The following is a 111,708-nucleotide window of genomic DNA, read 5'->3' on the forward strand; positions in this document are numbered from 1 at the left end:
ATCAAAATAGAGAGCACGACCTATCATAAAAGTAAAAATAAAGAAACAAAAGATAAACGATATTACATTAGTAGTCAATTGAATACGCCTGAAATATTTTTAAAACATACCAGAAATCATTGGCTAATTGAAAATAAATTACATTGGAGTTTAGATGTGATTTTAAAAGAAGATGAAAGCCGTAAACGGAACAATAATATAGCCGAAAACTTCTCAATTATACTAAAATTAGTGTTAAAATTATTGCAAGAAAAACAACTTAAAAACAAGAAAATAAGCATCAAAAGAATGAGAAAAATGGCAGCTTGGAATTTAGATTATCTCATTGAAATGCTAAATTTTTAATGCGTTTGGTCTGACATTTAAGCCTTTCTCACTAATAATTCATTTATTTTACAAATAACAAAGCAATTATATGATTTGAATCATAAATAAAATAAAATTAACGAATTACAAATGAAAATATAGCATTCTTAAATTAAACAATACGAAAGTATGATAATTTTGATGAAAATATTTAACAAATAATCTGTTTTAAACAAATATTAATAACAATAAACCAATTATTAATATTTAATTTACAGTTTAAAAACAAAAAAAAGAGAGACAATATTTTTATGTATTGCCTCTCTTTTTTTTATAATAATTTGATTAAAAATTTAAGGAAGAATATAGTTTTGGTAAAGATCTATTGTAAATCTACCTGCAGTAATATTCCTAAAGCTTGAGAAGACCACAAAATTAAAAATAAATAAGGCTATAATAAAACTATATATTGCCGTTTTAGTACTTTTCGAAACTACATACATAGCATTCGGAATAATTAAAAAACCAAAACCGGTAAAAGCACCCACCAATCTGGAAGAGAAAACCGGATTATTCCTGAATATAAAATAGATACATATCCCCACAAGCGCGTAACTTCTATGGTATTCATAATATGGATATTTTTCAACCATTTTGGTATCAAAGAAAAAGAGGAAGAAGGTTAGAATCGCCGTCATAACTTCAGGAATACCAATCCCTCCATTAAGCCTTTCAGCCGTCTCCTCCATATAAGCATTAAAACCTCCAACAACCACACTATCTGAAGCAATACCATCCAGAAAACTACCGAAGACCCTATACACCTCAAATGGAGACATTATGATAGAAACGATGATTGCTCCAAGCATAATCCCTTTATTTAGAGGAATACGGGCAATCCAGTACATTGGTAAAAACGCATAACATACATTATGAATCCCTCCCGCCAGATAAATACATAACAGATAATAGATAAGTTTTTTTTCTTTTATAAACCTTACGGCAAAATACACCATAAAAACTCCTAAATTCTGCCTTATCTGCCCGGATTCTCCAACAAAAAAACCGGGAATAAACATAAACAGGATATAAGTAAACGGGTAAAATGTATTATCCTCTACATACCGCATTTTAAAGAAAATAGCCAACGCTGCTATTAATAGCGTAAGCATGTAGTAAGGCGCATTAAAAACATTCAGAAGAATCTTATTAATAAGAATATACAACCACTCGATAACAATCGGCTGCGGGCTATCCAAATGCAGGCCTTTAAAAATAATGCTGATATAATCAACAGTATCAGAATATACATAAATCCCTCTGTAACTACCGTAATCGGGACCAACTTCATTACGCAATCCGGCAACAATAACCAAAAAACCTCCTAAAAAGTACAAGTACTTGCTTTCCACTTTCTGCCGAAACACTTCTTGGTAACTGAAAATGATCAGGAAAAAAATTGCAATTAGATAATATGGATGTAATAAACTCATTATTTCATATCTATGTGTATTTTAAAACATATCAAAAACCAAGTTTTTACTTAAAAGTTTTTATTATATTTTTCTTCATCAATTGGGAACTTCTGCAAAAGTAGATTTTTTTTTTATTTTGTCAAGAATATTTATTCATTGTAAGCTAAAACTTTATATATTAAATCTTTTGAACTTATACTTAAAAATTTAAATTTGCAAACTTGATTTCATAATGCAATGCATCGGTTTTTTATATTTTTATATTATCTTATTTCCAGAAACAAAACACTTTCAGTATTTATTGCTTTAAGTATTGCCGTGATATGCGGATTTTTCGCCTCAAAAATCAATTTCGAGGAAGATATCAATCAGATAATCCCTAAAAACGAAAAATCCGACCTTACCGCAAAAGTTCTTAAACAGCTTAATTTTTCAGACAAAATCATTGTCATTATTGAAAACACATCTAAAGAAGATCAATTTCAGCTTTCCGAGACCGCTGATACTTTTTTAACTAAAATTGAACCTTTACAAAAATACATAGGCTCGGTTCAGGGGAAAGTAAATGATAATGAAATTTCGGAAACCTTTGATTTCGTCAATCAAAATCTTCCTTTATTCTTAAATGAAAACGATTACAAGGAAATTGAAAGAAAGCTCCAAAAAGACAGTATCGCAAAACAGGTAGAAAATAATTATATTTCTTTGGTTTCCCCAACAAGTCTGGTGACTAAAGATTTTATTAAAAAAGATCCGCTGGGAATCACATTTTTAGGAATCAAAAAACTGAATGCCTTAAATATCAGCAAAGATTTCAAGCTCGAAGACAATTACATCGTTACCAAAGACGGAAAAAACCTTTTACTTTTTATTGAACCTAAAAACAAAAGCAACGACACGAAGAACAACGAAGCATTTGTCAATCAATTAAATGAAATAAAAGACAACCTCAACAAACAGTTCAAAGGAAAAACTGAGCTTAGCTATTTTGGATCGCCAGTAATTGCCGTTGCCAATGCCCAACAGATTAAAAAAGACATTCAAAATACGGTCATGATTTCTATGACAGTGCTTTTGATATTGCTGATTTATTATTTCAGGAATTTCTTCACGCCGATTATCGTTTTTCTTCCGACTGTATTTTCTGTTTTATTGGCTTTGTTGATTTTATATTTTACTAAAGACAAAATCTCAGCAATTTCTTTAAGCGTTGGCGCCATTTTGATTGGAATTACGATAGATTATGCGTTACATATTTTGACGCATTACAAGCATAATAACAATATTGAAGAACTTTATAAAGAAATCACGCAACCGATCATATTGAGTAGCGCAACAACTGCCGTTTCATTTCTATGTTTGGTTTTTGTCCGTTCCGAAGCTCTGAAAGATCTTGGCCTTTTTGCAGCGATTACGGTTATTTTGTCCTCAATCACAGCATTGATTATCGTTCCTCAACTTTACAAGCCTAAAGATAAGGACGAAAAAGTCAGCGCCAATTTTATCGATAGAATAGGTTCGTATCCTTATGAGAAAAATAAGCCTTTAATTATTGGCTGTTCCATCATTATTATTGCCTGTATATTTAGCTTCAGGCATGTTGGTTTCAATGAAGATATAGGAGACCTGAATTATATCCCAAAAGATTTAAAAATAAGTGAAGCGAAGTTGGAGAAACTTTCAGACATCACTTCAAAATCTATTTACACAATTTCTTATGGAAATTCTGAGAACGAAGCGCTGGCAAGAAACTCCCAACTTTCTGAATTCCTTGAAAAAGAAAAGAAAGATGGGAAAATTTTAAGTTATAATTCCATTGGAAATGTTGTTTTATCCGAAAAAGATCAGCAAAAGAAAATTGAAATCTGGAACAAATTCTGGAACAGTCACAAAAAAGATCAAACCATTTCTGAATTAATTGATAACGGAAACAGGTTCGGCTTCAACAGCTCCGCATTTAATCAGTTCAATGAAAATTTGAATAAAAACTATTCTACATTAAGCTTAAAAGACTACGAAAAAATAAAGGCATTGCAAATTTCTGAGTTTTTAAGTAATGAAAACGGCTTCTACACTGTTTCTAATGTAGTGAAAGTAGATGAAACCAAAAGAGATGCCTTCATCAAAGATGTTGAAAAGAAGCATGAAGCTTTAGCAATCGACCGCCAGCAGATGAATGAAAACTTTTTAGGTTTACTGAAAAGAGATTTCAACACGTTGATTAATTATTCCTTACTCGCCATCGTTCTAACAATTATTGTTTTCTTCAGAAATTTTGAATTAACGGTTCTTACAATGTTCCCAATTGTTTTAACAGGAGTCGTGACCGCCGGAATTCTCTATTTCTTAGGATTAGAATTAAATATTTTCAGTACCGTTGTGTGTACTCTAGTTTTTGGAGTTGGAGACGATTTCAGTATTTTCCTTACGAAAGCTATGCAAAAAGAGCATACGACAGGAAAAAATGAGCTTCCAACGTATAGAACTTCAATCATTCTGGCCGTTTTTACAACAATTTTATCCATTGGCTCGTTAATTTTCGCAAAACACCCGGCTTTACATTCTTTAGCTTTAGTTGCGTTGATCGGAATGTTTTCGGTAATTATAATCACCTCAACATTATATCCGTTCTGGTTTAGGTTTTTAATTACCAACAGAGCAAAAAAAGGACTCTCGCCAATTACTTTCAGATTGTTCTTACGTTCCGTGATCTCGTTCTTTTATTACGGATTAGGCGGACTTTTCTTTTCTTTCTTCGGACATTTCTTCGTGAGAAAAGCAAAAGGAAAAACGTTGAGCAACATCAAAAAATCTATTGCTTTATTCTTAAAATCTGTTTTACATCTCACTCCGTTTGTTAAGAAAACAGTGATTACAAATCCTAACGAGGACTTCAGCAAACCGTCTGTTATTATTGCCAATCACACTTCTTTCCTTGATACTTTGGCGCTTGCAATGGCGACGCATAAAATCGTTTATTTAGTAAATGACTGGGTTTACGAATCTCCTGTTTTTGGAAAATTAGTAAAAGCTTTAGGCTTCTTCCCGGTTTCTCAAGGCATAGAAAACGGAATGGAGCAACTTCGAGAAAAAATAAATGAAGGCTATTCTTTAATGGTATTTCCGGAAGCCGAACGTTCTTATACGAACGATGTAAAAAGATTCCACAAAGGAGCATTTTATATTGCCGAAGAATTTGGGTTGGACGTAGTTCCTGTTTACATCCACGGAAATTCTGAAGTACTCCCAAAAGGCGATTTCATTATTTATGACGGAAGCATTACCGTGAAAGTTGGTGACAGAATTCACAATGACGATCTTAGCTTTGGTAAAAATTATTCGGAAAGAACGAAAAAGATCAATGCTTACTTCAGAGATGAATTTGCAAAACTGAGAAATGAAATTGAAGATGAAGATTATTTTAAAAAGAAATTATTTTTAAGCTTTTTATATAAAGAAACGGAAGTTGCAGATGAACTGAAAAAGGATTTCAAAACCAATAAATCTGTTTATTTTGAATTGAATAAACACATCCCGAAAGACGCTGTTATCATGCATATTGCAGATGATTTCGGGCAAAAAGATGTTTTGCTAACCCTACAGGAAGCCAGCAGAAAAATATTTAGTTTAATTAATGATCACGAAAAACGTGAGATTGCAAAACAAAGTTATATTGCAAAGAGAAGAAAGATTAATTATATCAACGACACCTCCGAAATCAATAAAAAAACAGATGTACTTTTAATTTCTGACGAAAATTTTAATCTAAAAAATATCACCGAGCTTCCGGAAACTATTATTTTAATGAATATTAAAAATTCTTCATTTGAAAATGATAATTATGAGCTCAAATTCAATTCTGAATCAATAAAAATATTTAGACCTAAATAATAAATATGAAAAGCATATTTTTGTAACCGATAAAAAAACTAATGCAAAAAAATATACTTGTAATATATTATTCACAAACCGGACAATTGGAGGATATTGTAAAGAATGTTGCCCAACCGTTTGAAAATAATAAAGAAGAATATAACGTTACGTATTATAATATTCAGTTAAAGGAAGATTTTCCTTTTCCTTGGCCAAGTGATGTATTTTTCAATACATTTCCGGAGTCTTATTTGCAGATTCCGAGCGAGATACATCCGCCTTCGGAAAGCATTCTGAACAAAAAATATGACCTCATTATTTTTGGTTATCAGGTTTGGTATTTAACGCCGTCCATTCCTATTATTTCGTTTCTGAAAAGTGGTTACGCAGAAAATATATTAAAAAACACTCCTGTGGTTACCATTTCTGCAACAAGAAACATGTGGATGCTTTCTCAGGAAAAACTGAAAGTATATTTAAAAGACATGAAAGCCCAACTTGCAGGAAATATCGCTTTGGTAGACAGACACGATAATTATACAAGCGTATTAACCATTTTGCGCTGGCTAACCACCGGACAAAAAGAAAAATCAGGAATACTTCCCGCAGCCGGAGTTTCAGACGAAGAAATCACAGGTTCTGTAAAATATGGCGAGGTTATTGAGAAGCATTTAAAAAACAATGATCTGGATAATCTTCAACCTGAGCTAATCAATAACGGAGCCGTAGAAATCCGTCCTTTTTTAGTAAGAGTAGAGAAAGTAGGAAACAAGATCTTCACCATTTGGTCTAACCTGATTATCAAGAAAAAAGAAAAACGACCATTGCTGATAAAATTCTTTAAGGTATATTTGATGGCAGCAATTTGGGTAATTTCACCCATAGTTTTGGTATTACACCTTCTGACGACCCCTATATTTTGGGTTAAAAGGCAGAAACAAAAAAAATATTTACAAGGAATTAATTTAAAATAGAATGTACGACGTATTTATAACAAAAGCATCAAAATACTTACCCAATGAGCCTGTTTCGAATGATGAAATGGAAACGTATCTTGGTTATATAAATGAGGCGAAATCTAAAGCGAAATCTATTATTTTAAGAAACAATAAAATCACCACAAGATATTACGCTTTAGACAAAGAAGGAAACCCTACACATACCAATGCTCAGCTTACAGCAAAGGCAATTGAAGGACTTTTTGACGAAAATTTCAAAAAATCAGATATGAAATTGCTTTCCGTAGGAACTACTTCTCCAGATCAGATTCAGCCTTCACACGCTTCTATGGTTCACGGGGAATTAAACATCGGGAAATCTATTGAGATTAACACCGCAACGGGCCTTTGTAATTCGGGGATGAATGCCTTGAACTACGGATTTCTTTCCATCAAAGCAGGAGTTCAGGAAACGGCCGTTTGTGCAGGTTCTGAGAGAATGTCTGCTTGGATGACAGCTGATAAATTCAACCACGAAGCAGAAAATTTAATTTTATTGGAAGAAAGACCCATTATTGCCTTCAAAAGAGAATTCCTTAGATGGATGCTTTCTGACGGAGCAGGAGCTTTCTTATTGGAAAATAAACCAAGAGAAAACGAAATATCTTTGAAAATTGATTTCATTGATTTCTATTCTTACGCCCACGAAATCGAAGCTTGTATGTATGCAGGTTGCGAAAAACAGGAAGACGGAAGTTTAAAATCTTGGGCAGATTATCCATCAGACGAATGGTTAAAACAGTCTATTTTTGCGATAAAGCAAGACACTAAAATCCTTGATAAATACATCTTGGTAAAAGGTGCCGAAAGTTTAAGATCATCTTTCGACAAGCACAGTTTAGATCCTGATTCTATCGATCACGTTTTAGCTCATATTTCTTCAGGTTATTTTAAAGAAGGTCTTAAGAACGAGTTTGATAAAGTAGGATTAGATTTCCCTTGGGAAAAATGGTACTACAATCTTTCTGATATCGGAAATATTGGAGCAGGTTCTATCTTCGTAGCTTTAGAAGAGCTAATGAATTCAGGAAAGTTAAAAAAAGGAGAAAAAATACTTCTTTGCGTTCCTGAAAGTGGAAGATTCGCTTATTCTTGTGCATTGTTAACCGTTTGCTAATGGAAAACAAATTACCAACATCTGATCAAAATTTTGTAGAAAGCTTAATTCCGCAAAGGTCTCCTTTTGTAATGGTGAATAAACTTGCAGAATATTCTGAAAATCATCTGATTTCAGGGTTTGAAATAAAAGAAGAAAATATTTTTGTTCAGAACGGAATTTTTCAGGCATCAGGGTTAATTGAACATCAGGCACAAAGTGTGGCTTTACACACCGGCTACAAATATTATCTTTTGGGGAAAGATGCTCCAACAGGATATATTGGCGCCATCAAGTCTTTTGAAGCTGAAGCATTGCCAAAAGTCGGAGATCATCTGAAATCGGAAGTTACCATTCTTAATGAAGTAATGGGAGTTACCCTTGTCAATATTATTACAAAACTTAATGATGTTGAGATTGCCAACTCTCAAATGAAAACTGTTGTAAAATAATTTTAATGGAAATCAAGGAAGACAATATCATCAACATACACAATTTTCTGCCGCATCGCGAGCCGATGTTGATGGCTGATTATATTTTGGAACTGACCAAAGAAAAAGTCGTGACTTCCTTTGAAATACTTGAGGATAATATTTTTGTTCATAATAATGAATTTGTTGAAGCCGGTTTAATTGAAAACCTTGCTCAAACCTGTTCATCAATCCTTGGACAAAGTTTCTTCGAAAACCCTGAAGCTGATACAAAAGTGATCGGTTTTATTACCAATATCAAAAAAATTGAAGTTTTCGCGTTGCCGAAAGTGGGTGATAAGATCATTTCAAAAGCATCATTGATTTCTCAATACGAAAATATCTGCAATATCTTTTGTGAGACATTTAATAATGATGAATTGTTGATCAGAGCTGAAATCAATTTGTTTATTCAGGAAGTAAAATCTTAGAAATTTACTTTAAATATATAAAAGCTGTACGTTTTGTGCAGCTTTTTGTTTTTTAGACTCCCATGGATACCCAGATATTTAAGCTTTATTTTTAATTTATAAATTTTATCAATTTTCATTTTTCTCAATCATCTGTGTAAATTTGTGCAAATCTGTGGTTAATATAATAAATAAGAGAGGCATTAAAACTCACATTACACTATCACAGAATAATATGATTTACATATAATCTATTTTCACTATTTTAGCCGATTGATAAAGTTAATCACAAAACAGATGATTTTTTTTCATTTGTAATCTAAAACTTAAAAATATTTAGATGAAAAAGCAAGACCTTCCTCAAGACGAAAGCAATCTGAAATCGGCAAATATGACCGAGGTTTTGTACGTGACTGATGAAAATAACAATTATACAACGGCAAACAGCACTGGTTGGGATATTAAGAAAGCCGCTTTAGATGAATCTTTAGCATTGATTAATGAAAGAATAGAAGAAGCCAGACAAAATGTTGCCAATAATATTGCGAGTCCGATTGTTTATTTCATGGAACTGAACAAAATGGATTTACAGGTTCTTGCTTCCTATGCCGGAATGTGGCAATGGAGGGTAAAGAGACACGCAAAACCAAAAGTATTTAAGACACTAAGCGAATCCGTACTGAAAAAATATGCCGATGCATTCGGAATTTCGGTGGATGAATTAAAAAATTTCAACGGAAAATAATGAGATCAAAGCATATAATGCACATTTCATTAGACTAAGAAAAAAATGAAATATACTGATGAAACTTAATTTCGAACACCATCAAACTGCGCATTGCGAAAACGGTGTTGCCTCTAATTTACTCATAAACAAAGGGCTAAAACTCAGCGAACCAATGATCTTCGGAATTGGTTCTGGGTTATTTTTTGTGTATTTACCTTTTTTAAAAGTAAATTTCGCCCCAGGTTTTAGTTACAGACCAATGCCCGGAGCCATTTTCAGCAAAGCAGCAAAAAGACTGGGAATTAAAATTAAAAGAGAAAAATTCTCGAACCCTAAGGATGCACAATCGGCGTTAGAAAGAAATTTAGAAAATAATGTACCTACAGGTTTACAGGTTGGGGTTTTTAACCTTACCTATTTTCCTGAAGAATATAAATTCCACTTCAATGCCCACAACTTGGTCGTTTACGGAAAAGAAAACGGAAGATTTCTGATCAGTGATCCTGTGATGGATTATACCACTTCTCTTTCCGAAGCCGAATTAGAAAAAGTAAGATATGCCAAAGGCGCACTTCCTCCAAAAGGCCATATGTACTACCCTACTTACATCCCTGAAAATGTAAATATGGAAGAAGCCATCAAAAAAGGAATCAAAGATACCTGCAAAAATATGCTGGCTCCCGTTCCGATTATTGGCGTAAGAGCCATGAGATGGGTAGCAAAAAGCATCCCGAAATGGGCAGATAAAAAGGGAACGAAAGTGACCAATCATTATTTGGGACAACTCATCAGAATGCAGGAAGAAATTGGAACCGGCGGTGGCGGATTCAGATTTATTTATGGAGCATTTTTACAGGAAGCTGCTGTAATTCTTAAAAATGATGAACTGAAAGAATTATCTAAAGAAATTACCGCAATTGGTGATCTTTGGAGAGATTTTGCCGTGGATATTGCAAGAGTTTACAAAAACAGAAATTCGAAAAGCAATATTTATAACGAACTGTCAAAATCGATGCTTCATATTGCTGATCTGGAAGAGGCTTTCTATAAAAAACTGAGAAAAGCAATCTAACGTGGAGAATATTATTGAAATAAAAAACCTGTATAAAAAATACAAGTCTGCAGAAGAATTTTCTGTAAATGATATCTCGTTGAATATCGATAAAAACGAAATCTACGGAATTCTTGGACCCAACGGAGCAGGAAAAACAACGTTGATTTCTATGCTTTCCGGATTGATAAAACCAACTTCAGGAACTTTTAAAATCAACGGATTATCTCCTCAAAAAGATGGCTTTAAATTAAGACAGATTATCGGGATCGTTCCGCAGGAATATGCACTATACCCTACGCTTACCGCAAAGGAAAACTTAATGTTTTTCGGAAGCCTGTATGGTTTACCTCATAAAAAATTAAAAACAGCGATTGATGAATCTTTAGAACTTATGGGTTTATCAAAATTTGCGGATAAAAAAGTAGAACAATTCTCAGGAGGAATGAAACGTCGTTGCAATTTGATCGCAGGAACACTTCACAATCCTAAAGTTTTGTTTCTTGATGAACCAACTGTTGGTGTTGATGTTCAGTCTAAAAAAGCAATTATTGATTATCTTTTGGATTTAAATAAAAAAGGAACGTGCATCATTTATACTTCTCATCACCTTTCTGAAGCAGAGGAATTCTGTACAAAAATCGCTATTATTGACCATGGAAAAATCCATGCTGTCGGAACGCCAGAAGAATTGGTGAACAGAGTTGCCAGTGCCGAAAACTTAGAAGATGTTTTCATTTCATTAACCGGAAAAGAATTAAGAGATGTTGTTGTATAAATTGTGGAGAAGTTTCGTTAAGGAAATCCTTTTACTGAAAAGAGATATCGGAGGAATTGTCATCATTTTCGTGATGCCTTTATTGTTAATCATAACGATTACATTGATTCAGGATTCTACCTTTAAAAATCTGGAAGGTTCAAAAATTCCGATTATTTTTATTGATAACGACAAATCTGAAATTTCAAAAAATATAAAACAAGAGCTCGAAAATGGTAAGACATTTGAGTTAGTGACCAATTACACCGAAAAATCGGCTCAAGATGCAGTTTTTTCCGGAGATTATCAGATGGCGATCGTCATTCCTGAAAATTTAACGAAAGATTTAAATGCAAATATTGATTCTAAGGTTCAGACCATTGTAAGCTCATTTGGAATTGAGGCAGATTCTGCTTCTGCAAAAAAGAATGTTGACATAAAAGCCAAAGACATTCACTTGTATTTTGATCCGGCAACCAATATCGGTTTCAAAAACAATGTAATGAATGCCGTTAATAAAATGGTTTTTGAGATCGAAAACAAAAAGATTTACAAAGCTTTCCAGGATCAACTGGGAACGACCGAAAATCTGGATGAAAATAAAAACTTAATCAGCTTTAAAGAAATTACTCCTACGAAAGAAAAAATGGACGTGATACCGAATTCTGTTCAACACAACGTTCCGGCTTGGGCGCTTTTTGCGATATTTTTTATCGTCGTTCCGCTTTCTATTAATTTAGTGAAAGAAAAAAGTCAGGGGACGAGCGTGAGAGTTCGTGTGAGTCCAACGCCTTATTATATTCATATTTTAGGAAAAACGTGTACGTATTTGATCATTTGTATCATTCAGTTTTTATTGATGGTTGCGGTAGGAATTTACCTTTTCCCTTATATGGATCTTCCGCAATTTGATGTGACAGGAAAAATGTTCCATTTAATTATTGTTACTATTTTTGCAGGATTAGCAGCTATCGGATTTGGTGTTTTATTAGGAACTCTTGCAGATACTCAGGAACAGTCTGCGCCGTTTGGAGCAACTTCTGTTGTTGTGTTGGCAGCAGTGGGAGGAATATGGGTTCCCGTATTCTTAATGCCTGAATTTATGCAGACGGTTGCCAAATTTTCTCCCATGAACTGGGGATTAAATGCCTATTACGACATTATTCTAAGAAACAGCGGAATCGCAGGTATAGCAAAAGAGCTGGCTTTATTATTTTTATTTTATATTGCCATGGTCACTATTTCAATCTTTTATGAAAGGAAACAAAATGCAGTCTAACGAGAAACCAATCCAGTGTACAGAGGAAGTACGAGTACGATTCAATGAGACAGATCCGTTGGGAATTGTTTGGCATGGACATTATATCGTGTATTTCGAAGACGGAAGAGAGGCTTTCGGCAGACAGCATGGTTTGACTTATCTTGATATTCAAAAAGCCGGATTTGTAACGCCTATCGTAAAAAGTACCTGTGAGCATTTTCTTCCTTTAAAATATGGAGAAACATTCAATATTGTAACAACTTTTGTCAACACAACAGCTGCAAAGTTGATTTACAAATACGAACTTTTTAATCAGGACAATAAATTGGTCTGCAGTGGAGAAACCATTCAGGTTTTCTTAGATTCTGACAATAATTTATGCTTGTATAATCCCGAGTTTTTTCAAGCTTGGAAAGATAAAATGGGATTATGAGAAAAGAAGTTTACATCACAGATTACAACTGCATCACACCTTTAGGTTTTGATGTTGCATCCAATTGGAATGCCTTACTTCAAGGAAAATCAGGCGTCACCAAACATAAAGTCATCGAAAATCAGGAAGCTTTTTACGCTTCTATGATTGATTCTGAAAAATTGGAAGAAGAATTTAACAATAACTTCGACAATCAGGATTTCTCAAGGCTGGAAAAAATGTTTTTGTTAAGCTTAAAACCTTTGGCGGAAAGACATACCATTTCAGACGAAACTGCTTTTATTTTATCAACAACAAAAGGAAATATCAGTTTATTAAAAAACCAAGCAACTTTACCGGAAGGCGTTTATCTATCAAGTTTAGCACAAAAAATCGCAGACTTTTTCGGATTTAAAACAAAACCAATTGTAGTTTCCAATGCCTGTGTTTCAGGGGTAATGGCGATTGCTGTTGCTAAAAATATGATTCAGGCAGGAATATATAAAGATGCGTTTGTACTTGCTGGAGATGAAATTTCAGAATTTGTGATTTCAGGATTTAATTCTTTTCAGGCCATCGGAAGCGAAGCTTGTAAACCTTATGACAAAAACCGCAGCGGAATCAATATTGGTGAAGCTACAGCGGCGGCTTTTATTACAAGTCATTGCGAGGAACAAAGTGACGAAGCAATCTCAAACGAAAAATTTAGTTTTAAAATTTTAGGAGATTCGGCAATCAACGATGCCAATCACATTTCCGGGCCTTCAAGAACGGGAGACGGATTGTATGCAAGCATCAAAAATGCAATGACAGAAGCGAATGTTTCAGCAGAACAAATCAATTTTATATCTGCTCACGGAACAGCAACAATATATAACGACGAAATGGAAGCCATCGCTTTCAACAGAATGGAATTACAAAATGTTCCGCTAAACAGTATGAAAGGCTTTTACGGACACTGTTTAGGAGCATCAGGTTTATTGGAAAGTATTATTTCTATGGAAAGCGCCCTTCACAGTACTTTAATTTCATCTAAAAACTTTGAAGAAATGGGAGTTTCCCAACCTTTACATATTATTAAAGAAAACCAACCTGCGGAAATCAAATATATTTTGAAAACAGCCTCAGGTTTTGGTGGGTGTAATGCAGCAATTGTTTTAGAAAAATGTTAAGATGATGAAGAAAACAGACATTTGCACCATAGAAAACTCAAAAATAACCGTCAACGAAGAAGTTATTTTCGAAAGCCCGGCTGAAACATTCTCAGAATTTGCCAAAGAAGCTTATAAAAGTTTAGAATTGAATTATCCAAAATTTCATAAAATGGATAATTTAAGCAAACTCGCTTTTCTCGCTTCCGAAATGATTTTAAAAGACGGAGATCACAGCAAAACAGCAATTGTTTTGGCCAACAGATCATCAAGTTTAGATACTGATTTTAAATATCAGGAAAGCATCAATTCTCAGGAAAATTTCTTCCCGAGCCCGGCTGTTTTTGTGTACACATTGCCCAACATCTGCGTCGGTGAAATTAGCATCAGACATACAATGCAGACAGAGAATGCTTTTTTTGTTTTGGATGAATTTGATGAAAACTTTTTAAATGATTACTCAGAACAGATCTTACAGTCAGGAAAGGCTGAAAAGGTACTCTGTGGCTGGGTAGAACTATATCAGGAAAATTACAAAGCTTTTGTATATTTGCTGACTACGTAATCTAACAATATAAAAATGTACCAGTTTACCAATTTTTAAATAATGCTAATAATTATTGTTACATTGTTAAACCGATACATTGATCAATTATAAATGAAATTTATTTATGGAAAACTTACAAACTGAATTGAAGCACAAAATTATCGAAGTACTTAACCTCGAAGACGTTTCTGTAGAAGAAATCAAAGATACTGACCCGTTGTTCGGAGGCGGTTTAGGATTAGATTCTATCGACGCTTTAGAGTTGATCGTTCTTCTTGACAAAGACTACGGAATAAAATTAGCCGATCCTAAAAAAGGAAAGGAAATTTTTCAATCTATCGATACGATGGCAAAATTCATCGAAGAAAACAGAACAAAATAAATTAATCTACCAATGTATCAATTTAACAGTCTAGCAATTATTGGTAAACTGTTAAATTGATACATTGTTACATTATAAAATAAAATGAGTCAAAAAATTGCCATAACAGGAATGGGCATCATTTCTTCTATCGGAAACAATGTGGAAGAAAATTTTATTTCGTTAAAAACCGGAAAACACGGAATTTCAGACATCCAATTGTTTGAGACTCGTCACACCGGAAATATTAAAACCGGCGAGATAAAATTATCTAATGAAGAACTGGTACAAAAACTTCAGCTTAATGAAGATAACAACGTGACCAGAACTGCTTTATTAGGTATGGTTGCTGCAAAAGAAGCTGTAGAAAGTGCCGGAATATCAGATATTAACGGCTACAAAACGGGTTTGATTTCTTCAACAAGCGTTGGCGGAATGGATATCACCGAAAAATATTTCTACACTTACGAAGATTTCCCTGAAAAGCAAAAATATATAGACTCTCATGATGCCGGAAATTCATCATTAGCGATTGCAGATTATTTAGATCTGAAAGGCATGGTTTCTACCATCAGTACGGCTTGTTCTTCAGCCGCCAACGCTATTATGATGGGCGCAAAATTGATTAAAAATGGAGTCTTGGATCGTGTGATTGTCGGCGGAACAGATTCTCTTTCAAAATTTACTTTGAATGGGTTCGGTACGCTGATGATTCTTACCGATTCTTATAATACGCCTTTTGATAATGACAGAAAAGGATTAAACCTCGGAGAAGCAGCCGCTTTTCTGGTATTGGAATCTGATGAAATTGTAAAAAAAGAAAATAAAAAAGTACTCGGTTATCTTTCAGGCTATGGAAATGCCAATGATGCCCACCATCAAACCGCTTCTTCGGAAAATGGGCAAGGCGCATTTCTGGCGATGGAAAAAGCATTGAAAGTTTCAGGTTTACAGAAAGAAAACATCAATTATATCAACGCTCACGGAACCGCAACTCCGAATAATGATTTATCGGAAGGAATTGCGATGATCAGACTCTTTGGTGAAAACAATGTGCCGGAATTCAGCTCTACAAAAGCATTTACAGGTCATACTTTAGCTGCTGCTGCAGGAATTGAAGCCGTATATTCATTATTGGCCATTCAAAATAATATCATTTTTCCCAATTTGAATTTTAAGACGAAGATGGAAGAATTTGATCTAACTCCCGTTACCGAATTAAAAGAGAAAAATATCGATCATGTACTTTCCAATTCGTTTGGTTTTGGAGGAAATTGTTCAACCTTAATTTTCTCAAAATCATGAGTGCAGTTTATATCAACAGTGCAGCCTGTATTTCAGTTCAGGACACTTTAAATGAAAGTTTCATTCAAAATCTTTCGCCTGAAAATTCAATTCAGGTTGTAAAAGCTATTGAACCTAATTACAAAGAATTCATTCCTCCCGCGATGAGCAGAAGAATGTCTAAAACGGTAAAAATGAGTTCGGTAGCCTCAAAATACGCTTTAAAAGAAGCCGGAATTGAAAATCCTGATGCGATTATTGTAGGAACAGGAATGGGTTGCTCACAAGACTCTGAAAAGTTTTTAAAAAATGTGATTGATAATAATGAAGAGTTTCTGACCCCTACTTTTTTCATTCAATCCACTCACAATACGGTGGCCGGGCAAATTGCTTTAGCCTTACAATGCCACGCTTATAATTTCACGTATGTGAATACTTCTTCTTCATTAGAATTCTCTATGTTAGACGCCAAACTTCAAATTAATGATGGTGAAGCTGACAATGTTTTGGTAGGTTCAACAGACGAACAGACCGAAAGAACAATGGAATTGTATAAATTAAACAAAACCATTAAAAAAGAAGAAAATCTTCCCGTTGATTATTTACATTCAACAACAGAAGGTGTTATTTGGGGAGAAGGCTCAAGTTTTTTTGTTTTAGGAAAAGAGAAGAGGGAAAATTCTTACGCTCAATTGAGCGATATTAAAATCAGCAATAGACTAGAACAGGATGAAATTCAAAGCTTTATCGGAGATTTTCTAACGAAAAACAATCTTACCTTTGAAGAAATTGATGCTGTCATTTTAGGCTTCAGTGGAGATTCCACATCGGATGCTTATTATACAAATGCCATGGATTTATTTTCAAATTCAGCTTTACTTTATTACAAGCATTTAAGTGGAGAATTTAATACAGCAAGTGGTTTCTCAACATTTATGGCTTGTCATATTTTGAAAGATCAGCAGATTCCGGTAGTGATGATGATTAATTCTGTAAAGAAAGAGGAGATTAAAAATATTCTGCTTTATAATCATTTAGGAGGAAGTGATCATAGTTTGGTTTTGTTGGAGAGAGTTTAGTTTTTACGTAGAGAATTAAGGCGCTCTGTTTGTCATTCTGACGGAGGAAGAATCTCAACATCAATATTAGATTCTTCATTTCGCTTTGCTACATTCAGAATGACAGAGCGAATGTACAGATTGAGAAAATTTTATACCAAAAACTCAAAATAATAAAAAGATGAAACACTATCTATTTATCCTATTTTATCTTTTCTGCAATGTATTTATTCATGCATTTCATGGGACTTTTTGGGTGTATTTGTTTTGCTTTTTACTTTTTTCGGCGGTGGTTGTTTGGGGATCGTTTGATATCCAGTTAGGATATTTTGTCAATAGTTTGACTCGTAAAAGAACAAAAATCAAGGAAGTTGCTTTAACTTTCGATGATGGTCCGACTGAGTTTACCCCGAAATTTCTAGATCTATTAAAAGAAAACCAGATGAAAGCAACTTTTTTCTGCATCGGAAAACAGATTGAAAAATATCCCGAAACTTTCCAGAGAATTATTGCGGAAGGTCATACGATTGGAAACCATACTTTTTCTCATTCAAACAATACCGGATTCTTATCTACTCCAAAAATGGTTGAAGAGATTGAAAAATGCGACGAAATCATTTATAAAATTGGAAATATAAAGACCAATTTATACCGCCCTCCTTTTGGCGTTACCAATCCTAATATCGCTAAAGCGATCAGACAAACTCACAAAAAAAGCATCGGCTGGAATGTCCGTTCTTTAGATACGATCACCAATAACGAAAAGACAATTTATAAACGAGTTACAAAGAATCTAAAAAAAGGAAGCATCATTCTTCTTCACGACACCTCCGAAAAAACGTACAATGTGTTGAAAGATTTATTGCTATTTTTGAAGGATAAAAAATATTCAACTTTTACGGTTGATACCATTATTAAAAATCAAAACAATGATTAAAAATATTGCTTTCGGAGCATTTTTATTAGTTTCAGGTTTCTTTTTTGCTCAAAATACAGCAATGACGGGCGCTGAAGCAAAAGCTTTTATGACCAAAGTTTCATCTGAAACGAAAGAGATCAAAACATTACAAAGTGATTTTACCCAAACCAAAAAGATGGATTTTTTGGATAAAAATATTGTGACCTACGGAAGAATGTCTTTAAAAACACCAAGCATTCTAAGCTGGAAATATACAAAGCCTTATCAGTACAGTATTATCTTTAAGGACAATAAAATTTTCATCAACGACCAAGGAAAAAAATCTTCTGTGGATGCCAAAAGTAAAACCTTTGAAAAGATCAATAAACTGATTGTAGGCAGTTCAAACGGACAGATGTTCAATGATCCTGAATTTTCAGTGGCTTATTTAAAAAATGGAAACTACAACATCGCAAAATTTACTCCAAAATCTGCTCAATTATTGAAATATATTAAGCAAATTGAATTGAGTTTTCCTAAAGGTCAATCAACAGTTTCACAGGTCAATATGACGGAAGCTTCGGGAGATACTACTAATATTGTTTTCAAAAATACAAAGATCAATGCGCCGATTGCTGCCTCAGAGTTTTCTTTATAGTCTGATTTTTCTGCTGTTTGTTTCGTGTAAAACGTATCAGCTTGCAGATGTAAAATCAGTATCAAATTCTGAGAAAACAGTTGAAAATTTATACTTTTCTTCGAATGAAGATTACGTGTATAAATGTCAGATGGATATTTATAAAAACCATGTAAGCGGAATTTTAATTATTAAAAAACTCAATGACGCGACACACCGCGTTGTATTAACCTCTGATTTTGGAAATAAATTAATCGACTTTGAAATTTCTGAAGATAATTTTAAGCTTAATTATGTTTTAGCAGATTTAGATAAAAAGATTGTTATTAATTTTTTAAAGAATGATTTTCAGCAATTGTTAAAACAGAAATATCCTGTTACTGAAAGTTTTGAGAATGAAAAATCGAAAATTTATCTCTCAAAATTGGATAAGAAACAATATTATTTGTTCTTCAATAAAGAAAATGGCTTGCTAAATAAGATCATTTATACCAAAAATAACAAGGAAAAAATCGATTTCACTTTTGAAGCAAAAAAACATATCTTCGCGGATATTTTGAATCTTCAACATAAAGATTTCAAGATCAATATAAAACTATTTCAAATAACCGAAGCCCAATAAATTATTCATGAAAAAATTAACTTTTCTGTTTATTGTCCTCATATCAAGCTTGTCTTTTGCACAGGTTACGTTTACGCCCGGAGTAAGAGGCGGAGTAAATTTTGCAAAATTTACAGAAACTGACGCCGGCATTTACAATTGGTTTGAAGCAAGTGATAATTATTGGGCAGATGAAGAAAAGGTACAAACGCGTTATATTACAGACTTTTATGTCGGTGCATTCGGTACAATCAGGTTTTCTAAGCTATATGCTTTGCAGCCGGAGATCAATTATTCTAGACAGGGAACAATTATGAAGACAAGCACTCAGGAAGTAAAATCTGAGCTTTCTTATATTTCACTTCAGGCGGTAAATAAGTTTTATTTGAAGAAATTTAATTTACATGCCGGATTAAGTATTGATCTTTTGATCAGCGACAAAAATTTTGATCCTTACAATAAAAAAACTACCGACCTCGGAATTTTGGTTGGCGCAGGTTATGATATTACTAAAAACTTCGGTATCGAAGCAAGATTTAAAAAAGGTATGATTGCCCAGATAAAAACGACGAGTGAAGATCACACAAATCTACTTTTCCAAGCGGGAGTTTACTATACATTTAACATGAAAAAATAATTTTATGCAGACTATTCTTACAGACTTTTATACCTTACAATCATCCGAAAAAGAAGAAAACGGACGCTTCATCGCGAATATCAGTTTAAATAAAGAGCATGATATTTTTAACGGACATTTTCCGGGAAACCCTGTAACTCCGGGAGTTTGCATGATGCAGATCGTAAAAGAACTGACTGAAGAATTTACAGGCGCACAATTATTTTTAAAATCTGCTTCAAATGTGAAATTCATGGCGATCATCAACCCGTTTGAAACACCTGATCTAACTTTACAATTGGATATTACTGAAAACGAAGATGAAGTTAAAGTAAAGAATACCACTTCTTTTGGCGAGACTATTGCATTAAAAATGTCGGTAAACTATAAAAAATTGACATCATGAAATTGATTCTATCATTCATCACTGCTTTTATTTTATTCTTTCAAACTGATTTGGAAGCATTAAGAAACAGCTATTCAAAGGCTAATTCATCCAACGAAAATACGCAGGCATTTATCAATACTGCCGAAAAACAGTCAGGTTCTGATGCTGTGACGAATGGTTATAAAGCTGCAGCACAGATCATGGAAGCCAAAATTGTTAAACACAACAGAAAAGCACTTGTAAAAGCCGGAGCCACCAATCTTGAAAGTATTATTAAATCAAATCCTAACAATATTGAATTAAGACTGATAAGATTAAGCGTTCAGGAAAATATCCCAAAAATCGTTGGATACAGAGGTGGTTTAAAAGATGATAAAGCATTCATTTTAAGCAATTACAGCAAGCAAAATGCAGCTATGAAAAGTTATATTAAAAAATTTGCTGTACAATCTAAAACCATGTCTGATACAGAAAAAGCATCATTAAAATAAAACAATGACCCTTCCTGAAGTACAGAATGCCATTTCCGAAAAGAAAACCTGCATTTTAATACCTACTTACAACAACGAGAAAACTCTGAAAAGAGTGATTGATGGTGTTTTAGATTATACCGAAAATATCATCGTGATCAACGATGGTTCTACGGACTCCACAGCTCAAATTCTCGGTCATTACCCTCAAATCACAACTATTTCTCTGCCTGAAAATAAAGGAAAAGGAAATGGACTTAAAACAGGCTTCAGAAAGGCAAAAGAACTGGGTTTTAATTATGCAATAACGATTGATTCCGACGGACAACATTATCCAGATGACATTCCTGTTTTTGCGGAAGCTTTATTGAATGAAGAACATGACGTTTTACTCATCGGAAACCGAAATATGTCGCAAGACGGAATTCCGAAGAAAAGCAGTTTCGGAAATCGTTTTTCTAATTTTTGGTTTTGGTTTGAAACAGGAATCAAGCTTGAAGATACACAATCCGGATATCGTTTATATCCTTTACATAAAATTCCGAAGAAATATTTTACTCCCAAATTTGAATTTGAGATTGAAATTATTGTAAGAACAGCCTGGAGACACGTTCCTGTAAAAAATGTTCCTATAAAAGTGTTGTATGATCCTGCGGAAAGGGTTTCGCATTTCAGGCCGTTCAAAGATTTTACGAGAATCAGTATTTTAAATACGATCTTGGTAACGATCACTTTGCTTTATATTATTCCGAGAAACTTCATTAATAATTTCAGAAAAAAAAGCTTTAAAAGGTTCATTAAAGAAGATGTTTTAGAAAGTGACGGAAGCAACCGTACAAAGGCTTTTTCTATTGCACTCGGAGTTTTTATAGGATTATCTCCGTTATGGGGATTTCAGACCTTATTAACTATTTCTCTGGCAGTTCTTTTTAAACTGAATAAAGTCTTGGCTTTTGTGGCTTCCAATGTGAGTATACCTCCATTAATTCCTTTTGTCATTGCCGCTTCCCTATTTCTGGGCGCTCCTTTTGTGCATGGCGACAGTAATATTTTAAGCAGTGAACTTAATTTTGAACTGATTAAAAATAATCTTCTTCAATACGTGATCGGAAGTATGATTTTGGCGACTACAATGTCTATGATTTTAGGAATAGGTACTTTTCTCTTTTTGAATAAAGTGAGTCCTAATAATAATTAATTCTACTCTTTTTTAAACAAAAACTGCAAAGCCTTTCGACCTTGCAGTGAGTTATGAAGAATAAATTATGTTTTATTTTTTCGTTAGTTTCTGAGAATATGTTTTACCGTTCTTATCAGTCAAAACAAGCATATAAACACCTGAATTTAATTGTTTAACAGAAATTGAATTTCTTTCAACCTTTGTTTGTAAAACCAGTCTGCCTGTCATTTCATACACTTTTGCCTCGGTCGGAGTAAAATCATTTTTAGATTTAAAATTGATGATATCATCACTCGGATTTGGATAAATAGTGAATGCTTCCTGAGTAGTCTGAATCTCTCTGGTATTTAAGAATGATCCTTCAACAACATTTAATGTTGTGTTTGGGGTTACATTATAAATCGTATCAACAATACCTGAAGGCCATTTTATCACAACTTTTGTGATTGCTGTAGCCTGACCGATTCCGAAATGAGCATTCAGTGTACTCATATTTCCAAATCCTGTTCCGCTCTGTACATCTCGGATTTGTTTTCCCCAAGCTCCGTAAATTTCAACTCTTGCTCCGATTCCGTTTCTGTTGCTTTGTGTTCCCTTTAAGGTTACTTTTAGCCATTTATTGGTATTTCCGGCATTCATTAGGATGGTATTTCCATTCTGAATATCAAGAAAACCATCATGATTCAAATCTCCAATCGGGCGTTTTGTTGCATTTAAACTGTAAGTACTGGCGTTCGGGATAAAAGTAAAATCACCATTTCCAAACATGATTGTATTTCCTGCACCTAAAACATCCAAAAATCCATCATTATCAAAATCATAAGCAATATATTCTCTGCTCAAAGCATTTACAGTGTCATAACCTGAGCCTGTTGATTTATCGGTAAATGTACCGTCTCCGTTATTCTTCATCACTTTGCTTAGGCCATTGCTTGTAGAATTGATTCCTATTAAAGCATCCATCCATCCGTCATTATTAAAATCTCCCCAAGCAGCAGACCATGTCTGGGTAGGATTAGCCATATTCGCAGTAAGAGCAACGTTGGTGAAAGTTCCGTTTCCGTTATTTCTGTGCAGTTCATCAATATTTCCTCCGGGACCGGAACCTCCTCCACTGCATTTCGCGATGTATAAATCCATATCACCGTCATTATCATAATCAATCCAGATAGAACCGTAATTTCCGCCGGAAGGGAAATCTCCCATTCCTCCCTGATTATGATTCATATTTGTTCCGTCATTCATATAATATCTGTTCGGAGCATTATCATCACAAACGAAAGCATCCAGTTTTCCGTCATTATTGATATCTATAAAATTCGTTCTCTGAACTAAAAAAGATTGAGGTTTTCTATCTGCAGTAAAGGCCGTTCCGTCAGCACTGGATTTCAAAAAAGCGATCCCGCTCCCAGAACCATACACGAGATCATTAAAGCCATTATTATCGTAATCTCCGGCAGCAATACTCCATGAAGGCAATACTGTCGTATTGGGAATTGTATACGTAACATCATTGAATCCGCCTCCCTGTTTTTGATACGAGATAACGATTTGAGTATTATTTACAACAGAAACGATATCATCTAAATAATCTCCGTTCATATCTACCACACAGTTATTGTAACTACCGGCTACTGTAACCGGCTGAGAAGTAAATGAAAGTCGATTGATAACAGGCGCCGATTCAGTTACATTAAAATTAAACCCTGAACCAGACCATCTGTTGTCGAACACTACATAATAGGTATTTCCCGCAACTGCTCCAAAGCTAACCTGTGAAGAAGTCCCGGAAGAGTCATCATTTGCTGCAATACATGCTAATGCTCCACAACTTCCTGAATATACCATCACTCTTGTATCTACATTTTGCCCTGTTACTACCGAAGAAACAGTAACATTCTTATTGGCGGTAGCTGTATATTTATACCATACCGCTGCTGATCCGAGAGTTCCCAAATTACAAACTGTGGATGGTGGCGTTCCTGTAACTGCAGGTGCTGTATATGTTCCTACCGTAAGATTTACTGCAGAAGCACATGTAAGTTGTGCTATTCCCCATGTTATATTAGATAATAAAACAAAAAAGGATAATTTTTTTCTCATATTCTTTCAGTTTGGTTATTCGTTTTTAAGGACAGTTTTGGTTGAGAGAATTGATCCATTGCTTTAAGAGTTCTACTCCTTCATCGTGCACGATAGTTCTCCCCAACAAAGGCATTCTATTACTCTCATCTACAGAATTAAGTCTAAAGCTCATCACCGATTTATTATGATTTCCCGGTGTTATAATCTTCTCTAATGAAGGACCTTGCGGTTCATCTGCCAGCACACAGACTCCCATATTGGTAAGATTGGTAGTTTGGCTAAAACTCAGGCGTATAGCACGATAATCACAGCGGGCATTCTGTTGATGGCAATGCGCGCAGTTTATATCTAAATAAGACCGTAATCTTATGTCTACAGGTTTGCTGGTATCTTTGTAATTAACTGTAGAAACAATATTAGAAGGATAACTTAAAAGATACCCTTCATTCACCAATTTTTGCAATTGATTTTTAACTCCTCCTTCGTAATTGTATGTTGTGTTAAGATTTTGAGGTTTTACACCGATAGGAACCGGCTTGTTGTCTAATTTATGACAGGCATAGCATTCTGATTCTGAAGGAATTCTGTAATCAATATTCATGACTTCATTATTCTCTTTTTTGAAAGTTAAGTTTTTAGAACTTCCACTTGTAAAATCAGTTCCGGTAACCAGATTGGCTTCTGTCTGTTCGTCATTCCACATATATTCGGCAAAAATCCAACCAGTTGATTTCCTTATCATTAATCGTGTTTCCAGTATTTTGGTCGTATTATTAGGCTGTACTGTATTATAGTAAAAGCTTTTTATTAAAACAGTTCCCACAGGAAAATTAAGGGTTTTATCGTCTGCGTCGTAAGTTGCTTTTACACCTTGAGGCATCCAGATAAATCTCTTTTTAAGAGCGTAATCGGTAAACAGGGAACTTGCAGGCTCATAAGGAATTACCTTGCTTGATGGCGTTAAGTTTTTTAGTTCACCTGTGAAAAAAGCATAGGTTGATAATTTAGCGTAAGGAACCGCATTGATTTCAAAATTAACAAAAGAACTCTCTACTTCTACTCCTTCCATCTTCTCATCTTTACAAGAAAACAGCATCAATAAAAATATAAGAGATAAAAAATAGTTTTTTCTCATCCGTTTCATGGTTTTAAGGAAACGAATATAAATAATAAACCAACTATACGCCAAATTTTTTCACATTAAAAAAGCGAAATCAATTAAAATAATAAAACAAAATAAACAATTAAAGATTAATAAATCAATATAAATACCATAAACACTTATAAAAACATAAAATATAGAAATTAAATAAAAAAAATCAGATCTATTGTTTATTATTGATAATTTGAGTTAAAATGTTAGCCTTACTTATTTTAAAATAAACTGAGCCAAATCTTTTAAAAATGCTTCATCAACATTTCCTTTAACCTCATACTCTTCCCAAGAAGCAACTCCAGAATGTTTAGCAAAAAAATGATTTAAAGAGGGATATAATTTGAACTCTGCTGATTTATTGTTTTTTAACTCATTTTTCCAAAGATTAAAATCTTTTTCTGTCACCTGATAATCTCTTTCGCCTTGTGCAAAAAACATTGGTACATTAATTTTTTTTATTAAATCGAGCGGTTTATAATCAAGTAATGACTTCCAATACGAAGCAGGTAAATCAAATGGAAGTTCCGATTTCTTAACGTCTAAATTAAATTTATCCGAGTTTAAAAACTCTACTTTCTTTTTAATATTCTGAACATCTTCAATTGGAATTTTCGAAGGAACAACTTTATGAAGATACTCAAACTGGTCAACAATAATATCTTGCAACGGTCTAGCATTTCCTGCCATGAAAATATATTTTGAAGCCTGAGCCTTTTCTGCAATTTTAGGCATTAAATAAGCACCTTGACTATGTCCTAAAATTATAATTTGATATCCTTTAAAACTTTCATTTGCCTTAAAATAATTCGCAACATTTACAGCATCGTTGATGGTTTCCTGCTCAACGGTAGATTGGTCATTAAAAGTTTCAGGATTTGAATATGTTCTCTTGTCATATCTGTAAGAAGAAATTCCATTTTTGAAAAAATACTCTGCAATATCTTTGAAAGGTTTGTTCTCACCAATCGTTTCGTCTCTGTCTTGAGGGCCTGAACCATGTATGAAAATAACTAATTTCTTTTGATCACCTTGCGTTGGCTGTAAAAGTGTACCTTTTAACTCAATATCATCGCTTTTTATTTTTAAAGCCTTTTTGTCATCCGCTTTATCAAAAGTTTTGTGAGGAATAAAATAAAAACCTATAATTTTATTTTCAGTATTAAACGTAATTTGAATATCCAGTTTGGATTTTTCAAAATCAGAATAAAAATAATACGTGTCTTTCTCGTTATTTACCTCAATAATACTTTTAAATTCACCCATTTGCCCTTGAATTTGTGGATAAAGCTCTTTGAGATCATTCACAGAAACATGAGAAGCAACTAAAGGGTCAAAATACGCATGCGCTTTTTCTGCATTATGATCAGTAAATAGACTCTTGATAAAACTTCCTCCAATATCTGATCTAGACTGAGAAAAAAGGAATAGCGAAGTAAAAATTAAAATGGCAACTAAAAGTTTTTTCATATTAAAATTATTTATAAACAACATCCGAGAACAACAAAAGTGTTGTAAAAATAGTAACAAATATCGCAATAATCACCAAAACTAACTGTACTGTAAAAGTTTCTTTCTTGTGGTTTTCATCTTTATTCTCAAAAGTAAAATTGATTTTCCCCGGATTTTTGATGATTTTCCAAATGAACAATAAAATGATCAGATTTAATATAATAGGAGAAAAAAGGAATAATTTGCTTCCGGATCCGCCTGTCGTTTTTCCATAACCTTGAATAGGAATAATGTCCGGAATTGAACTGTATTTGCTCACCAAATACACAGAATAGCAAACGATTATCGCGAAAGGTATAGAAAATAAATACCGTATACTTTTAGGAATCATTTTAATTTTTTTAGCGTTTTCTTCAAATATTCCTCAACATTTTCTTTATCGGGAACGGTTGTAATTTCTTTTGTCAATGCCTTTTCAAATTGAATTTTTCCTTTAGAATAATCTTTTTTATTGAAATAATACTTTCCTGCCTGATAATATAAGAACCAAAAATCAGGATTTAAAGATTGATAATTATTGATAAATTCATCAGAAAGAGTTTGCTGTTTATCATCAATCGCATCTTCAATCTGAGAACTCAATTTTTTATATTCTTCGTAATTTTTGTACTCTTGAGAATCAATAAAAGTATCTTTAGCAATATTTAAATCTGACTTTGCGAATTCACCGTTTTTTAATCTTTTTTCAGAAAAAATTTCGTTTAAATCATAACATACAAATTCTCCCAACTGATAAGGATTCGCAGAAACCCAGACCAACTTTTTCTGAGGCGAAAAAATCACGGCATGATGTGCCAATAACTGATTAATTGCCTTTTCATTTCCATAACCGATCTTTTCTCCTTTCAAACCGGATTTATCTCTTAAAATAGCAGCCATTTTTTCAGGATTCAGTTGCTTATTTTCCTCTAAAAGCTCCTGAAGTTTTTCGTAACGGTATTCAGAATGGCTTTCCAGAATATGTTTCTGGTTTCTTTTATCATTTTTATAAGCTTCTGACTGAAAATGATTTGTACAAAAAATACGACTTGTATTTTCCACTTTGTAAACTCCAAAATTATCCGGTGAAACTTCAATAATCACTGCATTTTTGTCATTAGCGCTTCCTACCAAAATAGATTCAGAAACAAAAACCTTTCTCTTTTTCGCAATCGCAATGGCTTCATCGATGTTTTTCGCGTATTGTAAAATTTCTCGTGTCACCAAGGAAATGGGAGTCTTTGCTGTTAAAGGAATTTTAGATTTTCCGGCATTGATTGTCACCGTAATTCCCTCTTTATTCATCCCCGAAACCACACCGATCATTCCCGGCCAACTTACAGACATATAAGGAATTCCTTGCTCAGGCTCTACAAATTCTATTAATTTATTTTTAGCAAAATCGTCTCCAACATAAAAATCGAAATTTCTCCCGATCAAAAGATCTCCATCTTCCGTATTTTCATTCCAAACCGCAAGAGAAGTACAGCCAACGACCATCAAATCCTGCATCGCGTGCCCAATATCGTGGGCGCCGTGTAAGTATAAGCTTCGTAAATATTTAGGTGCAATAAAATTATATTTATCGGATGCATATTGAGACAACCCAAACAATTCTGCCTGATAATCCTCCCTTACATTGAGATACATTTTTCGGTTGTACCATTTTAAAAAACCTCTCAATATCTTTTGCTTAAACTTCGACGGAACAAAACCTTCTACTTTTGAAAAGAAAATTTCTTCCTGTTTCTGCATTAAATTTTGAGTCAATGCTCCATTGTTATAACCTAACTGTAAAGGGTTTCCTTTAATATACAACTCCCAAAGCTGCTGTTTGTTTTTGGTTAAATAATTTTGATTAAAACTAAAAGTAGAGTCATTAATTTTATCGACTTTCGGTATTTCTAATGAATATTGCTTTACGTCGGGAACGTGTTTTATTGATTTTCTGACACCACAAGAGGTGAGATTAATTATTAGAAATAAATAAAATAAAGTTTTTATTTTTCGATATTTGTCATTCTGACGAAAGGAAGAATCTCTTTTTACAATTTTAGATTCTTCATTACGCGTTGCTCCATTCAGAATGACAGACTGTATATTATTTTTCACTTTTATTCTTATTAATCATTTGTGCCAAACGCCCATCAATAAGCTCTTTGCCCAAAATTTCAGCGCAAGTATTGAATGCGCCGATCGTACAGCCCAAAATCCCGTGCATATTGACGGATTGCCCTGTGAGAAAGAGATTATTGATTTTAGTTCTCGGAGAAACCATTGTTTTTAAAGGATTTTCCGAAATTTTCATATATCCGTACATATTTCCTTCAAAACTTCCGATATAATCACGGTAAGATAACGGAGAAGAGGTGTACACTTTTTTAATAGACTGTCGCAGATCTGGAATTTTCTTTTCCAGCGCATCAATCATTTTTTCTGCTTTTTCAAGCTTGAATTTTTCATATTGCTGGCCTCTTTCCTCTTCATCAGCAAACGTATTGAAAGTATTTTGCCAATCCTTAACTTCATCAAAATCCATGTATGAAATTGCGGTTAAACTTTCAGCAAACTCAGGATCATGCTTTGATTGCGTTGAAGAAAGCATATACGTTTCCGGCCAGTCTTCTTTTTTGTATTGATAAGCATTCCAAACGAGATCCTCCGAAGAATAATGATACAGATTATAGTTGAAATTCGGAAGTGAATGCGGTTTTAAGACTAAATAAACACTAAAACATGAAGAAACAGGTTCCCAACTTAAAACTCTGTTTAAAAAGGATTTTTTCAACCTTTCTTCACCAATCAGTTTAATGGTTGAACGAATTTCAATATTTGAAATAATCTGTTTCGCAGAATATTCTTTTCCCTCTTTGGTTTTTACGCCACTTAAAACTCCGCTTTCATTGAAGGTCATTGCAGAAACTTCGGAATGTTTATAAACCTCCGCGCCGTGTTCCCTTAATTTTTTAATTAATAATTTTGAGATCTGGCTTCCTCCTTTCCCACATTTGTAAGCACTTTGAATGTAAGAATTTACCGTCAAAGCATGAACATAAAACGGAACATTTTCCGAATCTCCCGCGTAGAGAAAATTTGAGCCCAATAAAACTGACTGTAATTTTTTATTCGAAGTAATCGATTCTATGAATCTTTTTGTATTTAAATGGAGAATTTCTTCATTATAACTATTGTTTCCGACAACATTATATCTCGGAAACAGGCTGCAAACCCGCTGAATTTCTTCACAATAATTTTCAAGATTTTCTTTTTCGTCCGGAAAATATTGAGATAATTGTTCAACAAAATTTTCGTAGCCCTGAGCATGAGGATATTCGATTTCATCATCATCGAAAGTGATTTTATCGTATCCGTCTTCATCCATTTTCTGAAGTTCGAGATCGTCTATGATTTCCAAATAAGAAAAGAATTGATGAAGATTTTGCCCTTTTGATAGTCCACCCAAATAATGAACTCCTGTATCGAAAATCAGTTTATCACGTGAAAATGTCTGTAAGTTTCCTCCGTATTGATTATTTTTCTCCAAGACACAGACTTTCAGACCTTCTTTCGCCAAAATTAGAGCCGAAACAAGACCTCCCAATCCACTGCCGATTACAAGTATGTCGTATTCTTTTTTCAAAGGAGAAAATGCGTTTTTTTTAAAGATAAGAAATTCGGAGATTAAAAGTAAGCAAGTTCTCTTTGTCATGCTGAAAGATCTCAACATCGCCTAGATTCCTACGGAATGACAAACTATGTGGATAGTAATTAGGTACAAAGAAAACTTAATAATTTTAACTTCTCAATCGATCTTATGCTTTGAGTTTTAAATATTAGTTTTCGAGGGTAAAAGTAGGAAATTAATCTATATCATCCCAAAAATCAAAGTAATTGAACCATTGAAGAGGATATTTTTTGATCATAGACTCCAAATTTTGAGTATAAGAGTTTAAAAGTCCCTGCGCATCTCGTTTTTTAACTTGCTGAGCGACTCTTGCATACAAGTGATAATGAAGATTTTTTTCCTTCATCACATACACGTACACAACGGGAACGCCTAACCGAGAAGCAATAAGGAAAGGTCCGGCAGGAAATTTCGCACTTTTTCCAAGAAGATCGCCTTCTAAAAACTTTGAACCTTCAAAATAACGGTCTCCTGTAAAACAAATCAATTCATTTTTTGACAACGCTTCATTGATGTCGAAAATATGCGACATATCGTCTTTTACGTAAATGAATTTGATATTGCTTTTTTTAACAGTAACACTTTCAAGGTATTCTTTTATTACTGTAACTTCCTGATCTGTTGTGACTAAATTAATCTGACAATCAAAATCAATATCCGCGAAAAAGTGTTCTGCAATTTCAAAATTTCCGATGTGAGCGCTGATCAAAACTCCGCCTTTTTTTTCGGCTAAAAGATTTTTGAGGTTTTCAACGCCGTCAAATTCGTAAGTATATTTTTCTCTTAGCCCTGCGGAAATAGCTGTTTTGTCAATCAAAACTGTTCCGAAAGTGAAATAACTTTTAAATAATGAAATCTTTGTTTTCCAAAATCCGTAATTCAGTCTTTTTTGAAAGTAATACGTAAAGTATTTGTTGCTGTTTTTTTCGAATATAAAGTAATATAAAGCAACAAAATAAAGTACAAAATATGAACTTCTGATCCCGATATTTCTAATACACCAGACGAAAATTCTGTAACCCAGAATTGTGCCTTTAGATTTACCTTTCCACTTGTTCATAATTTTAATTTAGCAATGTATCAGTCTAACAATGTAACAATATTTTAAACATTGGTAAACTGCTAGATTGCTATATTGTTAGAGTAAATTTTAATCGATAATTAAGCATTTTTCTCGGTGATCTTGTTTTGAATAGTCGAATAAAAATCGTCAAAAGTGACCATTTTCTTGAAGTCTGCTTCCCCTAATTTCACTCCGAAATTAGATTCGATAACTACAACCATATCAATATAATCTAAGCTGTCTAAGCCTAAAGTTGTTTTTAAGTTTGCTTCATTGCTGATTTCATCGCCGTCTACCTCGAATTCATTAACCAAAAAGTCGTTGACAATCGCAACAATTTTTTCCCTTTCCATGTTTTTATTCAAATTTTTTTACAATTAGTGCCGAATTTGTTCCCCCAAATCCAAAAGAATTCGACAAAAATACGTCAATTTTTTGACTTTTTGTTTCGGCGATCAAATTTATCTTTTTGGCCTCATCGTCAGGGTTTTCCAGGTTGATATTTGGCGCTACGAAATCATTTTGCATCATCAGAATCGAGTAAATAACTTCACTTGCACCTGCCATCCAACATTCATGCCCCGTCATTGATTTTGTAGAGCTTACAGGAACTTCACTTCCGAAAATTTCGTAGATCGCTTTTGCTTCATTAGCATCTCCGATTGGTGTAGAAGTCGCGTGAGCATTAATATAATCAATATCTTTCACCTCTAAACCAGACTGTTGCAGGGCTCTGTTCATTGCTAGAGCCGGTCCGTCAACATTTGGAGTTGAGATATGCCCGCCATTTGATGAAAAACCGTAACCGACGATTTCAGCCAGAATATTTGCGCCTCTTTTTTGTGCAGATTCTAAACTTTCAACAATTAAAGATGCTGCTCCACCACTTGGAATTAAGCCGTCTCTATCTTTATCAAAAGGTCTTGATGCTTTTGTCGGTTCATTTTCTCTTACCGAAAAAACACCCAAACCGTCAAAACTCGCCATGGAATATTTGTTGGTTTCCTGAGCGCCACCACAAACGATCATATCCTGCATTCCACTTTTAATCATCATATAAGCTAATCCCAGCGAATGAGATCCGCTTGCACAAGCTGCGCTGATGGTCAAATTAATTCCTCTTAATTTAAATATTGTGGAAAGATTCATGGTAACCGTAGAATTCATCGATTTGAAAATCGCGCCAGAACCCATTAAAGTCGTATCTTTTTTCTCTCTCGCAATGTCGATTGATTCCACAACTGCCTGGGAAACACTGTCATTTCCATATAAAATTCCGACTTCGTTATGATCTAAGAAGTCCTGATCTATGCCAGCCTGCTGTAATGCATTAAGTGTTGCCAAATAGGCATATTCACTTTCTTCGCCCATGCTGATGCGTTGGCGCCTGTTTAAAAGACTTTTCAAATCCGGTTTTGGAACCACACCTGTAAGGCCTGATCTGAAACCAAATTCTTTTCTTTCGTCGACTAAAACAATACCGGATTTTCCTTGATACAGGGAATCTTTCACTTCTTCCAGAGAAGTTCCGATGCAAGAATAAATTCCCATTCCGGTAATTACAACCCTATTTTCCATTTTTATAAATTTAACAATGTATCAGTTTAACAATGCAACAATAATTGGTACACTGTCAATTGCTATATTGCTACATTATTTTATTAATTATGAATAAATTCCACCGTTAATATTGATTACCTCTCCTGTAATGTACGAAGATTTTCTTGAAGCTAAGAACGCAACAAGATCCGCAACTTCCTCAGCTTCACCAAATCGGTTGGCAGGAATCATTGCTTTTAATTCATCTTCATTAAAATCCTGGGTCATATCTGTTCTGATAAACCCCGGTGCCACCGCATTTACAGTGATATTTCTTTTCGCAACTTCCTGTGCAAGAGCTTTTGTAGCTCCAACCAAAGCACCTTTTGCCGCAGAATAGTTCGTCTGCCCCGCCGTTCCTTTCACTCCGGAAACAGAAACCATATTAATAATTCTACCGTATTTATTACGCAACAATTTTTGAATAAAGAAATTTGTCACGTTGAAAAAACCATTTAAACTTGTATTAATCACAGCGTTCCAGTCTTCACTCTGCATCCACATGAATAATCCGTCTCTTGTAATTCCTGCATTATTTACAATCACTTCGACTATAGAATCGGCATTTTTTTCCTGCCATTCTCCAAGAATGCTCAGCGTTTCTTCTGCATTTCCTACATCGAATTTCAGAATTTCTCCGGTAGATCCCAGTTCTTCCACTTTAGCTAAAGTTTCCTTTGCTGCAGCTTCGTTTGAAGTGTAGTTGATCAGTATATGATAGTTTTTTTCTTCTGCCAGTTTTATACAGATTGCTCTTCCTATTCCTCTAGAGCCTCCTGTTACAATTGCACATTTCATTGGTTGTTGTTTTTTACCAGATTATGGTTTTTATATTTCCATAGGTTTTACCTACGGTTATTATTGTTGAACCCTTCGGGTTCTCCTCAAACTGCTTATTTTTTTAAATATTGCTTTACCTCCTCCAAATATGGGTACATTACCATATCATCTGAGAACGCGGGAATGATCTTTCTTATTTCATCGTACAGCTCTTTTGTTGATGATGACACTTTATCTTTAAAATCAAGATATTCAATTGCCTGAATAATCGTGATCGCTTCAATCGCCAATACTTCGAAAGCATTTTCAATTACCTTTCTGCAAATTACCGCAGCGTTGGTTCCCATGCTCACAATATCCTGATTATCATTATTATTAGGAATACTGTGAACGTACATAGAGTTCGATAACATCTGACTTTCTGCTGTTGTAGAAGTTGCCGTGAACTGGACGCCCTGCATCCCGAAATTAAAGCCTAATTTACCTAAATTTACAAAAGGAGGCAAAATTTCGTTGATTTTTGAGTTTAAAAGATAATTTAATTGTCTTTCTGCCAACATTGTCAGTTTTGTCACCACAATTTTAAGCTTATCCATTTCCAGAGAAATATAATCTCCGTGGAAATTTCCCCCGTGGTAAACGTGCTGACCCTCAACGTCTATAATTGGATTATCATTTGCTGAATTGATCTCATTTTCAAGAACTTTTTCCGTGTATTCCAACGTATCTAAAACAGGTCCTAAAATCTGCGGAACACATCTTAACGAATAATATTCCTGAACTTTTTCCTTGAAAACCTTTTCCTGTTCTTCAAAATGAGTATATAAGTGATCTTCTCTCTTTCTAATTAATTTACTGTCAGACAAATGCGCACGCATTCTTTCTGCAATCTTTTGCTGACCTGCATGAAGCTTTGTTCCGTTTAAAGCTTCGGATAAATGATCATCATATGCCTGAACAATTTCGTTAATCGCACAAGATAATTTAATGGAGATCTCAGTTAACTGATTGGCTTTGTATGCATTCACAATACCAATTCCTGACATGACAGAAGTTCCGTTCATTAAAGCGAGACCTTCACGGATCTCTACTTTTATAGGCTCTAATCCTTCAATTCCAAAAACTTCTTTTGTGGATCTTCTTTCACCTTTATAGAAAACTTCACCCTCACCAATTAAAACCAAAGCCAAATGTGCCAGCTGGACTAAATCTCCACTTGCGCCCACTCCACCGTGTTCGAAAATCAATGGTGTAACATCTCTGTTTATTAATTCTTTAAGTAAGTTAACTACCGAATGGTGAACGCCGGAATTCCCAAGAGACAATGTGTTTAATCTTGCCAACATACAAGCCTTAACTTCTTCCGGAGGTAATGGGTTTCCAATACCCGAAGAATGGCTTCTGATTAAATTATACTGTAGTTGGTGCGTATCTTCATCGCTGATCTTGAACTGAGCCATCGGCCCGAAACCAGTATTGACACCATATATCACTTTATTCCTAGAAAATTCTTTCAAAAACTGAAAACTCGCATCCACTCTGGCTAAAAGTGTATCATCCAGTTCTATTTTTTCATTATTTACGACGATATTCTGAAAATCTTTCAGTTCTAAAAAGCTATTTATTTTCATCAATTAAAAGTAATAATAGATAATTTTATAAAATATTAATTAATTGTCACTAATTTTGCGGCAAAGATATAAGTTATTATTAAAATAAAAAATCAAAGATGAGCAAAGAATTTGTTGATGTTCTCGTAATCGGTGCTGGACCTTCCGGATGCGTATCTTCTTCATACTTAAAGAAGAACAATATCAACGTAAAAGTTGTCGAAAAAACAAAATTTCCAAGATTGGTTGTTGGCGAAAGCTTAATTCCGAGAGTGATGGATCATTTTGATGAAGCGGGACTTTTTCCAGCTTTAGATAAAATGGGCTTCGAGAAAAAATTGGGAGCGCGTTTTTTGAGAGGTGACGAAGTTTGCATCTTTGATTTCAGTGATAAATTTGGAGAAGGCTGGGACTGGACGTGGCAGGTTCCGAGAGCTGATTTTGATAATACTTTGGCTCAGGAAGTCATTAATAAAGGAATCGACCTTGAGTTTGAAACGGAAGTTATCGGTATTGAATTTAACGGAACAGATTCTATCACAACCGTAAAAAATAAAGATGGAGAAACTAAGGAGATTCATGCAAAATTTGTGATCGACTCCAGTGGTTACGGAAGAGTTTTGCCAAGGCTTTTAGATCTAGAAAAACCATCAAAATTATCTCCCCACTCAGCAATTTTTGCTCATGTAGAAGATATTAACAGAGAAGAAGGAACGGAAGGAACGTTGATTTCTTTTGATATCATTGAAACTGAAGTCTGGCTCTGGGTAATTCCTTTTTCGAATGGAAATACGAGCGTAGGAATTGTTGGTCCGACTGAATACATTGATAAACTATCTGAAAACGGCGATACAGCGGAAGCGTTGAGAAAAGCCATTTCTCTTTCGGATTATTATGTAAAACGTTTCGGAAATGTAGATTTTCTTTTTGAACCAAAACATTTAAAAGATTATTCTTGTTCGGTGAAAAAATTATTCGGAGACGGATTTGCATTGACGGGAAATGCTTCAGAATTCCTTGATCCTGTTTTTTCTTCGGGAATGGCTTTTGCCACAGAAGGCGGGATGACTGCCGCGAAATTGGCCTTAAGACAGCTAAATGGCGAAAAAGTTGATTGGCAAACAGAATTCGCAGATTATATCTTATATGGTGTTGATGTTTTCACAACTTATGTGAAAGAATGGTACACCGGAAACCTGCAGGAATTATTTTTCCATCAACCGGAAAATCCTGATGTTAAGAAGAAAATCTGTGCGGTTTTGGCAGGATACGTTTGGAATAAGGACAATCCTTTTGTGAAAAAACACGACACAGTCATAAAAAACCTTGCGAACCTCATCAAAATGGAGAAGCAACAACAATAAAAAATCGGTCTGAATTTCAGACCGATTTTTGTTTTATTTTACAGCTTTCTTGATATCCTTTCCAATATATTTTCCTATTGCTTCATACGCTGCAGCAATTCTTCCGTATTCCATAACAAATTCTTTATTATTTACGTATTTATCAAATTTATTAAGTTCAACTACAGCTAAAACCTCTGATGGATTATTTGTTTCTATAAGCTTTACTGTCCCTGTAATTTCAGCCGTCATTCCAACCATTCCTCCATGCCAGCCTGGATAAACCCATTTTGTATCCAGTAATAAAGTATATTTTGCAGAACTTCCTTTTTTAAAAACAATATTTTTATATCCTTTATTTAATCCTTTAGCAAAATAGTCTACATAATATTCATCTTTATATTTTTGCCATTCACCATTCCATTTCTGCCATCCAGCTTCTCCTCTTTTGGGATTTGCTAGAAGATCTCGTTTTCTGTTTTCAAGATATTGAGTTTCTGTATAATTTTCTTTCATTAATGTTACATTCTCAAATTTCAATTCTACATTTACTTCCGTTTGATCTTTTAAAGTAATAAAATTCCCTGAAGTAATTGTAAGCCTCTGATCTTGGGCATTAACAATCATAGTAACGCTCATAATGAGCATTAGAAATAATTTTTTCATAGTTTATAATTTTTATTTTAAAGTTTATATAGAAGTATTATTTTTTAGTATAATGTTCAACTTTTAAGGCGAGCATTTTCGAAGTTTTTGCATAGCATTCTGCAATTCGGTCATTGTTATTTGGAATTCCGATTACATTGTCTCCAACTGCTTTTATACCTTCAACAACCATCAGAATATTATTAGGGTTTTCGGTTTCCACAAAAGTCATTCGGGTATTTAATTGGGCTGGATCATTCATTATTCCGGCAAACCAGCCTTGATAAATCCAGGTTGGCTCGACTATTAAAGTATATTTTGTTTTTTCAAATTTTGTGGACGCTTCAATTTTTGTGTTTTTATTCCAAGATGCCAGAAATTTATCCTGAAAAGTTTTATCTTTTGAATATTCCCAATCCGCTTTCCATTTTTCAGCTTCCTCTTTCCCACTAGCTTTCTCAATATCTTCCATTCTATCTGCAATATATTGATGTTCACTAATTTTTTTCTTGCCAAAAGTTACTCCTTCAAACTTGAAAACAACTTTAACGAATTTTTGATCTTTTAAAAAATTATAATCTCCTGAAATCACCTTTACTCTCTGAGCCATAACACTTACGGAAAGTGCTATTAATAATAGAAATAACGTTTTTTTCATATCTGTTTTTATCTTAAATCAATAAACGTAATGGGCTTCCTACTGTTTGGATTAAAAACAGTTTTAGACAAAACATCAAAATCTATAATCTCAATTTTCGGACTCACCCTCAATTTTGCCCGGAAATGATCTCTCACTTCGTTTACAAAATTTTCAGAATCGCTGTTTGTGCTTATTTTAATGATAATTTCATCCAAACCAATTTCATTAGACTGAATAACGATCTGGTAACACAAAATATTATTAAAATCATTCAGAATATCATTCATCGCAGGCGGATACAAGGTCGTTCCTTTATATTTGATCATCTGCTGCTTTCTCCCGACAACAGGGCCTAGTCTCATTGTATTTCTTCCACATTTACAAGGTTCGTAATGTGCTTTTACAATATCTCCGGTTTTAAATCTCAGCAGAGGAAGAGCTTCTACTCCTAAAGTTGTGATGGTTAATTCTCCGCTTTCTCCTTCCTGAACTATATTTCCATCGTCGTCAAGAATTTCCGTTATGATTAATTCCGGATGCTGATGCCCTCCGATTTGATGCTCACATTCTGTGAAAGCTGTGCTCATTTCTGTGGAAGCATAGGTTGAGAATAATTTAATATCCCATTTTTCTTTAATTTTTTGAGATAAAATATTGTCTGTAAAATCCTGATTTTTGATGCTCTCGCCAATACAAACAGCTCCATAAACGCTGGAATTTTTATAATCGATTCCATGTTTTTCGGCATAATCGATCATTTTTAATAGAAATGACGGAACGGTAATTAAATATTTTGGTTTATACCTAAAAATGGAATCCCATTGAAGCTCGGGAATCCCAGGCCCCATGCGGACAACACTTGCACCCATTTTTCTTAAACCTAAAAAATAGGCAAGTCCGGCCATGAATCGTTTGTCAATCGTTGTAATCATCTGTACAACATCACCTTTCTGAACCCCTGCACACACAAAAGAAATTGCTTCATTGTACGCTAATCTCTCGAGATCATTATCTGACAGTCCGAAAGTTACCGGATCGCCCAACGTTCCTGAAGTTGTGCTGTAATCCACAATTTTATCAGGTGTGATACAAAAGAAATCATCGTTATTCTGCTGAATATCATTTTTCGTTGTCGTCGGGATTTTCTGTAAATCTTCCAACTTCTGAATATCAGCAATATTGATATTATTTTCTTTGAATAATTTTTGATAAAATGGCGATTTTTTTTCAAGATAAGTCAGAAGCTCCTGAAGTTTTTTCTCCTGAAACTTTTTTATTTCCTGAATGTCTGATTTTTCGATTGATGGATAGAATTCCAATGGTTTTTATTTTAAGTGACAAATTTATTTAATTAAAATTAAAAGATTGCGTCATCTGAAATTTTAACCACAGATTGATACAAATTTTCATAGATGATTGTATTTCATCTAGTTTTATGAGAAGAAATTTAAGTTTTGGCTAAAGCCAATTGGAAACATCTTAAGTTAAGCGGGCTTTAGTCCGTTCGTATTGATAAAAGACACAGAAATTTTCAAAAAACTTATTAAAATTATATTTAAAAAATTCACTCATTCATCATCTACATTTCACATTTTAAACATCTCAACATTTATATTTATGAAACAGAACTTTTTAATACAAACTATCAAAATAAAACATATATTATAAACCGACAAATTTTAGTAAATTTGCCAACTTAATTAATCAACGATATTGAGATATTACAATGAGCCAATTTAAAGAATACAAAAACCTCAACCTTATTGACGTAGCAGAGAATGTAGCGGAATTTTGGAAACAAAATAAAACCTTCAATAAAAGTGTTGAGATTCGTGAAGGGAAACCTGAGTTTGTTTTTTATGAAGGTCCGCCTTCAGCAAACGGTATGCCCGGAATTCACCACGTTATGGCTAGAGCATTAAAGGATATTTTCTGTCGTTATCAAACTCAGAACGGGAAACAGGTTTTCCGTAAAGCGGGTTGGGATACACACGGACTTCCTGTGGAGCTAGGCGTAGAAAAAGAATTAGGAATTACTAAAGAAGATATTGGCTCAAAAATTTCTATTGAAGATTACAACAAAGCTTGTCGTGAAGCGGTAATGCGTTACACCGATGTCTGGAATAACCTTACCGAGAAAATCGGATATTGGGTAGACCTTGAAGATCCATATATCACGTATAAGTCAAAATACATGGAGACGGTTTGGTGGCTGTTGAAACAGCTGTATGATAAAGGATTATTGTACAAAGGTTACACGATCCAGCCTTATTCTCCAAAAGCGGGAACAGGACTTTCTTCACACGAAGTAAATCAGCCCGGAGCTTATCGTGATGTGTCTGATACAACAATTGTTGCACAATTCAAGACATTACCGGAAACATTACCTTCATTTTTACAAGGTTTTGGAGACGTACATTTCTTAGCCTGGACGACAACTCCCTGGACGCTGCCTTCAAATACAGCTTTGACAGTAGGTCCGAAAATTGATTATGTTTTAGTGGAAACATATAATCAATATACTTTTCAAAAAACTTTAGTTGTTTTGGCTAAAGCTTTGGTGGAAAAACAATTTGGGAAGAAATTTGAGTTTTATGATAAAGATACTGACGATTTATTGTTTTCATCAAATGCTTTAAATATTTCACAAGGAGACAAAATCCCGTATAGAATCTTAGCAGAATTCAAAGGTGCTGATTTGGTCGGAATTAAATATGAGCAATTATTAGATTACGCCACACCTTACCAAAATCCGGAAAATGCTTTCAGAGTAATTTCAGGAGATTTTGTTACAACAGAAGATGGAACAGGTATCGTTCATACGGCGCCGACGTTTGGTGCTGATGATGCAAAAGTGGCTAAAGAAGCTACTCCTGAAGTTCCGCCAATGTTGGTTTTAAATGAAAACGGAAATCCGGTTCCTTTGGTAGATTTACAGGGGAGATTTACTTCGCAAATGGGAGATTTTGCAGGTAAATATGTAAAGAACGAATATTACGATGCAGGAACAGCACCCGAAAAGTCTGTTGATGTTGAAATCGCAATTCGTTTAAAAGAAGAAAATAAAGCTTTCAAAGTAGAAAAATACGTTCACAGTTACCCACACAGCTGGAGAACTGATGAGCCACTTTTATATTATCCTTTGGATTCTTGGTTTGTAAAAATGACCGCTGTAAAAGACAGATTGGTTGATTTAAACAAAGGAATCAACTGGAAACCAAAGTCAACAGGAGAAGGACGTTTCGGTAATTGGTTGGAAAATGTAAACGACTGGAATCTTTCCCGTTCAAGATACTGGGGAATCCCGTTACCGATCTGGAGAACTGAAGATTTGAAAGAAGAAATCATCATCGGTTCTGTAGAAGAATTATACAACGAGATCGAAAAGTCTGTTGAAGCAGGATTTATGAAAGAAAATCCGTTCAAAGGTTTTGTGATTGGAAATATGTCTGAAGAAAATTATTCTTTGGTTGATCTACATAAAAACATTGTTGACAAAGTTATTTTGGTTTCAGAATCAGGAAGAGAAATGAAGCGTGAGAGCGACTTGATCGACGTTTGGTTCGATTCAGGATCGATGCCTTATGCGCAGTTGCACTATCCTTTTGAGAATAAAGAATTAATTGACAATAATAAGGCATTCCCTGCAGATTTTATCGCGGAAGGTGTTGACCAGACTCGTGGATGGTTCTACACGCTTCATGCAATCGGAACGGCAGTTTTTGATTCAGTTGCTTATAAAAATGTAATGAGTAACGGACTCGTTTTGGATAAAAACGGGGTGAAAATGTCAAAATCCAAAGGAAATGGAATTGATCCGTTTGAAACATTAGCAGTTTACGGGCCGGATGCTACGCGTTGGTACATGGTTTCAAATGCGAATCCTTGGGAAAACCTGAAATTCGATATCGAAGGAATTGATGAAACGAGAAGAAAGTTCTTCGGAACACTTTACAACACGTATTCATTCTTTGCGTTGTATGCAAATGTTGACGGCTTCAATTATTCTGAAAAAGACGTTGAAAACAGACCTGAAATCGACAGATGGATTTTGTCTGAATTAAATTTATTAATTAAAGAAGTAAAAGCATTCTACGAAGATTACGAACCGACAAGAGTCGCAAGAACGATCAACACTTTTGTGAATGATAACTTAAGCAACTGGTACGTAAGATTATGCAGAAGACGTTTCTGGAAAGGAGATTACTCAGAAGATAAGATCTCTGCTTACCAGACTTTATATACTTGTTTGGAAACTGTTGCCAAATTATCCGCGCCAATCGCTCCGTTCTTTATGGATCAATTGTATCAGGATTTAAATAAAGTAACAGGAAAGGAAAACGCGGAATCTATTCACTTAACAGATTTCCCGGTTGCTGATGAAAGTTTAATTGATCAGGATTTGGTTGAAAAAACGCACTTGGCTCAAAACATTACGAGCATGGTCTTCTCTTTAAGAAAGAAGGAAAACATAAAAGTTCGTCAGCCTTTACAAAAAGTGTTGATCCCTGTTTTAGATAAAAAAACGGAAGAACAAATTTTAGCCGTTGGAGAGTTAATTAAACAAGAAGTAAATGTTAAAGAATTACAGTTAATAAATGCCGAAGAAGCATCACATTTAATTGTAAAACAGATAAAACCAAACTTCAAAACGTTAGGTTCAAGACTTGGAAAAGACATGAAAACAGTTGGAGGAGAGATTGCAAATCTTACTGCTGAACAAATTTCAGGTTTAGAAAAAGAAGGAAAAATTGACGTTCAAGGTTACGAAATTACCCTTTCTGATGTTGAAATTTCAACAAAAGATATTCCGGGATGGACAGTAACTTCTGACGGGAAAACAACTGTGGCATTAGATTTGACACTAACAGATGAGTTAAAATCTGAAGGGATTGCAAGAGAATTTATCAACAGAATTCAGAATCTTAGAAAAGAGCAGAATTTTGAATTAACAGACAGGATAAACATCTTTGTGGAAGAAAATTCACCTTTCTTACATGATATTAAGAAAAATGAAGAATATATTTCATCAGAGGTCTTGTCAAATAAAATAGAAATTGTATCTTCACTTCCAAATTTTAACGAAATCGAAATAGATGAGGTTAAATTTAAGATAAATGTTGAAAAAAATTAATATATAGTTATTGTTTTTCAAATTCCATTTCATAATTTTATTAAAAAAGAGAAAAGAACATGTCAGACGAAAGAGTAAGATATAATGATTCTGATTTACAAGAGTTTAAAGCGATCATTAAAGAAAAAATAGAAAAAGCAGAAAGAGATTTGCAATTGATCAGAGAAAGCTTCATCAACGACCAGAATAATGGGACAGATGACACTTCGCCAACTTTCAAAGCATTTGAAGAAGGAGCTGAAACATTAAGTAAAGAACAAAATTCTATTTTAGCAGGAAGACAGGAAAAATTCGTGCGAGATCTTAAGAATGCTTTAATCAGAATTGAGAATAAAACATACGGTGTTTGCCGAGTAACAGGAAAGCTGATTCCTAAAGAAAGATTATTGGCTGTTCCTCACGCTACTTTAAGCATCGAAGCGAAAAATATGCAGAAATAACCGTAAGGTTTGTAAAATAAATTTGGGTTTATATCGTATTTCATGAAATACTTTATAAACCTAATTTTTAATTTATATCCATGAACGAATTATTAATTTTAGGGGTCATTCTTATTGTAGTTTTAGGATTTTTTAATAGAGATTGGATCAAAAACAGGTTCTTTCCCGAAAAACACAGAAACTATACGATTGATGATGAATTTAATTCCAATAAACGCGACAGGGAAAAAGAAATTGACCACCTTTTAAGCAAAATGGGCAAAAACGGAGTCAATGATCTGTCTGCTAAAGACAGAAAAAGATTAGACGAATTGTCTAGAAAGTAAATATTTAAATTAAGAAAAATGGAGTCTATAATAGTACACACTAAAAATGCAATGGAATTGAATGCGCTGAAAAGTGTTTTAAAAGATATGAACATTCAGTTCGAAAAATTCCATACGAAGAACACATTCCATAATCAGAAAACGATTAAGAAAGTTATCGATAAGAAAAACGAGAAAATCGGGAAACCTTATAAACCAAAAGGATTGTAATGAAGAAGATTGCACTTATCACTTTTCTTATTTTATTAATAGATCAGGCTTCGAAAATTTATGTAAAGACGCATTTCAATCTAGATGACAGCGTTTCTGTTTTACCAGGTTTTAAACTTACATTCGTAGAAAACCCGGGAATGGCTTACGGGCTTCACTTTGGTGGTGTTATTGGCAAGTACTTTCTTGTTATTCTAAGAGTATTTTTGATTGGAGGCATGGTTTACATGTTCAAAAAGTGGCTACAACAAGGAGCATCCAACTATCTTATTATCCCAATGGCCATTATTTTTGCAGGAGCAATAGGAAATCTTATTGACGGAATGTTTTACGGATTACTTTTCGACAGCGGAACAACTTATGATCCAAGTATAGACCGATGGATTGGCTATGGCGGGCTTTCCAAGCTTGTGCCTATCGGACAGGGCTATTCTACATTTATGAGAGGTTGCGTGGTTGATATGCTTCACTTCCCAATGGTAGATTGGAACGTTCCTGAAAACGTACCGCTAATCGGAGGAAAACACCTTGAATTTTTCAAATACATTTTCAATGTTGCAGATTCAGCTATTACGGTAGGAGCGGCTTTATTACTGGTTTTCAGAAAAAAAGCTTTCCCGAACGGTTTGGAATTTTAAAAGATTTTACACTCGATGAAAAAATTAATAAAAACTACATTTAAAATATTCCTGCTTCTTATTGTTGCAGGATTTATTTTTATCGCCTGGGCGAATTACAGCATCAAAAAAGAAAGTGATGCGTCTGTTTCCTATAATATGGCTGATGTTCCCGAAACAAAAACTGCTTTACTTTTAGGCACAAGCAAAAATTTAAACAGCGGGCTTCCCAATGCTTATTTCTACAATAGAATACAAGCTGCGATAGACCTTTACAAAAGCGGAAAAATAAAATACATCATCGTAAGCGGGGACAACAGTACAAAAGACTATAACGAACCAGAAGATATGCTCTTGACCTTAATGAAATATGGAATTCCACAAGACAGAATTTTCTTGGATCATGCAGGTTTCAGAACATTAGATTCTGTTGTAAGAGCTAAAGAAATCTTCGGACAGACAAAACTGGTTATCATTTCACAAAAGTTTCACAACGAAAGAGCTGTCTTTTTAGCCAAGAAAAACGGAATTGAAGCATATGGCTACAATGCGAAAGATGTTAATAAATATGCAGGTTTTAAAACCAATATGAGAGAATATCTCGCTAAAGCCAAAGCCTATTGGGATCTTATTTTTGGAGTTGAACCTAAATTCGGAGGGGAGAAGATTTTGATTCCTTAATTTTTTTTCTCTCGCAGATTTTTCTGATTGTGCAGATTTTTGACGCAAAGTTTTTAATTTGATAACAATTTATTTGCCTTTGCCTTCTAAAAATAATAGATTTGGAAATAAAATCTTTGCGTTTAAATTAATTTCTAAATAAAGAAAAACACAATCATCTGTGAAAATCTGTTCAATCAGTGGGAAAATAATTAAATTTGCAATTCATTAATTTTTATAAATAATTTAAACAAATGTCAAGAATTCTTACCGGCATACAAGCCACCGGAACACCACACCTTGGAAACTTGTTGGGTGCTATTATTCCTGCTATTGAGCTATCAAAACAGGAAGGAAATGAATCATTTTTATTCATCGCGAATCTCCATTCATTAACGCAGATCAAAGACGCGAAAGAATTGAAACAAAACACCTACGAAATAGCTGCGGCTTGGCTTGCTTGTGGACTAGATACCGAAAAAACATTCTTTTACAGACAGAGCGACATCCCTGAAACCTGTGAATTATCTTGGCATTTATCATGTTTTTTTCCTTATCAGAGATTAACGTTAGCGCATTCATTTAAAGATAAAGCAGACAGATTACAGGATGTAAATGCAGGCTTGTTTACTTACCCAATTTTGATGGCTGCCGATATTTTATTGTATGATGCAGAGATCGTACCTGTAGGAAAAGATCAGCTTCAACACTTGGAAATCGCCCGTGATGTAGCTTCGAGATTCAATAATCAGATGGGGGAAGTTTTTGTATTGCCTCAATCTGAACTTCAGCAAGATACAAAATATGTTCCTGGCGTTGACGGACACAAAATGTCTAAATCCAGAGGAAATATCATCAATATTTTCTTACCTGAAAAGGAATTGAAAAAGCAGGTAATGAGCATTGAATCTGATTCAAAATCATTGGAAGAACCAAAAGATCCGGAAACAGATAAAACATTTGCGATTTATCAGTTAGTTGCAACACCTGAGCAGACTGAAGAATTAAGATCTAAATATTTAGCAGGAAACTTTGGTTACGGGCACGCTAAAAAAGAACTCTTAGATTTGATTTTAGTAAGATTTGAGAAAGAAAGAGAGCTATTCTCTTACTACATGACTCATCTTGATGAATTGGAAACAAAACTGCAGGAAGGCGCTCAAAAAACGAGAGTAATTGCTACTGAAACCATTAAAAGAGTAAGAGAAAGTTTAGGAATTTAATTCAAACTTTTTAAAAATAAGAAAGCCTTTCACGTTGAAAGGCTTTTGTTTTGTAATTTTATCTTAATGAAAAATACTTGGTTAATAATTCTTCTCGCTTTAGTTTCATGCAAAAAAGAAGCTCTTTACATCAATGTAAAAGATGAATTAATTTATAAGAATAAAAATGATTTATTCTTAAAACATACCATAATTCTTATAAGCAGAAATCCAAAAGATTCGGGCAAGGTAAGTCGATTTTTCAATGGTGTTTTATATAAAGACAAAGTTCTTGCCTTAAAAGATTTCATTGATATAAAAACCTTTCATGAAGTTAAAAACAAATATAAAGACCGATTTATAGAAAGTGTATATGAAGATTCTAAGTATCAGTATATTTTTAGAGATCATCCCACTTCATCTCCTAATATTTTAATTCAAGAAAAATAAATTGCAATTACTTTTTCGAAAGAATAAAATAATGCATTCCCTCATCAAACTCATAAGAAATATTCCATTTCGGATATTGTTTTATAATAGTCTTAATGATAGACAATCCCAACCCTGTAGATCCGTGATCTGAACCCTGTTTATAAAAACGATTAAAGATCTGAGATTTATCCAAAGGAATTCCTGAGCCCGTATTCTGAAATATCAGTCTTTCTTTTTCAGTGATAATATTGATAATTCCGTTTTGATTATTATATTTAACGGCATTTTTAAGCAAATTAGACAAAAGAATATTGGCAAGATCAGCATCAAAAGCCACTTCAAAAATTTCTTTTTCAACAACATGGAGATCGATCTTTTTATAGTCAATAAAATCTTCATAGCTTTTCACCAAATCGTTGATCAATGCATTAAAATTGACATTGGATATTTTATTAAACTGATTATTTTCAATCTTAGAAAGCATTAATAAAGATTTATTCAATCCTGCCATTCTTCTGAGATCGTTTTTAACATCATTCAAAAAGTTGAGGTTTTTCTTATCCAGTTCACCATTCTGAATGGAGAGATCAATTTTATTGATTACAATTGCCAATGGAGTCTGCAATTCATGAGAGGCATTTTCTATAAACTGTTTTTGCTGATGAAAAACAAGCTCATTACGCTCGATCATCTCATTAATTTCAACATTTAACTCCTCAAATTCTTTTATGGAATAATTTTGAGGTTCATTAAAAGAAGAAACACCAAACTGATATTTTTTAAGCTTATCTAAAATTAAGTAAAACGGCCGCATAGCTTTATGAAGCAAAAATCCGTTAACGGCAACAATACTCACCACCAATAATAGATACAAAACAATCAATGCCGTTGTAAGGTCGTATACCAACTCATCTTCCTCTACAGTAGACGTTCTGACAGTCAATTGCTGATGTTTTCCAAATTGGTCTGTAAAATCAGTTGTAAGTACCCTGTACGGTTGTTCTTCATCATCATATTCCATATAATACATTTTATTATACAGACTGTTCTTATCTTTATATTCTGAAGCCGAAATAGGATTTATCTTAAATTCATTAAAGCCAAATTCATTATTATGCAACAAATTTTCGTCAACATATGCAGCTTTAATGATCTGTATTTTTCTGTTTTTTAAGCCATCATCTACATTATCGTACACTTCATCTAAAATATAGGCGTAAAACAGTGCAGCCCAAACAGCAATGATCAATAATAATATCGTGATGAGGTACTTTATTGTATAATATTTTAGAGAGACTTTCATTAAATAAATTTATAGCCAATCCCGTAAACAGCCTGAAAATCAGCTTTTGAATTGAGTGTTTTTAATTTTTTGCGAAGGTTTTTTATTTGTGAATAAATAAAATCCAAACTGTCTGCCTGATCGATATAATCTCCCCAAATTGCTTCTGCAAGCATTGTTTTTTGCAACGTTTTTTCAGGATTTACAACAAAATAATAGAGAAGATCATATTCTTTACGATTAAGGATCAATTCGTTATCATCGATTTTCACAATTCTGCTTTCCGGATCAATATAAATATTTTTATAGCTGATCGTATTTTCACCATCCTGATTTTTTCTTCTGATGACAGATTTAACTCTTGCCATCAATTCCGCCAAGTGGAAGGGTTTTGCGAGATAGTCGTCTGCTCCGATTTCCAACCCGTTCACTTTATCATCTACAGAATCTTTAGCAGATAAAATAATTACCGGATCTTTTTTGTGCATGTTCTTAATTTCTTTCAGAAGATCCATTCCGTTTCCGTCTGGCAGCATAATGTCCAAAAGAATACAGTCATACTCGTAAGAAATGATCTTTTCTAACCCTGATTGATAATCATCAGCACATTCTACGATAAAATGTTCTGCTTCGAGAAAACTTTGTACTACATTTCTTAATTCCGGTTCATCTTCTATAATTAAAATCTTCATATCTGCATTTTTTAATACATCTTAAGTTCAATCAAATATATAAAATTAAAACCTCCTGAAATGAGGAGGTTACTTTATAAATTTACAAGTTTGTCTTTACATGTCTTCCTTTTGCATCAAATATAATGCTCAATCCATTCATCAAATTGATCTTAAATGCATTGCATCTTTCCTCAATAGATACCACCCAACTTCCGGAGTGATTTCTTGTAATATAGCTTAGAATATTTTTTCTAACTGTTTTACCTCTCATTATGTTCCAATTTAGCATATCTTTAATTTTATTTGTTGGTGTATAATTTTCGTTATTAATCATCAATTCGTTTAAAATTTCCATTTCTATCAAATTCCAGATCTATTCCGTTAGAAAGTTCGGCTTTATAAGACCAGCTTTTTCTTTCTATTTTTATGATATGAGTATTGGGAAAACTCTTAGCAACATAGTTTCTTATCGTTGCAGGAATGAATCCGTAAGGTACTTTTTGATGCTCACCATCAACTTCTTTCCAGTTACCTTTGCTGTCGAAATCAACTTTCATTCCGTTGGTTAGACGAACTTTATATTCATCAACTCCGAAAATTTCGCTGTCTTCTATAACAGAACTTGTTGTAACACCTTTGAAATTAGCTGCAAGAAAATTCTTGGCCGTTTTTGGTAATTGGCTGGTGCTTATTGCTCTGTCTTGCCCGTAAACACATCCCGTTATTAAAATAAGGACTACAGCTAATATAACTGTGATTTTACTTCTTGTTTCCATAATTTTTTATTGTTTGTTAATTATTATGGAGCAAAGATCTATATCAAATTGGGAAAGAATTAGGAATGAATCACAAAAGCAGTTTTTATAAATACTCTTTGATCTGTAAAAGATGTGTAATTGATTTTAAACCCTCATCCTGTCTGTTCTCTTTATAAACATCAAAGAAAATAACATCAATACCAAAGTTTTGAGATCCTACAACGTCAGCGATCCAATCGTCACCAATTAAAATACTTTCTTCTTTTTGAGCATTTGCTAAGCCTAAAGAATATTCAAAAATTTCAGGATTCGGTTTTCTTACGCCTACAGAATCGGCGCTTGTAATGGTATGGAAATAATGAGCAATTCCCGATAGAATACATTTTCTTTCCGTCACTTCCTTAAAGCCGTTGGAGATAATATGGAGTGTATAATGTTTAGACTTTAAATATTCCAAAATATATTCCGCACCTTCTACCAACTCGTTATGATTAAGAATTTTATCTAAAAAATGCTCTTCAAAATATATGGAAAGTTCTTTATTCTCAATTCCAAAATGTTTGAAGGTATCATAAAAACGGTGTTCTCTCAAATATTCTTTTCCAATGAGTCCGTCTCTTATGTCTTCCCAAAGTTTTTCGTTGATATCGTGATAAACAGCGTGAAATTCTTCAAAATCAATATTGTATTTTAAAGTTATTTCCTGGGCTTCAAAAAGTGTTTTGATGGTAAGATAGGCGTTCTTGCGGTGATCCCAAAGTGTATTGTCGAGATCAAAAAAAATGTGCTGAATTTTCATACAGCACAAAATTAATACTTTTAATTTTTAGAGATCGGATAATTCTTACTCTTGGTTTTAACTACATCAATATTTTTAGAAAAATTGAGCAAAAAGTCGATAATTTCTTTCTTAGGTTTCAAAGCTTTCACTTTTAAGGAATCATTTTTTCTCATAGGCGATAAATGTTTTTCCTTAAAACGAGAATATCTGAGAATTATTATCTCGTCAGGATGATATTATTCTCATCCATGATTTTTCTCAGGTTTATTAACGCATAACGCACTCTTCCCAACGTGGTATTGATACTCATATCGGTGTGATCTGCGATCTCTTTGAAGCTTAGTCCGTCGAAAAATCTTAATTTAATTACCTCCTGTTGGTTTTGAGGCAGAAACTGCAACATTCTCAATAAGTCTTCCTGAATTTGATTGGTAACCAATTGATCTTCAATATTCTCAGAAGGTTCTCTGATAAGATCAAAAATAGAATATTCGTCGGTCTCAAAAGTAGTTTCCGAAACTTTGATGTTCTTAGATTTTAGTCTGAAATGATCTATAATAAGATTGTAGGCAATTCTTTTTGCCCAAAGGATGAATTTTCCTTCTTCGTTGTAACGGCCTTCCTTCAGCATTAAGATGATTTTCATGAACGTATCCTGAAAAACATCATTAGCCAAGTCCTCATCATTAATTTTGTAAAAAATGAATGTAAAAAGCTCTCTTTGGTGACGGTGAATAAGCGTAGATAATGCCGATTCGTCTCCTTCCTGGTAAAGGGAAATTAATAAACTATCCGATTTTGATTTCATAACTCTTCTCAATAATAAAAAAATTTGTAGACAAACTTTCTTCCAGATAATTAATCTGGTTTTAGCTGTAAATACAAAACAGTTTTCTAGAGTAAAGTAGAATCAATAGGCGGTACAATTTTTCTTGATGTAAATATAATAATTTTTTAATAACTGTTAAGCTATTATTAAATTTTTACAAGAAAAATATAAAAAAAAATCACTTAAACATATCATGAATGAACACAGTAGGGATATTTAGTGTAAAATTAACATTCAGACCTTTCATTTCTTTGCCGTTTAAATTGCCAATTGGGAAGGCATAACCTCCGGTAAGATCCAAAATTCCGAAAAGAGTGACTCCAATTTTCGGTGCAACGTACTTATTTGTTCCTTCCGCTCCGATTAAAAAATAATAAGAATGATAGAAATCTACATCTTTTTGAAAATTTAATAAAACATCAGCCTGCAATTTCGGCATTATGGCAAATTCAGAATGAGTAGATCCCATTAATGCAGAAGCTCCCAACCTGTAAATAACATCATCATTTTTCAGGAAAAGCAATTTCCCGCCCAGTTCTCCAAAGCTTTGATTTTGATAGGTATATCCAACGCTGATCATCTTATGCATCGTATATTGGGCTTTCATAAACGTACTTAGGAAAAATATAGACAGAATGGTAATTGCAAATCGAAAATTCATCATCTTTAAATTATTTAAGCGTAAAATTAAAAAAAACTGCCTTACCTGAAAGATAAAGCAGTCATTTATTATGTTAGAGAAAAAATTAAATCCCGAAAGAAGCTTTAATTTCGTCTACTTTGTCAAGTTTTTCCCAGGTAAAGAATTCCAGCCCTGTAAGCGTTAATTCGTTCTTGTGACCTTTATTGAAAGTTTTATCAGCTACATAATGCTCTCTTCCCATGTGACCGTAAGAAGCTGTATCCTGATAAATTGGATTTCTTAATTTTAAGTTTTGCTCGATTGCATAAGGTCTAAGATCGAAAATTGTAGACACTTTTTTAGCAATTTCACCGTCGTGAAGATCAACTTTTGAAGTTCCGTAAGTGTTGATATATAAACCGCAAGGTTCAGCAACACCAATTGCATAAGAAACCTGTACCAAAACTTCATCAGCAACACCTGCAGCTACTAAGTTTTTAGCAATGTGTCTTGTAGCATAAGCAGCACTTCTGTCTACTTTTGAAGGATCTTTTCCAGAGAATGCACCACCACCGTGAGCACCTTTTCCACCGTAGGTATCAACGATAATCTTTCTTCCTGTAAGACCTGTATCACCGTGAGGGCCTCCGATTACGAATTTCCCTGTCGGGTTGATGTGATATTTGATCTGATCATTAAATAATGCCTTAATTTCCTCAGTTTGTAAAGCTACAACTCTGGGAATTAAAATATTTTTGATGTCTTCACGAATTTTGTTCAGCATTTCTTCTTCAGCAGCAAAATCATCGTGCTGAGTAGAAACTACGATAGAATCAATTCTTACCGGTTTATGATCATCAGAATATTCGATGGTAACCTGGCTTTTTGCATCAGGACGAAGATATTTAATCTCAGAATCTTCTCTTCTGATCGCAGAAAGTTCTTTAAGAATAGTGTGTGCAAGATCTAAAGCCAAAGGCATATAGTTTGCCGTTTCGTTCGTTGCATAACCAAACATCATCCCTTGGTCACCTGCACCCTGGGCGTTTGCTTTAGCTTCGAAAGATTCGTCATTTACAGCTCTGTCAACACCTTGGTTGATATCCGGAGACTGCTCGTGAATCGCAGAAATAACTCCACAAGAATCACCATTAAACATGTATTCTCCTTTTGTATATCCGATTCCGTTGATAACTTCTCTTGCAATAGTCTGTACATCTAAATAAGCATCAGACTTCACCTCACCTGCCAAAACTACCTGTCCTGTTGTAACAAGAGTTTCACAAGCTACTTTCGAGCTTTTATCGTATGCTAAAAAATGATCGATTAATGCATCAGAGATCTGATCGGCAATTTTATCTGGATGCCCTTCTGAAACTGATTCAGATGTAAATAAATAAGACATATTATTCTATTTGTTTTTTTAGATTAAAAATATACGAAGAAAAATATGAATAAATTGCCAGAAAAGCTCAAAATAGAAATACTGTTTTAGCTTTTTTTTATAGAGGTTGCAATCAGGTCAAATTTTTCCTCGTTCGTAAACAGTGCAAATTTAAGTACTATTTTTTTAATACTCAAAACTTTTGTTTACTAATTATAATTTTCTTTAAATTAATGATTTATCAATCTTTAAGAAAAATAAACTATTGTGGTTTTATACTTACGAATTCTTTTGGACTTTCGTTGTAGTTTAATTTTTCCTTTAATGATAATCGGATAGAATTCGATAATTCATCAATAATTTTTTGTTTGAAAGTAGGCTTATAATAAATAATACTTATCTCTCTGAAAGGGAAAGGCTTTTTAAATCTAAACACATTTCCTTTTTGTTCTTCAGAAAGCTGACTTAAAGCTAATTCAGGCAAAATACTGATTCCTCCCACTTTATCCACCATATGCACCAAAGTCTGAATATTAGAAGCCAAGAAATCTAAATTCTTAGGTTTCAAAGTATTCTCTTTTAAATGACAGATATTTTCAAATTGGTTTCTTAAACAGTTTCCTTCCTCAAGCAACCAAACTTTTTCAACATTAAGATCTTCCGGAACAACGTAAGAATTTTTCTTATTAGCTTCAGTGTTTGAGCTGTAGATCATTAATTCTTCATTAAACAGGAAGTCCTGATAAAACTCGTCAGCGGTATCATAAGGTGTTGAAATAATTCCAGCGTCCAGTTCTCCGGCTTTTAAAGCTTTAATGATATTATCTGTCGTCATTTCTTTTACATTCATCTGAATTTTCGGGTTCTCTTCCAGGAATGCAAAAATTTCAGTTGGTAAAATGAATGAAGAAACAGTAGGAATAATACCTAGATTAATTGTTCCTCCTAAAATATTATTTAAAAGGTTCGCTTTATTCTTTAATTCATTGACAGATTCTATAATCACCTTCGCCTGATCAATAATCTGTAACCCGACATCCGTTGTACGAATCGGGTGTGTCGTTCTGTCGAAAACCTTTACATCCAGCTCATCTTCAAATTTCTGTATCATTGCACTCAATGTAGGCTGTGTAATGAAGCAGGCTTGAGCTGCTTTACCAAAGTGTTTATACTTATCTACGGCGATAAGATATTCCAATTGCTGAATGTTCATCTGATTAATATTATCTATTACAAAGATATGATGTTTTTGTTATTAGCAATCAAAATTTCAAGTAATTTTGATAATTACTACCTTTACATATTGGTATATAAATAGTAAATCAATCATTCAAATCATAACTATATGGATTCTAAAAAATTAACATTAAGTAGCGGTGCCCCATATTATGAGCATCAGGATTCCCAAACTGTTGGTCCAAGAGGTCCAGTATTGTTACAGGATTTTATACTTCAGGAAAACCTTGCTCATTTTGTAAGAGAAAGAATTCCTGAAAGAATTGTTCATGCAAAAGGTACAGGAGCTTATGGAAAACTGACCATAACACACGATATTAGTAAATATACGAAAGCGAAATTATTCTCAAAGGTTGGGAATTCGTGCAAAATGTTTGCCCGCTTCTCTACTGTAGGCGGCGAAAAAGGAAGCGCAGATACGGCAAGAGACCCAAGAGGATTTGCTTTAAAATTTTACACAGAAGACGGAAATTGGGATTTAGTTGGAAACAACACGCCTGTATTCTTTATTAAGGATGCTAAAAAGTTCCCGGATTTCATTCATACTCAAAAAAGAGTTCCAAAAACAAACTTAAAAAGCGCCACCATGATGTGGGACTTCTGGAGCTTAAATCCGGAATCGCTTCACCAGGTTTTAATATTAATGTCAGACAGAGGAACTCCTCACGGATTCAGACATATGCACGGTTTCGGATCTCACACTTTTTCAATGATCAATGCCAACAACGAAAGAGTTTGGGTGAAATTCCATTTTAAAACAAAACAGGGCGTTAAAAACTTCACGAATGAAGATGCCGTAAAAATGGCAGGAGAAAATCCGGATTTTGCACAGGAAGATCTTTGCAACGCGATCGATAACGGAGATTTCCCGAAATGGACAATGTACATCCAGGTAATGACAGAAGATCAGGCAAGAGATTTCAGATGGAATCCTTTTGATATTACTAAAGTCTGGTTTCAGGGAGATTTTCCATTAATTGAAGTCGGAGAAATGGAATTGAATGAAATTCCTGTTAATTATTTCGCTCACGTAGAACAATCTACTTTCTCACCAAGCAATTTGATTGATGGAATAAGCTTTTCTCCGGACAAAATGCTTCAGGGAAGATTATTTTCTTATCCCGATGCTCACAGATACAGAGTTGGAGTAAATGCTCACCAGCTAGAAGTAAACCGTTGTCCGTTTGCTGTTAATAATTATCAGAGAGATGGTTTTATGGCGGATTCAAGCCTGTATCAGGACAAACCCAATTATCACCCTAACAGTTTTGATGATATTACGGCAGATTCAGCCTATAAAAACTTCGAATATGAACTAGACAACAATCACGTTGCCAGCTATAACCGAAACGAAAATGATGATGATCATTACACTCAGCCAGGCTTATTATATACAAAAGCAATGAATTCGGAAGACAGAGAAAATCTGGTTCACAACATTGTTGAAAGTATGAAAGGAATTGATGGCCCCAAGAGAGATGAAATTATAAACAGACAACTGTGTCATTTTTTTAGAGCAAACATAGAACTTGGCATGAAAGTGGCTTCGCAACTACATGTTAACATTGATGCAAATATGATGAATCATTCCAAATAAGCATATTTGAATAATAATTTCAATTAAAAGGAAAAAAAGTTAAGATTTTTTCCTTTTTTTTGTAAAAAATTTATAATTTGCACAGAATAATATTTTAAAGTGGAAAATGAGTTACGAAAATATATTATTAAATAAAGAAGATAAGTTATCAATAATCACAATAAACAGACCTGAAAGTCTAAATGCTTTAAATGCAAAGACAATTCAGGAAATAAGTTCAGCATTAGAAGAATTGAACTCTGACAGCACTTGCAGGGTGATCATTCTTACCGGAAGCGGAGAAAAATCTTTCGTTGCCGGAGCTGATATTAAAGAATTTAGTGATTTTGGACAAGAAAAAGCGGAAGAACTAGCCCGAAACGGACAAAACTTCCTTTTTAATAAAATAGAAAACCTATCCAAACCTGTAATTGCCGCAGTAAACGGTTTTGCATTAGGAGGAGGTTTAGAGCTTGCCATGGCATGCCACATCAGATACGCATCGGAAAATGCAAAATTGGGGCTTCCGGAAGTTACCTTAGGATTAATTCCTGGGTACGGAGGAACTCAAAGGCTGCCGAAGCTTGTAGGAAAAGGCCTTGCCAACGAAATGATCTTCTCTGCCAAAATGATCCCAGCTCAAAGAGCCAAAGAGATCGGATTGGTTAATGAAGTATACCCTATCGAAGATTTATTAACAAAAACTAAAGAACTAGCAACCGTTATTGCCCGCAACTCACCGATGGCAATATCAAAGGCAATAAATGCCGTGAATTTATCTGATACGGAGAAAGGTTTTGAAACTGAAATCAAGTATTTCGGAGAACTTTTTGAACTTAATGATAAAAAAGAAGGAGTTTCTGCTTTTATTGAAAAAAGAAAGCCTAACTTCTAAGAAAATTAATCCAATTATTTCGAAAAAAAACAATGACGCTGCATGAATAAGTTTGATAAAGCTTATCTAAAAATGGCCCTCGAATGGGCAAAACTTTCCTACTGCAAACGAAAACAAGTAGGAGCTCTTATCGTAAAAGATAGGATGATTATTTCAGATGGTTACAACGGCACTCCTTCGGGATTTGAAAACTGCTGTGAAGATGACGACGGAAAAACACACTGGTATGTACTGCACGCAGAAGCTAACGCAATATTGAAGTTAGCCTCTTCTACACAATCTGCAAAAGGAGCAACGTTATATTTAACGTTATCACCATGCAAAGAATGTAGCAAGCTCATTCTGCAGGCAGGAATTTCCAGACTAGTGTATATCAATGAATATTCGGACGATGATGGGATATCGTTCCTGAGGAACCATAATATTGAAATAGAACAAATATCGGATTGTGAACTAAAAAAATAAGCACAAACAATGACTTGGGATGAAAAAATTAAGGATTTTGAAATATTTCTTCGATTCGAAAGAAATTTTTCAGAAAACACTCTCGACGCATACGTACGAGACATTAAGAAATTAAAAGAATACGCAGTAGAGGATCTGGAAAACATCGGTCCGGGTTCTATAGGGTATGATAACCTGCAAGAGTACATCTTCAACCTTTCCAAACAAAAATTCAGCGAAAGATCACAGGCAAGATGGATTTCTTCTATAAAAGCTTTCTTCAAATTTTTACTTGAAGATGAGTTTCGTGAAGACAATCCCGCATCTTTGCTTGAGGGTCCCAAGTTGGGATTATATCTGCCGGACACATTAAGCCTTCCTGATATCAATAAGATTATCAACGCAATAGAAGTGTCTTCAGATCTTGGAAAGAGAAACCTGTGTATCATTGAGGTACTTTACGGATGTGGGCTCCGCGTTTCGGAACTTATTGATCTTAAAATTTCAAACATCAACTTCGTAGAAAATTACATCAAAGTAAACGGAAAGGGTAATAAAACCCGTTTCGTACCATTGGCTGATTTTACTGCAGATCTGTTGAAAAGCTATATCGAAGACACTCGTTCGAAAAGCAAGATTAATAAGAAGTACGAAGATTCACTATTTCTGAACAGCAGAGGCACATCTATGTCCAGAGTAATAGTATTCTTAATCATAAAAGAGCTTACAGATAAAGCAGGTGTAAGCAAAAAAATATCTCCACACACGTTCAGACATTCTTTTGCAACGCATTTATTACAAAATGGTGCAGATCTACGTTATATACAGGAAATGCTCGGTCATTCCAGTATTACAACAACGGAAATCTATACCCATTTGAAAACAGAAGAACTTCGCGATGTGATATTAAATTATCACCCGAGAAATATTAATATTGCTCAATGAAAATATTGAAATATTGCCCAAGCTGTGGCAAAGAATCTCTACATTGGGATGGCGAAAAAAAATGGAGCTGCCCCAATTGTAATTTCAATCTTTACAACAATGTTGCCGGTGCAGTAGCAGTGGTCATAAGATGTGGAGATGAGATTTATCTTACCAGAAGAAATCAGGAGCCCAAAAAGGGAAAACTTGATCTGGCAGGAGGTTTTGTAGATCCGAAAGAAAGCGCAGAAGAAACCTGCAAAAGAGAGCTTTTTGAGGAACTTCAGCTTGATATCAATATTTCAAACTTAAAGTATTTAACGAGTCTTCCAAACGTTTATCAATACAAGGAAATTGATTATAATACGATCGATTTGTTTTATGAATACAATGTTTCGGAGAAATTTGAAGTGAATATTGCGTTGTCTGAGATCTCAGAAACACAATGGATTCGTTTAAATGAAATCAATCTCGATGATATCGCTTTTGATTCTCAGAAAATATTTTTTGAAAGGTATTTAAAGAATATTTAATTCTTTAAAATATATCATCTCTCGCAGATTTTATGAATTAATGATAAAATAATTATCAGCTAAATTTGTAAAATCTGCGAGAGTTTTTTTTGCATTAAATTAATATGTTTTGTTTTTGAGCATTTCCTCAAAGTAAGAACCAATAAGCTTTCGTTCAGCATCAGAAAGATTGGCTTCTTTATGATAAGGAATATATCCCGGCATAGGCATCATTCTGTTCTGAACGCTTTCTGCGGCTCTGCTTAGCATATTTTCTTTCAGTTCTTTGTTATACGTTCCCCAAATTGAAAAATTAAGACGTTCTCTTCCTTCATTTACATGGCTTTTTAGAGACCATGAAATCGGAGCAATAAAAGCGTATTTAGGATAAACCGTTTCATTGGAATGGCAGTCATAACAGGCGCCTTTTATCAAGTCTCTTATCTTTTGCGGAGTCTTTTTAACATCCACAAAATTCACCGCATGATTCACAGGTCTGTTAACTCTATCGATCGGAATAAACTGAATGATCGCAAAGCCCACCAAACTCCAAAACACAATTTTCTTAAAAGTCTTCATAATTTTCTTACTTCACAGGAGTTAAAACAGCACCTCCTGATTTCAACTCACGGTTATTTGCATCTTGTTTTACAGGTTTTTCCTGCGCATTAGGAAAAGGTGTTGCTGTTTTAGGAGCAGAGATCTTAGGACTGTCCAACGTTCTTGCATCTTTTAAATCCCACGTTTCATTGGTTTCCCACAACGGTCTTATGACAGCGAGTTTGTAAAACACATAGGAATCTTCAGCAAAGACCTCTTTTAAGAAATCAGATTCATCCCAATATTTATTTTCGTTATTATCAACCAATATTCGGACGATGTATTCGGCAGGTTTTAAGATGTCGAATTTAACTTCATTTCCTTTTGTATATTTCTGATAAACAATTTTTTCTGATGCATCTAATAGCTGAACCCAATAGCTTGTAGCCGGTGCATTTTCAAGTTTTAATGTCAAATTACCGTAATTTTCAACCTTATCAGCTTCAAAATCGAAACGTTTTGAATCAGAATTTTTAGCATAAAAAGAAGAAACCGTTGTCTTTGGAACTGTTAATTGATATTTTTTACCTGCAATAAAGTCTGATTTAACTAAAATCTGATACGGATTGGTTTCAGAAATCTTAGCCGTAAACTCCTGAGTAGTTAAACTGTCGCTTTTCAGTACCCATTTTTCAGGATTTATTTTATCGATAATATAATTTGAAGTGATCCTGAAATCCGTTTTTGGAGGTAACAAACCACCATCATTATTATAAATTTGCATTTCACTTTTAGCATTCTGCTTATAAAAAACGGACACTGTATCTTTTTTATTATCAACATCATAGCTGAATTTTAAATTTTCAGTTGTCCCTTGCCCAACGTTTTGTTTAAGAGCGTCAAACCAGATATTGATAGAATCTGATTTTGGTCGATGAGTAACTTTTATGTCCTGAAGCTTGTCATTTATTGAAAGAACTTTCACATCAGTAGGATTCCCTTCGAATGTCATTAAAATTCCGCCCGGAACTTCTTTCATTTCACCATATTTTAGGGCTTTTTTAGACGGATATATTTTTAAATTTAATCCTGAAACAGATTTTTCAACATCCACAGGTTCTTTCAGGAAACCAACTTTTTCTTTTCCGGGATCATACATTGAGTTTCCGTTTTCATCTTCAAAAGCAATGATCTTATATTTGCCCGGAGACAGGTAATTCAGTTCATAATAACCGTCTGTATCAACTTTAGTGATGTAATAAGGTTTTTGCTTATAATTAATGGTATCTTTTGCCTGATACAACCCTACAACAAGTTTATTATCCGCACTTTCAGATTGTTTTTTTATCGCTAAGGGATCTTTAACCTCACCACTTATATATAAATCATCCAGCTTTTCTCCTGTGGAAAATGCAAAATTGAAATAACGAAGAACATTGGCTTCATTATTATCAACAATAGAATTTCCAAAATTGAAATTATAGGTCGTATTGGCCTGCAAAGTATCCGTCCATTGGATTAAAATATATTTATTGGCGATATTTGAAGGCAAAATACGCTTGATATTTTTAATTGGCGGAGAAATAATCAGGTTTTTATTGATGTCTTTCAGTGTAATATATTCATCAAAATCAAGACGCAGTTCACGAATATCTCTTGAAACATTAATCCTCGTTGTATCAATATTTGAGCTTAAAAATTTTGGTGCCAAAGAATCTTTAGGTCCACCAACCGGAGAACCTACTCTTGCACACGATTGCAAAAGAAAACCAATAATAAATAAGAGAAGAAGTCTTTTCATGAATATGTTTAAGCAAAAGTAAACATTATTCTGTAACATCCTGCCCGCCATTTAAAGAATCTTTATTGTCATTCATCACACTGTGCAGCTTATCTTTCTGCACCGGAAAATCTTCAAATAACCCGGATAAAGCAAGCGCTGTATAGACTTTGGTTGAATATTTGTTCCCGATTGCCACAATGGTTACTTTTGATTTTAATAAGTGGGCGAAAACAGAATTTGTTCCGTGCCACCATCCGTTATGGTAAGTCAATTTTTCTCCGTTATCAAAAATTTTCATTCTAAATCCTAAACCGTAATTGTTCATTCCCGCCTTTTCATTGCTGTAAGGAGAGAAAACCATTTCCATCAACTCCGGTTTTAAGAAATCTTTTGAGAACATTGCTTTTGAGAAATTATAAAGATCTCTTGGCGTTGTATAAACGTTTTTATCGCCATAAATAAGGTCTAATCTATCTAAAGGATATAACTTACCTCCATAATAGAAAGACTGTGAAGCTGTAGGAATATCTTTTTCCTGGAAAATGTAAGTGTTTTTCATTTTCAAAGGATCAAAAACCATTTCCTTCATTGCCTGTGGAAAAGGAGTTTTGGTTACTTTCTCGATTAGCAAAGCCAACAATGCAAAATTGGTATTGCAGTACATGAAACCTGTGTCGGTATCTCTTGCCAGTTCAGGTTTGTATTTAATGATCATATTTAATACATCCTGATTGGTAATGTAAGGTTTTGCAAGTTCAGGTGATGCTGGTGGGATTTTAGCAATAAAATATTCATACTTTGGAAGACCGCTTCTTTGATCCAATAAAGTCTGAACCGTCACATTTGGGTAAGGAAATCCCGGGAAAAACTGGGTCAAATGATCCGTAAATTTTATTTTTCCGGCTTCGATTAATTTCATCATCGCCATCGCCGTTAATGTTTTTGAAACTGAAGCAACATGCAAAGGTGTATTTTTATCGATCGGCATTTGGTTGCCTTCTCTTCCAAAACCTCTGTAATTTTCATATAAAATATCGTCACCTTTTGCTACTAATATTCCGCCACTAAGGTCGCTACCTTCCCAAATCTTTTTGTAATACTGATCTATATAACGAACAAGAGAGGCTTTGTCAGAAAGCTGTCCGTCACCTTTTGTGAAAACATTACTAAGATCTACGCTTCCATAATTGGGGAGATCGGTGGTATTTTCAGTTACATATTCTTTAGAGTCGGATTTTTTTTTACAGGAAAAAACAAGTAAAAAAACAGCTAAAATAAGTACAAAGTTACGCTTCTTCATGAGTTTCGAAAATGAGCGGCAATTTAATAAAACTCAAAATAAATATGGAATTCTTGCTGTAAATTATGAATTATTTAACATAAACTAGAGCGAAATCTTGAAATTGTAAAATGACAACTTTCTTTTGAGATGCTTCGACTTCGCTCAGCATGACATTTCTAATACTAACCGTTTACTTTTAACAGAATAGTTGTAGCGATGTCATGCTGAGCGAAGTCGAAGTATTTAAACGAGATTTATTTAAGTAAACTGAGCAACAATTTTATCAACGATAACCTGCGCCAGCTTTTCTTTGCTTTGATGCGTCCAGCCTGCAATATGAGGCGTTACGATTACCTTCTCAGAGTTTAAAAGATATTTCAAATCTTCATTATCGACTTCTAAATTTTCGAAAGATGATTTTTCGTATTCCAAAACATCAAGACAAGCTCCTTTTACCTTTCCCGCCTTCAAAGCTTCAACTAAGCTTTTAGTTTCTATGTTTTTTCCTCTCGCTGTATTTACGAAATAGAAATCGTTTTTCATATCTGAAATGAATGGGCCGTCAATTAAATAATAAGACAAGTCCGTCAAAGGAATATGTAAACTTAAAACCTCCGCTTTTTCTTTTAATTCTTCCAAAGAAACCTGTGTCGCATATTCATCAGAAAGATCTGGTAAAATATCGTGGAAAATCACTTTACAGCCAAAACCGGAAAGTCTTTTTGCTGTAGCTTTGCCCATGTTTCCGTAGCCTATTAAACCAACCGTTTTTCCTAATAATTCGTCGCCACGATTTTCTTCACGCAACCAAATTCCGTTCTTCACTTCTTGGGATGCAATGAAAAGCCGGTTCATTAAGATCAACAACATTCCGACAACATGCTCGGCAACAGAATCTCTGTTTCCTTCGGGAGAATTTATTAACTGAATACCCAATTTTTCAGCAACAGGAATGTCAATATTTTCCATTCCTGCTCCTACTCTTGCAATGAACTTAAGATTTTTTCCTTTCTCTAAAAAATTTTTATCTAAAGGAATTCGGCTTCTGATAATGACTCCGTCGTAGCTTTCAATCTTAGCACAAACCTCATCATATGACGAAGAAAAATCTTCTTCCAAAATAAAGTTTTTTGCTAAAAGCTGATCGGTGATTAACGGGTGGTTTTTATCTAAAAGTAAAATTTTCATATTGTAAATATTTTATCCTAACGTAACGTTTGCGAAGATTTATTAAACCTTTTTACACTTTTATTTTTTTCCACTAATTTTTTTCCATAAAGTTTGTCATGCTGAAAGCATCTCAACAAAGTATTAGAAAATCACTAAAAAATTCGAGTCTAGATCCTTACAGGATGACAAGCTTTGTGTTTATTCATCCAAAGTTTAAATAAACGACTACAACCCTAGCCCCGATTGAAATGAAAATCCTTTTTTGCAAAAAAAGATTGCAATGGAAAGCGGGAAAAAGCTTCAAAAAAAACTTAATATATCCATTAACTGAAAAATGCTTTTAAGCTCGCAAAGGCGTTACACTCAGCAAAGATTAAAAGCAATTTATATCTTGTTTAAACTTAATTTATTATTTGTCAATTTCCGGCTCTTGTGGTTCCTGGAAAAGTTTCTTCAATTCCACAGATTCCAACGGCTTCATTCTTCCTGAAAGAATTAATGACAATTCTTTTCTACGGAAAGCGGCAGCAAATCTTTCTTTTTCCTCTTCACTTTCCGGAACCATTTCAGGAATCGGAATTGGACGATTGAACTCATCCACTGCAACAAAAGTGTAGATTCCTGCATTCGTATGCGTTTTTTTCTGACTGATAGGATCATCCAGCCAAACATCAACATAAACCTCCATAGAAGTAGAAAATGCTCTTGAAACTTTAGATTCTAAAATTACAATTCCACCTTCCGGAATCGGATGGTTGAAAGAAACGTGATTCACAGAAGCTGTAACCACTCTTCTTTCGCAATGTCTTGCTGCAGAGATCGATGCACAACGATCCATCTTTGCCAACAATTCACCTCCAAAAAGGTTTCTTAGAGAATTGGTTTCATTTGGAAGGACGATGTTCGTCATGATTGTCAGAGATTCTGACGCTTTTTTTATTTTTGCCATGTAGCCTTAGTCTTGTTTGGGGTTGTTGGAGTTTGAATACCTTTTTCAACAGGTTGTACAATTGAATCTTTTTTCAAGGTTTTCAAAGAATCCGCAATTTTCATCTTTGTAGAATCTACTTTTACGGTATCTTTTACATAGACAGACACTTTTGCATTAATTTTAATAGAATCCTTTTCCTGTTTAAAAGACCCGTTTCCAAAAAGGAGTTCCTGATTTGTGAAAGCCAGATAAGCGATTCCTACAATTGGGACAACAATCAGAAATATCCAAAGTAGCGATTTACTGAATTTGTAATCGTTTGCTGATTTCTCAGAAACAACTGCTTTATCTTTTGCTTTGATATCGGAAATTTTAATCTCTTCCAATCCGTAAAAATCTGGATGGCCGGATTCTATTCTTTTTCCTTTAAAATGAGTGTGTCCGTCTTCAATAGAGATCGTTCCGAGATTCTGAATTTCTAATGTCTGTTCTGCCTGAAGTTTTTTCTTCCAAAAATCAGTCTGGATCTTTAAGTCACTTTTTGATGCTTCAAAAGACATTTGCTTTTGGTCTGCAATAAAAGCGATCAATTCATCAGATTGAATCTCATGATCAGGACTAAAAGTGATCTGACTCGCAGGCGGAAGAATACTCCCGTTTTCGGAGTTGATAATTGCTTTAGAATTCTCTAAAGAAAATACGCCAAAGCTTGGAACTGTAACAGTACCAAATTGTTTCAGATATTCTAAAATGTAAGCTGAAATATTCATTTGATGGCAAATTTATAACTTTTCCCTGACTTTTCAGATGATTTATTCACAATAAAAAAGACTGCCGAAACAGTCTTTACAATCTAATATTACTCGTTTGAATATCATTATTGAATTATTGAAAACAATTATAATATATTTTTACATATTTACTATTGAATTTTCCAGCTTATTCCGAACATAAAATTAGTTCCTGCCTGAGAAAAATAGTACGGTTCGCCATCATAGACCGCTCCATTATTCACATATTTTTTATTGAAAATATTATTTACCAATAATTTCAGCGCCACATCATTGTTTGCTATTTTGAACTGATATTGAGCATTAAAATCCGTCAAAAGATAATCTTTCAACTTTAAATTTTTATCTTCCGTATTGTCTAAATATTGCTTTCCAACATATTGATTCATCAATGTAAACTGGAAGTTTTTATTTGGATTAAATTTTAACCCTAAATTAGCAATAACATCGGGAGAGAATGAGATTTGCGTATTCCCAAGATCTCTTACCAAGGTTTCATTTTCTATTTTAAAATCCTGATTTCTATTCTGGCTTAAGCTTATATTCCCCGAAATTTCCCATTGTTTGGAAAGTTTTGCCAAAGCTCCGATCTCAATACCTCTTCTGTAGCTTTCACCTGAATTTGTTCTGATAAAGGCTCCAACATTATTCAATTCGCCATTTAAAACCAATTGATTAACGTAATACATATAATATAAGTTGGCCGTCACAGATAAAATCCCGAATTGCTTTTCTAATCCGGCTTCAAAATCATGAAGTTTTTCAGCTTTCACATTATTATCGGCAGTTAAATCATCTCTGTTGGGTTCACGTTGAGCGTGCGCGTAAGACAAAAAGACCTTTCCGTTTCCGATTCTATAATTCACTCCGGCTTTTGGATTGAAGAACAGCCAGTTTTTGGTTAAATTTCCACCTTCGCCATCGCCATCTTTAAGAATTTTAATATCATAATCGATATTTCTAAGCTGTAAATCTCCGAAGAATTCAAAATTATTTACTTTAAACAAAGCCTTTGCAAAACCTGAAACTTCACTTTTCACAGAACGGTTTCTGTAATATTCGTAATTATCAATTTGTGGCAAAAATACGCCTGTTACATTTCCGAAATGTCTTCCGTAGTATTGATTGGCAACTGCTCCAAAATTTAGATCTAAATTTTCAAACTTTCCATAAAGTGTTGAAACAACACCGTAAAAATCATTATCCAACCATTTTTTCCTGATAAAATCTGAATATTCTTCACCATTAAAATCTGGTAAATTATATCTCGCAAAAGGATCTCCCTGTTTGTAATTTTCGTAATATCCTCTCCCTTTTGTGTAATGTAAAGTTGTTTCTAAATTCCAGTGATCATTAATTCCCTGTTCCCAAAGTAACTGATAATGGTTTTGTCTGTAATTATCTGTTTCGTTATCATAGAAACTTGTTATATTACCATCAGCATCATAGATCGCTCCGGAATAATTGAATTTAGGATCTGTTTCCCAGGTTTTTCTGTCGATTCCATTCCAAGCCTGATACGTTTTTTCTTTTCCTCCAAAAGCCATCAAACGAATCCTCGTTTTACCCTCTTCAAAAAGCGCCGTAAAATTGTATGAATGAAGATCGGACGAAGCCCTGTCGATATATCCGTCGGAATGAATATTCGTGTATCTTCCCATCACAGAAAGACGGTTTTTCCAGAATTTTCCTGAACCAACCTCAGCAGAATATTTGTACGTATTGAATGATCCGTAACTGTCATCTGTTTTAAAATAAAACTTCTCTTCAGGATTTTTAGAAATCACATTAATACTCGCTCCAAAAGCAGAAACTCCGTTATTGGAAGTCCCAACACCTCTTTGAATGACGATCTGTGAAGCCGAACTCGTTAAATCAGGAACGTTGACGAAAAATGTTCCCTGACTTTCAGAATCATTGAACGGAACACCATTCATCATGACATTAATCCCTCTTCCGGCAACACCACGAATTCTAAAACCCGTGTAGCCTACTCCATTTCCCGCATCGGAAGTCGAAATAATTGATGTTTGATTTTTAAGCAGCATCGGAAGATCCTGACCAAGATTTTTACTGTCTAAATCTTTCTGAACATTGATGATTTCCTTAGCAACGGGAAGTCTTTTGGTAAAGTTGATTGCTTCAATTTCCTTTATTTTTAAGGAATCTGTATTTTGCGCTTGTATAAAAGCAAAAGAGCCAACGGTAAGCCCTAAAAAAAATAATCCTTTCATTCTATAAATTTTTAAAATTTAATGAATAAAAGGGGCGGATTATCTATAATTGATAAGCGATAAAAGATGATTGATTCTTACTTTTCATAAAAATTGATAAAATTATTTATCAATTATCATTTATCAATTATATAAATGTTTCCCTAAACAGCATTATCCGTTCCAGGTTCATTGGGTATAATCTCAGCTTGTTACAGCACCCCTTTATTTCAACCGCGAAATTACAAAAAATATGTGAGATGTGAGTTTTAAGTTTTGCGAGCCAAATTTTGAAGTATTAAAAAAAAGCTTCAAGCATACTGCCTATAGCATTAGTACGCTTTATTATGAGCGTCGATATAATAATAATTTATGCTGTCTTTGGTAACATCAAACATTTTGCCCAGTTTCCAGCTGAAATTTCTCTTGATATTCGAATATTCAAAAGGAATAATTACTTTATTATTAACATCAATCACTCCAAATCTATCGTTTTGCGAAGCAATAATCATCGGATCAGATACATCGTCACCTTCCAAGATATATAAATATTGATATTGAGGATAAATTTGATAATCCCGGTAATCTTCTGCATTTACAAATTTTGATTTTTCAATGATCCCATAAAAACCGTTTAAAATATAAGCCTGAAACAACTGTTGTTTGTAACTCCCTAATTTACACTGTCCTAGATCAGAATCTTTAAACTGATACACTCTTCTTCCTGTACGATCAACTCTGTATGATATTAAATCTTTTTCAACCGTCGCGTACTCTTTCGTACCGAATTTTCTGATTTTTTCGTTTGGAGAATTTAAAAGATTGCAATCTTCAGCAAAAAAAACAGCAATATGATATTCCGGCTGAATAATAAATTTTCCTTTCTGATTAACATACCCAAATTTTCCATCTTTCTTTTGTGGAATTAAAACAGGAATATCTTTATTAATTACCACCAGATCTGGATTAGACTTAGGTTTCGGAGATGCCTTTTTTGCTACAGCCTTTGAAACATTTTTCACAGGAGTTTTCTTCACAGATTTTGTCTGAGAAAAAATGAAAATCGACATAAATACACCCAGAAAATTAACTACATTTTTCATATTCACCGTTTGACTGCAAAAATACGACCAAAAATAGATATTATAAAACTCATATTTATAAAGAATCTAAATAATATCATCTTCATAAAATAGTAAAAATTCGTAATTTTGGGAACATTTTTAATTGTTTGATAATTTTAAAACGTTTTTAAGATATAACTTTTGATGTTGATATGATCAAAAAATTTCAGAAACGTTACCAAAGAGGGTTTTGCGGCAAGACAGAAACAGAATACGCGTAAGCCATTTACACTTTCAAAGAAGTCCTTTATACTCACATTTGGCAGTGAATATTATCTCACATTTTTAAAGAAAAGGTGTAGATTATGTTGATTTTACTCTAATCGGTATTATCTATCAATAATGCAATAGTTTAAGATAAAATTAATTGTATTTTAGATAGGCTAATAAAGAAGAAATAGCAGCAATACCAACTGTTTATAATCTACTTTAACAAAGAAAAGACTTCTATATGAATATTTATAAGGATTACATCAAAGAGATTGAAGAAAGAAAAAACCAAGGGCTTCATCCAAAGCCAATTGACGGTGCAGATTTACTAAGCGAAATCATTACACAAATTAAAGATGCTGGTAACGAATATCGATCGGATTCTCTTAAATTTTTCATTTACAACACCCTACCGGGAACGACTAGTGCAGCGGGTGTAAAAGCTCAATTTTTAAAGGAAATCATTCTGGGTGAATCAGTTGTAGAAGAAATATCTCCGGCTTTTGCTTTCGAATTATTATCTCACATGAAGGGAGGTCCTTCTATTGAAGTATTGCTGGATCTTGCTTTAGGGAATGATATTTCTATTGCCAAAGAAGCGGCAAATGTTCTTAAAACTCAGGTTTACCTTTATGATGCGGATACTAACCGCCTGAAGGAAGCATTCAATAGCGGTAACGAAATCGCAAAAGAATTAATTGAAAGCTACGCAAAAGCTGAGTTCTTCACAAAGCTTCCTGAAGTTGCAGAAGAAGTAAAAGTGGTTACATTCATCGCCGGTGAAGGTGATATTTCTACAGATTTACTTTCTCCGGGTAATCAGGCTCACTCAAGATCAGACCGTGAATTGCATGGTAAATGTATGATTACTCCTCAGGCGCAGGAAGAAATCAAAGCTTTACAGGCTCAACATCCTGATGCAAGTGTAATGCTTATTGCAGAAAAAGGAACAATGGGTGTTGGTTCATCTCGTATGTCGGGAGTAAACAACGTGGCTCTTTGGACTGGTAAACAGGCAAGCCCATATATTCCATTCGTAAATATTGCTCCGATTGTTGGAGGAACAAACGGTATTTCTCCTATTTTCCTTACTACAGTTGATGTAACAGGAGGTATCGGAATCGATCTTCAAAACTGGGTGAAAAAATTAGACGAAAACGGAAATCCTGTTCGTAACGAGAATGGTGACATCGTTTTAGAAGAAGCTTATTCTGTTGCTACAGGAACAGTTTTAACGATCAATACTAAAGAAAAGAAATTATATAACGGAGATGTTGAATTGAAAGATATTTCAAAATCATTTACTCCTCAAAAATTAGAATTCATCAAAGCTGGTGGTTCTTATGCCATCGTATTTGGTAAAAAATTACAAACATTTGCCGCAAAACTTTTAGGAATTGAAACGCCTCTTGTTTTTGCTCCTTCTAAAGAAATTTCTATCGAAGGACAAGGTCTTACTGCAGTTGAAAAAATCTTCAACAGAAATGCCGTTGGTGTTACTGAAGGTAAATTATTACACGCAGGTTCTGACGTTCGTGTAGAGGTAAACATTGTCGGTTCTCAGGACACAACAGGTTTAATGACCGCTCAGGAATTGGAATCTATGGCTGCAACTGTAATTTCTCCAATCGTTGACGGAGCTTATCAGTCAGGATGTCATACCGCTTCAGTTTGGGATAAAAAAGCTCAAACGAACATTCCTAAATTAATGAAATTCATGAACGATTTCGGAGTGATCACAGCACGTGACCCGAAAGGTGAATATCATGCAATGACAGACGTTATTCACAAAGTTCTTAACGATATTACGATTGACGAATGGGCAATCATCATCGGAGGTGACTCTCACACAAGAATGTCTAAAGGTGTTGCTTTCGGAGCTGACTCCGGAACGGTAGCATTAGCTTTGGCAACAGGTGAAGCTTCTATGCCAATCCCTGAATCTGTGAAAGTGACTTTCAAAGGTAATATGAAAGAGCATATGGATTTCCGTGATGTGGTTCACGCAACTCAGGCTCAGATGTTGAAGCAATTTGATGGTGAAAACGTATTCCAAGGTAGAATTATTGAGGTTCACATCGGAACACTTCCTGCTGACCAGGCATTTACATTTACAGACTGGACGGCAGAAATGAAAGCAAAAGCTTCGATCTGTATCTCTGAAGATGATACTTTGATCGAATCATTGGAAATTGCTAAAAGCAGAATCCAAATCATGATCAACAAAGGAATGGATAATCACAACCAGGTTCTTCAAGGATTAATCAATAAAGCTAATAAGAGAATCGAGGAAATCAGATCAGGTGATAAACCAGCTCTTACTCCGGATTCGAATGCTAAATATTACGCTGAAGTTGTTGTTGATCTTGATCTAATCGTTGAACCAATGATTGCTGACCCGGATGTAAACAATGATGATGTTTCTAAGAGATATACTCACGATACCATCAGAGACCTTACGTATTACGGAGGTGAGAAAAAAGTTGATCTTGGTTTTGTAGGATCTTGTATGGTTCACAAAGGAGATTTAAAAATTGTTTCTCAAATGCTTAGAAATATTGAAAAGCAAAATGGTAAAGTAGAATTCTTGGCTCCATTGGTGGTGGCTGCTCCTACTTACAATATCATTGACGAATTAAAAGCAGAAGGAGACTGGGAATTCCTAGAAAAATATTCAGGTTTCGAATTTAACGATAACACTCCAAAAGGTGAAGCTCGTACCCAATACGAAAACATGATGTACCTTGAGCGTCCGGGATGTAACCTTTGTATGGGTAACCAGGAAAAAGCTGAAAAAGGAGACACTGTTTTAGCAACTTCTACCCGTCTTTTCCAAGGAAGAGTGGTTGAAGATTCTGAACGCAAAAAAGGAGAATCTTTATTGGCCTCAACTCCGGTTGTTGTACTTTCTGCGATCATGGGAAGAATTCCTAATATCGACGAGTACAAAACAGCTGTTGAAGGTATTGACCTTACTTCTTTTGTACCTTCAATCAAAGAATTGGTTACAGTTGGTCATTAATTGAATTAAACGATAAGTCGAAAGACTATTTTAAGTTATATAAGAAAGATTTTAGTCCATTGGATTTAAAATCTTTCTTTTTTTATTTAGAACCTTTCCATTTAAGAGTCGTTAATATTATTTTAACCTATGTCAATGACTCAAAAATTATTTTTTCCTTAACTTGATAGGTATTAAAAATATTAATTATTCATCTTATTTATACCGTTTTATAGATGGTAGGAATAGTATTTGATGGTTAGTATTTGAGAAAATTTTCCATTTTTAATTTAAAATTAAAGTCAGGAAAAAATTTATAGAAAAAGAAAAATTAAAACAGATATGACTTTCGACATTGACATGATCAAAAAAGTGTACGAGCGTTACCCGGAAAGAATTGCTGCGGCAAGACAAATTGTGGGAAAACCTCTTACACTTTCAGAAAAAATCCTTTATACCCACTTATGGGAAGGTAATGCTACATCAGCACATGAAAGAGGAAACTCTTACGTAGATTTCGCACCGGACAGAGTAGCGATGCAGGATGCAACTGCGCAGATGGCGCTTTTACAATTTATGCAGGCAGGAAAAGCTAAAGTGGCTGTTCCTTCAACGGCTCACGCCGATCACTTGATTCAGGCAAGAGTAGGTGCACAGGCGGATTTACAGGAAGGTCTTAATAAGAATTCAGAAGTTTTCAATTTCTTGGGTTCTGTTTGTGATAAATATGGAATTGGTTTCTGGAAGCCGGGAGCGGGAATCATTCACCAGGTTGTATTAGAAAACTACGCATTCCCGGGAGGTATGATGATCGGAACTGACTCTCACACAGTAAACGCGGGAGGCTTAGGAATGGTTGCTATCGGAGTTGGTGGTGCTGATGCCGTAGACGTAATGGCCGGAATGGCTTGGGAGCTTAAAATGCCAAAATTAATTGGTGTCAAGTTAACAGGTAAAATGTCTGGCTGGACTTCCGCAAAAGACGTTATCCTAAAAGTAGCAGGAATCCTTACTGTAAAAGGAGGAACAGGATGTATCGTAGAATATTTCGGAGAAGGCGCTCAATCTTTATCTGCAACAGGAAAAGGCACGATCTGTAATATGGGTGCTGAGATAGGAGCTACAACTTCTACTTTCGGATATGATGATTCTATGAGAAGGTATTTATCTTCTACAGGAAGACAGGATGTTGTAGACGCTGCTGACGTAATTGCTGAACACTTAACGGGTGATGCTGAAGTGTACGCAAACCCAGAACAATATTTCGATCAGGTAATTGAAATCAATCTTTCTGAACTAGCTCCACATTTGAACGGACCTTTCACTCCGGATTTGGCAACTCCAGTTTCTGAATTTAAAGCTAAAGCTGAGGCAAACGGATGGCCTATCGAAGTAGAATGGGCATTGATCGGTTCTTGTACCAATTCTTCTTATGAAGATTTATCAAGAGCTGCTTCTATCGTTGAAGATGCAGTAGCAAAAGGTGTTAAGCCTAAAGCTATCTTAGGAATCAACCCAGGTTCAGAGCAGGTGAAATTCACGGCAGAAAGAGACGGTTTCTTAGATTCTTTCAGAAAATTTGAAAACGCAAGAATCTTTACCAACGCTTGCGGCCCTTGTATCGGACAATGGGACAGAGAAGGTGCTGAAAAAGGAGAGAAAAACTCAATTATTCACTCTTTCAACAGAAACTTTGCGAAAAGAGCAGATGGTAATCCAAATACTCATGCATTTGTAGCTTCTCCCGAAATGGTAGCTGCCATCGCCATCTCTGGAAGATTAGATTTTAACCCAATTACAGATACATTAACCAATGAATCTGGAGAACAGATAAGATTAAACGAACCTCAAGGTTTTGAATTGCCTGCAAAAGGTTTTGCCGTAGATGACAACGGATACCAGGCTCCATCTGAGGACGGATCTTCTGTTGTTGTAAAGGTAAGCCCTACTTCAGACAGACTTCAGTTATTAGAAGAATTCCCGGCTTGGGATGGAAAAAACATTGAAGGCGCTAAAGTTTTAATTAAAGCTTTCGGAAAATGTACAACTGACCATATTTCTATGGCGGGACCATGGTTGAAATACAGAGGTCACTTAGACAACATCTCAAACAACATGTTGATCGGAGCTGTAAATGCTTATAACATGGAAACAAACCGCGTTAAAAATGAATTAACGGGTGAATACGGTGAAGTTCCTGCTGTACAGAGAGCTTACAAAGCTGCAGGAATTCCTACCATCGTTGTTGGAGATCAAAACTACGGTGAAGGTTCTTCAAGAGAGCACGCTGCTATGGAACCGAGACACCTTGGCGTAAAAGCAGTATTGGTAAAATCATTCGCGAGAATCCATGAAACAAACCTTAAAAAACAAGGAATGTTGGGATTAACTTTCGCTAATGAGGCTGATTATGATAAAATCAAGGAAGATGACACGGTTAACTTCTTAGATTTAGATCAATTTGCACCAGGAAAACAGTTGTCTTTAGAGTTTGTACATGCAGACGGAACGAAAGACGTTGTTATGGCAAATCATACCTATAACGATCAGCAGATTGATTGGTTTAAAGCAGGTTCTGCACTAAACTTAATCAAAAGACAAGAAAATTAATTGTTAGATTAATTAATATATACTAAAAAGCAACTTCAATTGAAGTTGCTTTTTTATTTTAGCTTGCTTAAAAAATTTGTTCTGTAACTGTCTCCTATCGGGATTTCATGTTCAGAAGACAATATTATTTTTTTCGCGGCAATGCTTTTAATTTGATCTAAATTAATGATAAACGATTTATGAATACGGGCAAAAGAAAACTCAGAAAGTTGCTGTTCAAGAGATTTTAAAGTATCCAAAACAATATATTCCTGATATGCCGTTTTAATATTCACATAATCTTTAATACTTTCGATATAAAGAATGTCCTCAAAGTTGATTCTATGCTGCTGTCCTGAAGATTTCACATAGAAATGGGACTCTGCTTTATCTTCACTGAAAGAAAAACGTTCCTGAGCTTTCAAAGCACTTTTATAAAAACGTTCAAAAGAAACCGGCTTTAAAAGATAATCGACAATATTGTGCTCGTACCCTTCCAGGGCATATTCGGAATACGCTGTCGTTAAGATGTATTTTAATTTATCTCCAACAATTTTCATGAAATTAATTCCCGTCAGTTCAGGCATTTGAATATCAAGAAAAACCAGATCAGCTTCATTATTTTGAATAAAATCTAAAGCTTCGATAGGATTTTCAGAAGAAAAAACCAATTCAAAAAAAGGAATTTTCTGTACATAACTTCCTAACAGCGAAATCGCTAATGGCTCATCGTCTACAACAATACATTTAATTTTATTCATTTCGTAAATCAATTTTTAAATCTACAACAAATTCGGTTTCAGACTCATTGATATTCAATTCATATTTTTTGGGATATAAAATTTCCAGTCTTTTTTTCACATTATCAATCCCGATTCCTGATGTTGAATCTTTCATTCTATCCTTTTTAAAATTTAAAAGATAAAAATGTAAGATCTGGTTGTCATCAGAAAGTTTCATCTCAAATCCTTTTTCACGAAAATCTCCATGTTTAAAAGCATTTTCTACAAACGGCACTAAAATCATCGGTGAAATATTCAATTTAGGATAATTAATAATCTTTTCAACAGTTAATAATTCGGGGGCTTTTAATCGTAATTTTTCGAGAGCCGTCAAACTATCAATATATCCAATTTCTTTATCTAAAGTAATCACATCTTTTTCCAGATCTTTGGTACTGTACCTCAACAACTGGCTTAATTCCTCAAGTGCCGGTAACGCTTTATCAGATTTTTGATAAACGAGAGAATAAATATTATTCAAAGAATTAAAAATAAAATGCGGATTGATTTGGGTTTTTAAGGCCTGTAATTCTGCGGTTTTTCTGGCTTCAATCAACTCTGCTTTCTCTTTTTCTACATCAACAAAGTATTTAAAAAACCAAAAAGTAGTACTGATAAAAATAGTAGTACTGCTGTAGAAAATATTATCAAAAAAATAAAATCCAAAATTGGTTCCTTCCTTATAGTTTCTTAATCCCACTGTCGCAGGCAACAAAATCTCTTCCACAGAATATCGAACAAGGACAAAACAGGAAGCACTTAGCAAAAATGCAATCACAGATTTATACCATTTACCTGCATCAAAAAAATTAGGCGCTACCAGAAAATAGTTCACATAAAAGCAAATAAAACTTGTGAAAAAGAAAGTAATATTAAGAATAATTCTCTCCGTATGAAATACAAAATAGGGAATAAGAACCGATCCTATACTATAAATTCCCCAAAAGAAAATATGCAGATAAATGAGTTTGTTCGCTTTCATAAAGCAAAAATAGGATATCTGTTAAATTATGGACTCTAATTTCCGATGAACGACTGCATTTCTCCGATAAAAATCTTTTAATCCCAATAAACAGAGGCTTCGTCTAAACGCTATTTCATAGATTTTAGCGTAAATCTACCTTTGAACCATCAAAATAAAATAACTAACAATAAATAATTATGAAAACATTGATCTATAGCCTAATCTTATGCTTCTCCACTTTTATTTCGGCACAGAAAAAACCATCGGAATATTTTAATAATCCTAAAACTAAAGTTTTGATTGTAGGATCATTCCACTTCGATTACCCAAATCTTGATGCTCATAAAACAGAAAAAAGCGATCAGATAGATGTTCTTGCTCCTAAAACAGCTAAAGAAGTAACCGAACTTGTAGAATACATTAAAAAATTTAAACCTACAAAAATAGCCATCGAAGCTTGGCCAAAATGGAATGCCAATCAAAAATTAAAAGAATACAGTGAAGGCAAATACAGAGAAAAAAGAGACGAACGTTATCAGCTTGCCATGCGTATCGCCAACGAACTCAAGATCAATGAGCTTTTCAGTATAGACGCATCATCTGCTTGGGATGATCTTGAAAAAAAGTTTGGAAAACAAGATTCTGCTTATTTTAACGCGATTAGCCAAGATTATGATTTTCAGAGTAATGATGCGATATCTAATCAATATACAGCTTTTTTCAAGAGTACAGAACCTAAAAACTTCAAATCGATTCTCGAAAGTTTTAAATATATGAACAGCAAAGAATTTCATCAATATGAATATGGTGCTTATCTTACAGGAGATTTTAAACTAAGAGATCATGACGGCGCAGATATGCTTTCATTGTATTGGTATAACAGAAACCTTAGAATGTTCCGTAATATCCAGAGTATCCCTCACAATACCGAAGACAGAATACTTGTTATTGCAGGAAATGGGCACGCATCAGTACTAAGACAGTTGTTTACCTCTTCTCCCGAATTTGAATATACAGAGTTTAATAGTCTTAAATAAATAGAAAAGCATTTTTGTAACAAAATTTCCTTTTCTGCGTCTAACTGAATAGTAGTAAAAAAACATTATGAAAAAAACTATATTCGTTCTTTCTGTGATAGGCTCTATGTTTACCTATGCACAGGAGAAGGCCAATAGTCAGATAAAAGAAAAGGAAATTGAAGGTGTAGTACTCACCAAAACTAAAAAAGCCGTTGAACAAAAAGCAGATCGTACGATCTTTGATTTTTCTGAGCAGCCACAGCTTAATAACGGAAACGTTTTGGAAGGAATCAAAAAGCTTCCGGGTCTTGTCTCTACGGACATCGCGGGAATGATGTATCAAGGAAAAATCCTTGATGTATATTTGAACGGAAGACCTTTAAATATTACTTCCAACGAATTAAATTCTTTCCTTGAAGGAATGCCCGCAAACTCTGTTGACAGAATCGAGGTAATCACCCAGCCCGGAGCAGAATTTCCTGCAACTTCTGGCGGAGCAATCATGAATATTATTACGAATAAAAATGCCAATAAATATTTAACGGCAACCTATTCAGGAAATTATTCTTTCACTAATTATGATAAATTCCGAAGCAGAACAACGAATTCATTAAATCTAAATGCAAGAAATAAACTCTTCGGATGGCAATTGAACGTTGGTCAAAACTATCGCGAAAGCATGCTGAACGGCCAACAAGACGAATTATTATCCAGTAATACAGATAGAATCGGACGAGGATATTTTGCAAAATCAGGGGTAACTTTTGATCTTGGGCAGGACAGATTATTATTAAATTACGATATTTATCACAATAATAATGACAATTATACTTTGAGTAATGGTCATGGAGATTTACCTTTTCAAAACGATCCAAAAGATCTTAGAGAAGCATTCTTTAACGCCTCGGATGCAGCCCGCACCGATAATTTAAGACAGGAAGCGGTGGCAACGTATCAAAAACGTTTTGCCGATAAATCTCAGAAATTAGATTTCCAATTTGGGTATACAAGATCGGACAGTAAATTTGCTCAGGATAATTTTTATCAAAACGGTTATTTTGTTTTTGATCCAACGCAAGCAACACAGAGTAATGGTCAAAAAGATGTTCTGAATAACAAATCTGTGATGAATATTGCCAACTTTAAAGTAGATTATTCTCAGCCCATAAAGCTTTTAGATGGTGGAAAAGTAAGTTTTGGAGGTTTATATGAAAAACAGGATTATGATACAGAAAGTTTTGGAATCACAAACCTTGATTATCAAAGACAAACGGCTTCAACCTATCTTGAATTTCAGGCTAAATTAAAGAAATTCGATTTCACTTTAGGTTCAAGAGCCGAAAATTATGATATTTCCGGTATTACGCGATCTTTTGATAAAAATGGTAATCTTGTACAGGCCGATTTAATTCCATTTAATACATTCAAATTATTTCCGAACGCGAGTGTTCAATATAACTTGATGAATCAGGTGTATGTTGCTGCGAATTATAACAAAAAAATCAGTTTGCCAAGTATTTCTGCATTAAATCCAAATAACGTAACGTTCTCTGGGCCAAGCACAGAAGTAAACGGAAATCCGAATCTACAGCCTACGATTTTTGATAATTATGAAATAAAGATTTCAGCTTTTGATTACGCATTTATTGGATACAGTGTAAGTTCGGCAAGTAATCAGGTTGCGCAAATCATCAGAAAAGACGGAAGAAAGTTATTTAATGAACAGGTGAATATTTCGAGGATGAGAATTCACAACTTCAACGTTGGCCTTCCGATTCCGTTTATGGTTTTCAGTAAACCGTTGAGCGAAATTATGAAGTTTAATTTCAATCCTGACAAGATTAATTTCATGTATCTGTATGCCGGTTATCAAAAGCATGAAATTGACAATCTGAATAATAAAGGTTTCTGGATTTTAAATGCAATGGCGCAGATTATTTTGCCGAAAGACATTAAATTGACAGCAAATTACAGTTATTTAACTCCAAAAGCAGGGTACTTTTACTTTACGGCAGAAAAGCCATTCAACAATTCATTCGACCTTACTTTAACGAAAAAATTCATGGATAATCGTTTGACGGTTTCTGTTTTTGCCAATGATATTTTCAACGGACAAATGATGCAGGTGCGTTCTAATCCACCGTCTGGAACTCCGGTAGTCATTAGCAGTAAATATGATACAAGAAATTTCGGACTTTCTATTAATTATAAAATCCCGACGAGAAATAAATTGGCAAAAGAAGACGCTAATATTCTTAATCAGACGAAAAAAGAAGATACTGGTGTGATGCAGCAGGCACAATAATTTGTTGCTTAAACACAAATTAGCACTAATATTTTATCAATAGGAACGGACTTTAGTCCGTTTTTTTTATGTAAAAAAATCAAATTGGCTTTAGCCGAAACATATCAAATTTTGTTTTTTAAATTAAAAATCAACAGTCTGAAATCTCCAATCCAACGTATCAATCAATGTGATTTGATTGATATTTAATGGTAAATGTGTTATCAATTTTAAGGTTAAATTTGCCATCATACTTCCTACAATTCCCGGCAAAGCTCCCAAAACTCCGAGACTATCACAATCCGGAAGATCTACATCAATAGGTGGTTCAGGAAATAGATCTCTTAAATTCTTACTTCTTTGATAATTAAAAATCGCAACCTGTCCTGAAAACCCTAAAATACTCCCATAAACCAAAGGTTTACCAAGTTTCACACAGACATCATTAACTAAATATCTCGTTTTGAAATTATCTGAACCATCAATCACAACATCAAATTGAGAAATAATTTCTTCTGCATTTGCTTCACCGATTTTACTTTCAATTCCTATAAAATTAACTTGATGATTAAGGGTTTTCACAAATTGCTCTGCACTTTTGACCTTCGATTTTCCAACGGAATTTTCATTGTGAATGATCTGTCGGTTTAAATTATGTAATTCCACCTCATCAAAATCTGCAACTCCTAAAGTCCCAACTCCAGCAGCCGCCAAATATTGAATAACAGGACTTCCTAATCCGCCTGCCCCAATCACAAGTACTTTAGAATTCATGATTTTCCGTTGACCTTCCAAACCGATTTCTTCAATAAAAATTTGACGGCTGTATCGAGCAAAACTATCTTCGCTTTTCATTAATAATTTATTGTTGAATTGTTTTTTTTAACGCAGAGAACGCAAGGCAATTTTAAAAATGATTCTGCATATTTTCTTTCGCAAAGGCATTTCATTCAGCAAATGATAGCTATTCTTAAGTCTTTGCTTTTTTGCGTTTAAAATCGTTTTCAATTTTTTAAATTCCACTGTACACAGCATCCCAATCTTTCATCACCGGATCGTAGCCGGATCTTTTGATCACATTTTTAATTTCATCCATACTCCTTTCGTCGCTGGTCTCAAATTGTTCTAAAGACTCTTTATCAACCACATAACCACCAGGATTCGTCTTTGATCCTGCACTCATTGCTGTTGCTCCCAATGAAATGATATTATTTCTGAATTTTTCATTTTCTCTGGTGGAAATGGATATCTCCAACTCTTCGTTCCAAATTCTATAAGCACAAATTAATTGGAGTAAATCTTTATCTTCCATAATGAAATTGGGTTCGATGATTCCTTCAGCTGGTCGTAATCTTGGAAATGAAACAGAAAATTTACTTTTCCAATAGCGCTTTTGAAGATAATCGATGTGAAGTGCATTAAAAAAACTGTCAACCCGCCAATCTTCCAAGCCCAATAAAACACCCAAGCCCATTTTATGAATTCCTGCTTTTCCAATTCTGTCAGGGGTTTCCAGACGAAAATTGAAATTTGACTTCTTTCCTTTCGGATGATATTCTTTATAGACTTCCTGATGATAGGTTTCCTGATATACCAAAACAGCATTCACGCCTTCATCATGGAGTTGTTGATATTCTTCTTCCGACAGTGGCTGAACTTCAATAGAAATATTAGCAAAATGAGGCTTCAGCAAACGAACCGACTTCAAAAAATAATCAATCCCAACCGTTTTATTGGCTTCTCCGCTTACCAGCAATACATGATTGACTTCCATTGCCTTTAACGCCATCGCTTCTATAATAAGCTCCGTACTGGAAAGCGTCTTTCTTTTAAGCGTGTTATCTAAGCTAAAACCACAATAAGTACAGATATTCTGACATTCATTACTCAGATACAATGGTGCATATAGCTGAATGGTTTTCCCAAATCGTTTCTGAGTAAGTTGTTGCGTCATTCTTGCCATCAGTTCTAATTTCTGAGCCGCAACAGGAGAAAGAAAATTAAGGAAATCTTCTATTGTTTTAGTCCTTTTTTGCAGGCTGTTTTCAACATCAGATAATGTTACTTTTTCCAATTTGGCTTTAATATCATCCCAATGATAATTTTCAAAAATATCTTTAAAACTGTTCATGATTTTTTATTCAAATAAGAAAGACGTCAGTGGGCTAGAAGCTTTTGCATGATTTCCAATTGCTCCCAATCCTGATTCATAAGCTCTTCTTCCTGCAATTACGCCTTCTTTAAAAGCCAATGCCATATTTATTGGATTTCTGGCCACGGCAATCGCTGTATTTACCAGAACCGCATCTGCTCCCATTTCCATGGCTTTTGCAGCATCGGAAGGAGCGCCAATTCCTGCATCCACCACTACCGGAACATTACTCTGACTGATAATTATTTCTAAAAAATCTACTGTTCTCAAGCCTTTATTGGTGCCAATCGGGGCTCCAAGTGGCATTACGACTGCTGTTCCTGCATCTTCCAAACGTTTACACAAAACAGGATCGGCATGAATGTATGGCATCACGATAAATCCTAATTTTGCTAATTCTTCTGTCGCGTACAACGTTTCAATAGGATCGGGAAGCAAATATTTTGGGTCTGGATGGATTTCCAATTTCACCCAGTTTGTTTCCAAGGCTTCTCTTGCCAATTGTGCTGCCAAAACTGCTTCTTTGGCAGTTCTCGCTCCTGAAGTGTTGGGTAAAAGATGAGATTTTGTAGGCTTTAAAGCACTTAGCAAATCATCTTCCGAAGATTGAGAATCAATTCTTTTCAGTGCCATCGTTACCATTTCACTTCCTGAAGCGATGATGGAATCGGTCATTTCTGAAAGATTCCCGAATTTTCCTGTTCCTAAAAACAATCTCGATTCGAAGGTTCTGTCTGCTATTATTAATTGTTGATTATTCATGTAATGCGAGTTTAATTTCATGTACTGCAGCGGTTCCGTTCGTAATTAAACCTGAAACTGCAACGCCATATATTCCGATTTTATGTAGTAATTCAATATCATTGAGGATAACTCCGCCAATCGCAAAGATTTTTGGAATTTCCAATGACAGGCTTTTTAAGTCCTGAATGATCTTTTCATAGCCTTCAAAGCCCAAAATAGGACTGAGTTTTTCTTTCGTTGAGGTAAATCTTAACGGTCCTAATCCAATATAATCACACTGCTCCTTTATTCTTTGCAGAACATCTGAAAGCGTGTTGGCTGTTCCGCCTATGATTTTATCTTTCCCTAAAATATGTCTTGCTATTTCTATGGATTGATCACTCAAACCTAAATGAACGCCGTCCGCATCAACGTCTTTTGCAATCTGAACATGATCGTTGATGATACAAACCGTATGATTATCCGAGCATAGCTTTTTTGAGATTTCACAAAGTTTGACGAATTCATTTTCCGGAGCGTTTTTCCAGCGAATCTGAATCCATCCCACCCCGTTATCAATGGCTTTCCGAATGTTCAGCTCCTGATCTTCCATGGTTAAACCTTGAGATATGTATTGTAATTTTTCCATTATTTAATTTGAATGAAATCCCAGTAAAGTAGGATTACTTGTTAAAAATTTTTCGATGTATAATTTTCCGTTTCGACAGGCTTTTTCTACATTTTTTCCTAAAGCTAAATGACTTGCAATAGCCGAAGAAAGCACGCAACCTGAGCCGTGTTTTGGATAATAAGCAGAAGTTTTATCGGTTGGATGAATTGAAATTTCTTTTTCATTCTTCATTAAAATATCTGTTCCTAATTGATCTTCCCGATGTCCCCCTTTTATTAAAACTGAACATGAATTTTCCGCATTTTTAAAAAGATTAAATTCCTGTAAAACCTTGTATTCATTATAGTTTGGAGTAATTAAATCAATTAGTTTTAAAACATTTTCCAACTCAGAAATTGTATTTAAATCAAAAAAAGAAAAATCGGAAGTACTTTTCAAAACCGGATCCCAAACGATTTTTGTTTCAGGATTAATAGATTTAACTTTTTCTACTATTTCACTTAAAAATTGAGCATCTTTTACAACTCCTATTTTCACGGCTTCAGTGTGATAATTTTTCATTAAAACATTAATTCCGTATAAAATTTCTTCTAATGGCTGCCATTTTAAGCTTAAACATTGAGATTCTGTCTGTAAAGTCATTGCCGTACAAACTCCCAAACCCCGAACTTTCAATTGTTCAAATGTTTTAATATCAGCCAATAAACCGGCTCCGCCACTTGGGTCGTAGCCTGCAATGCTCATTACGAAAGGACGTTCTGTCTGCATTTTTTGAAAATATTTAAAGGTTCATCACTTTCCCAGATTGCACCTAACAAAGCCACTCCGTCTACTCCACTCTCGAAAACTTCGCTGATATTTTTTTCATTAATTCCTCCCAAAGCAATCACCTTCACATTCGAATTATCTCGTTTTTTAATATCATTTAAAATTGTTGAATTTTCTCCATACCCCTTTTTAGAAATACTTGGAAAAACTGGACTGATAAATGAATATTCCCAATCTTCATTTAATCGATTAAAAGTTTCAATGTCATGAACTGACGTTGAAATCATTTTATCTGTAAAAGATTTAAACAAATCATGCTGTCTGTCAATTTCTCTAAAATGAAATCTCGAAATATTAAAGTTTTTCGCTAAATCATAATGACTGTGCAAAACCAATTGTTGATGAAACTCTGAATTTATATTTTGAATAAAATCCGTCATTTCTTCTGAATTAATGAAAGGCTTTCTGATATGAAGCAAATCCAATCCTTCCTGAAATAATTCATTAATCAATTCAGTTTCATTATTCATCATTTCTTCGGGAGTGATTACGATGATCATATATAAATTTCTTTCCCTTTTTCGATGAATTCCTGTGATTTGTCGAACATTCCTTTTTCTGCAGATTCACGAATTTCCTGTGTAATTTTCATTGAACAGAATTTTGGTCCGCACATCGAACAAAAATGAGCAATCTTCGCTCCGTCCGCAGGAAGTGTTTCATCGTGATAAGATCTAGCTGTATCCGGATCTAACGAAAGATTAAACTGATCTTCCCAACGGAACTCAAATCTGGCTTTACTTAAAGCATTGTCTCTGTATTGTGAGCCTGGATGACCTTTCGCCAAATCTGCGGCATGGGCAGCTAATTTATACGTAATAACTCCAACTTTTACATCTTCTTTATTTGGAAGTCCTAAATGTTCTTTTGGCGTCACATAACACAACATCGCACAACCGAACCATCCAATCATCGCCGCTCCGATTCCCGAAGTAATGTGGTCGTAACCCGGCGCAATATCGGTTGTCAAAGGACCTAATGTGTAAAACGGTGCTTCATCACATACTTCCAATTGCTTCTCCATATTTTCTTTGATCATGTGCATCGGAACGTGACCGGGACCTTCAACCATCACCTGAACATTGTGCTTCCAGGCAATTTTTGTCAACTCACCTAGCGTTTCTAATTCTGCAAACTGTGCTTCATCATTGGCATCAGCAATCGAACCTGGACGAAGACCGTCTCCCAAAGAAAAAGCAACGTCATATTTTTTCATGATTTCGCAGATCTCCTCGAAATGCGTGTACAAAAAGTTTTCCTTATGATGATACAGACACCATTTTGCCATGATAGAACCTCCTCTGGAAACAATTCCTGTCACACGTTTTGCTGTCAAGTGAATATATCTCAACAAAACTCCGGCGTGAATCGTGAAGTAAGAAACTCCCTGTTCTGCCTGTTCAATCAATGTATCTTTAAAAATTTCCCAAGTAAGATCTTCTGCAACACCTTTTACTTTTTCCAACGCCTGATAAATAGGAACGGTACCAATTGGAACCGGGCTGTTTCTGATAATCCATTCCCTAGTTTCGTGGATGTTTTTTCCTGTTGAAAGATCCATAATAGTGTCAGCTCCCCAACGACAAGCCCAAACTGCTTTTTCCACTTCTTCTTCGATACTTGATGAAACGGCACTGTTCCCGATATTGGCATTAATTTTAACCAGGAAATTTCGTCCGATAATCATCGGTTCGCTTTCGGGGTGATTGATATTGTTGGGAATAATTGCTCTTCCCGCTGCAATTTCGTCTCTTACAAATTCGGGAGTGATCTTACTTTTCGGAGTTCTTGCGTCAAAGCTGTTTCCCGGATGTTGGAAAGCCATATCTTTTGAAACAGAATCCAGTTGTTCGATCTTTTGATTTTCTCTAATCGCAATATATTCCATTTCAGGAGTGACAATACCTTGTCTTGCGTAGTACAATTGGGTAACTTCTTGTCCTTCTTTTGCAACTTTTGGCTTGTGATTGTAAGAAAAACGCAGTTCATCCAGTTTTGAATCAGCGAGACGTTTTTTTCCATAATTTGAAGTAATTCCATCTAGAATTTCTACATCATTTCTATCCAGAATCCATTGTTCTCTGATTCTTGGAAGTCCTTTTTCGATATCGATTTCTGAATTTTCGTCGGTGTAAGGTCCTGATGTATCGTAAATTGTGACAGGAAGATTTTCTTCTAAAGTTCCGTTGGTGAGTTTTGTTGGACTTAAGTGTATTTCGCGCATCGCTACGTTGATCGGGTGAATTTTCCCTTCAACATAGATTTTTTTTGAGTTCGGAAACGGCGAACGTGTGATATTGTGAGCCATATAATTTTTTGTTTTATGGAAATTAACCGCCTTGAGTGGCAGTAATGATTAAAATAGAATCGTTGTCCTTGAGAAATGTTTCCAGCCAGGCCGACTGCGGAATGATACGATTGTTGAGCGCTACGGCAATACCTTTCCTTTTTCCGGGTATTTCAATAGCCAAAAGTGCTTCCAGATTTTCGGGAAGTTCAGCAAAAGTTTTTCGGGTGTGGTTGATTATGAGTTCCATTCCAAAGTTTTAATTAAACATTTAACTTTAGGAATGTCCATAATTGTGCATAGAAAGCACAACAAAAAGTCATCTCACTTTTCCCTACGCTGGTATGATCCAGATCAGGTTCAAAGGGTAAAGTCTCAGTCTGCTTGTCAACAGACACCCCTAAAGTATGGGACGAAGGTAGTTATTTTTTTGAAATACGCAAAATTGATTTTTGTCTGAAATGAAAAAAAGACCATCTCGGTTGGGAGACAGTCTTCGTAATTGCATTTAAAATTTATTTCAATTAAATTAATCTTAAACAATTCATTTATAATAAGGTTAGCATCCGCACATCCCTTTTTTTGTATAGAAATAAGCTTTCTTCTTATAAATAATTTTTATTGAATATTGATTTTCCTCTATACAAGAATCTTCAACTTTTGTTGATTTTATTACTTTTATATAGATTTTGTAAGTTTTATTTCCAAAAGCCTCAGGATATTCTTTTGTACCTTTTATACTTGGAAAAGTTTCATCTTTTCCTTTAAAATTAAAAAGCGCCCCACCTTCTTCAGATAAATTAGCTACCGGATTTTTCTTTCCGTCAATATAACATCCTGCGTGCATTTTAGGATCTTTCAAATCGTGAAGAACAGGTTTTTGTGCAAAAAAACTGCATGACACGAAAAATGCGATCAATAAAGGTAAATATTTCATGGTGAGATTATTTTTAGAATTAAAGAAAATAGCTTAAACCTGCTTTGTATCTATTAAGCCTGTCTGCCAAACCATTATATCCGCCATTAATAGTTTTTGTGATTTTTTTAAACACAACAAGATTATTTCCGGTATCAATATTTTTGGTGATATCAATTTGATCTGCCAATGCATTCAGTTTTCTGCTATTCCAGAACCATGCTGCACTTTCTGCCGCGTTTTTCAGTTGTATATTGCTACATTTGGTAACGTTTTTCCCACCCAAAAATGTTGGGTTTACAATAAAATCTGTTCCTAAAGCAATAGAAACAGCTTTATAATTTGCTCTGCCTGTAATTTGAATTAATCCCCGTCCTTTAAACTTTACACCATCTCCCTTTTGGGTATTTCCCAGATCCTGTCTTCCTTCATAAGCACTTCCGCTTGCCAGTTCTTCTGTATAAAATAATCCTCCGCTTTCATGTCCGACCTGCGCCAAAAAATTAAGCATTCTGGAAGGTGTGTTAATAGAAAAATGATCACAGGTTTCTATAATATAAGGTAGAAATTTCGAGGCGTACGTTGATTTGGAACAAGTAGCTTCTTTAAGTTGTCCGAGTGTAAGCATGATATTGATCTTTAAAATTGATAGCATAAAGCTATTTCTTAAAAATCAAATAAAATACAGTGAAACCACTATTTCGAAGTAAGTATTTCTACGGAATTTAACTTTTAAAGAATGTTTTTCATTCCTCACAAGCTCTCCAAATCGCATCATTTTGCGGAACAGGAGCTATGATTTCAATATTTTCTTTGGTAACAGGATGAATAAATTCTAGTTTTCTTGCGTGAAGATTAATTCCGCCATCCGGATTGGAACGAGGTGAGCCGTATTTTAGATCTCCTTTAATAGGAACCCCACTTTTAGATAATTGAGCTCTGATTTGATGATGTCGTCCTGTTTCAAGATCAATCTCAAGCAAGAGATAATTATCCAACTTTTTAATAATATGATAAGTAAGAATCGCTTCTTTTGCTCCGTCCGTTACTTTCGTGAAGACAATTGCCTTATTATTTTTTTCGTTTTTCTGTAAATAATGAACCAAACGCTGGCTTTGCGGAATCATTTCTTTAGCAACAACCGCCCAATATGTTTTTTTAACCTCCCTGTTTTTAACCATTTGCGTTAAACGGGAAAGCGCTTTGGAAGTTTTAGCATAGATTACCAAACCCGAAGTTGGTCTGTCGATACGATGAACCAAACCGAGAAAGACATTTCCCGGTTTAGCATCTCTTATTTTTATAAAATTTTTGATGGAATCCAATAACGATTCGTCACCAGTTTTATCACCCTGTACAAGCTGACCTACTTTTTTGTTTATCACCAAAAGATGGTTGTCTTCATAAACAATCTGCTCCTCCATTTTTTAAGCCTGTCTTTGTCTGTTTGAAAAAGAAAGAATAATTCCTCCCAGAAGTCCTAATGTTTTCATTCCTGCCAATCTCGAATCCAATGGCAAAAATGCCCCGATAATGCATAGACCTGCTGCTGCATACATTGGATAAATAAAATTTTTATTGGAAAGAAAAGGAGCCTGAAGAACGAAGCTTATTCCTATAATTACATAAAACACTCTTTTTGAAAGTATGTTACTTACCTCCGGAGAAAATATATTAACCCATCCCGCTGCAAGGCAAATCACAGCAATTACGGAAATAATCCCTTGTATCGTTTGTTGGTTTCTCATTAAAAAATATTAGTAGCTTTCTGTTTCGTTTGGAAAATCAACGTTTTTCACGTCTTTTACATATTGAGCAACCGCTCCTGTAATTTCAGTATAAAGATCAAGATATCTTCTTAAAAATTTCGGACTAAAACCTTGGTTCATCCCAACCATATCGTGATACACCAAAACTTGTCCGTCACAATCAGGACCCGCTCCGATTCCGATGGTTGGAATCGTAATGCTTTCGCTTACCTTCTTAGCCAAATCAGCCGGAATTTTCTCTAAAACAACCGCAAAACATCCTAATCCTTCCAAAAGCTGCGCATCTGCGATTAACTTCTCGGCTTCTGCTTCATCTTTCGCTCTTACTTTATAGGTTCCAAATTTATAAATTGACTGAGGCGTCAACCCTAAATGTCCCATCACAGGAATTCCTGCATTGATAATTTTTTTGATAGATTTTGAAATTTCTTTCCCTCCTTCAATTTTTACTGCATGAGCTCCACCTTCCTTCATCATTCTAACAGCAGACTCCAACGCTTTTTCAGGGTTACTCTGATAGGTTCCGAAAGGTAAGTCTGCCACCACCAACGCTCTGTTTGTCCCACGAACAACACTTTGAGCGTGATAAATCATCTGATCCAAAGTAATCGGCAACGTCGTTTCAAAACCGGCCATTACATTTGCTGCAGAATCTCCTATCAAAACAGCATCAATTCCACCTGCATCTACCATTTTAGCCGTGGTAAAATCATATGCAGTAAGCATCGTTATTTTCTCCTTGTCGAATTTCATTTTACGCAAGGTTTCAGTCGTAACTTTTTTAATTTCAGAGTGAACAGACATAATTTATCTATTTTTTAAAAGTTAAAAAGTCGGCTTCCGCCGACTTAAGTTTTTTTGTATGATTTATAAAACTACGTGTCCTAGTTTCATTAATTTATCGTGATTCAGAATTTTGATATTTCTTCCGTCTACTTCGATGAGATTGTCTCCTTTAAATTCAGAGATAAGACGGATCGCACTTTCAGTAGCAGTTCCGATGATGTTTGCAATTTCTTCTCTTGTCAAAGAAATCTTAATAAACCCCTCAGGATCAACGCCTAACTTCTGTTCCAATAGAATCAGAATTTCAGCCAATCTTTCTCTTACCGTTTTCTGCGCTAAGAATGTGATGGTGTTGGAAGATTCTCCCAACTCGTAAGAAATTTTTTGAAGCATCACGAAAGACAATTGAGGATCTACCTCCAGAAGATACATAAAAACTTCGGCAGGAAGAAAAATACACTCAATATCTGTCATTGCTTCTGCTTTGGCTTGAAAATTTTCTCCACAAAGCAAAGATCGGTAGCCGATGATATCACCTTCTTTAATAAATCTCAAAATCTGGTCTTTCCCGAAGGCTCCCGATTTGGAAAGCTTAGCGGCACCCTTATCTAAAAAGTAGACTCCTTTTGGAGTTTCCCCGTCTTCGAAAATGGTATCGTGCTTTTGAAAACTCAACCTCTTTTTGGCGTTGATATACTTCTCAAAATCTGCACTGGTAAGTCTTTCCTTGAATGATTTATCATTAAAAACTCTGGCGAACCTCTCTTCAATTGCAATCTGTTGTTCCTGCGACATTTTATATGACATTTATCACAAAAATAGCACATTTTAAAACGATAAACAAAAAAAAATGTTATAATTTTGTAAGTCAATAATTTATGGAGGTGAGCGAGAACTGTTTTCATTGCGGACAAGGTATAGAAAAGGAAAGAATTCTTTTTGATGAAAGGATCTTCTGTTGCAACGGTTGTAAATCTGTCTACGAAATTCTGAATACCAATAATTTAAGTAATTTTTACGAATTAAATAAAACGGCCGGAATCCGTCCAAGTGATGATAATTCTTCGCAGTTTGATTATTTAGACACTCCTGAGATCTTTGATAAAGTTACAGATTTCTCGGAAGGAAACACCAGTCTGATCACGTTCAAAGTCCCTGTAATACATTGTTCTTCTTGCATTTGGCTATTGGAAAGCCTTCATACTTTAAATGAAAATATTAAATATTCTCAGGTTAACTTCACAAGGAAGACCTTGCAGGTTTCATTCAACCATAACGATCTAAAATTAAGCGAACTAGCTAAATTTTTAACCAATCTAGGATATAAACCGGTTATCAGTCTTGAAACCGCTGATAAAAATGAAGATCATCTCGACAAATCTTTATTGGTGAAATTTGCCATTGCCGCCTTTGCTTTTGGTAACGGAATGTTCCTTGCCTTCCCTGAATATATTGGAGGTGAAGATTATTGGATGGAACATTATAAAGGCTTATTCAGAACCTTAATATTCCTTCTGGCGACTCCTGTTGTATTTTATTCCGCATCAGATTATTATAAATCTGCTTGGTATGGATTAAAAAACAAGATTGTAAACATTGACGTTCCAATTGTTTTAGGAATCTTCGTTCTATACGGAAGAAGTATTTATGAAGTAGTAACAGATTATGGCCCAGGATATTTCGACACGCTTTGTGGACTTTTATTCTTCATGCTTCTCGGGAAAATTTTCCAAAAAAGAACATATAGCGCTCTTTCATATGATAGGGATTACAAATCTTTCTACCCGATTGCCGTAACGAAAGTTGATTTTGAAGGAAAACAGGATAATATTTTATTGTCTGAAATAAAAGTTGGTGACAGAATTTTAGTTAGAAATCAGGAAATCATCCCTGTTGACGGAATTTTGATCAACGGAGAAGGAAATATTGACAACAGTTTTATTACCGGAGAAAGTGAAAGTATCAGCAAACAACCCGGAGATAAAATTTTTGCGGGAGGAAAACAGGTTGGATCTTCTTTAGAATTGGAAGTTATCAAAAATGTTGATCAAAGTTATTTAACACAGCTTTGGAATAAAGAAGCTTTTAAAAAGCATGAAACAGGACTTGACACACTGACAAATAATGTTAGTAAATATTTCACATTCATCATTTTAGGCATTGCTTTAGTTGCAGGAACTTATTGGTATTTTATTGATTTAAATAAAATGTTTCAGGTTGTTTCCGCAATTTTAATTATTGCTTGTCCATGTGCGCTTGCGCTGTCTGCTCCGTTTACTTTCGGACATATTATGAGGATTTTAGGCAGAAATAAGTTCTATGTAAAAGATACTTTAACGATTGAAAAAATTGCGAAAATTAATACTATTGTTTTTGATAAAACAGGGACAATTACTCATAGAAAAAAATCAAACATCAAATATGAAGGTCCTGAAATTCAAGAATTTGATTTATTAAATATCAAAACTTTATTAAAAAACTCAAACCACCCACTTTCCAAATCTTTATATGAATTCATTGAGTCTAAGGATGAATATTTCCCTGTTGAAAGTTTTCAGGAGATCTCAGGAAAAGGTTACGAAGCCAATGTAAGAGGGAATATTTATAAGATTGGTTCTGCACGTTATAATAATCAGGAATCTAAAAATCTTGAAACAGCCGTGTATATCAGTAAAAATGATGTTTTTCTAGGAAAATTCATCTTTAAAAATGAGTATCGTGCCAAACTTAAAGACTTATTTAAAAAATTAGCGAACTACAAAATTTATATTCTGAGTGGAGATAACTCTTCAGAAGAAAATCAATTAAAAGAATTAATTCCAAATTGCCAGGCCATGGCTTTTAATCAAAGCCCGGAAGACAAACTTAATTATATCAAAAACCTTCAAGACAAAAACTTAAAAGTTGCTATGCTTGGAGACGGCTTAAATGACGCCGGAGCCCTTAAACAGAGCAATGTAGGAATCGCAATTGCCGATGACACCAATAGCTTTACTCCGTCTTCAGATGTCATCATGAATGGTGATAAAGTGGTAACTCTTGACAACTATTTAAATGTTTGTAAAGGGTCGATCACTATTGTAAAAATGACATTCATAATTAGTTTTCTATACAATATTGTGGGATTAAGCTATGCCGTTACAGGTCACATGCATCCGCTTTTTGCAGCACTGATAATGCCCGCAAGCTCAATCACCGTAGTTACATTCACTACCGTTTCAACATGGATACTTGGAAGAAAGTATTTCAAAAAACACGCTTAAAAGCCCTTATTTAGACTGATTTTAAATTAGCAAGTGCGGCTATTTCGTGATTAATATCATTATTTTTCACTAAATTTGAGCCCTGAAAATAGGTTAATTTTGTTGTCAAATGGATATTCTATATTTAATGATCCTCTGCAGTGTTTCTTTGGCTGCAATTTTCTTGGTCGTTTTTATAGTCAATGCCAGGAAAGGACAGTTTGAAGATGATGAATCTCCGGCTGTGCGAATCCTCTTTGACTCAGGCGAAATCAAGGAAAAAGATGATGATGGCAACAAACCCAACAAGAAAGAAATAGGAGAAAATAATAAAATTGAAGAAAAAAGTGAATAGTTGATATGGAGACACAAAAGTTTAGTTATGACAACAGTATTGTTCGGGCATTCCTTTACGCGACCATAGTTTTTGGGCTTATTGGGTTCTTGTTTGGGCTTACGGCAGCGTTAATGCTTTTCTACCCGGAACTTCCTGAATTTTTATTCGGAACAGATGATACTACGATTCAGAGTTTGAAGAGTGGTAACATCCAAGGCTTAATAAACACACATGGAGCATTTGGTTTTGGTAGAATCAGGATGTTGCACACCAACACCGTGATCTTTGCATTTGTATGTAATATCGTTTATACCGGTATTTATTACTCATTACAGAGATTATTAAAAACAAGAATGTACAGCGACACATTGTCATGGTTACATTTCTGGACTTGGCAATTTATGATTGTTGCTACGTTCGTTACTTTCTTTATGGGGATCAATACCTCTAAAGAGTACGCAGAACATGAATGGCCAATTGACATATTGATTGCATTCTCATGGATCATTTTCGGAGCAAATATGTTTTTAACAATTGCAAAGAGAAGAGTAAGACACCTTTATGTAGCCATCTGGTTCTATATCGGTACTTGGATCGCAGTGGCAATGCTTCACATTTTTAACAACTTAGAAGTTCCATTATCTTTCACAGGTTGGAAATCTTATTCAGCATATGCTGGGGTAAAAGATGCTATCGTACAATGGTGGTATGGTCACAATGCAGTAGCATTCGTATTGACAACTCCGGTTTTAGGTTTGATGTACTACTTCTTACCAAAAGCTGCTGACAGACCGGTTTTCTCATACAAACTGTCTATTATTCACTTCTGGTCATTAATTTTCGTATATATCTGGGCTGGTCCTCACCACCTTCAGTATACAGCACTTCCGGCTTGGGCTCAGGCAGTGGGAACAGGTTTCTCAATCATGCTTATTGCCCCATCTTGGGGAGGAATGCTGAACGGGCTTCTTACATTAAGAGGAGCTTGGGATAAGGTAAGAGAAAATCCTATCTTGAAGTTCTTCGTAGTTGCAGTTACTTGTTATGGTATGGCAACGTTTGAAGGACCGCTTTTAGCAACAAAAAACATCAACAAAATTGGTCACTTTACGGACTGGGTTATTGGTCACGTACACTTAGGAGCTCTTGGATGGAATGGTTTCATGGCATTCGGGGTTATCTATTATTTAGTACCAATTTTATGGAGAACAAAATTATACTCAGTAAAATTAGCTAACTGGCATTTCTGGTTGGGCACATTAGGAATCATTTTCTATGCTGTACCAATGTATATCTCAGGATTTACTCAAGGGTTAATGTGGAAACAATTTAATCCGGACGGAACTTTGATGTATAAAAACTGGCTGGATACCGTAACTGCGATCATCCCTTACTTCAAAATGAGATTCGTAGGAGGATTATTCTATATCTCCGGAGCAATTTTAATGATCGTTAACGTTGTAGCTACTGTAAGAAAAGGATCATTCCAAAAAGAAGTTCCTGCAGAAGCACCTGCTTTGGCAAACATCGGAAAAAACAGAAAAGAAGGAGAAGGTACTCACCTTTGGTTAGAAAGAACTCCTGTATTATTAGGAATCTTATCTTTCTTAACAATATCTATCGGTAGTTCTGTGGAAATCATCCCTACATTATCTCTTAAGAAAAGTGTACCAACGATTTCAGCAGTAAAACCTTATTCACCACTTGAATTGGAAGGTAGAGATCTCTATATCCGTGAAGGATGTAATGCTTGTCACTCTCAGATGGTAAGACCATTCAGAGATGAGATCACAAGATTCAACGGTAAAAACGGACAGTATTCAAAAGCTGGAGAGTTCGTATATGACAGACCATTCTTATGGGGATCAAAAAGAACAGGACCAGATTTACATAGAGAAGGAGGTAAAAACCCAAGTTCTTGGCACTACAAACACATGTATAACCCAAGATCTACATCTGCAGGTTCTATCATGCCTCGTTACCCATGGTTAATTGCCACAAACCTAGACAGATCTAAAATGGTTGATAAAATGCTACTAATGAAAAATACTTTCGATGTACCATATACAAAACCTCAGATAGATTCTGCTAATGCATGGGCAGATAACCAGGCTTCGAAAATTGTAAAAGATATCTTCTCTGAAGCAGCCGATTTAAAAGACGCATATGCTAAGAGACCTAAAGGAGAATTAGAGAAAAAAGAGATTGTAGCTCTTATCTCTTACCTGCAAAGATTAGGAACAGATATCAAAACAACGGAAATAAAAACAGCAAGTAATAACTAAACATTAAAAGCTTCAAAAATGATTCCTCAGAACTTTAAAGATATATTATCCAATACCGAAAATGCAGGCTTGTATCAAACATTGGCGCTGATATTCTTTATGATGTTCTTCGTAGCCTTAATCATATACGTTTTTAGCAGACCTAAAAAATATTATAAGGAAGAAGAAGAAGCACCACTGGGGGATGATGAAGACGATTTTAATTTAAAAAATTAAACTATTTATTATGAAACAAAGGACACCGGTTGTTGTAAACATTTTAATAATAATTGGACTTCTAATAGTTTTTTATTATTTGTTTGTACAGAGCTACGCGTTTTTAGCTTCACCATATTTTTGGGGTACAGTGGTAATAGGTGCTATTTTAGCTTATATCCATAACTCTATTGGAGATTTAATTGAAAATAATAAATTCAAGAAATTATCTGCAGAAGAAAAAGCAGCATATTTAGCAGAAAAGAAAGTTCCTTTCTTAAAGAGAATGTATGAAAGTGCATTCAAGAAACAATCTGCTACAGAAGAAAAAGATATCCTTATTGACCATGGTTTCGACGGGATCATGGAGTTGGATAACCAATTACCAAAATGGTGGGTAGGTTTATTCTATTTTGGGACTGCTTTTTGTATTGTATATATTGCAGCTTACTCTTTCACTGATTTTGCTCACCCAATAAGTGAATATGAAAAAGAATATAAAGAGCAGATCGCAAGTATCGCTGAATACGAGAAAAGTCAGCCTCCTGTAACTATTGAAACAGCAAAATATTCTGCTGATAATATTGCAGACGGTAAAGAACTTTTCAAAACCAACTGTGCATCATGTCACAAGGAAGATGGTAGTGGTGGTATCGGTCCAAACTTGACGGATAACTACTGGATCAACCAGCCAGAGAAAACTTTATTTAAAAACGTTTTCCATATGGACTGGAATGGTTCTCCTACTAACCCTGCGATGAGAGCATTCGGTAAAAACGGTGAAGTTTCCGGAGCCGAGATTGAGAAGATTGCAGCCTATGTATATCACATCAATCAAGAGCAACCGCCAGTGACACCAGCTCAGGGTGGAGCTGCTCCTCAGGGAACAGAAGCTCATTGGGAAAAAGAATAATTAAAATTAAATTTTAAAACATATGAAAAAACATAATTTGTTATTAGATTAAAAAATAGTAACGAATTATGTTTTTCTTTTTTTAAACACATTACAAAATGTCAGAAATAGAAGAAACAGAAGTACGCGGCGGACAGGGACAGGTTCTGGACCCTGAGACTTACAGAGATTCTATAGGGACAATGGAGCGATCCGGAAAAAGAAAATGGGTCTTTCCGAGAAAGCCTAAAGGTAAATTTACCAACTATAGAGATATTGTAAGCTATACCCTATTGGTTATTTATTTTGCAGTGCCATTCATTAAGATCAATGGCAACCCCTTCTTTTTATTCAACGTTATTGATAGAGAGTTTTTTATCATCGGACAGCCTTTCTATCCACAAGACTTTTTCATTCTTACTTTAGGTGCCATCGCATCTTTAATATTTATCATCATTTTTACGATTGCGTTCGGAAGAATTTTCTGCGGGTGGATTTGCCCTCAGACAATTTTTATGGAATCGATTTTCCGTAAAATTGAATATCTGATTGAAGGCGACAGAAACAGGCAAATGAAGCTCGACAGACAAGAGTGGAACAGCGAAAAGATCTGGAAAAGAAGTTTAAAATGGACGGTTTACATGATTATTTCATTGATCATCACTCACTTTATGCTGATGTATATTGTTGGATATCAGGAAATATTTAAAATTATTTCAGAAGGGCCGTTTGCACATCCTACCAATTTCATTGTAATGGTTCTGTTTACCGCAGCATTTTACTTTGTATTTGCATGGTTCAGAGAGCAGGTTTGTACGCTGGTTTGTCCATACGGAAGATTGCAGGGAGTTTTAATTGATAAAGATACGATCAACGTTTTCTACGATTTTAACCGTGGAGAGAACAGATCAAAATGGAGAAAAGGTGAAGACAGAAAAGCTGCAGGAAAAGGAGATTGTATCGACTGTCATCAATGTGTAGTAGTTTGTCCTACAGGAATCGACATCAGAGACGGACAACAATTGGAATGTATCAACTGTACCGCTTGTATAGATGCCTGTGATGAAGTAATGGATAAAGTCGGTCTTCCAAAAGGATTGATCAGATACGCTTCTGAAAACGAAATTGAGCAAGGAACAGAATTTAAATTTACGGGAAGAATGAAAGGCTTTGCGGTCGTTCTCGCTTTATTGGTTGGTTTCTTAGGGTTTTTACTTTACAACCGTGGAGAGATGGAAGCCAAGTTCATCAAGCCTGCAGGCAGCACATTCTTCGTAAGAGACGGAAAAATTACCAATACCTACAATTATACTTTCTTAAACAAGACAAACGACAAGAAAATTGTAACGATAAAAGTAATCGAACCAAAACATGGCGAAATCATCTACAGTGCATCAAGCAAAATTACTGTAGACCGAGATAAAATGTCGAAAGGAACGATCAATATCAGCTTCCCGGAAAATGACATGAAACTTTCAAAACAAAACATCACGATCGGAGTGTATGATATGAAAGGAAAACTGATCGATTCTTATAAAACCTATTTTGAAGGACCATTTAAATTACAATTTTAATTTTTAACAATGAAATTACCCCGATTTGGAAACATAAACCCCAAATGGCGTATGATTTCAGATGACCTTTAAAAAATAATAAATTTACATAATGAAAAACTTTAGTTGGGGACACGGTGTTGTAATTGCATTATTTGCATTCATAGTTTTTATTTTATCGATGTTGTTTCTTTTCCCGAACGGGCAGAAAAACTCTGAAATGGTAACCGATAATTATTATGAAGAAGAATTAAAATACCAAGATGTAATTGATGCTAAGAAAAAAGCTGACGATTTACAGGAAAAACCTACATATAAACAAGATACAAACGGAATTAAAATAGTTTTCCCAAAAGATTATGATAATTCTAATACTACGGTAAAATTTGTTTTAAACAGAACCGATGACCAGAATTTAGATATTAAAAAATCTGAACAATTGGATGCAAATCAATCTATTCTAATTCCGGGAAAAGTATTGAAATCTGGAAATTATACGTTGAGATTGATGTGGACGAAAGACAAAACAGACTACAGAATGGATTATGATGTGATATGGAAATAGCACTTATTTTATCGGCTGTCGGCTTGGGCTTCGCTTCCGGATTTCACTGTATCGGAATGTGCGGACCTATTGCCTTATCGATGGGATTGACAAAAAAACAGGCTACCAATTATTATCTTCAAAATCTAACGTACCAATTCGGAAGAATTTCCACCTATGCGCTTCTAGGAGCCGTTTTAGGAATTATTGGACAAGGTTTTGAGATGGCCGGTTTTCAGAAATATTTAACAATAGCTGTCGGAATTTTATTGATTATAATGGCTGTTTTTTCTTTTGGCGGAAAAGATTTTGCTTCAAAAATTCCTTTCTTTTCTAAATTTTTATTTAAAGTTAAATCGAATTTAGGAAGGCTACTTCAAAAAGCAGATTACCGTTCAAGATTTACAACAGGTATTCTTAATGGATTTTTACCTTGCGGGATGGTTTACATGGCGTTAACGGCAAGTCTGGCAAGCGGAGGAATATGGCAGGGAGCCACATACATGGCTTTATTTGGACTAGGAACACTTCCATTCATGTTTACGGTAGTTCTTGTCGGAAACCTGATGAATCAGGCTTTTAGAGTGAAAGTTTTAAAAGTAATTCCTGTAGTGATGATCGTTTTAGGAGGATTATTTATCGTAAGAGGTCTGGAACTCGGAATTCCTTACATTTCTCCAAGAGCCGAAGCAATGACTATTTCTAAAGATAATCAGGGCGATTGCCATTTGCCTGGAGACCACAGCACTCACAAGCACAGCACTGTCAATTGTCATTAACCATAATTAAAACCATGAAAAAAACTCTACTTTTACTTTTGATCAGCCTTTTTGTGCTGCAATCCTGCGTAATTAATTCTGAAATCGTTTATCATAAAGATGCGGCATCAACGATGCTGACTGATATTGATATGAAGGAATTCATCAAAGAAATGAAGGCAATGACTCCCGATTCTTTACAAAACAAAAAAGAGTTTGGAGATATGGATAAACTTCCTACAACATGGACCAGTATTTATGAATTGGAAAAAAAGGAAGGAAAAACTACAAAAGATCCCGATTCCTTAAGAATCATGAAGAAAATTTTCATGAAATCTGCTAAGGAAAATAATGAGCCTGTAGGCTTTTCTTTAAAATTAGATCATTTCACTCAAACTGATTATAAAGCTTTAAATAATTTCACAAAACAGGAAACTCTTCCTTTAGAGCAAAACATTTATAATCTTTGGGACGGTAAAACATTAACAATTGATACAAATAATTTTAATCTAAAAAGTCTTAAGGAAGCATTATCAAAACAATCTCCAGACGGGCAATCTGAAGCCGGAGACGACGGAAAAACAGAAGGAATGATGATGATGTTTTTCAAAAAAATTGAAACTACATTAAAATTTGAAGGTAAAATAAAATCTATCACCGGACAACACGACTGGCTGAAACAAGTTGATGACCATTCTGTAAAAATAGAATATGACCTCAAAAAGATGTTTGATAAAGATGCAAAACTCCAAAATGCAGACAAAAAAATAATCATCGTCACCGAATAAAACAAAACCACCGAAAATTTCGGTGGCTTTTATTCAATTATGCCTTTAATAAAGTAAAATAAAGAATGCTTCTGTCCTATTTACCTTTAAAAGTTTATTTTTCTAATAATTTACGTAAAAAAAGAATTTCACCTTTAAGATCTTCTATGCTTTTATCTTTTTCTTCTAACCTTTTTTCGTACTGTTCTTTTAGTTCCTCTGAAAAAGTTTTGTTTATAATAGCTGCATTTTCTCCCTTATCATTATGCTGATTAAAGATAATACCTTTTTCAGCAAGCTATGCTAAAAAATAGTTTCTATTTTGGCTAAAAATTCTAATTGAGGAATGCTTTTATCACTTTCCCAATTAGAAATTGTTTTTTGTGTCGTATTTAATAAGACTGCCAATTCATCTTGACTCATCTTCTTGCCTTCTCTTGCTTTTCTAAGCTTTGTACCTATTAACATATTGTAAATATAAAATAAATTTAGAAATTTTATTCTGAAATTTAGAAAAATATGTTATAAAATTATCCGTTGCCTTTTTCTACATTAGTCACATCAAAATGAATAAATAAAACAAAACAGTTCATTCAATTTATCTTTATATCAATAGTTAACATAATAAAATTTTTCTCATACATTAGAATAATAATTATATATTTGATTTATTAATATAAAGACAATTTGAATAAATCTATTTAAAAGCAATATCCGAGAGGCTTAAAGAGTAGGAAAAACAAAAAATATTTATTATGAAAAATTCTCAAAAAAAAGACGAATTAATGATCAAGTTCCAATCTTCAAAAATTGAAAGAGTAAAACTTGATAAAATTAGTGGTGGTCAAAGACAAGTAGTTTTAGCAACTACTGCTACTGATGTTCAGACTGGTGTAACGTCCGGTGGCAATCATGATAACACAAATACTCCTGCTGATTAATATTTAAATGCCTAATTGAAATCATTCAATTAGCAACAGTTGTATTTAAAAATCAAAAAAGAAGGATAATTTTTTATCCTTCTTTTAGTTTTAAGAAATGTATCTATATCGTTTATTTTACAATGAGATTCCTATAATACTAACTATATAAAAAATGAATATAAAGCTAAATCATATAGCATTAATTCTTTGTCTTTGTTTCTTCGGATGTAAAAAAACAGAAAATTATTCCGAAGTCAGAAAAACATTAGAAAAGGTCTTGGTAGAAGATCAAATGTATAGAAACCCTGTCTTCAATAGTGAAAAACAAACTCCAATTGATAGAAAGAACATGCAAATTGTGACCAAAATAATTGATAGTTTAGGTTGGTTGGGAGAAGATAAAATAGGAAAAGACGCAAACCTTGCTTTTTTTGCGGTAATACAGCATGCCCCAGAACTATCAACAATGGAAAAATACTTAGCAGTAATGAAAGATGCTGTTAAAAAAGGAAATGCCGAAAAAAGTAGATTGGCTTACTTAATAGATAGAGTTGAAATATTAAATAATAGAAACCAAATTTACGGAACACAATACTCAATAAGAGAAAACGGTGAGATTTATATTGGAAATCTTATCGATTCATCAAATGTTGATTCAAGAAGAAAATCTATGAATTTAGAGCCTATTAAAGACTACTTAAAAGGATTAGACTCTTTAGATTACGTAAATGATAGAAAAAAAAATAGATAATGATAGTTATTTATACTGAAGATAATGATATCACGACCAACCTAGTAATGGATTGGCTTTCCGTCTTATATGGAGGAGAAATAAAAAGAATAGACACTGATTATTTCAAGAAGCCAAAACAGGAAGATTTTTTTCTTGACATTAGCAAAAGTATCAACGTAAAATCAATATGGTATAGAAGACCAAACAGAAGAGCAATCCCTATAAGAACAATACAAGCAAGTTTATTTTCAGAAAAAATTGATAATCAAGATTTACTATCAAGATTAATGAACTCAGCTAATAAAGAAGTTGATAACATTAATTTATATGATTTAACTTCTAAATATGAATCAGAAAATATTTTGGGAAATGCTTTAAAATATGAGGTTAATAAGTTTGAAGTTTTAAGGATCGCAAATAGTGTTGGAATAGATATTCCAAAATCTATATTTACTAATAGCAAAGCTAGGCTAATTGATTTTTACAATGAATGTAGCGGAGACATAATTTCTAAATTACATGATATGTTGTTGTGTGACATAAAAGATATACATTCAACTTATGCAACATACACAGAGAAAATAGAACTAAGCTTTATTAATGATTTACCAGAACATTTTTTTATTGGGCACTTTCAGGAAAAATTAGAAAAAGTCTATGAAATAAGATCTTTTTATTTGGATGGTGAAATATTTTCAATGGCTATGTTTTCGCAAAAAAATGAAAGGACAAGCGTTGATTTTAGAAGATATGATAGAAACAGTATGAATAGACGTGTACCTTACAAACTACCTTCTGTTTTAGAAGACCGCATCCGTCTTTTAATGCAGAAATTAGATTTAAACTGCGGTTCTTTGGATATAGTAAAAACAAAAAATAATTATGTTTTTTTAGAAGTTAATCCTGTAGGACAGTTTGGTTTTGTTACAGGGGCTTGTAATTATAACCTGCATAAAAAAATTGCTGAATACTTAATAAAATAAATAATGAAAAAAAAAGAATTTGTTCCCCTTTTTACGAATGAAAGTTTTAAACTTCTACCTATTAATTATCATTTGATTAGTAAAGTTTATTATACTAAAGAAGAAGTAAAACGTTTCAATCTGCATTATTCGGCACATAGTAGCTTTCACCAAACCTCGATATATGATATTTTTCATAATCATAAGCCAATAACTAATATTTTATGAATAGCTTTTTTAATTTATATGCCAATTGTATTCCAGTTCAAGGAAATCAAGAAAGCATAATTGTAGATCTACAGAATAATGAATATATAAATATACCTAATCTATTTTTCGAAGTACTCAAAAAAAATCGCAATAAAACAGTCAACGAGACTAAGAAATTTTTCAATGATGATTTGAATAAGGGCATAGATCATTATTTTAAATATTTGAATAAAATCGATTATGGCTTTTTCCTTGATAATATTGAAAGCTTCCCAGATCTTGATTTGAATTGGTATTCACCATTAAGAGTAAATAATGCAATATTAGAAATAAATGAAAATTGTAATTATGATTTTAATTCTGCGATAAAAGAGTTAAGTTCTTTAGGGTGTTCAAGTTTACAGATAAGAATTAATAAATCGGGAGTTAATGGAATAATCCTTGAGATTCTTGAAGCTACACGAATGTCAAGAATTAGAAGTGTAGAAATCTTCCTGCCAGAGCATTTATTTGAAGATTCTTTTTCGAAATATTTAGATGACATAGAAAATAGAATTTTGACATTATTAATTCACAGCGTGAATGATGAAGAATTAAAAAAAGAAACATACAAAAATTCCAAATTATTTAAACAAAAACAGCTTGTTTTTACTTCCAAAAGTATAAATAGTTCTACAGCAGACGTCATAAAAAAAGAAAATTTCATAACGAATATGACTTTTTTTTCTGAAGCTCAAAAATTTAACGTTGGACTAAATAGAAAAGTATGTATTGATAATGAAGGTAATTTTAAAAACTTTTTAACACATAAAAGTACTCATGGTAATTTTAAAAATAAAAGTATTACAAAATTAATTGATGATCCTGATTTCACTAGAAAATGGTTTGTCAGTAATGACGATATAGAGATTTGTAAAGACTGCCAATTTCGTTATATCTGCATGGATAATTCTGAGCTTGAATTTAGTAATTCCTCTTGGAAGAAATTAAATCAATGCCCATTTGATCCATATACTAATGAATGGAAAATTGAATAAAATGTAAGTTCTACACAAAAATTAGCATAAACTCCAAAATGCAGACAAAAAAATAATCATCGTCACCGAATAAAACAAAACCACCGAAAATTTCGGTGGTTTTTTATTTTAGTTTAAACTCTCTTTTAAGCTTAATTAATTACATCAAATCTTGCATATTCAGCAACCTTTTTAGGAAGCTTAATACCTTCTTCAGTCTGATTATTCTCAAGCAAAGCAGCCATAATTCTTGGTAAAGCCATTGCAGAACCATTTAACGTGTGAACTAATTGAGATTTACCATCCGTTTTATAACGGCATTTCAAACGATTCGCCTGGAAAGTTTCAAAATTTGAAACTGAACTTACTTCCAACCACATTTCCTGAGCAGCACTCCAAACTTCAAAATCGTAAGTCATTGCAGAAGCAAAACCTGTATCTCCTCCACAAAGTCTCAACACTCTGTAAGGAAGTTCAAGATCTGTTAAAATCTCTTTGATATGTTCAACCATTTCTTCCAAAACAGCATAAGAATTTTCAGGCTTTTCAAGTCTTACAATTTCTACTTTTTCGAACTGGTGAAGACGGTTAAGACCCCTAACGTGAGCTCCATAACTTCCCGCTTCTCTTCTGTAACATTGAGAAAATGCTGTATTTTTAATCGGAAGATCTTTTTCCTCCAACAAAACGTCACGGTATAAATTCGTAACCGGAACTTCCGCTGTTGGAATTAAATATAAATCATCTGCCTGAATATAGTACATCTGCCCTTCTTTATCCGGCAACTGCCCTGTTCCGTATCCTGAAGCTTCATTCACAACGTGAGGCGGATTAACTTCCATATATCCTTTCTCAACATTTTTATCTAAGAAATATTGAACCAAAGCTCTCTGCAATCTTGCCCCTTTTCCTAAATAAACAGGAAAACCGGCACCGGCAATTTTTACACCCAATTCAAAATCGATCAAATTATATTTTTTAGCCAGTTCCCAATGAGGAATTGCTCCTTCACCAAGACCTTCAACATCATGAGACTGATAAATAATTTCGTTATCGTCTGCAGAAGCTCCGCTTTTTACCAATTCATTCGGAATGTTCGGAATCTGGTATAAAATATCTAATAAAGCTTTTTCTTTAACTTCTAACTGAGATTTCAATTCTGAGCTCGACTCTTTGTATTGTGCTGTTTTAGATTTTGCAGATTCTGCTTCTTCTTTTTTACCTTCTTTCATCAACAATCCAATCTCTTTGGAGATCTTGTTGATTTCTGAAAGTTGAGAATCTAATTCAAATTGGATTTTTTTTCTTTCGTCGTCAGTAGCAATAGCGTCATCTACCAACTCAAGATTTTTGAATTGTCTTTTTTTCAGACCTTCTAAAACGCGTTCTTTATTGTCGCGCAAAAAATTGACTTGTAACATTGTATTTAGATGTTAGTTATTAGAATGTTAGACATAAATTATCTAACAGTTGTGCAAATTTAAAAATTATTTTATGATCGTAACTACATTTGGCCCGCCAGGTTGTTTTGTAAACCTTAAGGTATCATTATAATATACTTTGGATACTTCAAAAACTGTAGGAGTCCGGCGGTACTGAATCTCCAATTTTTCCTGAATCGTATCTATCGGTACATTATTTATCGCTTTTCTTAGCGAAACAGTAATAACCGAATGATAGGTTTTATTATTTGGATCCAAAGTGTCCAGTCCTATTCTTTTTGCTCCTGCAATATATTCAATATAAAAAAGAGAATCGGAAGTCACTTTTAGTGAACTGGTTACGGGCGCAATATTTGTATCTCCTAAATCATCATTTAACGAATATGTATAGAAAGTACTGTCTTTCTTTTTATGAAATAAGTCCCTCCCGGAGCTATTTTTCATGTAAATATTTAATATCTGATCTATTTTTTGAATATCATCTTCGTCACCTCCACAGCTTAGAAGTGCAAAAAATACGACCAATATTCCGAAAATAACATTTTTCATTCCAACAAAGATAACAAAGATTTATAATTAAGAAAGTTTCCGCAGGTATAATAAGAAAAATATCATGTAAGAAAATCCTGAAATAAGTAATGTACAAGTCATCGCAATTCCCATCCCAACAACTCCGTACGTCGGAATTAAAAGAGATGACATTCCGTATAAAATAAGAAGTGAAGCAATGCTGACCCACGTATTAATCTCAATTTTTCCTACCGCGGGCAATAGATTTCCGTAAAGGTTTCTGGTCAACATCCCAACATTAAAACCAACCAATAAAATCATTAATAAAGTCCCGTTTTCCACATACGTTTTCCCGAAAAAAAACTGCAGAATATATTCATCAAAAAAGAAAAAGAAAACAAATATTCCTGCACAGATCGGTAAAAATATTTTATGAAAATTAACAACATATGAGCTGAGGAATTTCTTATTCTTATAATTTTTTGAAAGTATCGGAAAATCACTCTGTAAAAAGCTTACCGCTAAAAATGTAATATTCGAGGGTATTAAAATCGCTACTCTGTAATTGGCAACGGCAGTTTCATTCATTAAAAAACCAAGCAGTAAAATGTCCAAAGAAAATAATGTCTCCGAAATAAGTGAGGTTGCAGCAGTAAATGCACCGTAACGCCACATTTCTTTATAATTTTCGGGGATAAATTTTCGGGATAAATAAATATCCTTTTTAAGCCAGAATAAAGCTAAATAAGGCGTAATCGCAATCGCAATAAGATATCCGTAGAATTTGAAAAAATAAGTACAGATAAATATTAAAACTAATCCGCCAATATTCACAACATTATTAATCCTTGCAAACGTTTGATTCTTTCCTGTAATCCGGTAAAAAGCCTGAATATGATTGACAAAATAATATCCTCCAAGTCTTATTGCACAAAAAATAAAAATGAGGAAAATATCTTCATATTTACTGAAATAAAATATTGAAGCTCCCAAAAACAGGATAATTAATATAATTTCAAATAAAATTCCTTTGAAAAAAAAATAAGATGATATTTTGAGTTTTTCATTTTCATCAGATGAAATAGAACCGAATCTCATTAAACTTTGTCCGCTTCCAAAACCTGTAAACGGCAAAAAAATCGTCAGAACCGAGAGAACAATGCTTAATACTCCGAATTCATTTTCAGGAAGTAATCTGATGATGAATAAAGAACCAATGAAACCGCAGATTTTGGCTATCAGGAAAGATAAGAAAACGTAATGCCCACTATTATTAAAAAAACTTCTTAAAAAATCTTTCAGACTTTTCACGACAGTTTGTTTTTAGCAATAACTTCATTATAAACTTCTGTAAATTGTCTCGCAATAGACTCTCTTGAATAGCTGTTTACAGAAAATTGTCTGATCTCAGATTCATTTTTAAAAGTATATTCCTGCTTGCAGATTCTTTCTAAAACGCTGTAAAGCTGATCTGTATTGTTTTTTTCAATTCCGATTCCTAAACCATCAATGATAAATTCGGCCGCACCGCCAACTTTTGTTGAGATCACAGGTTTTCCGCAAGCGTAAGACTCTAAAATTACACAGCCCTGAGTTTCATTTTCACTGAATAAGATGAAATAATCCGAGTTCTGCATTTTCCCTGCAACTTCGGCGTAACTAATTGCATCAAAAACTTTTATATAATTTTCTGCTTGTAAATCTTTAACCAAATTAATCAAAGATTCAGTATCACCGTCGCCCCCTATTTCTAAACTCACCTGAAATCCGTTTTGATGTAGCAAATGAACAGCATTAATGATATCTTTCGGTCTTTTACGGGGAATTAAGCTTGATACATGAAGAAATTTGACTTCAGGTTGTTCAGTTTTAGCCTTAATAGTAAAAAGCTCAGTATCAACAACATTTGAAATTACTTTCATTGGAGTTTCAATTCCTAATTGTTTTAAGCTGTCTTTTAAATTATAGCTTACCGGCAAAATATATCCCGCATTTTCAGCGATATACTTGGCAATTCTCTTAATATTATTGGAAGTTTTGGATAGATTTTGCTCCTGTAAAGCCGTCCAATGTTCTGTAATAACAAATGGAATTTTATACTTTTTCTTCAAATACACCGCAAACAGCATATTGTTATGAAGAACGCTGGCATGAACCAGATCAGGCTTCTGTATCTTTGCAAATCCCATTTTGTAGGCTTTCATTCGTCTGAAGAAATTCAGAGCCGGATTGTTGGAGTTTTTGTAATAAATAATCAATGTTCTGATTTCATTTATTATTTTATCATCCAAGATAAATTCCTCCTTTTGGTTAAAATCGCCGATTGTATGTAATATTTCCACATTATGTAACAATGCAGCCGCTTCTGCGTGTCGCTGCACAAAATTACCGTTAGTAGGTTCCAGTTTGTTCGGGAACCAAGAGGAAATAAAAAGTATTTTCAAAAGAGATTATTTTATAGAAGCAGCCCAACTTTTATCGATTGGTAGAAGAAAATGACCCAAGAAATCAAGATATGTGTTTTTTGAGAAATCAAAAACCTCAATATCTCTAGACAATTCTCCGTTTCTCAATTTTGTTTTAAAATCGACCAATTTTAAGGTTTTAATTTCTCCATTTTCTACAAAACTAGCTTTCATTCTGTCGAATAAACCTAATTGATACTCTTCATCGATCTCCCTCATGATCTTGCCCAGCGCATCGATACTACATCCGGAAGCCATTTCCTTCTCCTCGTCCACACAAACCACGATAAACTGATTTTTCTCGATCTTAAAAGATGATGAAAGCGGTTTTCCGTGTGCAGCCCAAGTTGCCAGAAAATCATACAATTTTTCAGTAACAGTCTTTGCTTCCTTGGTTGTGAAAGGTCTTGATGCCGGATATATAATGACTCTGTAGTCGTTAGCTTCTACGATACTTGATTCCTCAATCTTCATTTTAGATGATTTTTAAAGTATAAAATTACGATTTTTTCTTCAAATACTAAGAGTTGTGACTTATTACAATCTATCTGAATTATTGAATAAACTCAAAAACAGCGTTATAAGAATTCTCGTTTTGGCTGAGAACTTTTGTTTTGGTGTAGCCTTTTTCTGTGAGTAATTGTATTAATTCTTTTTCACTGCGGTTGGAGGCTTTGAGGGCAATATTGTTTATTTAAGTAAATAACCGCTACAATATTGAAGCGGTTATTTCTATGTGATAGCTCAAAGTCACAGACTTTGCGCAGCGGGGGTAGCCCTTTTCAGTAAGTAATTGTATTAATTCTTTTTCGCTGCGGTTTGAGCTTTTGAGGGCGATATTATTTATTTAAGTAAATAACCGCTACAATATTGAAGCGGTTATTTCTATGTAATAGCTCAAAGTCACAGACTTTGCGCAGCGGGGAAGTCAAGATGAGTTCATTATATAATTTCAATCTATAACAACATCTTTCCAATTTGTTTTACAGCTATCTTTCCATTTTTTAGGAAACCCTTCATCGTCTAATATACTTTTAGGTATTGAGACATATTTAAGTTTTTTTCTTTTACCATCTTTTCCTTTAACATAAAAAAAAGGAGAATTTTTTTCTTTTAAAATAATTTCACCCACATTTACGCTATCAACACTTTCGCCTAAAAAAATCAATGTGTCAGAATTATTATATCTTGATAATTTCACATGTGTTATAAGTCCTTCTCTAACAGCAACTTTCTTTTTTATTTTCCCTTCTAATGCAACCCTAATATCCGCAATAATAAACTTAAAACCATCATTTGGTGAATAAGTAGATATATAGAATACAAATGTTGCAGCTGCTAGAGCTAAAAATAAATATAATAAGTCTCTCTTTTTCATTTTAAAATAATTTTTTTAATAGTGTGTAATCAGACCAAAATATTTTCCCCCCTAGACTTGCTCCATGTCCAATACCATTAGATACTGTAACCCATGTAGTTTTACTTTTTTGATTAGGCCATAACTCTCCGTCGTTTGTTCTGTTTCCCCATGATTTTGAGTACCCCCAAACACCTACCCCAAAAGCATGTCCTGAAGATTTTCCAGCATACCCTAATGCATTAAAATTCTTTTTATCTGTATCCTCATATTTTGAATAAAACTTACTGATACCTATAGAACCTTCTAAACCTGTATTTCCTCCTTTGTACCCGTAGACATAACCACTTCCAGCATTTCCTCCTCCCATAAAGTAAACAAAAGCTAATCCTCCGTTCATTCCTCCTCCCATAGTTGCACTATAATCTAAGCTAAAACCAACTGCATGAGCTCCCATTTTTTCATAGGTACTCAAATTAATAGTCATAGGATTGCTTATTTCAGTATCTGTATCTAATGTTACATCTTTATATATTTTTTTTGATAATATCCGATACATAATATGTCCTTTTCTATTTCTAATGATAATATCTTCTTCTCCGTACATATCATCAGGTGAAATTATATATCTATAGCCAGCATCAATCATATTTGTTGAAGTTATCTTATTATCGAATAAGTTACTTTTATAAGATATCCCTCCAATAATCCCACCTAAGAAGTTAGACCCGTTAAATGCAGAGCTTAAACCTCCTGAAACAAGTCCCGGCAAGAAGCTTTTAATGGCTCCAGGATTACTGGCAATATTTCCTAACGCACCGGAAATAGCTGCTCCGCCTATTGCTCCACCTAATACTGCACTCCATGTTCTTTGCCAATCCCATTTTGCAGGATTCCATGAGCCATTTGCCTGCACACCATTTAAATACCCTCCTACTAAAGCCCCTACAGCCCACATCAAAAATTCACCATTAGGATCATTATACATCAACGGATTATTCAACACATACCCATATTTATTATAATTCTGGGTATTGGTGGGATCCTGTATGTTTTCATCTGCATTTAAGAACCTTCTTAACAGTGGATCGTACAATCTTCCGTTCATGTGGATGATGCCTACTTCTGCAAAATGCTCATGACTTGTGTAGCCCCTTTCTACTAATAACGAAGTGTTGTCAATTATATTTTTATCCGTAATAATCGCTCCGTTTCCAATTTGAAGATGAGTGAAATTACCCCATGCATCAAAATGTCTCTGCTCAAGCTTATTTCCTGCTTCGTCACTTATTGCCAGAATACTACCTATATAATCTTTATGTAAGAATTTATAAGAACCTGTAGATTCATCATAATTTTTAAGATAAATAATATGAACTTGCAACTATTTTTGAGACAAAATTTATATACTCTTTATGCTACATTTTTAGATTGATTAGACATTAAATTTTGATACTCTTTTATGGTTAAATTTCCTAAAGCCGAATGCCTTCTGTGAGTGTTGTAAAATGTTTCTATATATTCAAACACAGAGTTTTTAGCATGATCTCTAGTTTCATATTTATTTTGATAGACAAGTTCGGTTTTCAGAGTTTTGAAAAAGCTCTCAGCTACAGCATTGTCATAACAATTTCCTTTTCCGCTCATGCTTCGAGTAATGTTTTTTCCGACTATTGATGTAAA

At 34.2% G+C, this 111,708-nt stretch carries 112 protein-coding genes and 1 riboswitch; of the genes, 54 read left to right on the top strand and 58 right to left on the bottom strand.

Annotation, left to right across the window (positions count from 1 at the left end; translation table 11 throughout):
* Positions 1 to 345, top strand: a 345-nt coding sequence (locus BT156_RS14790) for an ISAs1 family transposase (protein WP_170857326.1), incomplete at its 5' end; no start/stop codon positions are given.
* Between the two features lie 314 nt (positions 346 to 659).
* On the opposite strand, the gene BT156_RS14795 is transcribed toward BT156_RS14790, so the two are convergent.
* A complete protein-coding gene (locus tag BT156_RS14795) occupies positions 660 to 1,718 on the bottom strand; it encodes an EpsG family protein (protein WP_228430149.1) in 1,059 nt (352 codons plus the stop codon).
* Between the two features lie 300 nt (positions 1,719 to 2,018).
* Between BT156_RS14795 and BT156_RS14800 the strand changes: the two genes are divergently transcribed.
* The 22 genes from BT156_RS14800 to BT156_RS14905 all read left to right on the top strand — a co-directional run bounded on the left by BT156_RS14800 (position 2,019) and on the right by BT156_RS14905 (position 22,045).
* Positions 2,019 to 5,672 carry an MMPL family transporter gene (locus BT156_RS14800; RefSeq protein ID WP_072411177.1) on the top strand — a complete coding sequence of 1,218 codons (3,654 nt, stop codon included), beginning with the start codon at positions 2,019 to 2,021 and terminating at the stop codon, positions 5,670 to 5,672.
* A gap of 41 nt (positions 5,673 to 5,713) precedes the next feature.
* Positions 5,714 to 6,628, top strand: coding sequence for a hypothetical protein (locus BT156_RS14805; RefSeq protein ID WP_072411179.1), 915 nt, complete (start codon positions 5,714 to 5,716; stop codon positions 6,626 to 6,628).
* A gap of 1 nt (position 6,629) precedes the next feature.
* A complete protein-coding gene (locus BT156_RS14810; protein WP_072411181.1) occupies positions 6,630 to 7,769 on the top strand; it encodes a dialkylresorcinol biosynthesis protein DarB in 1,140 nt (379 codons plus the stop codon).
* Entirely contained in the window at positions 7,769 to 8,200 is a 432-nt protein-coding gene (locus BT156_RS14815; protein ID WP_072411183.1) for a hotdog family protein, read from the top strand. Before BT156_RS14810 ends, BT156_RS14815 begins: the two co-directional genes overlap by 1 nt.
* Positions 8,201 to 8,205: 5 nt before the next feature.
* A complete protein-coding gene (locus BT156_RS14820) occupies positions 8,206 to 8,649 on the top strand; it encodes a hotdog family protein (RefSeq protein WP_072411185.1) in 444 nt (147 codons plus the stop codon).
* A 319-nt stretch (positions 8,650 to 8,968) separates the two neighbouring features.
* Positions 8,969 to 9,373 (top strand): flexirubin biosynthesis protein DarG, encoded by a 405-nt coding sequence (locus BT156_RS14825; protein ID WP_072411187.1) that lies wholly within the window; start codon positions 8,969 to 8,971, stop codon positions 9,371 to 9,373.
* 58 nt (positions 9,374 to 9,431) lie between these two features.
* Positions 9,432 to 10,427 (top strand): BtrH-related acyltransferase DarH, encoded by a 996-nt coding sequence (locus BT156_RS14830; protein ID WP_072411189.1) that lies wholly within the window; start codon positions 9,432 to 9,434, stop codon positions 10,425 to 10,427.
* A gap of 1 nt (position 10,428) precedes the next feature.
* Positions 10,429 to 11,184, top strand: a complete 756-nt coding sequence (locus BT156_RS14835; RefSeq protein ID WP_072411191.1) for an ABC transporter ATP-binding protein — start codon at positions 10,429 to 10,431, stop codon at positions 11,182 to 11,184.
* The gene (locus BT156_RS14840) at positions 11,171 to 12,442 is read left to right on the top strand and encodes an ABC transporter permease (protein WP_072411193.1); all 1,272 of its coding nucleotides are present in this window, start codon (positions 11,171 to 11,173) and stop codon (positions 12,440 to 12,442) included. Before BT156_RS14835 ends, BT156_RS14840 begins: the two co-directional genes overlap by 14 nt.
* Positions 12,417 to 12,857 carry an acyl-CoA thioesterase gene (locus BT156_RS14845; RefSeq protein WP_072411195.1) on the top strand — a complete coding sequence of 147 codons (441 nt, stop codon included), beginning with the start codon at positions 12,417 to 12,419 and terminating at the stop codon, positions 12,855 to 12,857. Before BT156_RS14840 ends, BT156_RS14845 begins: the two co-directional genes overlap by 26 nt.
* The gene (locus tag BT156_RS14850) at positions 12,854 to 14,008 is read left to right on the top strand and encodes a beta-ketoacyl synthase N-terminal-like domain-containing protein (protein ID WP_072411197.1); all 1,155 of its coding nucleotides are present in this window, start codon (positions 12,854 to 12,856) and stop codon (positions 14,006 to 14,008) included. The genes BT156_RS14845 and BT156_RS14850 overlap by 4 nt, the downstream gene beginning before the upstream one ends.
* Position 14,009: 1 nt before the next feature.
* Positions 14,010 to 14,552 (top strand): 3-oxoacyl-ACP synthase, encoded by a 543-nt coding sequence (locus BT156_RS14855; RefSeq protein WP_072411199.1) that lies wholly within the window; start codon positions 14,010 to 14,012, stop codon positions 14,550 to 14,552.
* A 106-nt stretch (positions 14,553 to 14,658) separates the two neighbouring features.
* Complete coding sequence (locus BT156_RS14860; RefSeq protein WP_072411202.1) at positions 14,659 to 14,916, top strand: phosphopantetheine-binding protein; 258 nt, start codon at positions 14,659 to 14,661, stop codon at positions 14,914 to 14,916.
* A gap of 84 nt (positions 14,917 to 15,000) precedes the next feature.
* Positions 15,001 to 16,200: a beta-ketoacyl-[acyl-carrier-protein] synthase family protein gene (locus BT156_RS14865; protein ID WP_072411204.1), complete on the top strand. Its 1,200-nt coding sequence runs from the start codon at positions 15,001 to 15,003 to the stop codon at positions 16,198 to 16,200.
* A complete protein-coding gene (locus BT156_RS14870; RefSeq protein ID WP_072411206.1) occupies positions 16,197 to 17,258 on the top strand; it encodes a beta-ketoacyl synthase N-terminal-like domain-containing protein in 1,062 nt (353 codons plus the stop codon). The genes BT156_RS14865 and BT156_RS14870 overlap by 4 nt, the downstream gene beginning before the upstream one ends.
* 160 nt (positions 17,259 to 17,418) lie before the next feature.
* Positions 17,419 to 18,174, top strand: a complete 756-nt coding sequence (locus tag BT156_RS14875; RefSeq protein ID WP_072411208.1) for a polysaccharide deacetylase family protein — start codon at positions 17,419 to 17,421, stop codon at positions 18,172 to 18,174.
* Positions 18,167 to 18,793: a flexirubin biosynthesis/transport protein LolA2 gene (locus BT156_RS14880; protein ID WP_072411210.1), complete on the top strand. Its 627-nt coding sequence runs from the start codon at positions 18,167 to 18,169 to the stop codon at positions 18,791 to 18,793. The genes BT156_RS14875 and BT156_RS14880 overlap by 8 nt, the downstream gene beginning before the upstream one ends.
* A complete protein-coding gene (locus BT156_RS14885; protein ID WP_072411212.1) occupies positions 18,759 to 19,394 on the top strand; it encodes a flexirubin biosynthesis protein LolB2 in 636 nt (211 codons plus the stop codon). The genes BT156_RS14880 and BT156_RS14885 overlap by 35 nt, the downstream gene beginning before the upstream one ends.
* 7 nt (positions 19,395 to 19,401) lie before the next feature.
* Complete coding sequence (locus tag BT156_RS14890; RefSeq protein ID WP_072411213.1) at positions 19,402 to 20,010, top strand: porin family protein; 609 nt, start codon at positions 19,402 to 19,404, stop codon at positions 20,008 to 20,010.
* Positions 20,011 to 20,014: 4 nt separating this feature from the next.
* Positions 20,015 to 20,395, top strand: a complete 381-nt coding sequence (locus tag BT156_RS14895; protein ID WP_083582363.1) for an ApeI family dehydratase — start codon at positions 20,015 to 20,017, stop codon at positions 20,393 to 20,395.
* Positions 20,392 to 20,868: a hypothetical protein gene (locus tag BT156_RS14900; protein WP_072411215.1), complete on the top strand. Its 477-nt coding sequence runs from the start codon at positions 20,392 to 20,394 to the stop codon at positions 20,866 to 20,868. Before BT156_RS14895 ends, BT156_RS14900 begins: the two co-directional genes overlap by 4 nt.
* A gap of 4 nt (positions 20,869 to 20,872) precedes the next feature.
* The gene (locus tag BT156_RS14905) at positions 20,873 to 22,045 is read left to right on the top strand and encodes a DUF2062 domain-containing protein (protein ID WP_072411217.1); all 1,173 of its coding nucleotides are present in this window, start codon (positions 20,873 to 20,875) and stop codon (positions 22,043 to 22,045) included.
* Positions 22,046 to 22,117: 72 nt separating this feature from the next.
* Here BT156_RS14905 and BT156_RS14910 read toward each other — a convergent pair whose 3' ends face one another.
* The 11 genes from BT156_RS14910 to BT156_RS14960 all read right to left on the bottom strand — a co-directional run bounded on the left by BT156_RS14910 (position 22,118) and on the right by BT156_RS14960 (position 35,514).
* Positions 22,118 to 24,130: an FG-GAP-like repeat-containing protein gene (locus BT156_RS14910; protein ID WP_072411219.1), complete on the bottom strand. Its 2,013-nt coding sequence runs from the start codon at positions 24,128 to 24,130 to the stop codon at positions 22,118 to 22,120.
* A gap of 25 nt (positions 24,131 to 24,155) precedes the next feature.
* Positions 24,156 to 25,247: a hypothetical protein gene (locus BT156_RS14915; RefSeq protein WP_072411221.1), complete on the bottom strand. Its 1,092-nt coding sequence runs from the start codon at positions 25,245 to 25,247 to the stop codon at positions 24,156 to 24,158.
* A gap of 234 nt (positions 25,248 to 25,481) precedes the next feature.
* A complete protein-coding gene (locus BT156_RS14920; RefSeq protein ID WP_072411357.1) occupies positions 25,482 to 26,735 on the bottom strand; it encodes an alpha/beta hydrolase in 1,254 nt (417 codons plus the stop codon).
* Between the two features lie 7 nt (positions 26,736 to 26,742).
* On the bottom strand, positions 26,743 to 27,108 hold the full coding sequence (locus BT156_RS14925; protein WP_072411223.1) for a hypothetical protein: 366 nt from the start codon (positions 27,106 to 27,108) through the stop codon (positions 26,743 to 26,745).
* The gene (locus BT156_RS14930) at positions 27,105 to 28,760 is read right to left on the bottom strand and encodes a C45 family autoproteolytic acyltransferase/hydolase (protein ID WP_139255495.1); all 1,656 of its coding nucleotides are present in this window, start codon (positions 28,758 to 28,760) and stop codon (positions 27,105 to 27,107) included. The genes BT156_RS14925 and BT156_RS14930 overlap by 4 nt, the downstream gene beginning before the upstream one ends.
* A 97-nt stretch (positions 28,761 to 28,857) precedes the next feature.
* Complete coding sequence (locus BT156_RS14935; RefSeq protein WP_072411359.1) at positions 28,858 to 30,396, bottom strand: phytoene desaturase family protein; 1,539 nt, start codon at positions 30,394 to 30,396, stop codon at positions 28,858 to 28,860.
* A gap of 220 nt (positions 30,397 to 30,616) precedes the next feature.
* Complete coding sequence (locus tag BT156_RS14940) at positions 30,617 to 31,501, bottom strand: LpxL/LpxP family acyltransferase (protein ID WP_072411225.1); 885 nt, start codon at positions 31,499 to 31,501, stop codon at positions 30,617 to 30,619.
* 101 nt (positions 31,502 to 31,602) lie between these two features.
* A complete protein-coding gene (locus tag BT156_RS14945) occupies positions 31,603 to 31,857 on the bottom strand; it encodes an acyl carrier protein (RefSeq protein WP_066759632.1) in 255 nt (84 codons plus the stop codon).
* Between the two features lie 4 nt (positions 31,858 to 31,861).
* On the bottom strand, positions 31,862 to 33,082 hold the full coding sequence (locus tag BT156_RS14950; RefSeq protein ID WP_072411227.1) for a beta-ketoacyl-[acyl-carrier-protein] synthase family protein: 1,221 nt from the start codon (positions 33,080 to 33,082) through the stop codon (positions 31,862 to 31,864).
* 87 nt (positions 33,083 to 33,169) lie between these two features.
* A complete protein-coding gene (fabG, locus tag BT156_RS14955) occupies positions 33,170 to 33,901 on the bottom strand; it encodes a flexirubin biosynthesis SDR family reductase FlxB (protein WP_072411229.1) in 732 nt (243 codons plus the stop codon).
* A gap of 95 nt (positions 33,902 to 33,996) precedes the next feature.
* Positions 33,997 to 35,514, bottom strand: a complete 1,518-nt coding sequence (locus BT156_RS14960) for a flexirubin biosynthesis tyrosine ammonia-lyase FlxA (RefSeq protein ID WP_072411232.1) — start codon at positions 35,512 to 35,514, stop codon at positions 33,997 to 33,999.
* Positions 35,515 to 35,612: 98 nt separating this feature from the next.
* On the opposite strand from BT156_RS14960, the gene BT156_RS14965 reads away from it, so the two are divergent.
* A complete protein-coding gene (locus tag BT156_RS14965; protein ID WP_072411233.1) occupies positions 35,613 to 36,857 on the top strand; it encodes an NAD(P)/FAD-dependent oxidoreductase in 1,245 nt (414 codons plus the stop codon).
* Between the two features lie 33 nt (positions 36,858 to 36,890).
* Here BT156_RS14965 and BT156_RS14970 read toward each other — a convergent pair whose 3' ends face one another.
* From BT156_RS14970 to BT156_RS14980, 3 genes are read right to left on the bottom strand one after another with little or no spacing between them, the layout of a single operon-like run.
* Entirely contained in the window at positions 36,891 to 37,502 is a 612-nt protein-coding gene (locus BT156_RS14970; protein ID WP_072411235.1) for a hypothetical protein, read from the bottom strand.
* A gap of 37 nt (positions 37,503 to 37,539) precedes the next feature.
* A complete protein-coding gene (locus tag BT156_RS14975; RefSeq protein WP_072411237.1) occupies positions 37,540 to 38,139 on the bottom strand; it encodes a hypothetical protein in 600 nt (199 codons plus the stop codon).
* A gap of 8 nt (positions 38,140 to 38,147) precedes the next feature.
* A complete protein-coding gene (locus BT156_RS14980) occupies positions 38,148 to 39,440 on the bottom strand; it encodes a flexirubin biosynthesis putative acyl-CoA ligase FlxY (protein WP_072411238.1) in 1,293 nt (430 codons plus the stop codon).
* Between the two features lie 407 nt (positions 39,441 to 39,847).
* Here BT156_RS14980 and ileS point away from each other — a divergent pair, with 407 nt between their 5' ends.
* From ileS to BT156_RS15020, 8 genes are all read left to right on the top strand, one after another.
* The gene (gene ileS, locus BT156_RS14985) at positions 39,848 to 43,255 is read left to right on the top strand and encodes an isoleucine--tRNA ligase (RefSeq protein ID WP_072411240.1); all 3,408 of its coding nucleotides are present in this window, start codon (positions 39,848 to 39,850) and stop codon (positions 43,253 to 43,255) included.
* A gap of 59 nt (positions 43,256 to 43,314) precedes the next feature.
* The gene (locus tag BT156_RS14990; protein ID WP_066754506.1) at positions 43,315 to 43,695 is read left to right on the top strand and encodes a TraR/DksA family transcriptional regulator; all 381 of its coding nucleotides are present in this window, start codon (positions 43,315 to 43,317) and stop codon (positions 43,693 to 43,695) included.
* 80 nt (positions 43,696 to 43,775) lie between these two features.
* Entirely contained in the window at positions 43,776 to 44,021 is a 246-nt protein-coding gene (locus BT156_RS14995; RefSeq protein ID WP_072411242.1) for a DUF6576 domain-containing protein, read from the top strand.
* Between the two features lie 18 nt (positions 44,022 to 44,039).
* Positions 44,040 to 44,231 carry a DUF2683 family protein gene (locus tag BT156_RS15000; protein ID WP_072411244.1) on the top strand — a complete coding sequence of 64 codons (192 nt, stop codon included), beginning with the start codon at positions 44,040 to 44,042 and terminating at the stop codon, positions 44,229 to 44,231.
* Positions 44,231 to 44,869 (top strand): lipoprotein signal peptidase, encoded by a 639-nt coding sequence (locus BT156_RS15005; protein ID WP_072411246.1) that lies wholly within the window; start codon positions 44,231 to 44,233, stop codon positions 44,867 to 44,869. The genes BT156_RS15000 and BT156_RS15005 overlap by 1 nt, the downstream gene beginning before the upstream one ends.
* 15 nt (positions 44,870 to 44,884) lie before the next feature.
* Positions 44,885 to 45,529: a SanA/YdcF family protein gene (locus tag BT156_RS15010; protein WP_072411248.1), complete on the top strand. Its 645-nt coding sequence runs from the start codon at positions 44,885 to 44,887 to the stop codon at positions 45,527 to 45,529.
* Between the two features lie 233 nt (positions 45,530 to 45,762).
* The gene (gene trpS, locus BT156_RS15015; RefSeq protein ID WP_072411249.1) at positions 45,763 to 46,731 is read left to right on the top strand and encodes a tryptophan--tRNA ligase; all 969 of its coding nucleotides are present in this window, start codon (positions 45,763 to 45,765) and stop codon (positions 46,729 to 46,731) included.
* Positions 46,732 to 46,797: 66 nt separating this feature from the next.
* The gene (locus tag BT156_RS15020; protein ID WP_072411251.1) at positions 46,798 to 47,160 is read left to right on the top strand and encodes a hypothetical protein; all 363 of its coding nucleotides are present in this window, start codon (positions 46,798 to 46,800) and stop codon (positions 47,158 to 47,160) included.
* 7 nt (positions 47,161 to 47,167) lie between these two features.
* On the opposite strand, the gene BT156_RS15025 is transcribed toward BT156_RS15020, so the two are convergent.
* From BT156_RS15025 to BT156_RS15065, 10 genes are all read right to left on the bottom strand, one after another.
* A complete protein-coding gene (locus tag BT156_RS15025; RefSeq protein ID WP_072411253.1) occupies positions 47,168 to 48,445 on the bottom strand; it encodes a sensor histidine kinase in 1,278 nt (425 codons plus the stop codon).
* Positions 48,445 to 49,116 carry a response regulator transcription factor gene (locus BT156_RS15030; RefSeq protein ID WP_072411255.1) on the bottom strand — a complete coding sequence of 224 codons (672 nt, stop codon included), beginning with the start codon at positions 49,114 to 49,116 and terminating at the stop codon, positions 48,445 to 48,447. The genes BT156_RS15025 and BT156_RS15030 overlap by 1 nt, the downstream gene beginning before the upstream one ends.
* Positions 49,117 to 49,198: 82 nt before the next feature.
* A complete protein-coding gene (locus BT156_RS15035) occupies positions 49,199 to 49,387 on the bottom strand; it encodes a hypothetical protein (RefSeq protein ID WP_139255492.1) in 189 nt (62 codons plus the stop codon).
* A 37-nt stretch (positions 49,388 to 49,424) separates the two neighbouring features.
* Entirely contained in the window at positions 49,425 to 49,874 is a 450-nt protein-coding gene (locus BT156_RS15040) for a PepSY-like domain-containing protein (RefSeq protein ID WP_072411259.1), read from the bottom strand.
* Positions 49,875 to 49,959: 85 nt separating this feature from the next.
* Positions 49,960 to 50,655, bottom strand: a complete 696-nt coding sequence (locus tag BT156_RS15045) for a YjjG family noncanonical pyrimidine nucleotidase (protein WP_072411261.1) — start codon at positions 50,653 to 50,655, stop codon at positions 49,960 to 49,962.
* Between the two features lie 20 nt (positions 50,656 to 50,675).
* On the bottom strand, positions 50,676 to 50,810 hold the full coding sequence (locus tag BT156_RS22495; protein WP_262484311.1) for a hypothetical protein: 135 nt from the start codon (positions 50,808 to 50,810) through the stop codon (positions 50,676 to 50,678).
* A 44-nt stretch (positions 50,811 to 50,854) separates the two neighbouring features.
* Positions 50,855 to 51,445 carry an RNA polymerase sigma factor gene (locus BT156_RS15050; RefSeq protein ID WP_066754491.1) on the bottom strand — a complete coding sequence of 197 codons (591 nt, stop codon included), beginning with the start codon at positions 51,443 to 51,445 and terminating at the stop codon, positions 50,855 to 50,857.
* A gap of 199 nt (positions 51,446 to 51,644) precedes the next feature.
* On the bottom strand, positions 51,645 to 52,130 hold the full coding sequence (locus BT156_RS15055; RefSeq protein WP_083582364.1) for a hypothetical protein: 486 nt from the start codon (positions 52,128 to 52,130) through the stop codon (positions 51,645 to 51,647).
* 82 nt (positions 52,131 to 52,212) lie between these two features.
* A complete protein-coding gene (metK, locus tag BT156_RS15060; protein ID WP_072411263.1) occupies positions 52,213 to 53,493 on the bottom strand; it encodes a methionine adenosyltransferase in 1,281 nt (426 codons plus the stop codon).
* Between the two features lie 241 nt (positions 53,494 to 53,734).
* The gene (locus BT156_RS15065; protein ID WP_072411265.1) at positions 53,735 to 54,685 is read right to left on the bottom strand and encodes a LysR substrate-binding domain-containing protein; all 951 of its coding nucleotides are present in this window, start codon (positions 54,683 to 54,685) and stop codon (positions 53,735 to 53,737) included.
* Between the two features lie 132 nt (positions 54,686 to 54,817).
* Between BT156_RS15065 and BT156_RS15070 the strand changes: the two genes are divergently transcribed.
* The 5 genes from BT156_RS15070 to BT156_RS15090 all read left to right on the top strand — a co-directional run bounded on the left by BT156_RS15070 (position 54,818) and on the right by BT156_RS15090 (position 59,080).
* Entirely contained in the window at positions 54,818 to 56,305 is a 1,488-nt protein-coding gene (locus BT156_RS15070) for a catalase (protein WP_072411267.1), read from the top strand.
* A 106-nt stretch (positions 56,306 to 56,411) separates the two neighbouring features.
* A complete protein-coding gene (locus tag BT156_RS15075) occupies positions 56,412 to 57,179 on the top strand; it encodes an enoyl-CoA hydratase/isomerase family protein (protein ID WP_072411269.1) in 768 nt (255 codons plus the stop codon).
* Positions 57,180 to 57,221: 42 nt separating this feature from the next.
* Positions 57,222 to 57,644 carry a deoxycytidylate deaminase gene (locus BT156_RS15080; protein ID WP_072411271.1) on the top strand — a complete coding sequence of 141 codons (423 nt, stop codon included), beginning with the start codon at positions 57,222 to 57,224 and terminating at the stop codon, positions 57,642 to 57,644.
* A 9-nt stretch (positions 57,645 to 57,653) separates the two neighbouring features.
* Entirely contained in the window at positions 57,654 to 58,568 is a 915-nt protein-coding gene (xerA, locus tag BT156_RS15085) for a site-specific tyrosine recombinase/integron integrase (RefSeq protein ID WP_072411273.1), read from the top strand.
* Complete coding sequence (locus BT156_RS15090; RefSeq protein WP_072411275.1) at positions 58,565 to 59,080, top strand: NUDIX hydrolase; 516 nt, start codon at positions 58,565 to 58,567, stop codon at positions 59,078 to 59,080. Before xerA ends, BT156_RS15090 begins: the two co-directional genes overlap by 4 nt.
* 99 nt (positions 59,081 to 59,179) lie before the next feature.
* On the opposite strand, the gene BT156_RS15095 is transcribed toward BT156_RS15090, so the two are convergent.
* The 8 genes from BT156_RS15095 to BT156_RS15130 form a co-directional block, all read right to left on the bottom strand.
* Positions 59,180 to 59,638, bottom strand: coding sequence for a heme-binding domain-containing protein (locus BT156_RS15095; RefSeq protein WP_072411276.1), 459 nt, complete (start codon positions 59,636 to 59,638; stop codon positions 59,180 to 59,182).
* A 7-nt stretch (positions 59,639 to 59,645) separates the two neighbouring features.
* Entirely contained in the window at positions 59,646 to 61,400 is a 1,755-nt protein-coding gene (locus BT156_RS15100) for an Ig-like domain-containing domain (protein WP_072411277.1), read from the bottom strand.
* Between the two features lie 25 nt (positions 61,401 to 61,425).
* A complete protein-coding gene (locus BT156_RS15105; protein ID WP_072411278.1) occupies positions 61,426 to 62,682 on the bottom strand; it encodes a serine hydrolase domain-containing protein in 1,257 nt (418 codons plus the stop codon).
* A 240-nt stretch (positions 62,683 to 62,922) separates the two neighbouring features.
* Positions 62,923 to 63,852: a 2-hydroxyacid dehydrogenase gene (locus BT156_RS15110; protein ID WP_072411279.1), complete on the bottom strand. Its 930-nt coding sequence runs from the start codon at positions 63,850 to 63,852 to the stop codon at positions 62,923 to 62,925.
* Between the two features lie 391 nt (positions 63,853 to 64,243).
* Entirely contained in the window at positions 64,244 to 64,783 is a 540-nt protein-coding gene (locus tag BT156_RS15115; protein ID WP_072411280.1) for an acyl-CoA thioesterase, read from the bottom strand.
* A complete protein-coding gene (locus BT156_RS15120; protein ID WP_072411281.1) occupies positions 64,771 to 65,535 on the bottom strand; it encodes an HU domain-containing protein in 765 nt (254 codons plus the stop codon). The genes BT156_RS15115 and BT156_RS15120 overlap by 13 nt, the downstream gene beginning before the upstream one ends.
* A 152-nt stretch (positions 65,536 to 65,687) precedes the next feature.
* Complete coding sequence (locus tag BT156_RS15125; protein ID WP_072411282.1) at positions 65,688 to 67,790, bottom strand: TonB-dependent receptor; 2,103 nt, start codon at positions 67,788 to 67,790, stop codon at positions 65,688 to 65,690.
* Positions 67,791 to 68,101: 311 nt separating this feature from the next.
* Positions 68,102 to 68,872: a WG repeat-containing protein gene (locus tag BT156_RS15130; RefSeq protein WP_072411283.1), complete on the bottom strand. Its 771-nt coding sequence runs from the start codon at positions 68,870 to 68,872 to the stop codon at positions 68,102 to 68,104.
* 472 nt (positions 68,873 to 69,344) lie between these two features.
* Here BT156_RS15130 and BT156_RS15135 point away from each other — a divergent pair, with 472 nt between their 5' ends.
* Together BT156_RS15135 and BT156_RS15140 are read left to right on the top strand one after the other, a co-directional pair.
* Positions 69,345 to 72,125 carry a bifunctional aconitate hydratase 2/2-methylisocitrate dehydratase gene (locus BT156_RS15135; RefSeq protein ID WP_072411284.1) on the top strand — a complete coding sequence of 927 codons (2,781 nt, stop codon included), beginning with the start codon at positions 69,345 to 69,347 and terminating at the stop codon, positions 72,123 to 72,125.
* Between the two features lie 321 nt (positions 72,126 to 72,446).
* Positions 72,447 to 74,714, top strand: a complete 2,268-nt coding sequence (locus BT156_RS15140; protein WP_072411285.1) for an aconitate hydratase — start codon at positions 72,447 to 72,449, stop codon at positions 74,712 to 74,714.
* Positions 74,715 to 74,767: 53 nt separating this feature from the next.
* Here the strand turns inward: BT156_RS15140 and BT156_RS15145 are convergent, their stop codons facing one another.
* Entirely contained in the window at positions 74,768 to 75,454 is a 687-nt protein-coding gene (locus tag BT156_RS15145; RefSeq protein WP_072411287.1) for a LytR/AlgR family response regulator transcription factor, read from the bottom strand.
* Complete coding sequence (locus tag BT156_RS15150; RefSeq protein WP_072411289.1) at positions 75,447 to 76,457, bottom strand: sensor histidine kinase; 1,011 nt, start codon at positions 76,455 to 76,457, stop codon at positions 75,447 to 75,449. Before BT156_RS15150 ends, BT156_RS15145 begins: the two co-directional genes overlap by 8 nt.
* Positions 76,458 to 76,636: 179 nt before the next feature.
* Between BT156_RS15150 and BT156_RS15155 the strand changes: the two genes are divergently transcribed.
* Positions 76,637 to 77,476 carry a DUF5694 domain-containing protein gene (locus tag BT156_RS15155; RefSeq protein WP_072411291.1) on the top strand — a complete coding sequence of 280 codons (840 nt, stop codon included), beginning with the start codon at positions 76,637 to 76,639 and terminating at the stop codon, positions 77,474 to 77,476.
* Between the two features lie 67 nt (positions 77,477 to 77,543).
* Positions 77,544 to 79,763: an outer membrane beta-barrel family protein gene (locus BT156_RS15160; RefSeq protein WP_072411293.1), complete on the top strand. Its 2,220-nt coding sequence runs from the start codon at positions 77,544 to 77,546 to the stop codon at positions 79,761 to 79,763.
* A 123-nt stretch (positions 79,764 to 79,886) separates the two neighbouring features.
* On the opposite strand, the gene BT156_RS15165 is transcribed toward BT156_RS15160, so the two are convergent.
* The 14 genes from BT156_RS15165 to BT156_RS15230 form a co-directional block, all read right to left on the bottom strand.
* The gene (locus BT156_RS15165) at positions 79,887 to 80,597 is read right to left on the bottom strand and encodes a HesA/MoeB/ThiF family protein (protein WP_072411295.1); all 711 of its coding nucleotides are present in this window, start codon (positions 80,595 to 80,597) and stop codon (positions 79,887 to 79,889) included.
* 157 nt (positions 80,598 to 80,754) lie between these two features.
* Entirely contained in the window at positions 80,755 to 81,873 is a 1,119-nt protein-coding gene (thiH, locus tag BT156_RS15170) for a 2-iminoacetate synthase ThiH (protein WP_072411297.1), read from the bottom strand.
* A 6-nt stretch (positions 81,874 to 81,879) separates the two neighbouring features.
* Entirely contained in the window at positions 81,880 to 82,656 is a 777-nt protein-coding gene (locus BT156_RS15175) for a thiazole synthase (RefSeq protein ID WP_072411361.1), read from the bottom strand.
* Positions 82,649 to 83,266 (bottom strand): thiamine phosphate synthase, encoded by a 618-nt coding sequence (locus BT156_RS15180; RefSeq protein WP_139255493.1) that lies wholly within the window; start codon positions 83,264 to 83,266, stop codon positions 82,649 to 82,651. Before BT156_RS15180 ends, BT156_RS15175 begins: the two co-directional genes overlap by 8 nt.
* 3 nt (positions 83,267 to 83,269) lie before the next feature.
* Positions 83,270 to 84,016, bottom strand: a complete 747-nt coding sequence (locus BT156_RS15185) for a hydroxymethylpyrimidine/phosphomethylpyrimidine kinase (RefSeq protein WP_072411301.1) — start codon at positions 84,014 to 84,016, stop codon at positions 83,270 to 83,272.
* Positions 83,992 to 84,576 carry a thiamine phosphate synthase gene (locus BT156_RS15190; RefSeq protein WP_072411303.1) on the bottom strand — a complete coding sequence of 195 codons (585 nt, stop codon included), beginning with the start codon at positions 84,574 to 84,576 and terminating at the stop codon, positions 83,992 to 83,994. Before BT156_RS15190 ends, BT156_RS15185 begins: the two co-directional genes overlap by 25 nt.
* Complete coding sequence (gene thiC / locus BT156_RS15195) at positions 84,573 to 86,384, bottom strand: phosphomethylpyrimidine synthase ThiC (RefSeq protein WP_072411305.1); 1,812 nt, start codon at positions 86,382 to 86,384, stop codon at positions 84,573 to 84,575. The genes BT156_RS15190 and thiC overlap by 4 nt, the downstream gene beginning before the upstream one ends.
* 22 nt (positions 86,385 to 86,406) lie before the next feature.
* Positions 86,407 to 86,613 carry a sulfur carrier protein ThiS gene (gene thiS / locus BT156_RS15200; RefSeq protein ID WP_072411307.1) on the bottom strand — a complete coding sequence of 69 codons (207 nt, stop codon included), beginning with the start codon at positions 86,611 to 86,613 and terminating at the stop codon, positions 86,407 to 86,409.
* Positions 86,614 to 86,677: 64 nt separating this feature from the next.
* Positions 86,678 to 86,775: riboswitch (TPP riboswitch) on the bottom strand.
* 147 nt (positions 86,776 to 86,922) lie between these two features.
* Positions 86,923 to 87,300 carry a hypothetical protein gene (locus BT156_RS15205; protein WP_072411309.1) on the bottom strand — a complete coding sequence of 126 codons (378 nt, stop codon included), beginning with the start codon at positions 87,298 to 87,300 and terminating at the stop codon, positions 86,923 to 86,925.
* Between the two features lie 19 nt (positions 87,301 to 87,319).
* A complete protein-coding gene (locus BT156_RS15210) occupies positions 87,320 to 87,934 on the bottom strand; it encodes a glycoside hydrolase family 19 protein (protein WP_139255494.1) in 615 nt (204 codons plus the stop codon).
* Between the two features lie 91 nt (positions 87,935 to 88,025).
* A complete protein-coding gene (locus BT156_RS15215; RefSeq protein WP_072411311.1) occupies positions 88,026 to 88,703 on the bottom strand; it encodes an RluA family pseudouridine synthase in 678 nt (225 codons plus the stop codon).
* Positions 88,704 to 88,706: 3 nt separating this feature from the next.
* Positions 88,707 to 89,027, bottom strand: coding sequence for a hypothetical protein (locus BT156_RS15220; RefSeq protein ID WP_072411313.1), 321 nt, complete (start codon positions 89,025 to 89,027; stop codon positions 88,707 to 88,709).
* A 9-nt stretch (positions 89,028 to 89,036) separates the two neighbouring features.
* Positions 89,037 to 89,852, bottom strand: coding sequence for a 3-methyl-2-oxobutanoate hydroxymethyltransferase (gene panB / locus BT156_RS15225; protein WP_072411315.1), 816 nt, complete (start codon positions 89,850 to 89,852; stop codon positions 89,037 to 89,039).
* Between the two features lie 63 nt (positions 89,853 to 89,915).
* Positions 89,916 to 90,629: a Crp/Fnr family transcriptional regulator gene (locus tag BT156_RS15230; RefSeq protein WP_072411317.1), complete on the bottom strand. Its 714-nt coding sequence runs from the start codon at positions 90,627 to 90,629 to the stop codon at positions 89,916 to 89,918.
* 89 nt (positions 90,630 to 90,718) lie between these two features.
* Between BT156_RS15230 and BT156_RS15235 the strand changes: the two genes are divergently transcribed.
* The 9 genes from BT156_RS15235 to BT156_RS15275 all read left to right on the top strand — a co-directional run bounded on the left by BT156_RS15235 (position 90,719) and on the right by BT156_RS15275 (position 100,428).
* On the top strand, positions 90,719 to 93,097 hold the full coding sequence (locus BT156_RS15235) for a heavy metal translocating P-type ATPase (RefSeq protein ID WP_072411363.1): 2,379 nt from the start codon (positions 90,719 to 90,721) through the stop codon (positions 93,095 to 93,097).
* Positions 93,098 to 93,206: 109 nt separating this feature from the next.
* Positions 93,207 to 93,431: a cbb3-type cytochrome oxidase assembly protein CcoS gene (gene ccoS / locus BT156_RS15240; RefSeq protein ID WP_072411319.1), complete on the top strand. Its 225-nt coding sequence runs from the start codon at positions 93,207 to 93,209 to the stop codon at positions 93,429 to 93,431.
* Between the two features lie 5 nt (positions 93,432 to 93,436).
* A complete protein-coding gene (ccoN, locus tag BT156_RS15245; RefSeq protein ID WP_072411321.1) occupies positions 93,437 to 95,698 on the top strand; it encodes a cytochrome-c oxidase, cbb3-type subunit I in 2,262 nt (753 codons plus the stop codon).
* An 18-nt stretch (positions 95,699 to 95,716) separates the two neighbouring features.
* Positions 95,717 to 95,914: a cbb3-type cytochrome c oxidase subunit 3 gene (locus BT156_RS15250; protein ID WP_034740204.1), complete on the top strand. Its 198-nt coding sequence runs from the start codon at positions 95,717 to 95,719 to the stop codon at positions 95,912 to 95,914.
* A gap of 10 nt (positions 95,915 to 95,924) precedes the next feature.
* Positions 95,925 to 96,806, top strand: a complete 882-nt coding sequence (locus tag BT156_RS15255) for a cbb3-type cytochrome c oxidase N-terminal domain-containing protein (protein WP_072411323.1) — start codon at positions 95,925 to 95,927, stop codon at positions 96,804 to 96,806.
* Between the two features lie 98 nt (positions 96,807 to 96,904).
* Complete coding sequence (ccoG, locus tag BT156_RS15260; protein ID WP_072411325.1) at positions 96,905 to 98,359, top strand: cytochrome c oxidase accessory protein CcoG; 1,455 nt, start codon at positions 96,905 to 96,907, stop codon at positions 98,357 to 98,359.
* Positions 98,360 to 98,450: 91 nt separating this feature from the next.
* Positions 98,451 to 98,903, top strand: a complete 453-nt coding sequence (locus BT156_RS15265; RefSeq protein ID WP_072411327.1) for a FixH family protein — start codon at positions 98,451 to 98,453, stop codon at positions 98,901 to 98,903.
* Positions 98,894 to 99,661, top strand: a complete 768-nt coding sequence (locus BT156_RS15270; protein WP_072411329.1) for a sulfite exporter TauE/SafE family protein — start codon at positions 98,894 to 98,896, stop codon at positions 99,659 to 99,661. Before BT156_RS15265 ends, BT156_RS15270 begins: the two co-directional genes overlap by 10 nt.
* A gap of 14 nt (positions 99,662 to 99,675) precedes the next feature.
* Complete coding sequence (locus BT156_RS15275; RefSeq protein ID WP_072411331.1) at positions 99,676 to 100,428, top strand: hypothetical protein; 753 nt, start codon at positions 99,676 to 99,678, stop codon at positions 100,426 to 100,428.
* Between the two features lie 282 nt (positions 100,429 to 100,710).
* On the opposite strand, the gene BT156_RS15280 is transcribed toward BT156_RS15275, so the two are convergent.
* On the bottom strand, positions 100,711 to 100,875 hold the full coding sequence (locus tag BT156_RS15280) for a helix-turn-helix domain-containing protein (protein ID WP_083582365.1): 165 nt from the start codon (positions 100,873 to 100,875) through the stop codon (positions 100,711 to 100,713).
* Between the two features lie 317 nt (positions 100,876 to 101,192).
* Between BT156_RS15280 and BT156_RS22170 the strand changes: the two genes are divergently transcribed.
* From BT156_RS22170 to gwsS, 4 genes are all read left to right on the top strand, one after another.
* On the top strand, positions 101,193 to 101,348 hold the full coding sequence (locus BT156_RS22170; RefSeq protein ID WP_170857327.1) for a hypothetical protein: 156 nt from the start codon (positions 101,193 to 101,195) through the stop codon (positions 101,346 to 101,348).
* A 154-nt stretch (positions 101,349 to 101,502) separates the two neighbouring features.
* Complete coding sequence (locus BT156_RS15290; RefSeq protein WP_072411335.1) at positions 101,503 to 102,081, top strand: DUF6624 domain-containing protein; 579 nt, start codon at positions 101,503 to 101,505, stop codon at positions 102,079 to 102,081.
* Positions 102,081 to 103,046, top strand: coding sequence for a grasp-with-spasm system ATP-grasp peptide maturase (gene gwsG / locus BT156_RS15295; RefSeq protein ID WP_072411337.1), 966 nt, complete (start codon positions 102,081 to 102,083; stop codon positions 103,044 to 103,046). Before BT156_RS15290 ends, gwsG begins: the two co-directional genes overlap by 1 nt.
* 203 nt (positions 103,047 to 103,249) lie before the next feature.
* Positions 103,250 to 104,272 carry a grasp-with-spasm system SPASM domain peptide maturase gene (gene gwsS / locus BT156_RS15305; RefSeq protein WP_072411340.1) on the top strand — a complete coding sequence of 341 codons (1,023 nt, stop codon included), beginning with the start codon at positions 103,250 to 103,252 and terminating at the stop codon, positions 104,270 to 104,272.
* Between the two features lie 131 nt (positions 104,273 to 104,403).
* Here the strand turns inward: gwsS and serS are convergent, their stop codons facing one another.
* The 8 genes from serS to BT156_RS15345 all read right to left on the bottom strand — a co-directional run.
* On the bottom strand, positions 104,404 to 105,672 hold the full coding sequence (serS, locus tag BT156_RS15310) for a serine--tRNA ligase (protein ID WP_072411342.1): 1,269 nt from the start codon (positions 105,670 to 105,672) through the stop codon (positions 104,404 to 104,406).
* 66 nt (positions 105,673 to 105,738) lie between these two features.
* The gene (locus tag BT156_RS15315; protein ID WP_072411344.1) at positions 105,739 to 106,242 is read right to left on the bottom strand and encodes a hypothetical protein; all 504 of its coding nucleotides are present in this window, start codon (positions 106,240 to 106,242) and stop codon (positions 105,739 to 105,741) included.
* A 27-nt stretch (positions 106,243 to 106,269) separates the two neighbouring features.
* Complete coding sequence (locus BT156_RS15320; protein WP_072411346.1) at positions 106,270 to 107,514, bottom strand: oligosaccharide flippase family protein; 1,245 nt, start codon at positions 107,512 to 107,514, stop codon at positions 106,270 to 106,272.
* Positions 107,511 to 108,647 carry a glycosyltransferase gene (locus tag BT156_RS15325; RefSeq protein WP_072411348.1) on the bottom strand — a complete coding sequence of 379 codons (1,137 nt, stop codon included), beginning with the start codon at positions 108,645 to 108,647 and terminating at the stop codon, positions 107,511 to 107,513. The genes BT156_RS15320 and BT156_RS15325 overlap by 4 nt, the downstream gene beginning before the upstream one ends.
* Positions 108,648 to 108,653: 6 nt before the next feature.
* Positions 108,654 to 109,142, bottom strand: coding sequence for a hypothetical protein (locus tag BT156_RS15330; RefSeq protein WP_072411350.1), 489 nt, complete (start codon positions 109,140 to 109,142; stop codon positions 108,654 to 108,656).
* A gap of 478 nt (positions 109,143 to 109,620) precedes the next feature.
* Entirely contained in the window at positions 109,621 to 110,046 is a 426-nt protein-coding gene (locus BT156_RS15335) for a hypothetical protein (RefSeq protein WP_072411352.1), read from the bottom strand.
* A 1-nt stretch (position 110,047) separates the two neighbouring features.
* Positions 110,048 to 111,409 carry an RHS repeat domain-containing protein gene (locus BT156_RS15340; protein ID WP_072411354.1) on the bottom strand — a complete coding sequence of 454 codons (1,362 nt, stop codon included), beginning with the start codon at positions 111,407 to 111,409 and terminating at the stop codon, positions 110,048 to 110,050.
* Positions 111,410 to 111,438: 29 nt separating this feature from the next.
* Positions 111,439 to 111,708, bottom strand: a 270-nt coding sequence (locus tag BT156_RS15345) for an integrase core domain-containing protein (protein ID WP_228430152.1), incomplete at its 5' end; no start/stop codon positions are given.

The organism is Chryseobacterium limigenitum (assembly GCF_900114875.1).
GTDB classification, from domain to species: Bacteria; Bacteroidota; Bacteroidia; order Flavobacteriales; family Weeksellaceae; genus Chryseobacterium; species Chryseobacterium limigenitum.

Coding starts and splice junctions, on each gene's coding strand:
- BT156_RS14995 (WP_072411242.1), top strand. CDS start 43,776: ATGAACGAATTATTAATTTTAGGGGTCATTCTTATTGTAGTTTTAGGA.
- BT156_RS15160 (WP_072411293.1), top strand. CDS start 77,544: ATGAAAAAAACTATATTCGTTCTTTCTGTGATAGGCTCTATGTTTACC.
- BT156_RS15275 (WP_072411331.1), top strand. CDS start 99,676: ATGAAAAAAACTCTACTTTTACTTTTGATCAGCCTTTTTGTGCTGCAA.
- xerA (WP_072411273.1), top strand. CDS start 57,654: ATGACTTGGGATGAAAAAATTAAGGATTTTGAAATATTTCTTCGATTC.
- BT156_RS14850 (WP_072411197.1), top strand. CDS start 12,854: ATGAGAAAAGAAGTTTACATCACAGATTACAACTGCATCACACCTTTA.
- BT156_RS22170 (WP_170857327.1), top strand. CDS start 101,193: ATGATCAAGTTCCAATCTTCAAAAATTGAAAGAGTAAAACTTGATAAA.
- BT156_RS22495 (WP_262484311.1), bottom strand. CDS start 50,810: ATGAGAAAAAATGATTCCTTAAAAGTGAAAGCTTTGAAACCTAAGAAA.
- BT156_RS15040 (WP_072411259.1), bottom strand. CDS start 49,874: ATGGAAACAAGAAGTAAAATCACAGTTATATTAGCTGTAGTCCTTATT.
- BT156_RS14960 (WP_072411232.1), bottom strand. CDS start 35,514: ATGAAAATAAATAGCTTTTTAGAACTGAAAGATTTTCAGAATATCGTC.
- BT156_RS15150 (WP_072411289.1), bottom strand. CDS start 76,457: ATGAAAGCGAACAAACTCATTTATCTGCATATTTTCTTTTGGGGAATT.
- BT156_RS15075 (WP_072411269.1), top strand. CDS start 56,412: ATGAGTTACGAAAATATATTATTAAATAAAGAAGATAAGTTATCAATA.
- BT156_RS15265 (WP_072411327.1), top strand. CDS start 98,451: ATGAAAAACTTTAGTTGGGGACACGGTGTTGTAATTGCATTATTTGCA.
- BT156_RS14900 (WP_072411215.1), top strand. CDS start 20,392: ATGAAATTGATTCTATCATTCATCACTGCTTTTATTTTATTCTTTCAA.
- BT156_RS15025 (WP_072411253.1), bottom strand. CDS start 48,445: ATGAAAGTCTCTCTAAAATATTATACAATAAAGTACCTCATCACGATA.
- BT156_RS15045 (WP_072411261.1), bottom strand. CDS start 50,655: ATGAAAATTCAGCACATTTTTTTTGATCTCGACAATACACTTTGGGAT.
- BT156_RS14970 (WP_072411235.1), bottom strand. CDS start 37,502: ATGAAAAAATTATTTCTAATGCTCATTATGAGCGTTACTATGATTGTT.
- thiH (WP_072411297.1), bottom strand. CDS start 81,873: ATGAACAGTTTTAAAGATATTTTTGAAAATTATCATTGGGATGATATT.
- BT156_RS14820 (WP_072411185.1), top strand. CDS start 8,206: ATGGAAATCAAGGAAGACAATATCATCAACATACACAATTTTCTGCCG.
- BT156_RS15130 (WP_072411283.1), bottom strand. CDS start 68,872: ATGAAAAATGTAGTTAATTTTCTGGGTGTATTTATGTCGATTTTCATT.
- BT156_RS15330 (WP_072411350.1), bottom strand. CDS start 109,142: ATGAAGATTGAGGAATCAAGTATCGTAGAAGCTAACGACTACAGAGTC.
- BT156_RS14965 (WP_072411233.1), top strand. CDS start 35,613: ATGAGCAAAGAATTTGTTGATGTTCTCGTAATCGGTGCTGGACCTTCC.
- BT156_RS14855 (WP_072411199.1), top strand. CDS start 14,010: ATGATGAAGAAAACAGACATTTGCACCATAGAAAACTCAAAAATAACC.
- metK (WP_072411263.1), bottom strand. CDS start 53,493: ATGTCTTATTTATTTACATCTGAATCAGTTTCAGAAGGGCATCCAGAT.
- BT156_RS15035 (WP_139255492.1), bottom strand. CDS start 49,387: ATGCTAAATTGGAACATAATGAGAGGTAAAACAGTTAGAAAAAATATT.
- BT156_RS15315 (WP_072411344.1), bottom strand. CDS start 106,242: ATGAAAAATGTTATTTTCGGAATATTGGTCGTATTTTTTGCACTTCTA.
- BT156_RS15215 (WP_072411311.1), bottom strand. CDS start 88,703: ATGGAGGAGCAGATTGTTTATGAAGACAACCATCTTTTGGTGATAAAC.
- BT156_RS15210 (WP_139255494.1), bottom strand. CDS start 87,934: ATGCTATCAATTTTAAAGATCAATATCATGCTTACACTCGGACAACTT.
- BT156_RS14920 (WP_072411357.1), bottom strand. CDS start 26,735: ATGAAAAAACTTTTAGTTGCCATTTTAATTTTTACTTCGCTATTCCTT.
- BT156_RS14800 (WP_072411177.1), top strand. CDS start 2,019: ATGCATCGGTTTTTTATATTTTTATATTATCTTATTTCCAGAAACAAA.
- ccoN (WP_072411321.1), top strand. CDS start 93,437: ATGGAGACACAAAAGTTTAGTTATGACAACAGTATTGTTCGGGCATTC.
- BT156_RS15120 (WP_072411281.1), bottom strand. CDS start 65,535: ATGAATATTTCAGCTTACATTTTAGAATATCTGAAACAATTTGGTACT.
- BT156_RS15055 (WP_083582364.1), bottom strand. CDS start 52,130: ATGATGAATTTTCGATTTGCAATTACCATTCTGTCTATATTTTTCCTA.
- BT156_RS15105 (WP_072411278.1), bottom strand. CDS start 62,682: ATGAAGAAGCGTAACTTTGTACTTATTTTAGCTGTTTTTTTACTTGTT.
- BT156_RS15010 (WP_072411248.1), top strand. CDS start 44,885: ATGAAAAAATTAATAAAAACTACATTTAAAATATTCCTGCTTCTTATT.
- BT156_RS15080 (WP_072411271.1), top strand. CDS start 57,222: ATGAATAAGTTTGATAAAGCTTATCTAAAAATGGCCCTCGAATGGGCA.
- BT156_RS14825 (WP_072411187.1), top strand. CDS start 8,969: ATGAAAAAGCAAGACCTTCCTCAAGACGAAAGCAATCTGAAATCGGCA.
- BT156_RS14830 (WP_072411189.1), top strand. CDS start 9,432: ATGAAACTTAATTTCGAACACCATCAAACTGCGCATTGCGAAAACGGT.
- BT156_RS14865 (WP_072411204.1), top strand. CDS start 15,001: ATGAGTCAAAAAATTGCCATAACAGGAATGGGCATCATTTCTTCTATC.
- BT156_RS15115 (WP_072411280.1), bottom strand. CDS start 64,783: ATGGCAAAAATAAAAAAAGCGTCAGAATCTCTGACAATCATGACGAAC.
- BT156_RS15050 (WP_066754491.1), bottom strand. CDS start 51,445: ATGAAATCAAAATCGGATAGTTTATTAATTTCCCTTTACCAGGAAGGA.
- BT156_RS14840 (WP_072411193.1), top strand. CDS start 11,171: ATGTTGTTGTATAAATTGTGGAGAAGTTTCGTTAAGGAAATCCTTTTA.
- serS (WP_072411342.1), bottom strand. CDS start 105,672: ATGTTACAAGTCAATTTTTTGCGCGACAATAAAGAACGCGTTTTAGAA.
- BT156_RS14805 (WP_072411179.1), top strand. CDS start 5,714: ATGCAAAAAAATATACTTGTAATATATTATTCACAAACCGGACAATTG.
- BT156_RS14940 (WP_072411225.1), bottom strand. CDS start 31,501: ATGAACAAGTGGAAAGGTAAATCTAAAGGCACAATTCTGGGTTACAGA.
- BT156_RS14810 (WP_072411181.1), top strand. CDS start 6,630: ATGTACGACGTATTTATAACAAAAGCATCAAAATACTTACCCAATGAG.
- BT156_RS15175 (WP_072411361.1), bottom strand. CDS start 82,656: ATGAATAATCAACAATTAATAATAGCAGACAGAACCTTCGAATCGAGA.
- BT156_RS14945 (WP_066759632.1), bottom strand. CDS start 31,857: ATGGAAAGGGAAAAAATTGTTGCGATTGTCAACGACTTTTTGGTTAAT.
- gwsS (WP_072411340.1), top strand. CDS start 103,250: ATGAATAGCTTTTTTAATTTATATGCCAATTGTATTCCAGTTCAAGGA.
- ccoS (WP_072411319.1), top strand. CDS start 93,207: ATGGATATTCTATATTTAATGATCCTCTGCAGTGTTTCTTTGGCTGCA.
- BT156_RS14950 (WP_072411227.1), bottom strand. CDS start 33,082: ATGGAAAATAGGGTTGTAATTACCGGAATGGGAATTTATTCTTGCATC.
- BT156_RS14990 (WP_066754506.1), top strand. CDS start 43,315: ATGTCAGACGAAAGAGTAAGATATAATGATTCTGATTTACAAGAGTTT.
- fabG (WP_072411229.1), bottom strand. CDS start 33,901: ATGAAATGTGCAATTGTAACAGGAGGCTCTAGAGGAATAGGAAGAGCA.
- BT156_RS14885 (WP_072411212.1), top strand. CDS start 18,759: ATGCGCCGATTGCTGCCTCAGAGTTTTCTTTATAGTCTGATTTTTCTG.
- BT156_RS15095 (WP_072411276.1), bottom strand. CDS start 59,638: ATGAAGACTTTTAAGAAAATTGTGTTTTGGAGTTTGGTGGGCTTTGCG.
- BT156_RS15185 (WP_072411301.1), bottom strand. CDS start 84,016: ATGCAGACAGAACGTCCTTTCGTAATGAGCATTGCAGGCTACGACCCA.
- BT156_RS15250 (WP_034740204.1), top strand. CDS start 95,717: ATGATTCCTCAGAACTTTAAAGATATATTATCCAATACCGAAAATGCA.
- trpS (WP_072411249.1), top strand. CDS start 45,763: ATGTCAAGAATTCTTACCGGCATACAAGCCACCGGAACACCACACCTT.
- gwsG (WP_072411337.1), top strand. CDS start 102,081: ATGATAGTTATTTATACTGAAGATAATGATATCACGACCAACCTAGTA.
- BT156_RS14845 (WP_072411195.1), top strand. CDS start 12,417: ATGAAAGGAAACAAAATGCAGTCTAACGAGAAACCAATCCAGTGTACA.
- BT156_RS14875 (WP_072411208.1), top strand. CDS start 17,419: ATGAAACACTATCTATTTATCCTATTTTATCTTTTCTGCAATGTATTT.
- BT156_RS15230 (WP_072411317.1), bottom strand. CDS start 90,629: ATGTCGCAGGAACAACAGATTGCAATTGAAGAGAGGTTCGCCAGAGTT.
- BT156_RS14915 (WP_072411221.1), bottom strand. CDS start 25,247: ATGAGAAAAAACTATTTTTTATCTCTTATATTTTTATTGATGCTGTTT.
- BT156_RS15290 (WP_072411335.1), top strand. CDS start 101,503: ATGAATATAAAGCTAAATCATATAGCATTAATTCTTTGTCTTTGTTTC.
- BT156_RS14925 (WP_072411223.1), bottom strand. CDS start 27,108: ATGATTCCTAAAAGTATACGGTATTTATTTTCTATACCTTTCGCGATA.
- BT156_RS15220 (WP_072411313.1), bottom strand. CDS start 89,027: ATGAGAAACCAACAAACGATACAAGGGATTATTTCCGTAATTGCTGTG.
- BT156_RS14815 (WP_072411183.1), top strand. CDS start 7,769: ATGGAAAACAAATTACCAACATCTGATCAAAATTTTGTAGAAAGCTTA.
- panB (WP_072411315.1), bottom strand. CDS start 89,852: ATGTCTGTTCACTCTGAAATTAAAAAAGTTACGACTGAAACCTTGCGT.
- BT156_RS14895 (WP_083582363.1), top strand. CDS start 20,015: ATGCAGACTATTCTTACAGACTTTTATACCTTACAATCATCCGAAAAA.
- BT156_RS15145 (WP_072411287.1), bottom strand. CDS start 75,454: ATGAATAAAATTAAATGTATTGTTGTAGACGATGAGCCATTAGCGATT.
- BT156_RS15135 (WP_072411284.1), top strand. CDS start 69,345: ATGAATATTTATAAGGATTACATCAAAGAGATTGAAGAAAGAAAAAAC.
- BT156_RS15335 (WP_072411352.1), bottom strand. CDS start 110,046: ATGAAAAAGAGAGACTTATTATATTTATTTTTAGCTCTAGCAGCTGCA.
- ccoG (WP_072411325.1), top strand. CDS start 96,905: ATGTCAGAAATAGAAGAAACAGAAGTACGCGGCGGACAGGGACAGGTT.
- BT156_RS15140 (WP_072411285.1), top strand. CDS start 72,447: ATGACTTTCGACATTGACATGATCAAAAAAGTGTACGAGCGTTACCCG.
- BT156_RS15020 (WP_072411251.1), top strand. CDS start 46,798: ATGAAAAATACTTGGTTAATAATTCTTCTCGCTTTAGTTTCATGCAAA.
- BT156_RS15070 (WP_072411267.1), top strand. CDS start 54,818: ATGGATTCTAAAAAATTAACATTAAGTAGCGGTGCCCCATATTATGAG.
- BT156_RS15155 (WP_072411291.1), top strand. CDS start 76,637: ATGAAAACATTGATCTATAGCCTAATCTTATGCTTCTCCACTTTTATT.
- BT156_RS14905 (WP_072411217.1), top strand. CDS start 20,873: ATGACCCTTCCTGAAGTACAGAATGCCATTTCCGAAAAGAAAACCTGC.
- BT156_RS15100 (WP_072411277.1), bottom strand. CDS start 61,400: ATGAAAAGACTTCTTCTCTTATTTATTATTGGTTTTCTTTTGCAATCG.
- BT156_RS15110 (WP_072411279.1), bottom strand. CDS start 63,852: ATGAAAATTTTACTTTTAGATAAAAACCACCCGTTAATCACCGATCAG.
- BT156_RS15280 (WP_083582365.1), bottom strand. CDS start 100,875: ATGTTAATAGGTACAAAGCTTAGAAAAGCAAGAGAAGGCAAGAAGATG.
- thiC (WP_072411305.1), bottom strand. CDS start 86,384: ATGGCTCACAATATCACACGTTCGCCGTTTCCGAACTCAAAAAAAATC.
- BT156_RS15065 (WP_072411265.1), bottom strand. CDS start 54,685: ATGAACATTCAGCAATTGGAATATCTTATCGCCGTAGATAAGTATAAA.
- BT156_RS14890 (WP_072411213.1), top strand. CDS start 19,402: ATGAAAAAATTAACTTTTCTGTTTATTGTCCTCATATCAAGCTTGTCT.
- BT156_RS15205 (WP_072411309.1), bottom strand. CDS start 87,300: ATGAAATATTTACCTTTATTGATCGCATTTTTCGTGTCATGCAGTTTT.
- BT156_RS15165 (WP_072411295.1), bottom strand. CDS start 80,597: ATGAAAAGCGAAGATAGTTTTGCTCGATACAGCCGTCAAATTTTTATT.
- ileS (WP_072411240.1), top strand. CDS start 39,848: ATGAGCCAATTTAAAGAATACAAAAACCTCAACCTTATTGACGTAGCA.
- BT156_RS14880 (WP_072411210.1), top strand. CDS start 18,167: ATGATTAAAAATATTGCTTTCGGAGCATTTTTATTAGTTTCAGGTTTC.
- BT156_RS15190 (WP_072411303.1), bottom strand. CDS start 84,576: ATGATCATCGTAATCACTCCCGAAGAAATGATGAATAATGAAACTGAA.
- BT156_RS15090 (WP_072411275.1), top strand. CDS start 58,565: ATGAAAATATTGAAATATTGCCCAAGCTGTGGCAAAGAATCTCTACAT.
- BT156_RS15030 (WP_072411255.1), bottom strand. CDS start 49,116: ATGAAGATTTTAATTATAGAAGATGAACCGGAATTAAGAAATGTAGTA.
- BT156_RS14870 (WP_072411206.1), top strand. CDS start 16,197: ATGAGTGCAGTTTATATCAACAGTGCAGCCTGTATTTCAGTTCAGGAC.
- BT156_RS14910 (WP_072411219.1), bottom strand. CDS start 24,130: ATGAGAAAAAAATTATCCTTTTTTGTTTTATTATCTAATATAACATGG.
- BT156_RS15180 (WP_139255493.1), bottom strand. CDS start 83,266: ATGGAAAAATTACAATACATATCTCAAGGTTTAACCATGGAAGATCAG.
- BT156_RS14975 (WP_072411237.1), bottom strand. CDS start 38,139: ATGAAAAAAACGTTATTTCTATTATTAATAGCACTTTCCGTAAGTGTT.
- BT156_RS15005 (WP_072411246.1), top strand. CDS start 44,231: ATGAAGAAGATTGCACTTATCACTTTTCTTATTTTATTAATAGATCAG.
- thiS (WP_072411307.1), bottom strand. CDS start 86,613: ATGGAACTCATAATCAACCACACCCGAAAAACTTTTGCTGAACTTCCC.
- BT156_RS15125 (WP_072411282.1), bottom strand. CDS start 67,790: ATGAAAGGATTATTTTTTTTAGGGCTTACCGTTGGCTCTTTTGCTTTT.
- BT156_RS14860 (WP_072411202.1), top strand. CDS start 14,659: ATGGAAAACTTACAAACTGAATTGAAGCACAAAATTATCGAAGTACTT.
- BT156_RS15270 (WP_072411329.1), top strand. CDS start 98,894: ATGGAAATAGCACTTATTTTATCGGCTGTCGGCTTGGGCTTCGCTTCC.
- BT156_RS15000 (WP_072411244.1), top strand. CDS start 44,040: ATGGAGTCTATAATAGTACACACTAAAAATGCAATGGAATTGAATGCG.
- BT156_RS15255 (WP_072411323.1), top strand. CDS start 95,925: ATGAAACAAAGGACACCGGTTGTTGTAAACATTTTAATAATAATTGGA.